Genomic DNA, 113,046 nt, shown 5'->3' with positions numbered 1-113,046 from the left:
CGAGGAGAGCTTGCCGCTGGCGGCCGTCATCCAGCCACCGCCGGTCTTGGCCTGCAGCACCTTGGCCGTGAGGCCGGCCACCTTCGGGTCGCCGGTGACGGTGATCGTCACCGAGCCCTTGGCGTTGGACGCGACCGTGATGTCGGGGTCCTCCCGCACCAGCACCCGGACCGGGTCGGACTCCATGTCGCCGATGGCGGCCTTGAAGTCCATGCCGAAGGTGTTGAGGCCGCGGAGGAAGGAGAACATGCCGTTGGACGCGACGGTCGTCGAGCCCAGCTTCATGTACTCGGCCGCGTTCACGTTCTTGCCCCACAGGTCGACGGTCTGACCGGCCGCCGCCATGCCGCTGAGGGTGACGCTGCCCCGGCCGAGGCGCACCGCGGAGGACGACTTCAGCGTGGGCGCCTCGACCTCGGGTCCGGGCGGCGGCGTGGTGCTGCCGCCGTCGCTGGCCAGGATGGTCAGCACGCCGTCCTTGACCGAGCCGGTGTTGCCGAAGCCGCTGCCCGAGACGACGATCGTCTCGGCCGGCTCGCCCGCGGTGTCATCGGTGATCACCACGTTGCCGACCGGCACGACGGTGCCGGAAGCCGTGCCCCAGGGCACCGTGACCTGGAAGCCGGCCGGGCTGAAGTCGCTCGCCGACGCGGCCTGCTTGCCACCCATCGACTTGCCGGCCAGGGTGACGTTGAGCAGGGTCTGCTCCTGCGCGACCCCGGTGACCACACCGGTCAGGGCGACGGTCTGGCCCTCGGTGACGTCGTCGGAGACGATCTCCAGCTCCGGGGCGTCGTCGTCGTTGGTGATCGTCAGGGTGGCCGTCAGCGGGCCGCCGGTGGCGTCGTCCTCGCCGTTGTCCCGCGCGACGGTGTAGCGCACGGTCTCGTCGGCCTCGTAGACCTCGTCGCCGTTGACGATGAACAGCACGTAGGCCGAGGTCTGTCCGGCGGTGAAGGTGCCGCTGCCCGCCAGCACGTCGTAGTCGTCCCCACCGGGGTAGTTGCCCGTCGGGTCGGCCGTGCCGGCCTGGGTCGCCGGCGCCGCCGTGAAGTCGATGTCCTCGGCGCTGGCGTTGGACAGCTTCACCTCGAACAGCGCGGCGGCCGGGCCGTCGGTCTCCGGCATGGTGATGGCGGTGCGGGCCAGGCTGATGACCGGCTTGTCGTCGTCGTCCTTGATCGTCACCTGGTTGGTGGTGAGGCTCAGGCCGCCGGCCAGGCCGCCGTTGACGTCGCCGAGGATGATGGCGATGTTCTCGCCGTTGGCCTCGTCGATGTTGTCGCCGACGATGTCGACGGTGAAGGTCTTCTCCGTCTCGCCGGGCGCGAAGGTGAGGTTGACCGGGCCCTGCGTCGGGACGTAGTCGTCGTACGCGGTGGCGACACCGATGCCCGCGCCCGCGTCCGCGGTGCCCGCGATGACGCTGTAGGAGACCTTCTGCTCACGACCCGAGGGCTTGGAGAGCTTGACCGTGAAGGTACGGCTGCGGGTCGCGCTGGTGCCACCCTCGACGACCTCGGTCGGGGTCAGCGTGACCTGCGGGCCGGGGGTGGTGCCGCTGTCGATGATGCTGCCCGTCGCGGCCGACGGCGAGTCCACCGTCGCGTTGCTGGGCTGCGACAGCTTGACCGACAGGTCCTCGGTCAGCTCGTCCACGTCGTCGAACGCGGTCTTCACCGTGATCGGGGTGGTGGGCTGCTGGGAGAGCGCCGGGAAGGTCACCGTGCCGCTGGTGGTGGCGGTGTAGTCGTCACCGGCCTTGGCGGTGCCGTGGGTCGGGTCGACTGTGACCGCCCCGTCGGCGGTGTCCCACCGCGCGGTGATGACGTTCTCCGACTGCCGGTCCAGCGTGGCGTTGAAGGTGAGCGTGCCGCCCTCGGCGACGGTGCCGCCGCTGGCGATCGAGATCACCGGGGCCGCGTCGTCGTCGGCGATGTTGACCGTGACGGTCTGGGTGCCCGCGACGTTCGTGCCCGCGCCCGCCTCGACGGTGAAGCTCTGGATCGCCGGCTCGTCGATGCTGTCGTTGTCGACCTCGACCGGGATCGAGTTCTGGGTGTCGCCGGCCTCGATGACGATCGCGTCGTCGACGGCGGTGTAGTCCTGCCCCGCCTTGGCCGTGCCGTCCTTGGTGGAGAGCGGGATGGTCACGTCGTACGGCGAGGTCTTGCTCAGCGTCGCCGTGATCGTCGCGTGCCGCAGGTTGGCGGTCGTCGACTCGTTGACGGTGGTGGGTGACGACACCAGCGTGTAGGTCGGGTTGTCGTCGTCGACGATGGTGCCCGCCGCGACGTCGCCGTTCTGGGTGAAGGTGGTGTTCGGCGAGCCCTGCGACGAGGTGAGCGTGACGTTGAAGGTCTCGGCGTCCAGCTCGTCGACCGTGTCCTGCAGGGTGGTGACCGTGATGGTGCGGGTCTGCGGGACCGACGTGTTCGAGTACGCCGGGAAGCTGACCGTTCCGGCGACGGAGCCGGCCGTGACCGCGGTGTAGTCCACTCCGGCGGTGGCACTGTCGTCGCTGGTCGCCCAGTTGACCGTTTCGGCCGGCAGGGTGTCGCCGACGCCGGGCGGCTGCCGGGTGATGGTGAAGGTGACGGGGCTGCCCTCGTTCGCCGACGCCGCGGCGATCGAGTAGACACCGTCGGTCACAGCGGCCTGGGCGGGCGACGCGATCAGGACGGTCGGCACGAGGCCGACGACTCCCGCGACCGCGGCGGTCATAGCCGTCCGCAGCGACTTGGGGCCACGCAGCATGAACGGAACCGAGCCGCTCTTGGCCGCATGGGCTGGTGAATAGCGCATGTGTTTCTGTCTCCTTCGGCGGCTGGGCCGCCTCCCGCTCGGGAGGTCCCTGGCTTTGCGTCCCCGCCTCTCGACGGGTTTGCCTTTCTCGGTGCCGCACGCGACGGCTGATGGTGCGCCGGCTGAGCCGGGTGGCGCGGCTCCGTACGTGGACATAGCTCGCACTTCGGAACTGCGCCGTCCGTACTGTAACCAGCGAATTGCGGGCTCGTAGGGGAATTGGACTTTTAGGCCGGATGGCCCCGTGCACACGTTCTTGTGCCTTTTTCGGCATCACTTGATCATGGCGATGCAGGCCTCCTACCAGGGCAAAGGCATTCAGCGGGGGCGACGGGCGACCGACATCCGACCCAGGAGCACGGCGAGCGCCAGCACCGCGAGCAGTGGCAACCGCCACGTCCGGCCCAGCGCCGGCGACAGCGGGCGCGGGCTCGGCGCCGACCCACGGCCGCGCGGTCTTCGACCCGGCCAGGAAGGCGTCACCGAGCGGCAGCGGGCCCCAGTCCACGCCGGCCGGCCCGTCCGTGCCCGCCGGATACTCCCGCACGGCGGGCCGCACCACGAACAGAGCGCGGAACCACAGGTACCGGGAGCGGGCGAACGCCGGTTCAAGCGCTGGATGATGCCCTGCGACGTGCCCCGGGCCCCGGCGCCGGGCGGCCCGAGGCCGGGTCGACCGTGTGCGGCGGCAGACCGGTGGCGGGGCCGAGGCGCTGCCGGACGGGGACGGCAGGAAGCGCCGGGCCCGGGCGGGCCCGCCACCGGTACCGTCGAGCCCATGGCCTATGACGAGATCCTGGCCGGCCGGGTCCGCGACCGCCTCGCCGGCCTGCCCGGGATCAGCGACAAGCGCATGTTCGGCTCGCTGGCCTTCCTCCTGGACGGCCGCCTCGCCGTCGGGGTCACCGGCGACGATCTGATGGTCCGGGTCGGCCCGGACGGCGCCGACGACGCGTTGACCCGACCGGGCGCCCGGCTGATGGAGATGGGCGGGCGGCGGATGCGTGGCTGGGTCCGGGTGGACGGCGCCGAGCTCGACGACGATGTGCTCACCGAATGGCTCGGCCGCGCCCGCGATTTCCTGGAAACGCTGCCGCCGCGGTAGGTATCCGCAGGTTGACCGGCATTCATGCCAATCCTTCGCCGGCGACGTCCGCGCAGGTGGGAGCGTGGGGACATGTGCGGACACGACCGATTTGGACACCGGGACAATGGCGGCCCGCGGATTAGCGGAGTCTTAAGCCGGCATTAGGCGCTGTTTTGCCGGGATGTGATCTTCCGAGGATTCCCGTTACGCTCGGCCGGCGAACCACCACAAGGGAATTCTCCGAGGAAAGTAGACAGTTGATGTTGCGCAGGGCGCACGTGCCGGCCCATGCACCGGCACCGCGGCGGGGGATTCGCAGCACCCGATCGCTCACCATCATCGGCACCGCGGCGCTGGCCGTGACGGCGGCGACACTCGTGCCCGTCTTCGCCGACGACGACAACGGCCTGACGCTGCGGCCGGTGGCCGACACCACCGTCACCCAGGTGCCGCAGGACGGCGACACGAACGTCAAGACCACCCTGGCCAGCTGCCCGGCGCTGTGCGACGGCAACCCCCGGGGGCGGCGCGACGCGACGCTGCAGTTCGCGGTCGACAAGCTTCCGGCCAACGCCACGCGGGTGAAGGCGAAGCTGCGGGTGTACGCCTGGCACGACTTCGCCGCCCGCATCCTGGCCCGTACGGTCCCCGGCGACCTGGCCGCGGCCGGCAGCCCGGCCCAGCTGGCCGCGGTCGGCAGCGTGCAGGCGCTGGACAAGGTGACGAAGGGCTACAACGAGTTCGACGTCTCCGGCTCGGTGCAGGGCAACGGCACCTACACGTTCGCGCTCTCCCAGGAGACCTACAACACCCGGGTCTACTGGGCGTCGCGGGAGAACTCGAAGGACAACCTGCACCCCGAGCTCGTGCTGTCGTACGAGACGCAGGCCAAGCCCGCCCCGACCAAGAGCACACCGAGCACCGCCCTGCCGCCGCCGCCGGCCACCAAGCCGACCACGGCCGCGCCGGCCACCACCGCGCCGAGCCCGACCAAGCCGGCCACCACCGCGCCGGCCACCAAGCCGCCGGCGACGCCCACCACCGCCGCGCCCGCGCCCGCGGGCTGGCGCCTGGTCTTCAGCGACGACTTCACCTCGGGCTCGATCGACCGGTCCAAGTGGAACCTGCGCGACGGCGAGGGCCGGTCGATCGACATCGGCTGCAACGTCGACGACCCGAAGAACACCTTCGTCAGCGGCGGCAACCTCACCCTGCGGGCGCTGAAGCAGAGCTCCACCTGCAGCTCGCAGAGCCGCCAGTACACCCAGTCCTACCTGGACACGATGGGCAAGGCGTCGTTCAAGTACGGCCGCTTCGAGATCCGGGCCAAGTCGCCCAACAAGCCGGAGAGCTCCAAGGGCCTGTGGCCGGCGTTCTGGCTGCGTCCGGACGACGGCGGCAACGGCGAGATCGACGTGACCGAGCTGCCCGGCGGCCCGGGGTGGCACGACAAGTCCACCGCGGCCATCTTCTGGGACTACACGCCGGTCAAGCAGGACACCCGGATCGCCATCCCCGGCGGCGGCCACCCGGCCGACGGCTTCCACACGTACACCACCGAGTGGGACGCCAAGTCGCTGAAGTGGTACATCGACGGCAAGCTGGTGTGGACCCGGGACAGCACCACGACGCCCTGGTTCGACAAGGCGTTCAACAAGCCGTACAACCTGCGGCTGAACTTCCAGGTCGGCGGCTGGCTGGGCAACCCGGACGCCAGCACGCGGTTCCCGGCGGACTTCGTGGTCGACTACGTGAAGGTCTACCAGCACTGAGCCCCGCCCGCAGCTGACCGGACAGGGCCCCGAATGTGACCTCGGGGCCCTGTCCGCTGTGCACCGCGGTCACTATCGTCGAGGCCGTGCTGAACGAGTCGACGCGGACCTCCTCCGTCCCGGGTCAGCGGACCCCGTCCGATCCGCTGGTGGGCGCGGACACCGATCCCCGCAGCCGGCAGGACGGGCTGGGCTGGGTCACCCGGGCGATCTTCGGCGACCCCCGGGTGCGGGTCACCGTCGGCGACGACCCGGACGCCACCGTGCGGTACGCGGTCATCCCGTCCCTGGAGCACGCCCGCTTCCTGCTCCCGCTGGCCTCGCGCAAGGTCACCGCGGCGTCCCTGTTGGCGTACAACGCCCTGCGGCCGCCCAAGGTCCGGGCCGGGCGCGCCGCCGTCGGCCTGCTCGCCCGGGTCGGCGCCCTCGGTCTCACCCGGGCGCCGATCCTGTCCGTGCACGTCCCCGAGCGCGAGTTGCTGCTGTCGGCGTTCCTGGCCGACCGGCTCGGCCGGCCGGAGCTGCACGCGGCGATCGGCATCCGGCCGCCCGACCCGCACCACAAGCCCACCCTCCAGCTCTTCGACGCCCACGGCCGCCCGCGCGGCTACGCGAAGATCGGCTGGAACGACGGCACCCGCGCGATGGTGCGCGCGGAGGCGGCCACCCTCGCGGAGCTGCCCACCGGCGGCGGCTTCCCGCCCGCGCCGCGGCTAATGCTGCACACGCAGTGGCACGGCCGGGAGATCGCGGTCATCGAGCCGATGCCGCGCCGGGTGCGCCGGATCAGCCGGCCGGACTCCCCGCGGGTGGCGGCGATGCTGGCGGTGGCCCGGTGGGGCGCGAGCGCCACCACCGCCCAGCCGGCGACCGCGCTGCTGGCCGGCTGGCGGGCGCGCGCCGCGGGCGCCGACCCGCGCATCCACACCGTCATCGACAAGCTGGACGGCGGGCTGACGCTGGAGTTCGGCAACTGGCACGGCGACTGGGTGCCGTGGAACATGGCCCGGCATCGGGGCGGGTTGCTCGTCTGGGACTGGGAGAACCGGGCGCCCGGCGTGCCCGTCGGCTTCGACCTGGCGCATCAGGCGTTCCAGACGGCGCTCTCGACGCGCGGGCGGCCGGCGGCCGAGTGCGCGACGGCCGTGGACGAGGCGCTGCGGCGGCACGGTCCGGCGCTGGGTCTCGGCGACCCGGTGCGGCAGCGGTTCGTCGCGGACGCCTATCTGGTGGAGCTGTGGCTGCGGACGTACGAGTTGTCGGGCGGGGGCGCGGGCTGGAACCCGAAGCTGCACCCCGCGCTGCTCGACGTCCTGGAAGAACGCCTGCCCTGACGGCCCGCGCCCGGCGCCGCGAAAATTGCCCGTTGCGTGTTTGTAACGGCCGCGTTATGTTACCGGTCACATCCTGGATGCATGGACGTACTTCGATCAACTCACCCCCGAAGAGGTCGACATGGCATCACGGTTCCGAAACGCGGCCGCGCTCGCGGTCGCCGCCGCGGGCATGCTGGTCACGGGCATGCTCGCGAACGCCGGCCCGGCCCGGGCGGCGGTCTCGCAGTCCTGCGACATCTACGCCTCCGGCGGCACTCCCTGCGTCGCCGCCCACAGCACCACCCGGGCCCTGTACGGCGCGTACAACGGCTCGCTCTACCAGGTCCGGCGCTCGTCGGACAACGCCACCCGCGACATCGGCGTCCTGGCCGCGGGCGGCGTCGCCAACGCCGCCGCGCAGGACTCCTTCTGCGCCGGCACGAGCTGCGTCATCACCGTCATCTACGACCAGTCCGGCCGCGGGAACCACCTCACCCAGGCGCCCCCCGGCGGCTTCTCCGGCCCCGCGGCGGGCGGATACGACAACCTGGCCAACGCGACCGCGGCGCCGGTCACCGTGGGCGGCAGCAAGGCGTACGGCGTCTTCGTGTCCCCCGGCACCGGATACCGCGACAACAGCACCAACGGCATCGCCCGGGGCGACCAGCCCGAGGGCATGTACGCCATCCTCGACGGCACGCACTACAACGGCGGCTGCTGCTTCGACTACGGCAACGCCGAGACCAACAGCCGCGACAACGGCAACGGCACCATGGAGGCCATCTACTTCGGCAACATCAAGGTCTGGGGCTACGGCGCCGGCAACGGTCCGTGGATCATGGCGGACCTCGAGAACGGGCTGTTCTCCGGGGTCAACCAGCGCTACAACGCGGGCGACCCGAGCATCAGCCACCGGTTCCTGCACGCCGTGATCAAGGGCGAGCCCAACCACTGGGCCATCCGCGGCGGCAACGCCCAGTCCGGCGGTCTGTCCACCTTCTACAACGGGGTACGGCCCAACGTCGCCGGCTACAACCCGATGAAGAAGGAGGGCGCCATCATCCTCGGCATCGGCGGCGACAACAGCATCGGCGCGGCCGGCACCTTCTACGAGGGCGTGATGACCTCCGGCTACCCGTCCGACGCCACCGAGAACGCGGTCCAGGCGAGCGTCGTGGCGGCCGGCTACCGCACCTCCGGATCGTCCACCGGCGGCACGCTGACGCCCGGATCGACGGTCTCCCTGCGCGCCACCACGGCCTGCTGCACCACCCGGTATATCAGCCACTCGGGCAGCAGCGTGGTGACCTCGGTGGTCAGCTCGGCCAGCGCCGCCGCCGACAAGGCCAACGCCTCCTGGATCGTGCGCAACGGCTTGGCCAACAGCTCCTGCGTGTCGTTCGAGTCCCGCAACACCTCCGGCAGCTTCCTGCGGCACCAGAACTACCGGCTCTACCTGCACGCCAACGACGGCAGCGCGCTGTTCGCCTCCGACGCGACGTTCTGCCCGCAGGCCGGCCAGAACGGCCAGGGCACCTCGCTCGCCTCGGCCAACTACCCCAGCCGCTACATCCGGCACTACGCCAACGAGGTCTACATCGCCAGCAACGGCGGCGCCAACACCTTCGACGCCGCGGCCTCCTGGGCCGACGACGTGAGCTGGGTGGTCAGCACCCCCTGGACGCCGTAACGGTCACTTCCAGTCGAAGGTCATCCCGAGACGGTCGGCGAGGGCCGCGTTGTGCGGGCGGTAGTACTCCGTCAGCTCGGCGCGGACCTCGTCGTCCATGCCCTTGCTGGGCCGGTCGTTGAACACGTCGTAGGCGCCCAGCTCGTACGGCGGCAGCCCGATGAAGTCGAGGATCCGCGCGTACGTGGCCGCCGGCTCCCGGTACAGCGTCTCGCTGGCCAGGAACAGCAACTGCTCCCGGTCGAAGTGGTCCAGCCAGGGCGTCAGGTGCTGCAGATAGCGACCCCGCGCCCGGTACGAGTACCAGTCGTAGGCCTCGCTGAAGTAGTTCGGGTCGGCGAGCAGCTTGTCCCGCTCCCCCGCCGTCCGGGACTCCTCGGCCGCCAGCGCCGCCGCGAAGTCGAGCGGCTCCACCCCCTCGGTGCGCCGCTCCTTCCAGTGCGAGTACGCCCGTTCCACCGGGTCGCGCAGCAGCACGATCATCCGGGCCCGGGGCATCAGCTCCGCGACCCGCGAGGCCACCAGCGGATGGAACATGTAGAGCGGCGCGGCCTCGCCCACCTTCGGCGGCGCGCCGTGCTTGCGTTCCAGCGCCGCCCGCTGCCGTACCGTCGGGAAGTGCGAGCGGTACCACGCCTCGCCCCGCGGCCAGTTCTCCTCGAAGTAGTGCGAGGTCTTGGTGTTCCACGCCGGGAACAGCCGCGGCACCAGCGGATGCTGGATCAGGTAGCGCCACAGCGACGTGGTCCCGCCCCGCTTGGTGCCGATCACCAGGAAGTCGGGCAGCGGCCGCTGGTCGCTGGTGCGTTCGCCGTAGCGGACCAGCAGCTCCCGCATCTGCTCCTTGGCGCCGCGCGGCGCGACGTTCTTGATCCGGTCCTTCACGGTCACGAGGGGACCTCCTGAGTCGGTGCCGGCCGGAGCTGCGTCCGGATGGTCTTCAGCGCCGCACGGACGCGGCGGTCGGCCAGGGCGGCCAGGCCGGCGGCGGCCAGCAGGCCGAGCGTGACGGCCAGGCCGGGCAGGCCCCGGCCGGCGAGCAGGACCCCGGTCCCGGCGGCGGCGCCGGTCGCGGCCACGGCCGCCCCGGCCGAGAGCACGAGGGTACGGCCGAACAGCCGCTCGCCCAGCGCCCGCCGGGCCAGGACCGCGGCCAGCACGTTCTCGCAGACGATGCCCAGCGACCAGGCGACGGCCGCGCCCAGGGCGCCGTGCCGCGGGATCAGCACCAGGCACGCCACCACGTTGAGCAGCAGCCCGGCGACGGTGGCGAGCAGATGCCCCCGGCTGTTGCCGCTCATCAGCAGCACGGTCTGCACCAGGCCGACGCCGACGTTCACCAGCATCGCGACGGCCAGCACGGCCATCGGGGTGGCCCCGGAGCGGAACTCGCGGCCGAACAGCTCCAGGAAGGCCGGCGCGAACACGGCCAGGATCAGGTACGCGGGCCAGGACAGCAGGACGATCCACAGGGTGGTCCGCCGGTAGACCCGCGCCGCGTCGGCGCGCCGGTCCGCCCCGAGCAGGCGGGACAGTTGCGGGGCCACGGCCACCCGCAGGCCCTGCATGATGAGCAGGCCGGCCAGGGCGTACCGGCCGACGGCGGCGAAGACCCCGGCCTCGGCCTGGGTGGCCAGGGCGCCGGTGAGCAGGACACCGACCCACATGCTGCTGGCGTCGATGGCCACCGAGGCGGCCCGGGGCAGCGCGAAGCCCCAGAACGTGCGCCAGTCGGCCCGGCCGGACCGCAGGCTCGCCCCCGAGCCCAGGCCCAGCGGACGCACCACCAGCAGCAGGGCCAGCACCAGGGCGGCGGCCAGCGGCAGCAGCCAGCCGCCGAAGCCGAGCAGCACCCCACCCCCGGCCAGCACCGCGGCGATCATCAGCACCGGCCGGGCGATCGGCACGAGCAGGAACTGCACGCCCACGTACGCGGACACCGACCGGGTCGCCCGCACCGCCGCGAGCAGCACGGTCGTGGCCACCACCAGCGGGACGCCGGCGGCGGCGAGGCGGATCAGCGCCGCGCCGTCCGGATCGTCCAGCAGCGCCCGCGCGATCGGGCCGGCCGCCAGCAGCCCGGCCCCGGCGACCAGCAGCGCGAGGCCGAACGTGGGCAGCACCGCGAGCGGCAGCAGCCGGGCCGCGTCGCCGCCCGGGCCGAGCCGGCGCCGCGGTATCGCCCACATCAGGCCGGTGTCCGCGCCGAAGCAGCAGACCGCCCCGGCGATGGTGACCAGCCCGATGACGCTGAACAGCGCACCCGAGCCGTCCGCGCCGAACGCGCGGACGATGACGGTGGTGAGCACGAAACCGAACGCGCCGTTGACCGCCGCGCCGACCAGGCCGATGGCTCCGCTGCGCGTGCTGCGGCGTACCTCGGTGTCGGCCGGGCCCGGCGCGGCGACCGCCGTCATGTCAGCTCTTCCTTCCGGCTGCGGTTGACCGGGCCGTCCACGGCCGCCAGCCCGAGGCCGAGGGCGAAGAACAGCACCGACATGTTGGGGTCGATGTAGGAGTAGAACGGCGTGACGATCGCCGCGATCACCGGCAGCGCGCTGAACCACAGCCCGGCGGGGGTCACGGCCGCCGCCAGCCGCCGCGCGATCACCAGCAGCAGCAGGTAGAAGCAGATCGTGGCCGGGATGCCGTGGCTGTAGAGCAGCTGCCAGATCATTCCCTGGGTGCCCAGCGGCTCGGACGCGTGCGTGGTGTCGACCGAGTTGGGCTGGCCGAAGCCGAGCAGCGGCGAGCGCACCACCGCCGCCCAGGTCTGCACGTACAGGTCGAACCGGTCCGAGGTGGTGTCGGTGCTGGACGTCCGGTGGGTGATCAGGTCGAAGACCGGGATGAACAGGGTGACGATCCAGCCCAGCAGCATGAACCCGACGACCGGCAGCAACAACCGCACCCGGCCGCGGAGCACCTCCCGGAAGAGCAGGTAAGCGACCCCCGCGCCCAGGCCGATGAACATGCCGCGGTTCAGCGTCAGGAACGCCGGGACCAGCGACAGCGGCAGCGACACCAGCAGGACGACCCGCATCGGGCCGCGGCGCACCGACATCAGGTACGCGAGCACGAACGGCACCAGGAAGCTGTAGGCCGTGCCCCAGTTGTTGGTGTAGGGGTACGGCGCCGCCGGCCGGTAGATCGGGTTGCGGCTGAACTTGTTGAACTCGGTGGAGTCCAGGTGGGTCACGTCGATGATGTAGCGCTCCGCCTGCACCCCGTGCGGCAGGATCAGCTCGAAGGGGCTCGGGAAGCTGAACGTGGGCGCCAGCACGCCGAGCCAGCCCAGCGCCACCATGGCGAGCCAGAAGACCGCCAGCGGGTTGGCCACCCTGGTCCACGGCACGCCGTCGCGGATCAGGTTGTACACGTAGATCCCGACCAGCAGGCCGGTCAGCAGGTGACCCAGCCGCAGGCCGAAGACGAACAGGGCGGTGACCCGGTCGAGCCGGGTGGCGCTGACCGTGACGATGCCCAGGAAAATCAGCCACAGCACGGTGCCGGTGGGCAGCCGCACGTTGCCGCGCAGGGTCAGCAGGGCCAGCAGCACCACGCCGAAGATCGGCCAGGCCAGGTAGAAGACCCCGAGCCCCCACCAGATCGGCAGCAGCCCGAACATGCCCACGATCGGCCACACCGGCAGCTGGGCCTGGCGCACCGCCCACACCCCGGGCTCGAGCACGCCCGGCTCGACCAGGGCGACCGCGCGGGCCCGGGCGGGCGCGGTCGCGCGCGCCCCCCGCCGGCCACGCACGGTCGTCCGGACCACGCTCAGATCCCCTTGCCGCGCTTCTGCGCCATGCGCAGCACCCGCTCACCGGTCATCAGCCCGAGGATCACTGGCACGGTGACCAGCACCCGCTTCTCCCGCGGGTTCAGCCGGACCACGGCGGCGAGCTCCTTGACCGCCTCGGTGCGCCGGTGGCCCGAGGCCAGGGCGAACGCGATCTGACCCCGCAGCCGGGCCATCCCGGCGCGGCTGCGGGCCAGCTCGGGATGCTTGTCGATCAGGTAGCGCTGGGCCTCGACGATGGTGGCCCAGCGGCCGAAGTAGAACGAGCCGCCGTGCCAGTCCACGACGACCAGGGCCTCCCGGACCACCGCGATCGGCGTGTGCGCCGACACCCGCAGCAGCCACTCGTAGTCCTCGCTGTAGCCGCCCGGGATGTCCTCGTCCACCTCGCCGGCCGCCGCCCACGTCGAGCGGCGCACGAGCATCGTGCTGGAGTGCACCTCCATCACCCGGTCGGCGAGCAGCTCGTCCAGCACGACCAGGTCGCGGTCCAGCACCCGTTCCTTGTCGATGCCGGGGCCGCGCAGCCGCAGCCCGCAGCTCACCGCCCCGATCGCCGGGTCGGCCAGCCGCTCGGCCTGGCGGCTGAGCTTGGTCGGCAGCCAGATGTCGTCGTCGTCGCAGAACGCCAGCAGCTCGCCGGTGGCCGCCTCCACGCCGCTGTTGCGCCCGCCGGGCAGGCCCTGCCGGTGGGTGTTGGCGATCAGCTTGAGGGAGCGGTCGGGGCCGGCCGGCACGTCCAGCTCGCGCACGTCGACGTGGTCGTAGACCACGATGCACTCGATCCGGCCCGGGTAGTCCTGGCCGAGGATGCTCGCGACGGCGCGTTCCAGCAACCCGGGCCGGTCCCGGGTGGCGACCACGACGCTGATCTCCGGGTACGTCTGCGGCACGGTGTCTCCCCCTGCGGTGTCGGGCACGGTGGTGTCAGGCACTGCGGCCTCCGGTGAGCACGAAGCCGACCGTCTGCGCGCCGGCCGAGCGCAGCCGGTCGACCAGCCGGGACAGCTCGGCGTTGCGGGTCCGGTCGCGGGCCACGACCAGCACCGCGACGCCGGACTGGGCGGCCCGCACGCCGCGCTCGTCGGTGTCGGAGGGCGGGGCGTCGACGACGACCACGCCGGTGTCGGGCTCCTCGCCCAGCGCGCAGAGCCGGACCACGCCGCCGCCGACCAGCACGTTCAGCAGGCGGCTGTCCGCCTCGGCCGGGTGCCCGGCCGCGGGGGCCGGGGTGATGACGGGCGCCTGGCGCACCGGCGTCTCCATGATCACGGTGGCCTCCGGGTCGGCCGCGGTCGTCACGACCTGCGTCGGCGCGTCGGCGACGCGGACGGTCGGGCCGGCGACGCGGGTGACACCGGGGACGGACGAGCCGGCGCCACCGCGCCCGAGCCGCTCCGCGGAGGCCGCGCCGTTCAGCCCGGGCGACGGCAGCGTGCGGGGACGCGGCGGCGTGCGCTTCTGGGCGGCGAACAGCACGCGCTTGAGCTCCTCGTGGCTCTCCGCCGGGCCGGCCAGGGTCACGTCGTGCCCGGCCTCGGCCAGGGCGACGGCCAGGTTCCCGGTCACCGTCGTGCGGCCCTCGTCGTCGCGGCCGGACAGCACGACCAGCGCGCGGTCCGGGTGCCGGTCGATCCACTTGAGCACGGCGAGCGAGACGTACCGGGCGTCGGCGGCCGCGGCCTCGTCGTGGTGCCGGCCGGCCGCCCGGACGACGCCCAGCGCGGGCATCCCGACCAGGTCGGCGGCCTGCTCGATGGAGCGGACCCGCCGGTCCAGCGCCTCCCGCGCGTGCGCGGTGACCATGCCGAGCAGCAACCCGCCCAGCACCGCGCCGAGCAGGTAGAGCGGGCCGGCGTCGTGGCTGGACGGGATGGGCGCCCGGGCCGCGGCGGTGACCGAGCCCGGGCTCAGGTCGGCCGACGCCACCTTGGCCCGGGCGTTGGCCAGCTGGGCGATCTGATCGTTGAGCGCGCTGACCTGGTCCAGGGTCGCCTGGGTGCGCGGCGAGGCGGTGTCCGAACTGGACTTCTGGTTGGGCAGGTCCTTCTGCACCGCGATCCGCTGGTTGGTCACCTGCTTGATGGTGTTGTCGTAGGACAGGATCAGCGCGGCCCGCTGCTGCTTGTAGATGTCCTCGCGGACCCGCAGGTAGGTCTCGGCGGCGGTGTTCGCGCCGGTGATCGCGCTGCGCTCGCTGTCGCCGGCGTACTGGAACCGCAGCACCTGCCCGCCGGTGGGCACCTCGGTGGTCAGCGACTCGCGGACCGCCTCCGGGTCGCGGTCGAGGATCCGGGCGGTCGAGTCGATGACGTCGTTGCCCAGGGCGATGCCGTTCTCGGCGGTCATGTTGATGGCCCGGTCCGCGCCGCTGGACGGCAGCGTGAACGGATCGGTGACCACGGGACGCAGCACGACGACCGTGGTCGCCCGGTACGTCGCCGGGAAGAAAAAGAGGTACGCGAGCACGGCGAGCGTGACAGCCGCGGTGGCGGTCAGCACGATGCGCCACCGGCGCAGCGGAATCCGTACGACGTCCGCGAAGCCGACGACCCGCTGCCGGCTCGCGGCGACGGAATCAGTCACATCCATGAGTCGTCTCTCCCCGACAGTTTGTGCAGTTGTGTAGCGATACATCCGAGCGTCACCGAACCCTCCCCGGCCGGCATCCTTGCGCGGCCGAGGAGGGTACGCAACACAGAGTCGTCACTCCGACGACAATCCGTGTTACGAAGTGGCGAAGAACAGCGTCGGATCGGACCAGGTGGCCTCGGCGGTCGGCGCCGCGACCACGGTGGCCGTGGAGCCGTCGACGGCGGTCGACGCGGCCGGGTCGAAGCCGACCGTCCGCAGCGACCCGTCGGTGGAGCCGTAGACGATCTTGCCAGCCACCCAGGTCATACCCCGAACCGTACGCCAGTCGATGCCCGTGGTGGGCAGCGTGAAGGCGGTGCAGCCGATGGCGTAGCCGTCCGGCGTCAGGTAACGGTAGAACAGCGCGTTGCTGCCCGACGTCGTGTAGTACATCCGGCCCTGCAGGTAGAACGCGCCCGTCATGGAGGCGGCCGCGAACCACGAGTTGAAGCCGTTGCCGACCCACGGCGCGCCGATCGAGCCCGATCCACTGAGGATCGAGATGTCGAGCAGGCTGCCGCTGGGCGCGCTGCTGTCCGTCTTGGCCCAGTAGAGCTTGTTCGACACCACGAACGCCGCCTTGGCCGAGGTGAACTGCGGCTGGCTGACCGTGGCCGGTGTGCCCAGCCCGGACACGCCGTACGACACCTTGGTCACCTGGCCGTTACCGGCGCCCAGGTAGAGGTAGCCGGAGGCGGCCTGCGGGGCGTCCTGGATCCCGATGGTGCGACCGCCGGCGTCCGGGAAGTAGCCCTCCCGGCCGTGGTACTCGTTGCCGAGGCCGTCGGCGTCGAAGCCGGCGAACAGCCCGTTCGGGCCCTTCCACAGCTCCCACATGATCGGGCCCCAGTTGGTGCCGCCGGACGGCAGCTGACTGCCCGGCGAGCGGCTCGGGTTCCAGTTCAGCGGCACGCCGTTCTGCTGGTCCAGGGCCGCGATGCCGTACCGGTCGATGCCGCCCGGGCCGCGCGAGTCGTTGCCGTTGGCGTTGTTCTGCCAGCGGAAGTGACCGCCGACGTACACCACGCCGTCGGCGACCTCCAGGGAGGTGACCGAGTCGGTGCCGGTGAAGTCGACCCAGGTCGCCTTGACGTTGCTGCCCCGGTCCGCGGTCTCCCAGCGGGCGGTGGCGTCGCAGTACGCGTCGCCGCGGCCGCCGTCGGCGATGATGACGAAGTAGCTGCCGTCGTCGTTGAAGTCGACGTCGCGGGCGTAGAACGGGAACGAGCTGCTGTAGCAGCTGGCCACGTACCGGTCGGTGTTCCAGTCCGCGACGGTGGGCGTGGCCGCGGTGTCGATCATGACGACCTGGTTCCGGGCCTGGCCGTTGACCGAGAGGAAGTTGCCGACCGCCACGACCGTGTCGCCGTCGGGCGCGACCGCGAGACCCCAGACCAGCTCGGTGCTGTTCGCGTACGGGCGCGCGCCGCTCGCGTCGACCTGGAAGCTGTTGTCGATCGCGCCGGTGGTGGCGTTGAGCCGGGCCAGCAGGCCGTGCTCGGTGCCGTTGATCCAGTGGAACGCGCCCGCGATGTACAGGTAGTTGTCGTGCACGATGGCGCGGCGCACCACACCGCCGTCGGCGCGGCCGACCCAGCTCGCCACCGTGGCTCCGGTGGCCGGGTCGAGCTCGACGAGGTTCTTGCGCGACACCCCGTTCACGGTGCCGAAGCTGCCGCCGACGATGAGCTTGCCGTCGGGGCTGACCGCGAGGGTCTGCACGGCGCCGTCGAGCACCGGCGCGAAGCCGGTCCGCAGAGCGCCGGTGCCGGCGTCGTAGGCCACCAGGTTGTTCGCCGGCGAGAAGCTGGCGGCGCCGGCGGCCTTGATGCCGCTGAAGGATCCGCCGGCGTAGACCGTGTTGCCGATCTGCGCGAAGGCGCGGATGCTCCCGTTCTGGGCGTGCGGCGTGTAGTCGACCGGGTTGGCCGAGACCAGGGTCGCGGGGTCGTTCGGCGGCACGTACACGGCGGAGGCCGGTATGGCGGTCAGGGCGACCGTCAGACTCAGCACCGCGGCGGACGCCAGGATTCTGGTGACCTGCCGCGGCCGGAGTCGACGCTGTAGGGACACGGGCCCTCCTAATGAGAACTTAAAGATTGACGCAGCCTGCTGGGAGGAGCGTCAGTACGCTATCGACCGTCCGGATGGAGACGCTGCCTGTTCGGCACGGCGGCGGGCACAGAGGACGATCAAGGTCTGTGCGATCACGACGAAGCCAGCCGGAAAGGCGCCACCCCGGGGCTCGCCCGGACGGACCACGCGGCGGCCGCCGCCAGATCCTCCAGGCCCACCTCCTCGGCCTCGCGGGCCACGACCAGCTTCCTGCCCTCCAGTTCGCGGGCCATCTCGACCTGGTGGTCGTCGACGTGCTCACCGAAGGCCCGGCGCCGCGGCACGTAGAGCGCACGCTTGCCGGCCTGCATCGCCGCCAGCGCGGAACCCACGCCGGCGTGCGAGATGACCACGTCGGCCTCCGTGAGCGCCTGCCGCATCTCGGTGATGGGCACCTGTTGCCGGGCGCCGGGCGGCATCCTATCGATAACGGTCGAACCCACTTGCCACAGGACATCCCATTCCGGCGGCAACAGGGTCACGAGATGGTTGAGCAGGCGCGGGAACGTGTAGCGCTCGTGCGTGCCCAGGGTGACCACGACCTTGCGCACCGGGCGCGGCTCGGCCACCGGCTCCGCCTCGAAGGCGTCGAAGATGGACCCGCCGTACCGCCAGGTGTCGTCCGCCCACGCCGGATACTGCGTGTACAGCCGGGTGCGCGGCACCCGGGCGGCGAGCCGGCCGGTCAGCGACGGGCCCTGGGTGCGGGTCGCGCTCTCGATGTAGGTGCACGGCACCCCCGCCTGCGTGGCGGGCAGGAAGAACGCCAGCGCGACGCTGGCCCCGGTGCTGATCACCCGCTCGTAGCGCTCGGCCCGGAACATCTTCCGCGCGGCGACCAGGTCCTTGACCGCGCCGACCAGGTCCCGGCTGGTGGCCGGGGGCACGAAGACGACGTCCTCGTCGGCCAGCAGCGACCGGCTCTGCGGGCTGTCGAAGGTCACCCAGCGGCGCTCGCCCACCCCCAGGCGCGGGGTCAGGTCGTGCAGTTCGGCGAGGTGCCCTCCGGTCGAGGCGACGAGCAGCGTGGTCACGACGCGGACGCCGGGACGGCCGGGCCGGTCGCCGGGGCGGCTCCGGCGGCGGGTTCCGGTTCGGCGCCGGGCAACCGGCCCGGGGCGGCGGCGCCCGCGGGCGCCGAGGTTCCGGCCGCCGGGCTCCCGGCGGCCGGCGGCGCGGGGCGCGGATAGCGGCCCGCCAGCACGCCGACCGCGAGCGCGTAGCCGAGGAACAGAGCGGGCCCGAAGAGCAGCCCGCTGATCACGTCGGTGAGCCAGTGCTTCTGGGTGTAGATCCGCGAGTAGCCCTCGTACGTGGCCAGGATCAGCACGACGGTGCCCAGCAGCACGTGCCAGCGCCGCCGCATCCGCCAGGTCAGGGCGGTGAACAGGGCGATCGCGCCGAACGTCATGACGACCCGGGCGATGCCGCCCGACGGGTACGAGCCCAGCCCGGTCGGCGGGTGCCCGCGGTTGACCATGGCCGCGAGGATCGCCTGCACGTACTGCTCCAGCGGGAAGCTGACCAGGATCGCCACCAGCGGGATCCAGAACCGCCGGCGCCAGCAGGCGGCGAAGAACACCGCCGCCACGACCACCACGATCTTGAGCGGATCGCGGTCGCCGAGCGTGGTGTACCACCAGTTGAAGTCCTCGAAGCCGGGGCTGCGCCGGTCGGTCACCCAGAGCAGCACCGGCCAGTCGACCACGTTCTCCAGGCGGTGGGCCAGGAGGCCGACCGGCCAGAACACCGCGACGGTCGCGGCCGCCCAGAAGAGCAGGAAGACCAGCGCGGTCACCGGCCGCCCGAGGATCGCCACCAGCGCGGCGACGGACTCGCGGGTCCTGGTCGCGAGCCGGCCGTGCGCCAGCCGCCGGCCCGGCCCGGACGCGAGCAGCGGCCCGGCCACCGCGGGCACGACGACCGCGAACGCCGCGATGAAATACAGCAGTACCACCGAGTTGTCCCCATCCTGCGGCGTCCCGGCCGCATGCCTGCATCACCTTCGAACGGCGCCCCACACGCCGCTCAGTAGGCCCCCGAGCCCCGCATGACCGCCGTCGCGGTCCGCATGAGGATCACCAGGTCGACGGTGAGCGACCAGTTCTCCACATACCGCAGGTCCAGCCGGATCGAGTCCTCCCAGGACAGGTCGGACCGCCCGCTCACCTGCCACAGGCCCGTCATGCCGGGCTTGACCACCAGCCGGCGCCGCATGTCCTGCGGGTACTGCTCGACCTCGCTGGGCAGCGGCGGGCGCGGCCCCACGAGCGACATCTCGCCGAGCAGCACGTTGATCAGCTGCGGCAGCTCGTCGAGCGAGTACCGGCGCAGGATGCGCCCCGAGCGGGTCACCCGCGGATCCGCGCGGATCTTGAACAGCACCCCGGCGTGCTCGTTCTGCTGGCGCATGGCCTCGAAGCGCGCCTCGGCGTCGGTGTGCATCGTCCGGAACTTGTACATCCGGAACGGCTCACCGCCGCGGCCCACCCGCACCTGCCGGAAGAACACCGGGCCGCCGGTGTCCAGCCGGATGATCAGCGCGATCAGCAGGAACAGCGGCGCCATCAGCACCAGCAGCAGCGCGGCCACCGACACGTCGAACATGGACTTGATCAGGCGCCGGCCGCCGGAGAGCCGGGGATGCTCGATGTGCATCATCGGCAGCCCGTCGACCGGGCGCACGGTGATCCGGTCCCCGGCGGTGTCCACCAGCGAGGACGAGACGATCAGGTCGATGTCGTCGCGCTCGAGCTCCCAGGCGAGCCGGCGCAGCATCGGGCCGTCCAGCTCGGGGCAGGACAGCACCATCACGGTGTCGGCGCCGGCGGCGGCCGCGGAGTTCGCCGCCGCGCCCAGGGCGCCGAACACCGGCACGTCCAGCGTGCGGGCCGCGCCGGTGAGCTGCCCGGCGGGCAGGCAGGCGCCGATGACGTGGAACCCGTGGTGCGAGCGGCGGTGCAGCTGCCTGGTCATCTGCGCGACGGCCGAGGCGTGCCCGATCGCCAGCACGCGGTGCATGCAGGCCCCCCGGCGGCGCGAGCGGTGCAGCACCTTGCGCAGCACGAAGCGGCCGGCCAGGGAGAGCACCGTGGTCAGCACCAGGGCTATCAGCAGGTAGCCCCGGGCGATGTCGGCGTTGGCCACATAGGAGGCCAACGCCATGCCCATGGTCAGCCGCACCCCGGCCCGCAGCACCCGCTGATACTCCTCGCCGCCGACGAACAGCACCCGCCGTTCGTAGGCGTGCGTCAGCGCCAGCAGTCCCACCCAGACGGGCGGGACGAGCGCGGAGAACAGCAAGTACCAGTCCGCGTACGGCGCGCCCCGGAACCGCAGCACGAAGGCGGCCAGCGTGGCCAGCAGCGTCGCGCCGAAGTCGATGACCAGCAGCAGCTTGACGTAGCGCGCCTCCCACACCCAGCGGTCGGCGTGGCCACGCCCGTCGGAGGCACCGAGATCCCGTTCGGTGACTCCGGTGTACGACGTTGTCGGAATCGGTCCTGTCGCGGCGTTGTCCGCCGTTGTTTCCGTCGTTGTCACGACGCCCCTGCCTCCAGTGAGACCCCACGCCCACTCGGCAATTTCCCCCACACCACTTGCGACGCCCCCCACCCCTTGGCCCCATAACAACAAAGCGCAAGGACGCTCAGGCGGTGAACGCTAGACGACCGACAGGAAAATACCGACCCCCGGGTCGCAATCTTTACGGTGGCGCGACCAACTTTTTCGGATGCCGGAGCGGTGCCGACATCGTGCATTGCCGGTTAAGTCAGCTCTACATCGGACAAAATAACAGGCGTACGCACCGTGACGGAACGGGACGGCACACCGCCGCCCATTGTCCGATTTTCACGCATTGGCGCTCGTAATTTGTCCGGTACGCGCCATCGCGGCATCGCACCGTAACACAGTGGACGCGCAGAGCGTACAAGCGGCAGTCGTGGTCATCGATATCCGCCGGAAGCGGCTCGATCGTCCGGGCCGGACAGAAGTAGCCGAATGTGAGACACGCCCGTCGATCGGCCCACTTGACAGCGACGATCCACCGAGCATGGACAGAAATGATCATCTCTCGACCATTCTGTGAACGTTCCCAGCGGCGCCGCCCGGGCGATGAGTCAGAGCAGGCCGTGGCTCATCGCCCGGGTGACGGCGGCGGTGCGGTCGGCCACGTCCAGCTTCGCGAAGGCGCGCAGCAGATGCGTCTTGACGGTGGCCTCGGTGATGAACAGTTCGCGGCCGATGTCGGCGTTGGTCAGCCCCCGCGCCACCAGGCGCAGCACCTGCGCCTCCCGGGCCGACAGCGCCGGCGGGGCGGGGCTGCGCACCTGCCGGATCAGGGTGGAGGCGACGCTGGGCGCGAGCACGGTCTCCCCGCGGGCCGCGGCCCGGACGCCCTCCGCCAGCTCGGCCGGCGAGGCGTCCTTGAGCAGATAGCCGCCCGCGCCGGCCTCGATCGCCCGCAGGATGTCGCGGTCCGACTCGTACGTCGTCAGCACCATCACCCGCACACCGGGCACAGTGGACACGATGCCGGCGGTCGCCTCGACGCCGTCCCCGCCGGGCATCCGCAGATCCATCAGCACGATGTCGGGTCGCAGCTCGGCGGCGAGCGCCACCCCCTCGGGGCCGGACGACGCCTCGCCGACCACGCACAGATCCGGCTCGGCCTCCAGCATGCCGCGCAGCCCGTGGCGCACCACGGGATGGTCGTCGACCAGGATCAACCGGATCACGCCGGCACCTCCACCTCGATGAGCGTGCCCGTGTCCGGGTCACTGCGTACGGTCAGCGTGCCGTTCACCTGAGCGGCGCGGGCCCGCATCCCGGGCAGCCCGAAACCGGCAGCGCTCGTGGCGTCGAACCCCCGCCCGTCGTCCCGTACCACCAGCCGCACGCTGTCCGCCGCGTACGCGAGCAGCACCGCGACCTCGTGCGCGCCCGCGTGCCGCCGGACGTTGGCCAGCGCCTCCTGCGCCGCCCGCAGCAGCACGACCTCCACCGCGGTCGGCAGCGCCCGGGTGTCCCCGCTGAGCCGGTACGCCGCCGCGAGGCCGGTCTCCTCGGCGAAACGGTTCACCTGCCGGCGTACCGCGTCGGGCAGCGAGCCGGACGCCAGCGCGGCCGGCGCCAGCGCCGCGACCAGGGCCCGCGACTCGGCCAGGTTCTCCCGGGCGGTCCGCACGGCCAGCGCGAGCCGCTCGTCGGCCAGCTCCGGATCGGCCGCCTGGAGCAGGGTGACGATGCTGGTGAAGCCCTGGGCGAGGGTGTCGTGGATCTCGCCGGCCAGCCGGGCCCGCTCGGCGGCGACCCCGGCCTCGTGGGAGAGCCGGGCCACCTCGGCCCGGCTGCTCTCCAGCTCGGCGATGAGCGCCGCGCGTTCCTTGCTCTGCTCGACGATCCGGTCGATCCAGACCCCGAGCCAGACGCCGGCGGCCGCGGTGACGCCGGAGACCGGGGCCTGATGGGCCAGGAAGGACCAGTCGACGCCGTCGCGGTGGAGGCCGCCGGCCAGCGGCAGGAGGTTGGCCGCGACGACCGCGACGATCGCCGCGCGGATCTCGAGGATCAGGAAGATCATCGGGCAGAGAGCGAAGAGCAGGTAGCCGGTCACCGGAACCGCGGCCGCGCCCACCCCGAAGATCAGCAGGATGCCGGCGACGAACGGCGACCCGGCCTGCGGCCGGCGGCCGCGCAGACCGTAGGCCACGGCGATCAGGGCGATGGCCGTGACGGCCACGCCGCGGTTCCCGGCCGGGACCGCGGTCTGGCCCAGCACCGCCACGGCCACCGCGACCACGACGACGGCGAAGTAGACCGTCCAGGCCGCGGAGTGGCGCGCGACGGCGTTCCCGCCCCGGTCCCCCGCCGGCTCCCGCTCGCGACCGGCCACGGCCGTGTCCGCCCCGTCGGCCGGCGCGGTCATGAGTCGCTGGTGTTCGTCCAGCGGAACGTCCTCGGGCACAGCCCTGATCCGATCACACACCGGGCCGGCAGCACCAAGGCGATCCGGCCGGACCCCGGAACCCGGCGGCGAACCCTCGATCGCTGTCATGGCGCAAGCGTGCCGGGGACCGGGGCCCGCCCGGGACGACCGCGCGACTGTCACCCGGTGTCCACCGACCGACGGACACGCGGTCCCCCACCCTCACGAGCCGGCCCGGTGGGCTACTCCCAGCGGAACTTGCGGGCCGCCGCGGTCAGCGCGACGGCCGCCCACAGGGTCAGGCTGAGCCAGATGCTGGCCGGCACGGCGGCGCCGTTCGTCAGGGTGTCGCGCAGCGCCTCGGCGTGCGCCGCGAGCGGCAGCAGGAAGTGCCCGGCCGTACCGAGATCGGGCGCGGCGAACATGATGCCGCCCGCCGCGAGCATGAGCACGTAGATCAGGGTGGCGGCGGCGGTCGTGGTCTCGGGGCGCAGCACGCTGGCGATCAGCAGGGCCAGGCCGCAGTACGCCGCGGTCGCGAGCACGGTGACCCCGATGGCCGGCAGCAGCTCCGACAGCTCGGGCCGCCAGCCGACCGCGACGCCGACCAGGGCCAGCACCAGCACCTGCACCGCGACCAGGCAGAGGATCGCCGCCGTCTTGGAGAACAACAGGCCCGGGCGGGTCAGCGGGGACGCGCCCAGGCGCTTCAGCACGCCGTAGCCGCGCTCGTAGCCGGTGGTGATGGCCTGGCCGGTGAAGGCCGTGGACATCACCGTCAGGGCCAGCACCCCGGGAACCACGAAGCCCAGGCGGTCGTCGCCGGGGACGTTGGTGGCCCGGGTCAGGCCGGCGCCCAGCAGCACCAGCAGCGGTACGCCCATCGCGAGCACCACGGCCTCGCCCCGGCGGGCGGTCAGGAGCAGTTCCATGCGGATCTGGCTGCGCAGGATCGCCCGCATGGGCGCGCGGCCGGGCGCGGGCGTGAACGTGCCGGCGTCGGTGCTCATCGCGGGGCTCCTGGGGTGGCGCGGGCCGGCAACGGTCTCATCGGGCGGCCCCGGCGGTCAGGGCCAGGTAGACGTCCTCGAGGGTGCGGCGGCGGGTGTTGACCGCGGTGACCTGGGCGCCGGCCGCGGCGAACCAGCCGAGCACCGCGGCGATGGCCTCGGTGTCGAGCGAGCCGGCGATCGCGTACTCGCCCGGGGTGTCCTCGGTGACCTTGACGTCCAGGCGGGCGGCCAGGCCGGCGACCGGGAGGGCGGGCTCGGCGCGTACCTGAAGCAGGTCGATCCCCGCCGCGGCCGTGAGCTCCGCCGGCGTGCCGGTCGCGGCGACCACGCCGTTGTCCATGATCACCACGTGGTCGGCCAGGCTCTCGGCCTCGTCGAGCAGATGGGTGGTGAGCAGCACGGAGACGCCGTCGGCGCGCAGGCTCTCGACGAGCTCCCAGGTGGTCTGCCGGGCGCCGACGTCCATGCCGGCGGTGGGCTCGTCGAGGAAGACCAGCTCGGGCCGGCCGACCAGCGCGACGGCGAGCGACAGGCGCTGCTGCTCGCCGCCGGACAGCCGGCGGAACGTGGTCTTGGCGAACTTCCGCAGCCCGAGCCGGTCGAGCAGCATGTCGGTGTCGAGCGGGCGGGCGGCGAAGGAGGCGAACAGGCGCAGGATGTCGCCCGCGGTGGCCCAGGGGTAGACGCCCCCGGACTGGAGCATGATGCCCAGCCGCGGCATCAGATCGTCGTGGTCGGCGACCGGATCGCGGCCCAGCACGCGGGCGGAGCCGGCGTCGGGACGCCGGAAGCCCTCACAAACCTGCAGCAAACTGGTCTTACCGGCGCCGTTGTTGCCGAGCAGGGCCAGGATGCCGCCGCGGGGCACGGTCAGCGACACGCCGTCGACGGCAACGACGTCGCCGTACCGGACGACGACGTCGCGCACCTCGACGGCTGCCTCACGCATGCCCAAACTGTACTGGCCGGCCGGCTCGCGACTTCGGCCCGTCCACAGCGGTGTGGCCCACGCCGCGCCGGGGCGGGGGCCGGCCCCGGGGGCGATCGGCCGGGCGCCGCACCCGGATGGTGGAATGTGAGTGTTTCCGAACGGTTTTGCGCCGCACCCGTGGTTCGCTAAGCTACGAGGTGGGAGCGCTCCCACCGCTCTCGGGCACTGCGGGGGCAGGCCGCCGGTTCGGTACCGGTTCCCCCCGGCATGCCTGCGGCGTCACGCAGGCACCGGATCGGCGGCCTGACGCTCACTCGGGGCGGTGGGAGACTCCTGCTTCTCGACCCGGCTCTGACCATTGTCGGGCCCGGGTGCGACGAATCCCGGCATCGACACCCCGGCCGCCGGGCCGCGAGCGCTGCGGCGCCGCGAGGCGCGGTCGGTAGGGTGCACCGCATGACTGGCTCGGCCACACCGGTGGAGATCTACACCGACGGCGCTTGTATCCCCAACCCCGGCCCCGGCGGCTGGGGCGCCGTGCTGCGCTGGGGCACCAGCGAGAAGGATCTCTGCGGCGGCGAGGCGTCCTCGACGACCAACAACCGGATGGAGCTCATGGCCCCCATCCAGGCGCTGGAGAGCCTGACCCGGGCGCCGCTGCCGGTGCTGCTCTACACCGACAGCATCTACGTGCGGGACGGCATCACGAAGTGGATCCCGCGCTGGAAGGCCAACGGCTGGCAGACGTCGGCCAAGCAGCCGGTCAAGAACGTCGATCTGTGGCAGCGCCTGGAAGCGGCGGTGGCCCGGCACGACGTGCAGTGGCACTGGGTCAAGGGCCACGCCGGGCACCCCGAGAACGAACGCGCCGACCGGCTCGCCGCCCGGGGGCTGCAGGAGGCCCTCGCCGCCCGCTGACCGACGGCCGGGGAATCAGTCCGCACCGGCGCTGAGCCGCTGGAGCACCCGCAGGAAGACCCGCCTGTCCGCCGAGGTCAGGTCGCCGAGCAACTCCTCCTCGGCGGCGCGGATGCCGGCTCGCACGGAGGCGTACAGCTGCCGCCCGGCCGGCGTGAGCCGCAGCAGCCGTACCCGTCGGTCCTCGGGGTCCGGCTCGCGCTCGATCAGGGCGCGTTCCTGCAGGTCGTCGAGGGTCCCGATGATCCGGGTCTTGTCCGCGCCGATGGCGCGGGCCAGCGCGGCCTGCGTGCGCATCGGCTCGTCGGCCAGCGCGCTCAGCACGATGTAACCCCACATGGACACGCCGTGAGCGGCCAGCACCGGCCGCTCGGCGGCGACCAGCGCGCGGCCGAGCCGCATGACCATCGCGCCGAGGTCGGGTCGGTCGCGGTCCGGATCGGGCACGGCGGGAAACATACACCTTGACATATCGTGTACGCGCGCAGATCGTAAGCACATGCATACTATCGACCTCCGTTCCGCCCACGCCCGGGCCGTCCGGGCCACCGTGCCCGTCGTCGCGCGGATCCGCCCACCCGACCTGTCCCGGCCGACACCCTGCACGGACTGGGACCTCGGCCGGCTCCTCGCCCACATGACCGCCCAGCACCGGGGTTTCGCGGCGGCGGCCGCCGGCCGCGGCGGCGACCCGGACGTCTGGCCGCCCCGGCCGCTGGCCGACGACCCGGTGCGGGAGTACGCGCAGGCCGCCGAATCCGTCATCGCCGCCTTCGCCGAACCCGGTGTCCTCGACCGCGACCTGCTGCTGCCCGAGATCACGCCGCGGCCCCTGCCCGCCCGGCTGGCGCTCGGCTTCCACCTCGTCGACTACGTGGTGCACGGCTGGGACGTGGCCCGCACGCTCGGCCTCGCCTACACCCTGCCCCCGGACGTGCTGGCCGCCGCCCTGCCCGTCGCGGAGGCGGTGCCCACGGGCGAGGCCCGGCTGGCGCCGGGAGCGGCCTTCGCGCCGCCCGTCCCCGACCCCGGCGACGATCCGCTGCACCGCATCCTCGCCCTGCTCGGGCGGGATCCCGCGGAAAGTGTCGTACCGCGGGGCTAGCGTCCAGGACCATGAATCAGCGCAGTGCGAGGAACGGCGGTGTCAGACCCGCCGCGGCCCGGTCGGCGCCACCGGGTCCCCGCTGATGCGGTACGGCGTGATCCTGCCCGGTGGCACCGCCCCGCAGCAGCTCGACCAGGCCGTCCTCGCCGAGCAGGCGGGCTGGGACGGGGTCTTCGTCTGGGAGGCCGCGGCCGGCGTCGACGCCTGGAGCCTGCTCGCCGCGATGGCCCCCGCCACGACCCGGGTGCGGCTCGGCACGATGCTGACCCCGCTGCCCTGGCGGCGGCCGTGGAAGGTGGCCAGCCAGGTCGCCACGGTCGACCAGCTCTCCGGCGGCCGGGCCGTGCTCGGCATCGGGGTGGGCGCGCTGACGCCCGACCTGCCGGTCACCGGAGAGGTCACCGACCTGCGGGAACGCGCGGCCATGATGGACGACGGCATCGACCTGATGCGGGCCCTGTGGGCGGGCGCCACGAGCTACCACGGCCCGCACTACGACTACGAGGTGGCCCGCGACGACCTGGCCCGGGTGGGCCGCCCGGTGCAGGACAGGGTGCCCGTCTGGGTGGTGGCGGTGTGGCCGCGGCCGAAATCCCTGCGCCGGGCGCTGCGGTGCGACGGGGTGATCCCCGGCCACCGGAGCGGCCCGGACGAGCTCCGCGCGCTGCGGGCGTGGCTGAGCGACCGCGGCGCCCCGCCCGAGCTCGACATCCTGGCCGAGGGCGAGACACCCGCCGACGACGCCGCAGCCGGCTGGGCGACGGTCGCCCCGTGGGCCGACGCGGGGTGCACCTGGTGGCTGGAGACCCGCTGGGAACTGCCGCACCACAGCGAGGAGCGGATGCGGGAGATCCGGGCCCGGATAGCGGCCGGACCACCACGGCGGCCGGCATGATCACGCCGTTCCAGATCCGGGTGGCCGACGACATGCTGGACGATCTGCGCGAACGGCTGAGGCGGACGCGCTGGCCCGAGCCGGCCACCGTCGGCGGCTGGACGCAGGGGGTGCCGCTGCGGGAGCTGCAGGAGCTGTGCGAATACTGGACGGACGGGTACGACTGGCGGGCCGCCGAGGCGCGGCTCAACCGGATGCCGCAGTTCCGGACCGACATCGACGGTCTCGGCATCCACTTCGTGCACGCCCGGTCACCGCATCCCGAGGCGACGCCGCTGGTGCTCACCCACGGCTGGCCCGGCTCCATCGTGGAGTTCGCCAAGGTGATCGGGCCGCTCACCGACCCGGTCACGAACGGCGGCGAGCCGTCCGATGCCTTCCACGTCGTGTGTCCCTCGCTGCCCGGGTACGGCTTCAGCGACCGCCCCGCCGAGCACGGCTGGACGGTCGAGCGGACAGCCGCGTCATGGGTGCAGCTGATGGCCCGACTGGGGTACCCGCGCTTCGTGGCGGCCGGTCACGACTGGGGCACCAGCATCAGCACGAGCATCGCTCAGCGGCACCCCGACCGGGTCATCGGCATCCATCTGATGCCGCCCCTGGTGGCGCCGGACCCGGCCACGTTCGGCGCGCTCACCCCGGCCGAGCAGGCCGCACTGGACGATCTCGCCGCCTCGGGCGAGAGCGGGGACGGCTACTCGCTGGAGCAGTCGACGAGGCCACAGACCATCGGTTACGCGCTGGTCGACTCGCCCGCCGCGCTGGCCGCCTGGATCATCGAGAAGTTCCAGGCCTGGACGGACTGCGGCGGCGACCTGTCCACCGTGCTGACCCGTGACGAACTGCTCGACAACCTGATGCTCTACTGGCTGCCGGGCACGGGCGCCTCGGCCGCCCGGCTCTACTGGGAGAGCTTCCGGGCGGTCCAGGCCCGGTTCCGCACCGGCACGACGGACGTGGTGGCGGCCCCGACGGCCTGTTCGATCTTCCCGCGGGAGAACCCGAGACCGTCGCGGCGGTGGGCGCAGCGGCGATTCACCGACATCCGGTACTGGGGCGAGCCGGCCCGTGGCGGGCACTTCGCGGCATTCGAGCAGCCGGATTTGTTCGTTGCTGAGCTGCGGGCGGGGTTGCGGGCGCTCCGGGGTTGAGGGACGGGTGGCGATCCGGGGCTGCTGTGCGGGGCGTGGCCGGGCGGCGCTCGAAGACCGGCCAGGCGTCGACGATCGGTCCGACCCGGACCGCGCTGCCGGCTCGAACCGGGCGTGTGCTGGACATGGCCGCCGCCGCACAGCACGATGAGCGCGTGCCGCACATCAACCTGCCCGACCTGCCCGGCATCGTCGGGCTCCTGGTCCAGTACCCGCACACGGCCGGCCCCCTCAACGGCCTGGCGGACGCGTTGCTGCGCGGACCGTCGTCCCTGACCCCCGGCGAGCGGGAGACCATCGCGGCCACCGTGTCGAGCCGCAACGAGTGCGGCTACTGCAGCGGCGTTCACGGCGCGGTCGCCGACCACCTGCTGCATCAGGAGGGCAAGCCCGCCGAGCACGCGCGGACCGATCCCAAGATGCAGGCGCTGCTGTCGATCGCCGAGAAGGTACGGGTGGACGGCCGCAGCGTCAGCGGCGCGGACATCGACCTGGCCCGCACCCACGGCGCCGACGACAAGGCGATCCACGACACGGTTCTCATCGCGGCGGCGTTCTCGATGTTCAACCGGTACGTCGACGGACTCGCCACCCTCACCCCGCCCGAGCCCGAGATGTACGCCCAGCACGCCCGGACCATCGCCGAGGGCGGCTACCTGCGTCAGCCCTGAGCCAGCCATTCCGCCCGGGTCAGGGCGTACTCGACGTCGCCGTGCTCGTCGCCGGGGATCCGCTCGGGCCAGTCCTGGTGGAAGGTACGGATGTAGCGCAGGCCGGCCTTCTCCATGACCCGCCGCGAGCCCGTGTTGACGGCCATCGTCTCCGCGTAGACCCGCTCGACGCCCAGTTCGGTGAAGCCCTTGCGCAGCAACGCCCGGCTGCCCTCGGTCGCGTACCCCCGGCCCCAGGCGTCGCGGCGCAAGCGGTAACCCAGCTCCACGCCGGCGCTCGGGCCGTCCGGGCGCGGCCGGAAGTGGAACCAGCCCACGAACCGGCCGGTCGTCTTCTCGACGGCGGCCCAGAAGCCCAACTCCTCACCGCGCTCGTAGTACGCCAGCCAGAACGGGAGCACCACGTCCCGGATCTCCTCCAGCGGCGTCGGCCGGCCGCCCGTCAGGTAGCGCATCACCACGGGATCGCTGTCCAGCTCGACCAGCTCGCCGAGGTCCCGCTCGGTGAACCGGCGCAGCACCAGCCGTTCCGTCTCCAGATAGCTGCCCATGGGCCCATCCTGATCCGGAACTGGAGCGGCGCAACGGATTTAGCCGCGCCACCCGCGGGGCGAGACGACTATCGGACACCCGGCTCGGCGTCGGGCAGACCCGCGACGTAGGCCGCCGCCACCCGCTTCGGCACCACCATGCGCCAGGCATCGATCACGAGCTCCTCCATCTCGCGACGGTCGAGCGCCGCGAGCCAGGCCTGCACCCAGTGGAAGCGCATGTTCGTCGCGTTGGGCAGGTGGAACACCAGGGGCCGGGCCGCGACCAGGGCCGCCCGCTCCTCCTTGGGAAAGCCGAAACCCATGATCGTCTCGTCCCGGGAGAACGCCACGTAGACGATCTTGCCGACCCGGAACTTCACGCGGTCGTGGATCAGATGCTCGATGGTCCGCGGCAGCCGCAGGGCGACCTCGCGCACCTCTTCGACGGTGACCATGGCGCACCCTAACCCCGGCCTGTGACATCCCCGCCGACAGCGACCGCACCGCCACCCGATGACTTACCACGGACCGGCGACACCACCCGCCAGCCGGGACATCACCGCCGACTCGGGCGCGAGCTGGACATCTTCGACGCCGACCCGCTGACCCGCTGACCCGCTGACCCGCTGACCCGCTGACCCTGTGACACCATCCGCCGCCCGGCGACTCAACCGGCCGCCCGGCGACATCACCCGCCGTCAGGACGAGCGAGGCCGCGGCACCGCCCGCAACCGGGTCGTCTCCTCGGAACCGTCGTCGGCGGGAATCGCCTCCCGAACCTTGGCCCGCGCGACCCGGTCCGGCGTCAGGCGGTACGTCGGCGCCCGCACCAGCTCGTCGGGCACGAGATGACGCCCGCCGCCGGCACTCTCCGCGTCCCCGCCGGTCGCCGAACCCGGCCCCGAACCCGGCCCCGAACCAGCCGGCCCCGACCCCGACCCAATCGAACCCCGCCCCGACCCAACCGAACCCTCACCCGCAGCACTCGCACCCGATCCGACGTCAGTCGAACCGTCGCCCGCAGACGAATCCGACCCGACGCGAGCCGACCCCGACCCAGCAGACGAAACCCCGGACGAAACGGACGAACGGGAAACCAGGGAGGAGGCGGAACCCGCGGAGGAGGCAGCTGGGACAGGAGACGTCGAGACGGAGGAGGTCGTCGAGGCCACAGCGGGCGACGAAGAGGATCGCGAAGACGAGGGAACCACCGCCGGACGAAGATCAGCGGGCGGCGGCGTCACCGCGGCCGAAGCCGGCAACAAGATCGCCGAAGGAACCGGGCCGGCAACCGAGCCGGGAAGTGACCCGGCACCAGACGCAGCCCGGCCGGCCGAGGAACCATGCCCGGACCGACCCCCCGAGGTGACCGCGGCAGTCCCCCGAGCCGACCGGCGCGGACCGATCAGCCGCGCCGCCAACGTGAAGACACTCCGGGTGGCCGTGTCGTACCCGTCACGGAAGGCCTCGTCCCGGTCCAGGACGGTGCGGTACCACTGGTGCAGGCGGCCGGCGGCGTATCCCACACAGGCCACGAAGGCGGCCAGCAGTGTGATGAGGAGGGCGTCGTTCCCGGGCGCGGTCATGGTCCGATTGTCGCCAGTGCATAGACCACTAGCTATAGCCCGTTCGAGGTACCCCGATCGGTCGGAATCTTCAGCGATGTGTCGCGGCCCACGTGGCGATCTGTGCCCGCCGGGCGGCCCCGAGCTTGGTCAGGATGTGTTCGACGTGCGCGGACACCGTTTTCGGGGAGATCGCCAACGCCGCCGCTATCTCGCGGTTGGTGGCGCCCTCCCGGATCAGGCCGGCGACCTCGGCCTCCCGCGCGGTGAGCCGGGCCCGCGCCCCGCCGGACGGCGGCGCCGCAGCGGTCGTCCGGGTGGATGCCGGGGCCGTGGCGGGCCGCAGCACGGTGGCGCCGGCCGCCTCCGCCGCCCCGGCTGCCAGCTCGGACAGCCGGCCGGCCTCCCCGGGCCGCCGGGACCGGTGCGCACACCGCGCCTGGTCCGACACTGCCTGCGTACCCTCCCAGAAGCGCCCGCGCTCCCGCCAGAACGCGGCGGCCCGCTCCAGCCCGGCCCGCGCCTTGCCGGTCTGCCCCTCGTGCAGGTGGATCAGGCCGGCGCCGTGGTCGAGCGCCCCCAGCGTTCCCGGGATCTCCCGGTCGCGCAGCAGCGCCCCGCTGCGCGCCAGCCAGTCCCGGGCGCCGGTCAGGTCCTGGGTGGTCAGGTACGCCCGCACCCCGGTCACCACGTACGGGAACAGGTACGCCGCGTCCCGCACCCGCGCCGACGCCGCGTACCCCCGCTCGCACCACCGGATGGCCTCCGCCGCGTCCCCGCGCAGCAGCGCCATCGAGGCCAGGCCCCACCACGCCGGGGAGATCCGCTGCAGCTCGCCCATCGCCTCCCCGAGCCCCGCCGCCTCCCGCAGGCTGCGCGTCGCGGCGTCCCACCGGCCGCGTCCCAGCGCCACGTAGCCGAGCACGTGCAGCGCCGTGATCCGCGTGGTGATGCCCTGCCCGTCGGCCAGCGCTCGGGTGGCGCCGGCCTCGGCCGCCGCCCAGTCGCCCCGCGCCCAGTCCACGTGGGCCAGGTGCGCCGCCATGTAGTGCCGGTCGTTGAACCGTTCGACCGAGTCCGCGTACCCGATGCCCTCGGCCAGCCACCGCCGGGCCCGGTCGTATTCGACCAGCACCGACGCGGACGAGCCGAGCATCCGGTAGCCGCGCGCCGCCTCCGCCTCCAGGCCGCCGCGGCGGGCGCGCCCGATCGCGTTCTCCAGCATCTGCCAGCCCTCGTGCATCCGGCCCCCGAACACCAGGATCGAGCCCAGCGTCCCGCCGAGGTGGCAGCGCAGCGGGTGGTCGCAGTCCGCCACCGAGAACGCCTCGGCCAGCACGCCCACCTCGGTGGCCTCCTCGAGCCGCCGGTCCAGCATGTAGGCCGCGGCCAGGGCGGCGTGCAGCCCGGCGCGGATCTCCCCGGCCCGCTCACCGGCGCGGTGCGCGATCAGGTCGAGGCCGTCGCGCAGCAGGCCGGTCCGCTCGGCCAGGCCCGCGCCGAGCAGGTGCCGGACCGCGACGAGCTCCGGCACGAGAGCGGCCGCGCCGGGCGCGTCCCCCAGCTCCAGGCGCATCCGGTACGCCCGCAGCACCGTCTCCGCCGCCTCCTCGTTGTCGTCGACCGCCGCCAGCTCCGCCCCGAGCGCGGCCAGCAACGTCGCGTGCGCCTCCACCGCGAGCCCGGCCGGAGCAGTCCGCAGCGCCCGCCGGTACAGCTCGACGGCCTCGCGGTGCGCGGACATGCGCACGGCCCCGGCCGCCGCGGCCAGCGCATGCCGGTGCGCCTCGGCCGGGCGGTGCGCCCGCTCGTACTGGTCGCTGACGAAAGCCTCGGACAGACCCGCCGCGAGCGCCGCCTCGGCCGTGCGGGCGTGCAGGTCGCGCCGGCGCAGCGGGGGCAGGTCGGCGTGCAGCGCCTCGCGGATCAGGGCATGCCGGAAGTCGTACGTGAAACCGTCGGCGTGCGGCCGGACGAAGAATCGTTCGGCCAGCTCGCGCAGCCCGGCGTCGATGGCGTCCGGGCGCTCTCCGGTGATCGCGGTGAGCAGGTCCACGTCGAAGGACCGGCCGATCACCGAGGCCGCACCGGCCAGCGACCGGGCCGGCGCGCTCAACGAGGCGGCCCGGGCCAGCACCGCCTCGGCCAGGGTGTCCGGCGGACCCGCCGCCCCGACCGTGGCCAGGAACTCCTCGACGTGCAGCGGGATGCCGTCGCTGCGGGCGAAGACCGCACGGGTCACCGCGGCGGGCAGCACCGTGTCGGAGATCGCGGCGGCGAGCGCGGCCGTGTCCGCCGGGCCGAGGCGCGACAGCCGGGCCTCCTCGGCGTGCCGCTGGTTGAGCAGCCGGACCCGCCACTCGCGCATCGGCACCCGCGGGTACAGCTCGTCGCTGCGGTACGTGCCGACGACCAGCATCGGCAGCCCGGGCAGCCGGTGCGCCAGCCGGGCCAGGACCTGCAGGGTCAGGTCGTCCGCCCAGTGCAGGTCCTCCAGCGTCATCAGCACCGGACGCGGTCCGGCCCCGGCCTCGGCGAGCGCGTCGGCCAGGCCGGTGACGAGCAGCCGGAGCCGGCGGTGGCTGTCGCCGTCAGGGGACCCGCGGAGGAGGGCCTCGGTGCCCGTACCGAAGGCGGAGAGCGCGTCGGTGATCAAGCCGCCGGCGACGTCGGCGTCGCCGGGGAACGCGGCCGCACCAACCACCGTGAACCCGCGCGCCGCGGCCCGGGCCGCCATCTCGGTCAGCAGGCGGGTCTTGCCGATGCCGGCCTCGCCGGCGAGGAAGAGCAGCTCGCCGTGGCCGTCGGCGGCCGCCGCGAGCCGGCGGTCCGCCAGGGCCAGCAGGTCCCCGCGGCCGACCAGCACGGGGCTCGGGGCACGCATGGCGTGACTCTAGGCCGCTCCCCCGGGCCTTCCTAGGTGCAATGACCGATGTCCGACGCCGCGCGTCCCCGCAGGCTGGGCCGGTAACCGACCAGAGGGGACGAGGGCGATGGCGAAGTTCATGGACGTGCACAGCGGGTTCCACGGGGTGACCCCGGAGGAGCTGGACGCGGCGCACGCCGCCGACCTGAAGATCGAGGGCGAGGAGGGGGTCCACTTCGAACGGGCCTGGCTGGACCCGGAGCAGGGCAAGGTCTTCTGCCTGTCGAGCGGGCCGAGCAAGGAGGCGGTGCTGCGGATCCACGAACGGACGGGGCACCCCACCACGGAGATCTACGAGCTGACCGCCGAGGTCTGACGGCGTTCCCGCCCGGGCCGGATGCGGCCCGGGCGGCGCGCGCTCAGGAGGACGCCGGGCGCGGCGCCCCGGACGGTGGGGCGCCGCCCGGTCCGCCGCCACCGGCGGGGGCGTCGCCGCCGCCGGTCTCCTCGCCGGACGGGTCGATCGCGATCGCGAGCCGGGCCACGTAGCCGGCGGCGACGCTGCCGGTGACGGTGGCCAGTTCGGTGGCGGCCGAGTCGTCGCCGAAGACGTTGTCGGTGGCCAGGGTGACCTGGCTGAGGTTCGTCACGCTGCGGCTGTAGCCGTCGGTGGCGTAGACGACCTCGGCCACGTCCTCGGGGATGGCGATCTGCGAGGTCTTGACGATCGGGCCGGCGCCGCTGGTGGCGTCGGCCAGCGACGCGTACACCTCGAAGTGGATGTGCGGCCAGCGGCCCGAGTAGCAGGCCGGGAAGATGCTGGTGAAGGTGGCGGCGCCGGTCGCGTCGGTCTCCTGGATGCCGCGCAGGTAGTTCCGGTCGGTGACCCCGTCGGAGTACAGCGAGTAGTTGCCGTCACGGTCGCAGTGCCAGGCGTAGACCGCGGCCCCGGCGACGGCCCGGCCGTCGAGGTCGGTCACGGCCAGCGAGAATTCCAGCGGTACGCCCTCGGCGGTCCCGCTCGCGCCGCCGAACGAGGTCCGGATGTCCTTGCGCACGATGCCGGACTCGGTGCGCACGTCCGGCCCGTTCGAGCCGTCCGCCGGGTACGGCCCGGCCGTCTCGGACGCGACCTCGGTCCCGGCGGCGGTGGCCGCGGCGCTGGTGGCGGCCGCCGTACCGGTCGCGTCGCCGGTCGCCGTGCCGGTCGTGCCGCCGCAGGCCGCGGTGCCGCCGACCAGCGCGAGAGCGCCCGCCCCGCCGAAGGCGGCGAGCAGCCGGCGCCGCGACATGGTCCGCAGGTCGAACCGCAGCCCCTTGTCGTGCACCCGGCGCACGTAGGCGGCGTTGTCCTGATCCCCTTGCTCCTGCACGGTCGTGGCCTTTCGTCGGGAACGTCTGGCCACCAGCCAACCAAGCGTCACTGTGCGTCATCTGTGTCCCGGCTGTGGCGGTCTTCTTCATGTGGGGTCATGGCTCAGATCAAGGACGCCGCCGTGCTCAAGGCGGTCGCGCACCCCGTCCGCCGCCGCCTGATGGACGTCCTGCGGGTGGACGGACCCTCCATGCCCAGCGTGCTGGCCCGTACGACCGGCCAGGCGGTCGCCAACGTGAGTCACCACCTGCGGGTGCTGGCCGAGGCCGGGCTCATCGAGCAGGCGCCGGAGCTCGCGCGCAACCGCAAGGAGCACTGGTGGCGCATGATCGACCGGCAGATCAGCTGGAGCCTGGCCGACTTCACCGCCGACGCCGCCGACCTCGCGGCCGCCGACGCCGCCATGGCGATCGGGCTCCAGCGGCAGGTCGACCTCGTCTCCACCTGGCTGGGCAGCCCGGCCTCCCGGGCGGCGCCGTGGACCGACGCCGCCTTCTCCACCGACGGCTTCCTGCTGCTCAGCCCGGCCGAGCTGGCCGAGCTGGGCGCGGAGGTCCAGGCCGTCATGGACCGCTTCGCGGGGCGCCCCGAGGCGCCGGACCGGGAGCCGGTCTTCGTGATCGGCCGGGGCTTCCCGGCCCGGCCGTGACCGCCGGGACCGTCGCCGAGCCCCGCGGGGTGCTGCGCGACGCCGACTTCCGCCGGCTGTGGGCGGGCATGACCGTCAGCCGGCTGGGCAGCTCGGTGGCCGGCGTGACCACGCCGCTGATCGCCGTCCAGGTGCTCGACGCCGGCGCCTTCGCGGTCAGCCTGCTCACCGCCGCCGCCTGGCTGCCCTGGCTGGTGATCGGGCTGCCGGCCGGCGCGTGGATCGACCGGGTCGCCCGCCGGCCGGTGATGCTGGTCAGCGACCTGGTCTCGGCCCTGCTGGTGCTCAGCGTGCCGGTCGCCGCCTGGGCCGGCGCGCTCACGATGGCCCACCTGCTCACGGTCACCCTGGTGCTGGGCGCGGCGACGGTGTTCTTCAGCGTCGCCTGGGCGGCGTACCTGCCGGCGATGTTCGACAGCCGGCAGCTGGTCGGGGCGAACTCCGCGTTGCAGGGCACCGAGTCGGCGGCGCAGGTGGCCGGCCCGGCGGTGGGCGGCCTGCTGATCGCCGCGGTCAGCGCCGTCGCCGGCCTGGTGCTCGACGCGGCCAGCTTCCTGGTCTCCGCCTTCGCCCTGTGGCGCATCCGGCGGGCCGAGCGGCGGCCGGCGCCGGCCGCGCGGGCCGGCATCCGCGCCGACATCGGCACCGGCGCGCGCTGGCTGCTGCGCGACAAGTACCTGCTCAACCAGACGCTCTACGGCGCGGCCGCGAACCTGTGGCTCACCGGCATCAACGCGATCAGCGTGGTCTTCCTGGTCCGCGAGGTCGGCGTCGGCACCGCCACGGTCGGCCTGCTGTTCGCGGCGGTGAGCCTGGGCGGCGTCGGCGCGGCCACCCTGACGCCGTACCTGGTCCGCCGGCTCGGCGGGGCCCGGGCGCTCGTCGCGTGCAAGACCTTCGGCGGGGTGGCGTCGGTGCTCGTGCCGTTCACCCGGCCCGGCCCCGGCCTGCTGGTCTTCGTCGCCGGGATGCTCGGCGTCGCGGCGGGCGCCATCGCCGGCAACGTGATCAGCGCCAGCTTCCGGCAGGCGTACTGCCCGTCCGGGCTGCTCGGGCGGGTGCTGACCAGCATGCAGTTCGTCAACTACGGCGCGATCCCGGTCGGAGCCGTGCTGGGTGGCGTGCTGGCGGGCCCGCTGACCGCGCGCGGCGCGATCATGCTGATGGCCGCCGGGTACGCCGCCAGCGGCCTGATCCTCGTGCTGGGCCCGCTCCGGGGCCGTCGCGAGCTGCCGGTGGCCGGGGCCGCAGCGGGGTGAGCGGGCTCCCCGCCGGTCGGCGCGGAGCGCGCCCCGGTCAGCGGTAGACGGCCGCGGGCGCTGGGGCCGGCGCCGGGGCCGGCGCCGGCTGACGACGGGGCCGCCGGGCGAACGGCGAGAGGCGCGGCGGCCGGCGGGCCGCGACGTCCTCGACCCAGCCGAGGGCGAGCACGACCACGGCCAGCGCCGTCAGCGCGATGGTGAAGTCGACGGCGTTCTCCAGGGCCTGGGTGGGGATCCGCCACAGCTTCAGCGGGTCGAAGAGCCACACCGCGACGGTGATCGCCACGTTGTGCCAGAGGTAGATCGTCACCGCCCGGTTGTTCACCATCGACACGAAGCCGTCCAGCGGCCGGGCCCGGGCCAGCCAGCCCATCCGCGGCGCCCAGCGCAGCAAAGCCAGCACGAACCCCATGGAGAAGACGGCGTACGCGACCGGGCGCCCGGTCAGGTCCATCCCGTTCTCGCCCGGGTGCAGGTAGGCCCAGCCCAGGCCGCCGCCCACACAGGCCGCGGCCAGCGCGAGGACCAGGGACGGCCGCAGCCGGGCCAGGTCACCCTCGCGGTGGGCGAAGCCGAGGATCCAGCACGACCCGAACGCGAGCACGTTCTGCACGACCCAGCCGGCGGTGGTGCCGAAGGTGTCCGGGTAGGCGGTCAGCAGCATCAGCCCGAACAGCGGCAGCAGCACGGTCGGCAGGTTCCACCGGCGGTAGAGGGCGAGCAGCACCGGCGAGAGCAACACCAGCCACAGGTAGGTGACCAGGTACCAGAGCACGCCCGCGGCCGGGTAGCCGAACTCGCTCGCCGGCGGGTCGGCGATCGGCAGCACCCAGAGCAGCAGGTGCGGCCAGGACGGCCGGTCCGGCCAGCCGCGCTGGATCATCAGCGGTACGAGGATCAGCGCCATCACCCACAGCGCGGGCAGCAGCCGGCGCACCCGGTTGCGCACCGCCCGCGACGCGGACCGGTCCAGCGACTTGACCATGAGCGAGCCGCCGAGCGCGAACATGACCCCCATGGACGGGAAGATCAGCTCCAGCGCGGCGAACGGGAACGCGTGGAACAGCACCACCCGCACGATGGCTACAGCACGCAGCGTATCGAAATACCGATCCCGTCCCGTGGTGGCGATGTCCGACACGGCCTCTCCCTGCCCATACGTGATCCGGCCGCCAAGGCCAATGACTACAGACAGTAGTGTCTTCCGCGATCTCCGCAGCGGTCCGAACGGGTGATCCGGGCCGCCGTTCCGCCCGGCCGGGCGGGGCCGGTCGGACCGCGCCGGGCGTCCGCACCACCGGTGCGTCGATGTCATAATTGCTGCCTGCGCCCTCGTCGACAGTTCGGAGCACCATGCCCGCATCCCGGTCCGCCGCCGGCGCCGTCGACGAATCGGCCGCCCGCCGGCCGACCCTCACCGAGGTGGCCGCCCTGGCCGGGGTGAGCCTGAAGACGGCCTCCCGGGCGCTCAACAGTGAGCCGAACGTCGCCGAGGACACCGGTCGCCGGGTCCGCGACGCGGCGGACCAGCTCGGCTACCGCCTCAACGGCATCGCCCGGGAGCTGCGCCGGGGCGCCACCTCGGCGCTGGTCGCCCTGATCAGCGGCGATCTGACCAACCCGTTCTACTCGGCCGTGGCCAGCGGGATCGAGCGCGAGCTGCGCCAGCACGGCCTGCAACTCGTGACCGCCAACAACGACGAGGACCCGGAGCTCGAGCGCGCCCTGATCGACACGTTCCTCGAGCGGCGGGTCCGCGCGCTGCTGATCGTGCCCAGCGGCGACCGGCACGGCTACCTGGCCATCGAGGGCAGCCGCGGCGTGCCGTTCGTCTTCCTGGACCGCCCGCCGGACGGCATCGACGCCGACGTGGTGGTCATCGACAACGCGGGCGGCGCCCGGGCCGGCGCCGAGCACCTGCTCCGGGGCGGCCACCGGCGGATCGCCCTGATCGCCGACCTGGCCCGCACGGTGCCGCAGCGCGGGCGCATCGCGGGTTTCCAGGCGGCGATGCGGGCGGCCGGCAACCGGCAGTGGGAGCCGTACCTGCGCACCGACGTGCACGACGTCCGGCGGGCCGAGGAGACGGTCCGCGAGCTGCTGGCCCTGGATCCGCCGCCCACCGCGCTGTTCACGACGAACAACCGGCTCACCACCGGGGCGCTGCGGGTGCTCAAGGACCGGCCGGAGCCGCCCGCGCTGATCGGCTTCGACGACTTCGACCTGGCCGAGGTCATCGGCACGACCGTGGTGGCGCACGACGCGGTGGCGATGGGCCGGGAGGCGGCCCGGCTGGCCCACGAACGGATCAGCGGCCACTCCGGCCCGGCCCGGTCGATCGTCATCTCGACCTCGGTGATCGCGCGCGGCAGCGGCGAGCGCCCACCCGCCTGACCCCCGCACCACCCTGTCTGTCTGCTCGCTCACCATAGTTGAACACGTTCAAGTCGAGCTGTCATGCTGTCGGCATGAAACGGCTGCTCGACTTCACCACGCTGGCCGGCCTGCTCGTCGGGGCCGCGACGGGCGCGGTCCTCACCCCGTTCGGCATTCCCTTCGGGGCGGCCGCCGGGGCGGTGCTCGGCCTGCTGTCCGGCCTCTGTACGGCGGGACTTCTGCACGCCGAGGGACCCGACTTCACGATCTCCGCCGCCCGCGTCCTGCTGGCGGCGCCGCCGCTGATCCTGCTCGTGCTGGCCGGCACGGTGACCGCCCTGATCGGCGGCGCCGGCGGCGTGTTCCTGGCCGTGGTCAGTCTCGTGGTCGCGACGCCGCTGACCGCCGCCGTGACCCACGCCGCGACACCGTGGGCGGTGGCGAAGCTGCGGCCGGGGCCGGCCGACGGAACCGCCCGGCGGGCGATGATCCGGGCAATCCTCATCCCGCTCTGGTTCCTGGTGTTCGCCGTGGTGGCGTGGGTCGTCACGTTCGGGTTCCTCACGCTGCAGTGACCCCCGGACCTCGCCTAGAGTGCTGCGTGTGACGTTGGAGATCGAGCGGGCGCCGCTGTCGCGCGTCGACGTCGGGCTCAGGTCGGCCGAGGAGATCCGCGCCGACCGCCGGGCCGCCGCGCTGCGCACCGAGGTGGCCCTCAAGGTCACCCTGGTCACGCTGATCTGGCTGGTCTCCGTGTCGCTGCTGGTCGGCTGGGGCGTCACCGGGCCGCAGCGCCAGCCCGGCACCCTGCTGCTGGCCGCGCTGGCCGCGATCGTGCTGCCGTTCGTCGGCGCCGTCATCGCCACCCGGCACGGCCAGTTCCGGCTCGGCGGCGTGTACGTGGTGATCACGCTGGCGATGGTGTTGCCCGCGCTGAGCCTGATCCGGGCAGGATGAGGCCATGGCCGACAAAGAGGAACGGGCCGGCGTACCGCTGACCAACCTGGACCAGGAGCTCTTCCCCGGCGCCGAGGCGACCAAGCGGGACCTGGTCGACTACCTGGACGCGGTCCACGACCCGATGCTCGCGGTCCTGCGCGACCGGCCGCTGTCGGTGATCCGGGTGCTGCGCGGCCAGGACAAGTTCATGCAGAAGAACCTGCCGAAGTACACGCCGGAGTGGGTGCCGCGGACGGCCGTGTGGGCCGAGGCGTCCCACCGCGAGGTCCAGTACGCGCTCTGCAACGACCGCCGCACGCTGCTCTGGTTCGCCAACCAGCGCGCCGTCGAATACCACCCCACGCTGATGACCAGCACCGACCGCGACCACCCGACCCACCTGATCATGGATCTGGACCCGCCCGAGGGCGCCGGCTTCGACGTGGTGGTCCGGGCCGCCCACCTGGTGCGGCGGGCGCTGGCCGAGGCCGGCCTGGCCGGCGCGGTGAAGACCAGCGGCGCCAAGGGCGTGCACATCTTCGTCCCCCTCGACGGCACCGCCGGCACCTGGGACGTGGCCGCCGCCACCCGGGCCGTCGCGGCGCGCGCCGAGCGCCTCGACCCGGAGCTGGCCACCACCGCGTTCATCGTGCAGGACAGGCAGGGCAAGGTGTTCCTGGACGCGACCCGCTCCGGCGGCGCGAGCGTGGTGGCGGCGTACAGCCCGCGGGCGCGGCCCGGCCTGCCGGTGTCGTTCCCGGTCGGCTGGGACGTGCTCGACGACGTGACCCCGGCCGACTTCACCGTGCACACGGCGCCCGAGCTGCTCAACGGCAGCGACCCGTGGGCGGCGCACATGCCGCCGCCGCAGCCGCTCGACGCGGGGCTGGTCGCGGAGGGGCACACCATCCCGGTGGCCCGGGTGGCGGCGATGCACGAGGGCAAGCGCCGGGCCCGCGCCAAGCGCGACGCCGGCTGACGCGTACTCACCCGGGGACCGGCCGGCCGCCCATGCGAGCTAACCCGCGAGGTCCCGCCAGAAGGCCACGGTGGGGCGGCCCGGCGTCAGCGGCTCGCCGCCGAACTCGTGCCGCACATAGGACCGCAGGTCGGCGCCGTAACTGATGATGTCGGTCTGCATCACCGACAGCACCGGGTGCCCGGACGTGCCGCGGCCCGCCGGCAGGTAGCGGTGCGCGTAGACGGGCACCAGCCGCGGCACGGTCATGAGCAGCCGCCGGGCCACCGTCACGGCGTCGGCGGTCTCGGCCGGTTGCGGGCCCCAGCCCTCGTACCAGAAGCCGTTCTCCGCCACGTCGAACAGCACGCCCTCGACCGGCATGGCCAGCTTCTCGCGGAGCTGGGCGCGGTCGCCGTCGCGCCAGTCCGGCCAGCCCCGGCCGAACGGCAGGCCGACGGCCAGGAAGGCGCGGTGGTCGTCGGCGAAGGAGAACCCGAACTCCTGCTCCACGGCGGCGAACTCGGCCTCGGTCAGCCCGGGCCGGATGGGGAAGCGGCCGGCGGCGGCGAGCAGGTCGGCGGCGGCGGTGCCCTCGTCGATCACCGGGTCAGCGTAGAGCGACCTACGCCGATCGGTGTAGCCCCGTACGCGAAGGGAGTCGGCCCGGGAGCCGCCGCCGGGACGACGCGCCAGGCCCGCGCCGAACCTAGTTTGCTGGCATGACCGACACCTTGAGACACCATCCGGGCCTGCTCATCGGCGGGGCCGGGGCCCTGGCCGCGCTCGTCGCGCTGGGCGTCGTGGCGGGACCGCGACTGGGGATCGACTGCCATGAGACGCTCATCTCGCTGACCCGGCGGCTCGCCCTGTGGGTCATCGCAGCCGGCCTCAGCTTCGTGACGCTGCGACCGCTGCGGCCGGCCACGGGCACGGGTACGGGAAGGTGACCACCATGCCACGCTCACTGCCCTGGGTCGCCGCGCTGCTGACCCTGATCGGCGTCCCGGCCGGCCTCGCCGTCACCGGCGGGAACCTGGATCCCGCGCTGACCGGCGCCGTCGCTGTCTGCCTGGCCCTCCTGACGCTGCTGGTCGGCCGGTGGCCGCTGACCGTGCTGATCGTCGGCGTGCTCAGCACCGTCGCCCTGCACACCGCGCACCTGATCGGCAGCGGCTGGGCCTGGCCCTCCACCGCGGCGTTCGTGGCGCTGGCGCTCGCCGGGCGGGTGCGGACCGCGATCGTGGCCGGGGTGCTCACCCTCTGGTACGGCGTCGTCTGGGACAGCTTCGTCGAACCGCTCCCGGCTGACCGGGTGCTCGGTCAGTTCGGGGGTGAGGTGCTCTGGCTGGCCGCGGCGCTCGCGACGGCCCTCGCGTACCGCAGCACCCGGCGCTGGCAGCAGGAGGCCGCGGCCCGGCTGGCGCAGTCGCTGCACGAGCGGGAGCTGGACGCTCGGCGGCGGCGCGCCGAGGAGCGCGTCGGCATCGCCCGGGACCTGCACGACGTCGTGTCGCACACGCTCGCCGTGGTGGGCGTGCACCTCAACGTCGCGCTGGACATCTTCGACGAGGAGCCGGCCGAGGCCCGCGAGGCCCTGCGGCTGGCCCAGGAGGTCCGCGGCCGGGCGATGGGTGACCTGAGGTCGCTGGTGGACGTGCTCCGCGAGGGCGACCGGATCGAGACGCCGGCCGCCGGGTTGGAGGGCCTGGCCGGACTGATCGACCGGGTCCGCTCCGCCGGGGTGACCGTGACCGTGACCGAGCTCGGCGAGCGGGACGCGGTGCCGGCGCCCGTCGCCACGGCGGTCCACCGGGTGGTGCAGGAGTCGCTGACCAACACCGTCCGGCACGCGCCGGCCGCCCGGGCGACCGTGATGCTGCACTACACCCCGGCGAGCGTCACAGTGGAGGTCGCCGACGACGGCGCCGGCGCGGCGCCCGGCACGGAGGGACACGGGATCATGGGGATGCGCGAGCGGGTCGCGGCGCTGGGTGGCGCGCTGACCGCCGGACCGGTGCCGGGCCGGGGTTTCGTCGTCCGCGCGCTGATCCCGGTCGCGGCCTGAGATGACCGTCTCCGTGCTGCTCGCCGACGACCAGCATCTGGTCCGGGCCGGCTTCCGCAGCCTGCTCAAGCGCGACCGGGGGATCGTGGTGGCCGGCGAGGCGGCCACCGGCGACGAGGCGGTGCGGGCCACCCGCGCGCTGCGCCCGGACGTCGTGCTGATGGACATCCGGATGCCCGGGCTGGACGGGATCGCGGCGACCCGGCTCATCATGGCCGACCCCGGGCTGCGGGGCTGCCGGGTGATCATCCTGACCACCTTCGAGACCGACGAGTACGTCTTCGCGGCGCTGGCGGCGGGGGCGAGCGGGTTTCTCACCAAGGAGGTCGACCCGGAGGGCCTGCGGCACGCCGTCCGGGTGGTGGCGGCCGGCGAGGCGCTGCTCTCCCCCAGCGTCACGCGCCGGGTGATCGGGCAGTTCGCGTACCGGCCCGCCCCGGCGCCGGCCGGCGGCGCGCGGTTGGCGGCGCTGACCGGCCGCGAACGCGAGGTGGTGGGCCTGGTCGCCACCGGACTGTCCAACGAGGAGATCGCTCGGGAGCTGGTGATCAGCCCGCTCACCGCGAAGACTCACATCACCCGGGCGATCGCCAAGCTCGGCATCCGCGACCGGGTGCAGTTGGTGATCATCGCCTACGAGGAGGGCCTGGTCGGCCGCTGACCGCTCAGGTCCGGGCGGTCAGCTCCGGGGCCGGGTACGTCTGCCGGAACGTGAACGCCTCCGGCGACGGACCGGCGGCGACCCGGGCGAGGCGTTCGCATCCCTGCTCGACGGTGGGGAGCCGGCCGGCCGGGATCCACCACAGCACCAGCGACGCCGGGGCGATCGGCCGGAACCACTCGCGGCGGCGGCGCAGGTAGTCCAGGTGGGTGCTCTGGTACGAGAACGCGCGCAGCGCCTCGATCGACTCCCACACCGACATCGTGACGATCACGTCCGGGTCCAGCGGGCGGACCGTGGTGGCGTCGCCGTCCGGACCCTCGGCGAGGCGCCAGACGAAGCCGGGTGACGCGTCGGCCAGCGCGTTGATCGTGTCCAGGCCGGCGACGAACCCGGCCATCGTCGGGTCGGTCAGCGGCGCGCGGAGGCGGGCGGCGTTGAACTGAGCCAGGTGGAATGCGGTCGTCATGGGCTCAGCACAGCAGACCCCGCTCTGTAGTGTCAACCGCCATTGTTTTTAGACAGCACTACGCAGCAGCGCCCGGGGGCCGCGTCCATCCGGGCCCGCCACCGCGCGGACGCGCCGGCGCCGTCCAGCAGTCCGGTGATCATCGCCAGGTTCATCCCGCAGATCAGCGGCGGGAACTGCTCGGCCAGCCGGTGGAACGGGCAGTTGCGCAGCTCGATCCCGGCCGGGGTCTCCGCCGGGGCGTAACCGTGCGCGGCCAGCAGATCGGGCACGTCCGCGCCGGGCGATGTGCGACGGCCGTGCTCGCGGGCCACCTCGAAGAGCGCCGCGTCGGCGCCGCTGCGCTCCACGGACTCGGCCAGCAGCTCGGCGGCCGTCCGGTAGGCGCGCGGCGGCACGCTGACCGCGTGCTCGGCGGCGGACGCGCGGTAGAGCTTGGCCGGGCGGCCCGCGCCCGGACCGGTGCGACCCGAGCGCCGGGCGTAGGAGACCTCCAGCAGCCCGGCGTCGACCAGCTTGTCCAGGTGGAACGCCGCCAGCGTGCGGCCCACCCCGAGCGCCGCGGCGACCTCGTCGCGGCCGACCGGGCCGGCGCCGGCGGCCAGCACCGCCCGGTAGGCGGCACGCCGCACACCGTCGGCGAGCGCGGCCACCGCCGCCAGGCCGGAATCGAGGTCATCGGGGGCCGTCATCCGCCCAGCGTATAACCAAGCGGCGTTGGCTCTAGAGAAGCGGCTCCATGCTGACATCGATGTCAACCGGACGGCGCGCAACCCTTGCGGATCGACAGACTTACACATGACGATGTCTCGCGGAGGTTTCCTTACAACTTCCAGGAGGAGACGGCATGCACCGGCCACGATGGGGCGTCGCCCTGTTATCCGTCACACTGATCGCGGCAGCGGCGGCGGTAGCCACGGGCGGTGCGGCCGCGGCGGCCGCCGCCGGCTCGTTCCGCTCGTCCTTCGAGACCGGCGATCCGCAACCCGACTGGACCGACACGGTCGACCCGGAGGCCGGCAGCGGTGGCGTCGACGGCACCGTCGTCGTCGGCATGCCGGGCAGCCTGCGCGGCCACGTCACCGCCATCGCGGTCAACGCCGAGCCGAACGGCAACGAGGGCCGGGCCAACCTCAACGACGGCGACTCGGCCACCAAGTGGCTGGTCGACACCCCGACGAGCTGGGCGCAGTACACCCTGGACGCCCCCGCCGAGGTCGTCGGATACGCGCTGACCTCGGCCAACGACGCCCCCGAACGCGACCCCCGGGACTGGACCCTGCAGGGTTCCGCCGACGGCAGCACCTGGACCACGGTCGACACGCGGACCGGGCAGACCTTCGCCGAGCGCTTCCAGACCCGCACCTACACCGTCGCCGACCCGGGCTCGTTCCCGATCTACCGGCTGAGCATCACCGGGCACCCGTCCGGCGACCTCACCCAGCTCGCCGAGCTCGAGCTGGCCGGCGCCGACGTGACGCCGCCGCCGGCCGGGCCGATGCAGAGCCGGACCGGTCCCGGGCCGGCCAGCTCCCCCACCGCCAAGGCGGGCGTGGGCTTCACCGGGCTCCAGGCGTTCCAGATCGCCGGGCGGCACACCGCCGAGGGCCGGGGGCACTCGACCAACCAGGTCTTCGACGTGGACGTGGCGGTCACCGCCGACACCGAGCTGTCGTACCTGGTGCTGCCGGAACTCAACCGGGAGGACCTGAGCAACCCGGCCACGTACACCGCGGTCGACCTGGCGTTCACCGACGGCACGTACCTGTCGGATCTCCGGGCCGTCGACCAGCACGGCGTGGTGGTCAGCGCCGCCGCGCAGGGCGCGTCGCAGACGCTGTACACCGCCCAGTGGAACAAGCGGACCGCGCGGATCGGCGAGGTCGCGGCGGGCAGGACCGTCGACCGCATCCTGATCGCGTACGACAAGCCGAGCGGACCCACCACCTTCCGGGCCTGGTACGACGACATCGCGCTCGCCGAGGTCCCGGCGTCCCGGCCCCGGGAGCACCTCGCCGAGTACGCCGAGACGCGCCGCGGCACCATGTCCTCGGGCGACTTCTCCCGCGGCAACAACTTCCCGGCGACCGCGGTCCCGCACGGCTTCAACTTCTGGACCCCGGTCACCAACGCCGGCACCACGAGCTGGCTGTACGAGTACCACCGCCAGAACAACGCGGCCAACCGGCCCACCCTGCAGGCGTTCTCGGCCAGCCACGAGCCCAGCCCGTGGATGGGCGACCGGCAGACGTTCCAGGTGATGCCGAGCGGGGCGACCGGCGTGCCGGACGCCAACCGGGCCAACCGGGCGCTGGCCTTCGGGCACGAGAACGAGGTGGCCAAGCCGTACCACTACGGCGTGACCTTCGACAACGGGCTCCGGACCGAGATCGCGCCGGCCGACCACGCCGCGCTGCTCCAGTTCACCTTCACCGGCGACAGCGGCAACCTGATCCTCGACAACGTGGACAGCCGGTCCGGGCTGACCATCGACGCCGCCGGCCAGGCGGTCTCGGGCTGGTCGGACGTCAACAGCGGCGGCCTCTCCGCCGGCTTCACCCGGATGTTCATGTACGCCACCGTCGACGCCCCGGTCACGGCGAGCGGCATGCTGCCCACCGGCAACCGCCCGTCCACCGGCTACCTGAAGTTCGACACCACCGCGGACAAGACCGTGCGGATGCGCATCGCCACCTCGCTGATCAGCGTCGAGCAGGCCCGGCACAACCTGGACCTGGAGATCGCCGCCGACGCGACGCTCGCCTCGGTCCGGGACCGGGCCCGCGAGCTGTGGGACGCCAAGATGCACACCGTCGAGGTCGAGGGCGCGTCGGAGGATCAGCTCGTCACGCTCTACTCGAACCTGTACCGGCTGTTCCTCTATCCCAACTCGGGCTACGAGAACACCGGCAGCAACGACGAGCCGGTCTACCGGCACACCGTGCAGTCCGCGGTGACCAGCCCGGCCAGCACCCCCACGCGGACCGGCGCGCCCGTCGTGGACGGCAAGGTCTACGTCAACAACGGGTTCTGGGACACGTACCGCACCACGTGGCCGGCGTACTCGCTGCTGACGCCGCGGCAGGCGGGCGAGATGGTGGACGGGTTCGTGCAGCAGTTCCGCGACGGCGGCTGGATCTCCCGCTGGTCGTCGCCGGGCTACGCCAACCTGATGGTCGGGACCAGCTCGGACGTGGCCTTCGCGGACGCGTACCTCAAGGGGGTGCCGGGCATCGACGCGGAGACGGCGTACCGGGCCGCGGTGAAGAACGCGACGGTCACGCCGCCGAATGCCAACGTCGGCCGCAAGGGTCTGGCCGGCGCGATCTTCAAGGGCTACACGCCCAGGGACGTCACCGGCGAGGCGATGAGCTGGGCCATGGACGGCTACATCAACGACTTCGGCATCGCGAACATGGCCGAGGCGCTGGCGGCCGAGGGCGGCCCGCGGGCGCGGCAGTACGCCGAGGAGGCCGAGTACTTCCGCAACCGGGCGCTGAACTACGTGCACATGTTCGACCCGTCGGTGGACTTCTTCCAGGGCAAGAGCTCGGCCGGCGGGTGGCGCAACCCGCCGGAGACCTACGACCCGCGGGTCTGGGGCTACGACTACACCGAGACCGACGGCTGGAACATGGCGTTCCACGTGCCGCAGGACGGCCAGGGCCTGGCCAACCTGTACGGCGGCCGCGACGGCCTGGCCCGGAAGCTGGACAAGTTCTTCGCCACCCCGGAGACGGCCACCTTCCACGGCTCGTACGGCGGCCCGATCCACGAGATGTACGAGGCCCGCGACGTCCGGATGGGCCAGTGGGGCTTCAGCAACCAGCCGTCGCACCACATCCCCTACATGTACGACTACGCGGGCCGGCCGGACCAGGCGCAGCGGCTGGTCCGCGAGGCCACCGCCCGGCTGTACCTGGGCAGCGAGATCGGCCAGGGCTACCCGGGCGACGAGGACAACGGCGAGATGAGCGCCTGGCAGGTGTTCAGCGCGCTGGGCTTCTACCCGTTGCAGATGGGCCGCCCCGCGTACGCGATCGGCTCGCCGCTGTTCACCAGGGCCACGGTCAACCTGGAGAACGGCCGGAAGATCGTCGTCAACGCGCCCGGCAACAGCCGCCGGAACGTCTACGTGCAGTCGCTGAAGGTCAACGGAAAGGCGTACGGCTCCACGTCGCTGCCGCACGCGCTGCTGGCCGACGGCGCGACGCTGGACTTCACCATGGGCCCGTCGCCGTCGACCTGGGGCACCGGCCGGGACGCCGCCCCGCCGTCGCTCACCACCGGCGACGCGGTGGCGAATCCGCTGCGCGACCTGACCGGCCCGGGCCGCGGCACGGCCTCGGCGCCGGCGCTGGTCGACGACACGTCCACCACCCAGGCCACGTTCGCCGACGGGTGGCAGTACACCTTCGCCTCCGCGGGCGAGCAGGCCAGCTACTACACCCTGACGTCGGGCCCGGCGGCGGCCGGTGACCCGTCGTCGTGGACGCTGAAGGGCTCCTACGACGGCACCACCTGGACGACCATCGACCAGCGCAGCGACCAGAAGTTCGACTGGCGCCTGCAGACCCGGCCCTTCAAGATCGCTTCACCCGGGCGGTACCGGCACTACCGGCTGGAGGCCGGCCCGGCCGGCACGCTGGCCGAGATCGAACTGCTGGGCATCCCGGCCCCGGCCTGCACCACCACCATCTCCGACCAGGTCGTCGGCGCGGTCTCGGTGCGCTCCGGGGTCACCTGCGTCAAGGCCGGCGCCCAGATCACCGGCCTGGTCTCGGTGTCGCGGGGCGCCTCGCTCTACGCCACCGGGGCGACCCTGCGCGCGGCGGTCACCGCGACCGGCGCGGGCACGGTCGCGCTGCTGGACACCACGGTCAGCGGTCCGGTGACGGTCACCGGCTCGGGCCCGGTCAGCCTGGAGCACTCCACCCTCAAGAGCGCGGTGACGCTGCTCGGCAACAAGACCGCCACGGTGGTCGCCGGCAACACCGTCGGCGGCCCGCTCACCTGCTCCGGCAACCAGCCGGCGCCGGTGGACAACGGCCTGCCCGACGACGGCGGAGGGCCCCGCCTCGGGCAGTGCGCGAAACTCTGACGCCCGGCGCAGCCGCCTCCCCGCCGGGGAGGCGGCTGCGTCTAGCCTGGCCTGTATGTCCGATCCTCTGTGGGCCGCGATCGCCGCGGCCGATCTCGGCACCCTCGCCACCATCAAGCGCGACGGCCGCCCGCAACTGTCCGATGTGAACTACACCGCCGACGACACGACCCGGGTGTTGCGCGCCTCCACCCGCAGCTCCCTGGCCAAGGTGCACAACCTGCGCCGCGACCCGCGCGCCAGCCTGCGCGTGGCCGGGCCCGGCGGCGCCGGCTACGCGGTCGCCGAGGCCACCGCGTCCTTCTCCCCGCCGTCGGCCGACGAGCACGACGCCACGGTCGAGGAGCTCATCGAGATCTACCGGCTGATCCGCGGCGAGGAACACCCGGACTGGGACGACTACCGCCGGGCCATGGTCGCCGACGGCCGGCTGGTGCTGAGCCTGCGCGTGGAACGGCTCTACGGCTGGGTGATGTAGCCGTGGCCCGCCTCATGGACATCGTCGTCGACTGCGCGTCCGCGCCGGCCCTGGCCCGCTGGTGGGTACGGGTGCTCGACGACCACCGCATCGCACCGTACGGTCCCGGCGACCCGGATCCCGACGAGGACCCGACCGTGCTGGTGCTGCCCGGTCCGGGAGGCGGGCCGCGGATCTGGTTCACCCAGGTGCCCGAGCCCAAGACCGTGAAGAACCGCGTCCACCTGGACCTGAACGCCGAGGACCCGGTCGCCGAGCTGGCCCGGCTGACCGGGCTCGGCGCCCGGGTGCTCGGGGAGACCGACGGGCTGACCGTGCTGGCCGACCCCGAGGGCAACGAGTTCTGCCTCGACAAGGATCAGGCCAGCGTCACCGCGTAGAGGAGCAGCCGGGCGTCGTTCGGCAGGGTGATCGAGCGGACCTGCTTCCCCGCCGCCACCGGCAGGCTCACCCCGAACAGGCTGACCGGCGGTCCGTCCACACCCTGACCGGCCTTGATCCGGTGCGGCAGCGCCAGCGCTGTCGTCGTGCCGGTGGCCGCCGGGCCGCACCAGTCCGCCACGGTCACCGTGGCCGGGGCGGATGTGCCGTCGGCGTACCCGATCGTCAGCGCGGCCGTGACCGGCCCGTTGTGGGTCGTGGCGACCAGCTTCACCGCCGCGTGGTCGCCGGCCGGCAGCAGCAGCGACTGGCCGCGGGCCGGCACGAAGTTCTTCGCCGGGCCGGCCGGGTCGGGCGCCTGGTAGGGCACGCCGTCCCAGGTCACCGGGCCGGCGGCCGGCAGCAGCGCGGCGTCGTAGCTCCAGCCGCCGCCGTCGAAGTCGCCCTCCGCCGGGGCGGCGACGGTGGCCGTGCCGTCGACGGTGCGTTCGGCGGCGAGGTCGACCGGGCAGGCCGGGCCGGGCGGCCCGGCGCAGGCCAGCGGCTCCCGCACGGTGACCGAGGCGGTCCGCTGGACCGGCGTGGCGCCGGGCGCGGTCACCGAGACCTCGACCGGGTACGCGCCCACGGTCGTCCCGGCCGGCGCGCGGACCGTGACCGTGGCGGTGGCCCCGATCGGCAGGTGCCGGGTCACCAGCGGCTTCGGCCCGCGCGGGGTGACCGTCGCCGTCCAGCCCGCCGGCACCGACGCGGTGACCCGGGGGGCGATCGTCAGCGGGGCCTGGGCGACCACGTCGACCTGGAAGGCCGCCTGCTGCACGGTTGCCGAGCCCGCGGGCAGCGCCGCGCTCGCCGGGCGCAGCGTCGCGTCCACGTGGGTGCGGTCGTCCGCCGGCGCGTGGTTGACCGACGGCGGCTCGGCGGCGGCCGACCGGCCCCAGGCGGACGGCTCGCTGCCCAGGGTGTGGGCGAGGGTGCCGCCGCGGGCGACGGCCGACCAGGCGAGCCAGTTCCTCGCCACGGGGGCGCCGTTCAGCGTGACCCGCTGGATGTAGCGGTTGGCGTCCGAGACGCCGGGCGCGGTGATGGTCAGCGTGCCGCCGCCGGTGCGCACGGTCGCCGACGGGAACTGCGGGCTGGACAGCGCCAGGAAGTCGGCGCCGCTCATGGTCGGGTAGAGGCCCAGCGACGAGAACACGTACCAGGCGCTCATCGTGCCGAGGTCGTCGTTGCCGGTCATGCCGTCGGGCCCGGTGGTGAACAGGGTCATCGCGGCCCGCACGACGGTGGCGGTCCTGGCCGGGTCGCCCACCCAGTGGTACAGGTACGGCGCCAGCAGGTCCGGCTCGTTGTTCGGGTTGTACGTGGGCTTGGCGTAGTAGTCGTACGGCCGGGCGATCCAGTCGTTGCGGGCGGTGCCGGCCGGGTCGGTGAGCAGCTTGTCGTGAACGAAGAAGGCGTCCAGCCGCCGCTCGGCCGCCGCCCGGCCGCCCATCAGTCGCACCAGCCCGGCCGGGTCCTGCGGCACCAGCCACTGGTACTGGTACGCCCCGCCCTCGTGGAACTGCTCGTCCGCGGCCACCGGGTCGTACGGCGTCAGCCAGGTGCCCTCGACGGTGCGGGGACGGAACTGGCCGATCGAGGAGTCCCAGAGGTTGCGGTACCACTGCCCCCGCCGCGCGAACAGCGCCGCGTCCGCCGACTCGCCCAGCCCCTCGGCCATCAGGGCCAGGGCGGCGTCGGCGGCCGCGTACTCCAGCGTCGCCGACGCCGGGTGGTCGCAGTCGTTGTCCCCGCCCCGGTCGGCGCAGTCCTGGCCACGCGCCAGCCCGGACGGGACGTACCCGCGGTCGGCGTAGAAGTCCTGCCCGGTGCGACCGTTGGACGGCGAGCCCGCCGGCGGCCGCGCGGTGGCGTTGCGCCGCAGCAGCGCGTACGCCTCCCGTTCGTGCCCGGCCAGCAGCCCCTTCGACCACGCCTCGACCAGGAACGGGGTGACCGGGTCGCCGGTCATGATGTTGGTCTCGCTCGCGGCCAGCGCCCAGCGCGGCAGCCACCCGCCGTCGCGCCCGATCGCCACCACCGACAGCGCCACGTCCCGGGCCACCGCGGGCACCAGCAGTTCGAGCAGCTGGTTCTGCGGCCGGTAGGTGTCCCAGAGCGAGAAGTTCTGGTACGGCGTGTACCCCTCGGCGGTGTGCACCGCGCGGTCGAAGCCCAGGTACCGGCCGTCGACGTCGCCGGCCAGGTTCGGGTGCAGCAGGGAGTGGTAGAGCGCGGTGGCGAAGACGCCGCGGCGCTCGGCCGGGCCGCCGCGGACGGTGATCCGGTCCAGCTCGGCGGCCCAGGTGGCGCGCAGGGCGGCCCGGGTGGCGGCGAAGTCGTACGAGCCCGCGGTCTCCGCGGCCAGGTTCTGCCGGGCGCCGGGCAGCCCGGTGTACGACAGCCCGACCTTGACCACCACGTCGCGGTCCTCGGTGGCGTCGAAGGTGACCCAGGCGCCGTTGCCGCCGGACCCGGCCGCGTCCCGCCCGCCAGGGGTGAGCGCCGAGCCGCGCCAGGTGCCGGTGGCGGTGAACGGGCGGTCGAAGGCGGCCGTGAAATAGACGGTGTGGTCGTCCCGGCCGGCGCAGAAGTTGCCGGCCCGGACGCGGCCCTCGACCGTGCGGTCGCCGACGACGTGGATCTCCGAGTCGAACACCGGCTGGTTGGCCCGGCCGGTGTTGAACAGCACGTTGGCCGCGCCGGTGGCCGGGAACGTGTACTTCTGCCAGCCGGTGCGGGCGGTCGCGGTCAGCTCGGCGGTGGTCTGGTAGCGCGTCAGGCCGACCCGGTAGTAGCCCGGCTCGGCCTGCTCGTCGGCGTGCGAGAACGGCGAGCGGTACTGGTCCGGGTCCCCGGTGCCGACCGGGCCGGTGGTGGGCAGCATCGGCAGTTCGCCGGCGACGCCGCAGCCGACGCCGGACAGGTGCGTCTGGCTGAAGCCGTAGATACTGCTCTGTGCGTAGTCGTAGCCGCCCTGTCCGCCGGTGTCCGGGCTGACCTGCACCATGCCGAAGGGCGCGCTCGCGCCCGGGAAGGTGTTGCCGAAGTTCCGCGTGCCGACGAACGGGTGCACCAGGGCGACGGGGTCCTCCGCGGCGGCCGCCGCCCGGGCGGGGCTCACGGCGCCCGCGGAGACGACCAGCAGCAGGGCCGCCAGGAGCCGACGGGTCATCGGGGCACCTCCGGTCAACGACGTCAACAATTCCTGACAACGTTGTCACAAGCCAGCGAAGTCTGTCAATGAATGCGGGCCGCCGGGCACCCCGATTGCACCCGCGGGCCCGGCGAAACCCCTCAAGTCGGTATCCGGGAATCCGATCTCGGCGGGTACGACCACCCTGCCCGGGGTGGCCGAGCGCCGGGAGATGACCGTGACAGCAGCCAGCACAGCACCGCCGACGCCCCGTGGCGTCCACCGCTGGGCCCGGCTCTGCATCGCCGTCGGTGTCGTCGTCGCCGCGTTCGGCCTCGTGCTGGTCACCGGCCTCGGCGGGCCGGACGCCTCGCCGGCCATCTCCAACCTGGGCCTCTGCGCCGCCGCCGGCTCGGCGGCGCTGGCCTGCCTGCTGCGCGCCGCGGCCTTCCGCGGCCGCCGGCGGGCCGGCTGGGCCCTGCTCGGCCTCGGCGTGCTCTGCTGGGGCGCCGGCCAGGCCTGCGCCATCTGGCTCGAGACGTTCACCGGCACGGTGCCGCTGCCGTCGCAGGCCGACATCGGCTACCTGGGCATGATCCTGCTGTCCTCGGCCGGCCTGCTGGTGCTGCCGGTGGCCACCCAGTCGCTGGCCAACCGGGTCCGCAGCGTGCTGGACGGCCTCATGGTCGCCGCCTCGCTGGTGCTGATCGCCTGGTTCCTGGTGATCGAACCGCTGCTCGCGTCGGGCGGCGACAGCACGCTCACCCTCTACGTGAGCCTCGCCTACCCGCTCGGCGACGTCGTCATGGTGACGATCGTGGTCTACATGCTGGCGATGCAGGGCCGCCGCGGCCGCACCTTCAGCCACCTCGCCCTGGTCGGCGCCGGCATCGTGGCCTTCGCGGCCTCCGACATCGCGTACGCCTACCTCAACCTGACCGGCGCGTACACCTCCGGCCGGGGCACCGACGTCGGCTGGTTCGCGGGCTTCTCGCTGATCATGCTGGCCGCCACCAAGCCGGTCCCGGCCCGCGGCGCCACCGAGCGCCCGGCGCCGAGCGTGGACGGCGACGGCGGTCAGCCGTTCGGGGTGCTGCTGCCGTACGTGGCCGTGCTCGCCTCGCTGGTCACCAGCGTCGTCTGGTTCGCCCGCACCGGGCTCTCCTCCGACCTGGTCGCCTACACCCGCTCGGCCCTGATCCTGCTGATCGTCGGCCGTCAGCTGCTCACCCTGCTGGAGAACCGCAACCTGACCCGCAACCTGGAGGCCCGCGTCGCCGACCGCACCGCCGAGCTGTACGCCAGCGAGCAGCGCTTCCACGCGCTGGTCCAGCACAGCTCCGACGTGGTGACCGTGGTGGGCGTCGACGCCGTGGTGATCTACCAGAGCGAGTCGGTGCAGCGGGTCTTCGGCTACACCCCGGCCATGCTCACCGGGCGGACCGTCACGCAGTGGTTCACCTCCGACTCGGCCACGCGGTTGCTGGACGCGCTGCGTTCGGTGAGCGGCCGGCCGTACGCCACCACCGTGCTGGAGCTCACCCTGCCCCACCTCGACGGGCGGGCGCGCCAGGCCGAGATCACCGTGACCAACCTGCTCGACGACCCCAACGTCGGCGGCCTGGTGCTCAACACCCGCGACATCAGCGAGCGCAAGGAGCTGCAGGAGCAGCTGGTGCACGAGGCGTACCACGACGCCCTGACCCAGCTGGCCAACCGGGCCCTGTTCCGCGAGAAGGTGGCCGAGGCGCTGGAGGCGCGCGGCGCGGACGACGACGTGGCCGTGCTCTTCCTCGACCTGGACGGCTTCAAGGAGGTCAACGACAGCCTCGGACACCTGGCCGGCGACCAGCTGCTGGTCCGGGTGGCCGACCGGCTGACCGCCTCGGTGCGCGAGGGCGACATGGTGGCGCGGTTCGGCGGCGACGAGTTCGCCGTGCTGATCCGCTCGGCGCTGGGCGCGGGCGAGGCCGAGCTGGTGGCCCAGCGCATCGTCGACGGGCTGCACGAGCCGTTCCGGATCGACACCCGCGACCTGCACGTGCGGGGCAGCGTCGGGCTGGCCACGTACGCCGCGCTCGACGCCGGCGACACCGACGCCGACGACGCCGAGCAGCTCATGCGCAACGCCGACCTGGCCATGTACCGGGCCAAGGGCGCCGGCGGCAGCGGCTTCGCCAGCTACGACCCGCAGATGCTGGCCGGCCTGGTGGAGCGCCTGGAGCTCGAGGCCGACCTGCGCCTGGCGCTGGACCGCGGCGAGCTGCGGCTGCACTACCAGCCCACCATCGACATGACCGACAGCCGGGTCGTCGGCTTCGAGGCCCTGGTGCGCTGGCAGCACCCGGTCCGCGGGCTGATCAGCCCGCTCGACTTCATCCCGATCGCCGAGGCCACCGGCCTGATCGTGCCGCTGGGCCGCTGGGTGCTGGAGGAGGCCTGCCGGCAGGCCATGGAGTGGGCGGCGCGCGACGGCCGGCGGCCGGTCAAGATGGCCGTCAACGTCTCGGTCCGCCAGTTCGACCGCAGCGACCTGCCGACCGTCGTCCGCGAGGTGCTGACCCGCACCGGCATGCCGGCCGACCAGCTCTGCCTCGAGATGACCGAGAGCGTGCTGATGACCGACACCGAGGAGAACCTGGCCCAGCTGGTCCGGCTCAAGGCCCTCGGCGTGACGCTGGCCATCGACGACTTCGGCACCGGCTACTCCTCGCTGGCCTACCTGCGCCGGTTCCCGGTGGACACCCTCAAGATCGACCGCTCGTTCGTGGAGCGGCTCGGCGAGCAGACCGACGACACCGCGCTGGCCAACACCATCGTCCAGCTCGGGCAGAGCCTCGGGATGTCCACGGTCGCCGAGGGCATCGAGGAGTACGGCCAACTCGCCGCGTTGCGGGCGATGGGCTGCACGTTCGCCCAGGGCTTCTACTTCTCCCGCCCGGTGCCCGCCGGCGAGGCCGGCCGCCTGCTGCTCGAAGGCGCCGGGGCGCAGCAGTCCACCGCCTGAGTTCCCCTCCCCCGACAGTTGCAGGAGTCCGCATGACCGCCGCCCTCACCGGCGCCCGCCCGGCGTTGCCCGCCCCGTGGCCCGCCGCGCTGGCCCCGGACTGCCTCGAGGTCATCGACCTGCCCACCCCGTACCTGGTCACCGACCTGGACACGGTCGTCGACCGGCTGGCCGGGTTCACCGCGGCGCTGCCGGGCGTGCGGCCGTTCTACGCCATGAAGTGCAACCCGGCGCCGGAGATCCTGGCGACCCTGCGCGACCACGGCGCCGGCTTCGAGGTCGCCTCCCTGGGTGAGCTGCGGATGCTCGAACGCCTCGGCGTGGACCCGGCCGCGGTGCTCTACAGCAACCCGGTCAAGCCGCCGGCGCACATCGCCGCCGCGCACGCCGCCGGGCTGTGGCGGTTCAGCTTCGACTCCGCCAACGAGCTGCGCAAGATCGCCGCGAACGCCCCGGGCAGCGCGGTCTACCTGCGGCTGCTGGTCGACGACACCGCCAGCTCCTTCCCGCTGTCGCGCAAGTTCGGGGCCGAGGCCGCCGAGGCGCACGACCTGCTGACGCTGGCCCGGCGGCTGGGGCTGCGGCCGTACGGGATCACCTTCCACGTGGGCTCGCAGTGCGCCACCGCGGGCGCGTGGCGGCACGCCATCGGCACGGCCGGGTCGATCATGGCCGGGCTGTTGGCCGAAGGCATCCGGCTCGAGCTGCTCGACCTGGGCGGCGGCTTCCCGGCCCGGTACCTGGCGGACGTGCCGTCGATCGCGGAGATCGGCGCGATGGTGCTGCCGGCGCTGGCCGAGCTGCTGCCGTACCGGCCGGGCCTGATCGCCGCCGAGCCGGGCCGGTACCTGGTCGCCGAGGCCGCGGTCATGGCCGTCGCGGTGATCGGCCGGGAGGTCCGCGCCGGCGAGCACTGGCTGTTCGTCGAGGTCGGCGCCTACAACGGCATGATGGAGACGATCCAGGTGCCGACCGGCTGGGACTATCCGCTGTGGTCGTCGGTGCCCGGGCACGGCGAGGTCGCCACGCTGCCGTTCACCGTCACCGGGCCCAGCTGCGACAGCTCCGACACGATGTTCTCCGGCGTCGCGCTGCCGGCCGGCATCGACGTGGGCGACGTCGTCTACATCGGCTCGGCGGGCGCCTACACCCTCAGCTACGCGTCCGCCTTCAACGGCTTCGCCCCGCCCACGCCGCTCTTCGTCGGCGGCCGGGCGGGCGGCGCGGACGCCCGGGACCTGACGCAGGAGCTGGTCCGGGCCGGATCCCGCGGTGGTCGCTGACCGGCCGCGGCGGGCGCCGAGGGGCGGCGGGCACCGCGGCGTCGGACCGGTCGGCCTGCGCCGCGCCGGCCGGCTGCGCGAGCTCGTGGTCGCGGGGGTGGCCGACTCGTTCGGCATGGCCCTGGGCTGGACGATCCTCGTGCTGCTGGCCGTCGCCCACGGCGGGCTGGCCGAGGCCGCCCTCTACAACGCGGCGATGCTGCTCGGCGTCGTGCTGTCCGCGCCGGTCACCGGCCGGCTCTCCCGCCGCTACGCCGGCCGTACGCTGCTGCGCGGCGCCGCCGGCACGGAGATCCTGCTGCGCGTCGGCGCGCTCGCCGGGCTCATCGCCGGGCTGCCGCCCTGGCTGATCGCGCTGACCGTCACGGCGATGCATGTGGCGGCCTGGGTGGGCTTCGCGGCGATGCGGGCCGAGGTGGCGGCGGTCGACGCCCGGCCGCGGTCGATGACGCGGTACGCCCTGGCCATCGCGGCGATCGAGGCCGCCGGGACCGGGCTGGCCGCGCTGCTGCCCGTGGGCCCGGCGGGCCACCCGACCGGCTGGGTGCTGGGGGCCGTCTTCGTCGCGTACGCGGGCGCGCTGATCCCCACGATCATCAGCTCCCGCCGGGCCCGGATGACCCCGCTGGGCGCGGCCCGCGGGACCATGCCGGCCCGGATCCTGGGGTACGCCGTCGGCCACCCGGCGGCCCGGCGGGTGCGCGCCGGACACCGCCGCGATCCCGGCCGCCGAACGGCCCGGCGCCCGCTGGTGTCCCCCCGGCTGCTGGTCGCGGGCGGCGGCATCATGCTGCTCGCGTCGGGCCCGACCCTGCTCGCGGTGCCCCTCACCGACGAGCTGCACGGCCGCGCCTGGGTGGCCGGCGTCGCCGTGGCGTTCAGCCTGGGCTGCCTGCTGGCCACGGTGGCGGTCGAGGCGATCGGCACCATGCGGCTGCCCGCCGTGCTGCGCTGGTCGCTGTGGGGACTGGCCATGCTGGTCGGCTGGATCGGCGCGCCGCTGCACGCGGTCAGCGTGCTCATCGCCCAGTTCCTGGCCGGGATGAGCCAGACCGCGTTCGAGGGTGACATGGACGCGCTGGTCGCGGGCGAGGCGCCGCGGGACGGCGTCACCACGGCCCTGGCCTACAGCGCGTCGGTCCGGGCGCTGGGCGGCGCGGCGGCGGTGAAGGTCCTGCCGCTGGTGGTCACCGCCCAGGCGATCGACCGGGCGGTCAGCGCGTTGATCGCGGTGCTCGGCGTCGGCGCGCTGACGTTCTGGGTCGTGACGTCGATGCCGCGGCCGCACCGCCGCGTGGCGCCGGCCACCGACTGACCCCAGGTTCCGCAACTCCGGTGTGGCCGGCCCCCGGTGAGCACCGTGCGGGCCGTTCACCTGCATCGATCCCGCCGCGGCCCGGCGGGACGTTGCGGGGAAGCGCTTCCCGAGCCACTACCAGGCATTGACACCGGTAATCAGCGGGTTCAGAGTGACGTACCAAAGAGCGCTTTCTCATCCCCGAAGCATTGCGGAAACCGCTCTGACCCATCCCTCTTGATTCCCCGCAAGGAGGACCTCCCCATGAGTCCTGCAGTTTTCCGAGGCGGTGGGCGCCGGCTCGCCCCGGCGCGGGCCGCCGCGCTCACCCTCGCCCTGCTCGGTCTGCTCGCGGCCTACCTGGTCGCCACCGTCCGCGCGGCCGACGCGGCCGAGGTCGTCGTCTCGCAGGGCAAGCCCACGACCGCGTCCTCCGTCGAGTGGGCGGGCACCCCCGCCGCCGCGGCCACCGACGGCAACACCGGCACCCGCTGGTCCAGCGCCTTCGCGCCGGCCCAGTGGCTGCAGGTCGACCTGGGCGCGCCGACCGCGGTCAGCAGCATCAAGCTGAACTGGGAGGCCGCGTACGCGACGGCGTTCACGGTGCAGTTCTCCGGCGACGGCGCCACCTTCACCAACGCCACCGGCACGCTGCGCGGCAACGTCGGCGAGCAGACCGTCACGGTGGCCGGCACCGCCCGCTACGTCCGGCTCAACCTGACCGAGCGGGCCCTGGCCATCTACGGCTACTCGCTGTGGGAGTTCCAGGTGTTCGCGGGCGGCGGCACACCGACCACGCCGCCGACCGGCCCGACCACACCGCCGCCGTCGGGCGCCGCGACGCTGCTGTCCTACAACAAGCCGGGCACGGCGTCGAGCGAGCAGAACGACGTCAACTGCAACCCGTGCACCGCCGGCAAGGCGTTCGACCTGGACCCGGCCACCCGCTGGGCGACCAGCTCCACCACCGGCTGGGTCGACCCCGGCTGGATCTCCGTCGACCTCGGCGCGACCGCCCAGATCAGCCGGGTGGAGCTGCAGTGGGACCCGGCGTACGCGACGTCGTACCGGATCCAGGTCTCGGCCAACGGGAGCAGCTGGACCGACATCTACTCGACCACCACCGGCAAGGGCTTCAAGGAGGTCCTGAACGTCACCGGCAGCGGCCGCTACGTGCGGATGTACGGCACCGCCCGGGCCACCCCGTACGGCTACTCGCTCTACGACTTCAACGTCTACGGCACCGGCGGCGCCCCCACCGCCCCGCCGGCCCCGCCCGCCGACCCCGTCTTCCCGGCCACCCGGCTGGTCTTCAACGACGAGTTCAACGACCCGGCCGGCACCCGGCCCAGCACGGCGAAGTGGACCTACGACCCGGGCGTCCCGCAGAACGGCGAGCTCCAGTACTACACCGAGAACAGCAACAACGCGCAGATGAACGGCCAGGGCCAGCTGGTCATCGAGGCTCGCAAGGAAGCCGTCAACGGCCGCGACTACACCTCGGCGCGGATGAACACCGGCGGCAAGTTCACCACCCAGTACGGCCGGGTCGAGGCCCGGATCAAGGTGCCGAAGGGCAACGGGCTGTGGCCGGCGTTCTGGATGATGGGCGCCGACTTCCTCACCGGGCGGCCGTGGCCGTACAACGGCGAGGTCGACATCATGGAGGTCCTCGGCCGCAACACCGGCGAGGCGTACTCCACGCTGCACGCCCCGCAGTACAACGGCGCCGGCGGCTACGGCCAGAAGTACGCCACCGTGGACCTGTCGCAGGACTTCCACGTCTGGGCGGCCGAGTGGGACAGCAAGGGCATCCGGTTCCTGCTCGACGGCAACCAGGTCTTCTACGCCAGCAAGGCCACCGTCGAGGCCACCCGTGGGCCGTGGATCTTCGACCACCCGTTCTACATCATCCTCAACCTGGCCGTCGGGGGCGACTTCCCCGGCCCGATCGACGCGTCCACCCCGTTCCCGGCCCGGATGCTCGTCGACTACGTCCGCGTCTACAAGTGAGGACACCCATGCGCAAGCGAAGTCTGTCCATCGCGGCCGCGGTCGCGACCATCCTCACCGGGTACGTGGCCATCGCCCAGAACGCCGCCAGCGCCGCCGACGGGCTGCTCTCGGCGAACCGGCCGGCCACGGCCTCCTCCACCGAGTCCGCCGCCTTCCCCGCCGCCAACGCCGTCGACGGCAACCCGGGCACCCGCTGGTCCAGCGCCTTCAGCGACCCGCAATGGCTGCAGGTCGACCTGGGCGGGGCCGCCACGCTGTCATCGGTGGTGCTGGCCTGGGAGACCGCGTACTCGCGGACCTTCTCCCTCCAGGTCTCCGCCGACGGCAGCTCCTGGACCACCGTCAAGGCCGACGTCGCCGGCACCGGCGGGCGCCAGAACGTCGCCGTCAGCGGCTCCGGCCGCTACGTCCGCATGCTGTCCACCGCCCGCGCCACCCAGTGGGGCGTGTCCCTGACCGAGTTCGAGGTGTACGGCAGCGGCGGCGGCACCGCGCCCCCGCCGACCATCCCGCCCGGGGCCGTGCGGGTGGCCGAGTTCCTGGCCGACTGCCCGTTCAGCCACCGGCTGCCCGACGACCCGATCGTCTTCCCGAAGATGCCGGGCGCCTCGCACATGCACAGCTTCTTCGGCAGCACGGTCACCAACGGCAACTCGACCGTCGACGACCTGGTCAACGCGAACAGCAACTGCAACCCGTCGATCGACAAGTCGTCGTACTGGATCCCGACCTTCTACAACAACAACGTGCCGGTGGAGCCGACCACGGGCATCTTCTACTACCTGGGCGAGGGGGTCAGCGACGCGCTGATCGCGCAGACCCGCCCGCTGCCCTTCGGCCTGCGGATCGTGGCGGGCAACGCCAAGGCCACCGGGCCGGACGACAACACCATCTCGCGCTGGTCCTGCCTGCACGCCGGGGACGCCGGCTCGTCGCACGACTTCGTGACCTGCCCGGCCGGCTCGATGCTGGAGTCGTACCTGGACTTCCCGCACTGCTGGGACGGGGTCAACCTGGACTCGCCCGACCACAAGAGCCACATGGCGTACCCGGTCGGCAACGCCTGCCCGGCCAGCCACCCGGTGGTGGTGCCGAAGCTGCGCCAGGTCATGCGCTACCCGGTGAACGGCAGCACGGCCGGCTTCCGGCTCGCGTCCGGCCCCGGATACACGATGCACGGCGACTTCTTCAACGCCTGGCCGGTGGACGAGATGGCCCGCCGGGTCAACGACTGCATCCGGGTCATCGTCAAGTGCGGCACGAACGGACGGCCCTGAGATGACGCCGCGGGCCACCCGACTCCGCCCGCCGAGAAAGCGCTCTCAGGCAGAAATCGCCTGGTGCTATAACAGACGCCATGACTACCCGGCCCGCCCGCGGAGGGCAGCACCCGACGATGGACCAGGTCGCCGAGGCGGCCGGGGTCTCGCGGGCGACCGTGTCCCGGGTGATCAACGGCGCGCCCAGCGTCGACGCGAAGATCCGCGAGATCGTCCAGCGCGCGATCGCCGACACCGGCTACGTGCCCAACGTGGCGGCCCGCTCGCTGGTGACCCGCAAGTCCAACTCCGTGGCCCTGGTGATCTCCGAGCCGGACCGGCCGTACGACACCTCGTTCCTCAACCGGGTCTTCACCGACCCGTACTTCGGCCGGGTCACCGCCGGCGCCACCGGCGCGCTGCGCCCGCACGACATCCACCTGGTGATCATCCCGACCGACTCGACGGACCACCACCACGTCATCCGCTACCTGCGCCAGGGCCACGTGGACGGGGTGCTGCTGATCAGCAGCCACGAGGCCGACCCGCTCCCCCGCCAGCTGCACGAGCTCGGCATCCCGGCGGTGATCTCGGCCCGGCCCGCGTCCCCGCTGGCCGCCAGCTTCGTCGACGTCGACCAGCGCCTGGGCGCCCGGCTGGCGGCCGAGCACCTGCTCGGCCGCGGCTGCCGGCGGCTGGCCACCATCAGCGGGCCGCTGGACATCCCGTCCGGCTCGGACCGCCTCGACGGTTTCCGGTCGTACCTGGCCGGCCGCGGCATCCCCGACGTGCCGGCGGTCGAGGGCGACTTCACCCGGCACGGCGGCGAGGAGTGCGCGCGCCGGCTGCTCACCGCGCATCCCGACATCGACGGGCTGTTCGTGGCCAGCGACCTGATGGCCGAGGGCGCGCTGCGGGCCGTGCAGGACCTGGGCCGGCGGGTGCCCGACGACCTGGCGGTGGTCGGCTTCGACGACAGCAGCGCCGCGCTCGACTGCCGGCCGCTGCTGACCACGATCCGCCAGCCGGTCGAGGAGATGGCCGCCGAGATGGCCGAGGTGCTGATGGCCCACATCGCCGCCCCGGGCCGGCTGCCCCGCTCGGTGACCTTCCAGCCCACCCTGGTGGTCCGCGAGTCCGCCTGAGCCCGCGGGACGCCGGCTGGTCCCCATCGGACATCATGACGCCGTGGGAGACCTCCTGATCAATCTGCTGGCCAGCGTCATCGCCGGTACGGCGGTCTGGCTCGCCGGCTTCCTGCTGCGCCGGCGCCGCCTCGCCCGCGAGCGCGCCTTCTTCGGGCTCACCGAGGGGGCGAGCTGCCTGCTGGTGGCGTCCCGGCACGCGTCCTCCCCGAGCGAGAACAGCGTCCACCGCCGCGACGTCGCCGCGCTGGTGGAGCTGGCCACCATCGCCCGGGAATGCGGCGCCCGGGCCGACCGGGTCGGCGAGGCCGAGCCGGCCGGCGAGATCGGCCGGCTGACCGAGTTCTGCGTCGGCGGCCCCGGCGTGGCCAACCCCCGCAGCGCCGTCCACCTGCGCACCATCCTGCGCGGCGTGACCTTCGCCGACTACGACCCCGCCGCCGCCCGGCTCGCCTTCACGGTCGGCGGGACCGAGTACGCGCGCAGCCCGGACACCACCTACGTGCTGCTCGCGCGGTTCTGGGGGCCCACCCGCGGCCGCCCGGTCTTCCTGCTGGGCGGCCTCACCGCGGGGGCGAACCTGGCCGCCGCCCGGTACCTCGCGAGCCGGCACCGGGCGCTGGACCGGCAGTACGGCGCCGACCGGCCGTTCGCGCTGGTGCTGCGGATCGTCGAGCCGGCCGCCTACGGCACCGACTTCACCGAGCTGGCCGCGGACGTGACCGACGTCGCGTTCGCGCCGGCGCCGCAGCCGGCGGGGTAGAACAGAGGCATGGACATTCTCGTCGCCGGCGGCCACGGCCAGGTCGCCCTCCGCCTGCTCCGGCTGCTCGCCGCGCACGGCCACACCGCCCGCGGCCTCATCCGTTCCCCCGCCCAGGCGGCCGAGCTGCGGGCGGTCGGAGCGGTCCCGGTGATCGGCGACCTGGAGCACGACGAGAGCCTGGACGCGTACGTGCGGGGCGCCGACGCCGTGGTCTTCGCGGCCGGCGCCGGGCCGGGCAGCGGTCCCGCGCGCAAGCGGACGGTCGACCTGGGCGGGGCGGTCAAGCTCGCCGACGCGGCCCGCGACACCGGGGTACGCCGGTACGTCATGGTCTCCTCGATCGGGGCGGACCGCCCGGACGCGGCCGGCGAGAGCATGCGCGCCTACCTGCGGGCCAAGGCCGAGGCCGACGACTACGTCCGGGCCGCCGGGCTGGACCACACGATCGTGCGGCCGGGCTCGCTGACCGACGACCCCGGCACCGGCCTGGTCCGGGTGTCGGCCGAGCCGGGCGGGCGGGGCCCGGTGCCGCGCGACGACGTGGCCGCGGTGCTGGCCGCCGTGCTGACCACGCCGGCCACCATCGGCCGGACGTTCGAGCTGTTCGCCGGCGACACCGCGATCCCCGAGGCGCTGGCCGCGCTCTGATCCGGCTCAGGCCGTCAGCAGCGCCCGGCGTTCGCGCTGCAGGGCGGTCCAGTGGGCGTGGACCGCCTCGGTGCGCCGGGCGATCTCCTGCCGAGCCCCGGCGACCAGGGCGGCCGAGCCGTCCGTGGACCGGATCGCCTGGTTGATCTGGTCCCGGATGATCATGTTGGAGAAGAACAGCTGCGAGAAGCCGGTCGGCGCCACGATCGCCCTCGGCACGGCGCCCAGCGGCCGGGCCAGCTGAACGTCGGTCAGCTCGGTGTGCAGCACCGCCAGGCAGCGGTCGGCGTGCGCCGCCGCCCAGGCCACGCCGTCGAGCCAGTGCGGCCGGCCCACCGTCAGCGCCCCGCCGAGCAGGTTGTCGGCGCTCTGGCGGCCCGAGGCCAGCTGCAGCTGGCGCCGCACCTCGCCCAGCGCGCTCAGCGCGGCCTCCGCCGCCGCCCCGGCCTCGTGCAGCTCGCGCAGCTCCGCCTCGGCCCGGCCGCGCTCCTCGGCCACCGCCAGCAGCCGGCCCAGCTGCGGCCCGCCGGCCGCGCGCAGGTGGCGCTCCTTGTCGTCGATCGCCGCCGCGAACCGGACCGGCAGATCCGCCAGGTCGCCGAGCCGGGCCTCGACGGCGGCCCGTTCCGCCTGGATCGCGGCCAGCCGGCTCTCCCCCTCGGCCAGCCGGTACCGGGCCGCGTCGGCCTCCGCCCGCTCGCGGGACAGCTCCTCGGACCGCGCCCCGCGCAACGCGACCAGCACCCGGGACAACGAGAGGCTCTCCAGCCGCTCGACGTCGCGCAGCTCGCCCGCCCAGCCGCGCCGCAGCTCGGCCACGGCGGCCGTCTGCCCGGCGAGCCGCCGGTCCAGCTCGGCGCGGCGCTCGCGGAGCAGCTCGGCCTCGCGGGCCAGCCCGGCCAGGGCGGCGAGGCGGGTTTCGATGTCGTCGGTCACGCCCTTGATTCGAGCAGACCGGGGCAAGCAAACGCGCGGGGGGACACCCGGGCCGCCGGAGGGGCAGTAGCCTGCCAAGAATGGGGACAACGGGGGACACACTGGCGGCCGGCGACGAGGCGATGACCGAGGCCGCGTTCCGCACCGGGGACTACACGGCGGCCGAGCGGACCTTCCAGGAGCTGCTGACCCGGGCGCGGGCCGACGGCGACCGGGCGCTGGAGGCCGCCGTGCTGGACCGGCAGGCGATGCTCATGCACTTCCGGGCGCTCGAGGGCGACCTCGCCGAGGCCGACAGCGACGGCGAGGAAGCGCTCTTCCAGCAGGCCCTGGAGATCCGCCGCAACCTCGGCGACCCGGCCGGCACGGCCGCGTCGCTGTTCGGCGTGGGCCTGGTCCACCAGGTGCTGCGCCAGGACTGGACCGCCGCGATGCCGTACTACTGGGAGGCCCTGGAGCTGGCCGAGAAGCACGGCGACCTGCTGCTGCGCTCCGAGGTGCACCGCCACGTCGGTTTCTACTATGCGATGTCGGATTTGCAGTCGGACAAGGCGCTGGAACACCTGCGCATCTCGCACGAGCTGCGGGTCGAGCTCGGCGACCCGCGCTGGATCCCGGGCGGCACGGTGGCGCTGGGCATCGCCGAGCTCGCCGACGGCCGGCGGGAACAGGGCCTGGCCCACGTCCGCGAGGCGGTCGCCCAGGCGCGGGAGGCCGGCCTCAGCGCCTCGCGTACCGGCTGGATGGCGCAGTTCCTCGAGAAGGCGGAGGCGGGACAATCGACACCCTGACAGCGGCCTGGGCCCTCGCCGCCCAGGACAGCGGCCTGGCCGTCGTGGCCACCCTGCGGGCCGACGCGACCATCCAGTCCTCCCTGGTCAACACCGGGATCGTCGACCATCCGGCGACCGGCGGGCCGGTGCTGGCCTTCGTCACGTACGGCCGGGTGAAGCTGGCCAACCTGCGGGTCCGGCCCCAGGTGACGACGACCTTCCGCACCGGCTGGCGGTGGGCGGCGGTCGAGGGCCGCGCCGAGCTGGCCGGCCCGGACGACCCACGGTCCTGGCTGGACGCCGAGGGCCTGCGGCTGCTGCTGCGCGGCATCTTCACCGCGGCGGGCGGCTCGCACGACGACTGGGCGGAGTACGACCGGGTGATGGCGGAGCAGCGGCGCACCGCGGTGCTGATCACCCCGGACCGGATCTACGGCAGCTGACCGTCAGCGCCAGAAATCCGCCAGGGCCGCCGCCCGGGCGGCGCCGACGACCCGGCCGGCGCGGGCGGCCGGCGCCCGGGTCGCCGGCGACAGCGGGTTGACGCCGAAGGCCTCGACCGAGGGCTGGTCCGCGCCGATCACGAAGCCCCGGCCGGGGGCGAGCGCGGCGAGCTCGTCGTCGAGGCTGCCGGCCGGCTGCGGCGCGCCGGGCGGGGCGGGCGTGACGATCAGCACCCGGTCGGCGCCCGCTGCGAGATCGGCGTTGGTGCCCGAGCGCACGCCCCCGTCGAGGTAGCGGCGGTCGCCGATGGTGACCGGCGGCCAGACCCCGGGCACCGCGCAGCTCGCCGCCACCGCGTCCACCAGCGCCACGCCGGAGTCACGGGTGAAGACGGTCAGCTCCCCGGTCAGCGCGTCGACCGCCGGGATCAGCAGCGGGCGCTCCGGCCACTGCTTGCGCGGCAGCCGGGCGTCGATCGCGGCCAGCCGTACGGGCTCGGCGACGGTCGGCGCGCCCAGCGCGAACGCGCCCACCCTGCGGCCGGCCTCGGCGGCCCCGGTGGCGCCGGCCAGCACCGCGGCGAAGTCGGCCCAGAGCTGCTCCAGGTCCACGTCGACCTCGATCTCGGCGGTCTCCGGGCGCAGCTGGGCGGCGTACAGGTCGTCGAGCGGGACGCCGCTGGTGATCTGGGCGGCGACCGACGAGCCGGCCGACGTGCCGACCACCAGCTCCGCGGCCAGGATCCGGGCGGCCAGGTCCGGGTCGGCATCCGCGAGACCGCGCAGCACGCCCAGTTCCCACGCGATGCCGGCCACGCCGCCCCCGGCGAGCACGAGTGCGTTCGTCACGATCCGAGTCAACCATGCGCGGGCGCCGCCGGGGGGCCCGCTCACCGCGCCGGCAGCTGCCTGGTCATCTGCTGGGCCAGCAGCTCGTAGCCGAGCCGCTCGTAGAGGCGGCGGGCGCCGAGGTTCATGCCGTGCACGTTGAGGCCCATCCGGTGCACGCCGCGGCGTACCAGCTCCGCCTCGACCGCGGCGATGGCCGCGCGGCCGTGGCCCCGGCCGCGGAACGGCAGGTCGATCTCGATGTTGTGCAGCCACCCCAGGCCCGGCCGCGGCGGCGCGGGCGGGCCGGCCCACACCCACCCCACCGGTACGCCCTCGGCCACCACCGTGCGCAGCAGCATCCCCTCGGTCCGCAGCCCCTCCGGCAGCAGCTCGGCGCGTTTGCGGGCGGCCCGGCTCTCGGCCTCGCCGTGCCACAGCCCCTGCTCCTGGACGAGGTCCTGGGCGTAGTCGGCGAACAGCGCTGCGATGCGGCGCTCGTAGTCGAGCATCGGCGCCAGCTCGATCCCGGGCGCCGGGGCCACCTCGGTGAGCACGCGGGCCCGCTGCTGCGCGGTCAACTCGTAGCCGAGCCGGTCGTAGAGGCGCCGGGCGGTGTCGTTGTCGCCGAAGACGTTCAAGCCGATCCGGCGGACGCCGCGCGAGGCCAGCTCCGCCTCCGCCGCGGTGATGATTGCGGCGGCGTACCCCCGGCGCCGGAACGGCGGGTCGACCTCGACGTCGCTGATCCAGGCCGAGTCGGGCCGGGTCGTGCCGGGCAGCGAGACCCAGATCCAGCCGACCTCCGCGCCGCCGACCAGGGCCTTGCGCATGAACTGACCGCGGGTCCGCGGGCCGCGGGGCAGTTGCTCGGCGACGTCCCGCGCGGCCTCGGCCGCCGCCTCGGCCTCGGTGAGCCCGCGCGGCGCGGCGATCGCCCGGGCGTAGCTCGCGATCATCGGCGCCCGGCGGCGCGCGAAGTCGCCCCGGTCCATCTCCACCAGAGTCAGCGGCATGGGCCGACCCTTTCACGTCACCCGGCCCACGGGCAGTACGGTGAACCGCATGCTGATCAGCTGCGGATGCCCGGTGTCCGGGGTGTGGGCGGATCCCCTGTCGTTGACCGGCTTCGCGATGCGCGCCGAGGAGCTGGGCTACCACGGCCTGTGGTCGTTCCAGCGGTTGCTCGTCGGCGACGAGCAGGACCTGGCCCCGGTCTACCGCAGCGTGCTCGACCCGCTGCTGGCGCTGACCTACGCCGCCGCCCGCACGACGCAGATCCGGCTGGGCGTCGCCGTGATCAACCTGCCGTACCTGTCCCCCACCTACCTGGCCAAGCAGGCGAGCACCCTGGACGTGCTCTCCGGCGGCCGCTTCGACCTGGGGCTGGGCACCGGCTGGTCCGAGGTGGAGTTCGCCGCGACGGGCTCGGATCCGCACCCGCGCGGCCGCCGCACCGAGGAGTACCTGCGCGTGCTGCGCACCCTGTTCCGGGGCGAGCCCGCCGCCTTCGACGGCGAGTTCTACACCGTGCCGCCGAGCGTCATGGCGCCCGCGCCGGTGCAGCCGGACGGTCCGCCGATCTTGCTGGGCGGCACCGCGGAGGTGGCGCTGCGCCGGGCCGGGCGGATCGCCGAGGGCTGGGTCAGCAGCAGCCGGGCCAGCCTGGAGGAGATCGCCCGGGGCGCGCAGATCGTGCGCCGCGCCGCCGAGGAGGCGGGCCGGGACCCGGACGCGATCCGCATCGTCGTGCGCGGGGTGGTCCGGGCCGGCCTGCGCGACGAGGCCGTGCCGCTGTCCGGCACCTGGGACCAGATCCGGGCCGGCGCCGAGCGGTACGCCCGGGCCGGCGTCACCGAGCTGTTCTACGACCTGAACTGGGACCCGTTCATCGGCTCCCCGGACGCCGACCCGCGGGCGGCCGGGGAGCGGGCCGAGGAGATCCTCTCCGCCCTGGCCCCGATCGGCTGACCTCCCGGATCCGTGTCAACCGGCGGAGACGTCCCCCCGGGGGCCGGCCCGGCCGGGCAACCTGGGCTCGTGCCGCACCACACGGCCCGTACCCAGGGAGAGTCATGAACCGCCGTCGCCTGCTCGTCATCCTCGCGGCCGCCTGTTTCGCCTTGACCGGATGCGGGGTGCTGGACCAGGCGTCGCCCGGCGCCGCCGCCCCGGCCCCGGCCCCGACCCCCTCGGCGAGCGCCGGGCCCACCTCCGGCAGCGGGCTCGGCGACTCGGTGCGGGACGCGGGCGACATCCCGGACCCGTGCACGCTGCTCAGCGAGGCCCGGGTGACCGAGCTGACCGGCCGCGACGTCACCCGGATCGACCAGGACGGGCAGCAGGCCGGCGACACCACGCGGTTCTGCCAGTGGCAGCAGGCCGGCGGGCAGCTCGCGGTGTTCCTCAGCCGGACGACCGACTCGGACTTCACCTCGCAGATCGCCGGCGCGTCCCGGGTGGACGGTGTGGGCGAGGACGCCTTCCAGCTCGCCGGGCACCTCTACGTGCTCTACGGCACCGTCCAGATCGACGTCTACAGCCGGGGTGACAGCGACGAGGAGAACCTGGCCCAGGCGAAGGCGGTCACCCGAGCGGTCATGGCGAAGATCTGAGCACCGGTACGGCGCGCCGGGGTGTCCGGCGCGCCGTACCGCGGTGCTACTCGAACGGCGTGAGGGTGATGCCGATCGCCGCCGGGTCGCCGCTGTGCACCAGCGACTCCTGGTTGGCCACGTCGTCGAAGGCGAACGCGTACGCCTTGCCGTCGACCATCTGCTCGTGGATCACCTTGGCGTACTCGTTGGTCAGGTCGTTGCGGTAGAACGTCGAGGGGTCCGTGCTCGGCTCGACGGCCCGGGTGCCCAGCGTGGAGCGCTGCAGCGCCGCGCACAGGCTGCGCGCGATCGGGCCGACGACCAGGTCGTTCGGGGCGGCCAGGTGGCCGTCGCAGCCCCACACGTGCGCCGTGGTGGGCTTGGTGAACGCCGCCACCCGGGCGCCGGTGGCGTCGGTGAAGGTCATGACGTCGCCGCTGGTCCGGCCCCGGAAGACCTGGCCGGGCTGGTCGGCGAACGGCTGCACGGTCAGGTCGGCGCCGGCGTACGCGGCCCACGCCCGGTCGATGTACGGCGCCAGGTAGTCCGGGTCGAAGCTGCCGCCGTCGGCGCCCTTGCCGGGTGACAGCACCCGCAGCACGGTGCCGTCGTCGCGGGTCCGCACGAGGCCGCGGAACGACGCGTTGGCCTTCATGGCCTCGATGACGGCATCGCGCCCGCCGGCCTCGAGCTCGCCGGTCCGGGCGGTCCGGCCGTCCGTGCCGGTGACCGTGACGGCGTGCGGCACGGCGAACATGTCGACCTGGGAGCTGTTGAGCCAGATCCCGGAGTCGTTGTAGGTGAACTCGCTCCAGTCGAACAGGATGTCGCTGTTCGGGTCGCCGGCCGCCCACGGCGCGGGCTGCACCAGGCCGCCGTCCTGGCTGATCCTGAAGTCGAGCTTGTCGCCGAAGGACAGGTACATCCGGCCGGAGAGGCCCTTCGGCACGGAGATCGTCTTGCTGGCGCCGTTGCCGGGGCCGTCGATCGAGACGTCCGGCGCCGGGGCGGGCGGGTTGGCCCCGCCGGTCCAGGGGCTGAACGCGCCGGCCTCGGTGACGTAACCGAGCTTGCCGCCGCTGACGCCCAGCACGTAGAGGTGGGTGGCCTCGCCCCGGCCGGAGTTGTTGGTGACGGTGAGCGGCAGCAGCTCCGGGCCGGTGGCGGCCTGGGCTGTGGGGATCACCGCGATGGCGGCGGGTACGGCGAGTGCGGCCACGGCCAGTCCGAGCAGAGTTCCGCGATGAAGTCGCATGAGCACCTAACGGTCGGCCCCCGGGTGGCACCGGCCCGGGCGGAAGACGTCCGCGCGGGAGGGATCCGGCGCCGGCCGGGCCGCTTCGGGGGCGGACAGGGGAAGGGGGGTGCGCCCCGGCCGTTACGCTCCGCTATCACTGAGAGCGCTCTCACGAGCTTGGACCGGGTCGCCGAGGATGTCAACCGATGACGAACGCCGATGTCCCGGCCCGTTAGCACACCCCGGGTGGGTCTTCTCCTCGGGCCATCGCCCCAGCTCAGCATCCATGGTCGACACTTTTCGAAAATGCCGCCGGCTGCGTTATCCTGCTGAGCCGATGACTACTCCCAGCTCCCCGCCGCCCGCCGTCTATCACTCGCGGTCGCGGGTCACCCGGAACCGGCTCGCGCTCGCCGCGGCCGGGCTGGCCCTCGTCCTGCTCGGCTATCTGGTCGGCCGGCTGCAGGGCGGCTCGGACACCCCGGCCGCCGCCGCGGCGCCGCCGGCGGCCTCGGCCGCAGCCTCCGCCCCGGTGGCGCCGTCGGCCGAGGCGCCCGCCGAGCCGTCCCCCGCGCCGACCACCCCGGCGCCCGGCGGCCCGGACGCGTACTCGGTGATCCAGGCCGAGGCGGCCTCCGGCCAGCAGGGCACCCAGTTCCAGGAGACCGAGGACACCGGCGGCGGGCAGAACGTCGGCTGGATCGGCCACGGCGACTGGCTGCGCTTCGACGACGTCGAGTTCGGCGACCAGCCGGCCACCGAGTTCGCCGCCCGGGTGGCCTCCGACGTGGACGGCGGCGGCCGCGTCGAGGTGCGCCTGGACAGCCCGGGCAACGCCCCGGCCGCGACGCTCGAGGTCGAGGACACGGGCGGCTGGCAGGAGTGGGAGTCCCGGACCGCCGACCTCAAGCCCACCACCGGCCGGCACACGGTCTTCCTCACCTTCGCCCGGGACGGCGGCGAGGAGTTCGTCAACCTCAACTACTTCGCGTTCGCCCGTTAGGCCAGCCGGAAGTCGGCGAAGTCGAAACCGGGCGAGACCACGCAGCTCACCAGCGCCGGCTCGGATCCGGCCGGGTACGCGCTCTGCCACACCCCGGCCGGCACCAGCGCCTGCGGACTGTCGGCGGTGAGCACCACCACCTCGCCGCCCGCGGCCGGCGCGTCGCCCGAGCCGCCGTACCGCAGCTCCAGCGAGCCGGAGTGCAGGAACCACAGCTCGTCGGAGGCGACCACGTGCCACGCGGAGGACTCGCCGGGCTGGAGCAGGAAGTAGATGCCGGTGGCGGCGGCGCGCGGGCCCGCGTACCCCTCGGGCCGGAAGGTGACCGCGGACCGGAAGGTCTCGCGGTACCAGCCGCCCTCGGGGTGGGGTCGCAGATCGAGCTTCTCGGCCAGCGGCGGTCGCGTCGTCATGCCACCATCCTCGCGCGTCGCCGAATTCGAACAGGTGTGCGAAGATGGCGCGGTGTCCGACCAGGCGACCATCCTGCACGCCGACCTCGACTCGTTCTACGCGTCGGTGGAGCAGCGCGACGACCCCGCCCTGCGGGGCCGCCCGGTGCTGGTCGGCGGGGGCGTCGTGCTGGCGGCGAGCTACGAGGCCAAGGCGTACGGGGTGCGCACGCCGATGGGCATCGCCCAGGCCCGCGCGCTGTGCCCGCAGGCGCTGATCGTCCCGCCCCGGATGAAGGCGTACTCGGCGGCCAGCAAGGCGGTGTTCGAGGTCTTCCGCGACACCACCCCGATCGTCGAGGGCATCTCCATCGACGAGGCGTTCCTGGAGGTCGGCGGGCTGCACCGGATCAGCGGCGCCCCGGCCGCCATCGCCGCCCGGCTGCGGGCCGAGGTGCGCGGCCGGGTCGGCCTGCCCATCACCGTCGGCGTGGCCCGCACGAAGTTCCTGGCCAAGGTGGCCAGCGCGGTCGGCAAACCGGACGGCCTGCTGGTGGTGCCGCCCGGCGAGGAGCTGGCCTTCCTGCACCCGCTGCCCATCGAACGCCTCTGGGGCGTGGGCCCGGTCACCGCCGGCAAGCTGCGCGAGCACCGCATCCTGACCGTCGGGCACGTGGCCCGCCTGGGCGAGGCCGCGCTGGTCAGCATCATCGGCGCGCACGCCGGCCGGCACCTGCACGCCCTCGCCCACAACCGCGACCCCCGCCGCGTCCGCACGGGTCACCGCCGCGGCTCGATCGGCTCGCAGTGCGCCCTGGGCCGCCGGCCGCGCCCGTTCACGGAGATCGACGCGACCCTGGCCGCGCTGGTCGACCGGGTGACCCGGCGGATGCGCTCGGCGCACCGGGCCGGGCGCACGGTCACCCTGCGGCTGCGCTTCGGCGACTTCACCCGGGCCACCCGCTCGCGCAGCCTGCTCAAGGCGACGATGCAGACGGCCGCGATCCTGCGGACGGCCCGGCAGCTGCTGGCCGAGGCCCGGCCGCTGATCGACGAGCGCGGCCTGACCCTGGTCGGGGTGGCGGTGGGCAACCTCGACAGCGACGGATCGGTGCAGCTGGAGCTGCCGTTCGAGGTGCCGGTGGAGGACGGCCTGGACACCGCGCTGGACGCGGTGCGCGACCGGTTCGGCTCGTCGTCGGTCACCCGGGCCGCGTCGCTGGGCCGGGACCTCGGCCCGTCCGTGCCGATCCTGCCGGACTGATCCCACCCGCGGCGCAACCCCGGCACGGTCCCGGCCCGGGCCCGACCGCCGGCGGGCTCACCCGGCGAGGTCGGCGGCCGCGGCGGGACGGGCCGCCCGCCGGCTGCGGAGGCGGTGCCCCAAAGCGACCAGGCCGAATCCGGCGGCGTAGATCACGGCGTTGACGACCAGGTACGACCACGGCGCGACGTCGGCGTCCGCCGGGAAGGCCGAGGTGTCGCCGGCCGTCCAGGCCCGGAGCAGTTGCAGGCTCTGGAAGGTGAAGACGAACGAGTGCACCGCGATGAAGGCGAGATAGGCCGCCGTCCGGCGGCGGACGGCGAAGCCGAGCGGCAACGTGTCGGTGCAGCGCGGCATCGCCCCGGGGCTGCCCGCCCACCAGGATCTGGAGGCCGCGGTCGGCGCGCTCGCCGACACCGTCGCCGACCTGCGCCGGCTGGCGCACGGGGTACGCCCCAGCCGGCTCGAGGACGGGCTGGCCGCGGCGCTGCGGGCGCTGGCCGCCGACGGCCCGGTGCCGGTGGCGGTGACGGTTCCCGAGGTGGACCCGGTGTCGTGGTGCAGCGACGCCAGGCCGGCCTGCGGATCGCCGTGTCCGACAACGGTGTCGGCGGCGCCCGTCCCGGCTTCGGGCTGACCTCGGTCCGGGACCGGGTCCTGTCGATCGGCGGCGCCCTCACCGTGCACAGCCCGGCCGGTGGCGGCACGACCATCGCCGCCGGCTTGACCCTGGCCGAGCGGACCGTCGAGACGCACATGCGCAGCATCATGCAGAAGCTCCGGGTGCCGGACACCGGCGACAGCCACCGGCGGGTGCTGGCCGTGCTGGCCTACCTCAGCCCGCCGAAAGTCCGAGCTGGGCGCGACCGGTCGGGCTGAGCTCGGCCACGGTCGGGCGGCCCACCCAGTTCACCTCGTAGTCCTCGGCGGCGAAGTCGCTCGGGCTCGTCCCGCGCCGGAACGCCTCGCCGCACGCGGCCGCGTACGCCGCGTTCTTCTCGCACCACGGGCTGGCCGGGATGTACATGACGTTGCCCCATCCCTGCTGGTCCCGCACCGCGCCGACCGAGTGGATCATGTCGCCGTGCCACCAGACGGTGTCGCCCGGCGCCACCGCCGGGATCGGGGTCAGCGCCGGCATCAGCGCCGGGTGCCACCGCTCGCTGATCGGCAGGGCCTGCCCGTTGGCCGCGCCGCACAGGTCGTCGTCGGCCACGTCGTCCTGCAACGCGCGCAGCAGCAGGTAGGCCATCGCCGACGGGATCGGCACGACGTGCAGCACGCCCTCGGTCGGCGCCATGTCGGACAGCGCGGTCCAGCCCTGGAACGTGCGGAACGCCGAGCACATCACGGTCGACTCGAACTCGTGCACCTCGGTGCGGTACGCGCCGTCCCACGGGTCGTACGCCTGCGGGTCGCCGGCGAAGACGTGCCGGAAGACCCGCTGGTAGGCCGGGAGCAGCCAGCGCTCGATGGAGCCGGAGTCGGTGTGCGCGGAGAGCCCGGCGGAGTCGGTGCCGGGCTCGCGGCGGCGGACGCGGTCCGGGTACGCGGTGTCGCGCGCCGGGTCGAACCACACCCGGCCCTCGGACTCGTGCTTCCAGAACGAGTTGAGGAAGCCGCGGACGGCCACCATGTTCTGGTCCTGGCGGGCCTCCATCTGGGGGCGGGACCAGTAGATCGGGAAGATCGACGGCTTGCCCGCGGCGAGCCCGCCGAAGATGCCGTCGTCGACGTAACGGTAGGTGCCGGCGAAGTCGTTGCGGTCCAGGTACGACACCAGTTCGGCGTCCCAGCCCTCGGCGCGGTCACGGCCGAAGGTGCCCTTGACCACGGCACAGCCGCGACGCCGTACCGCCTCGACCAGGTCCGCCGGCACCGTGCCGGCGGCGATGTCGGCGAACCGGACCACCGGCCAGATCTCCTCCCCGCGCTCGCGCTGGGCGACGATCTCGGCGACCTCGGCCCGGACGGCGGCCTCGGCCTGCGCGAAGGCGGCGGCGTAGTCGCCGATCTGCTTGCGCAGCGCGGCCTTGGTCTCGCGGATGGCGGCGGGGATGTCTGCCGGGGCGGTGGTCATCGCTGTCTCCCACAATATTGAAGAGGCGAACTTTGATTAGGTGACCTAACTAGAAGCTTGTCCTAATGTAGGAGACCGAGCGGGAAGATCACAAGGGGTGACGGTGAACGAGGGCCCGCGGGCACTACCGCAGACCGTGCTGCGCGCGGCCACCGACCGGCGCCTGCTCGACGAGACGATCCGCCAGGGCCGCACCACCCGGGCCGAGCTGGCCGACGTGACCGGCTACTCCCGGCCCACCGTCTCCGAGGCGGTCCGGCGGCTGGTCGAGGGCGGCCTGCTGGACGCCACCGGCCTGAAGGAGACCGGCCGGCGCGGCCGGATCGGCACGTTCTACGAGCTGGGCGCGCGGGCCGGCTGGGTGCTCGCCCTCGAACTGGACCAGTCCGGCGTCCGGGCCCGCGCCGCCGACCTGGCCGGCCGCACCCTCGACGAGCACCGCCGCCCGGCCGGCGCGCCCGGCGACGTGGCCGCCCTGGTGGCCAACGTGCGCGCCGCCGTCGGCGCCTTCCCCGACGGTCCCGGCCCGCTGCGCGCGGTCGGCATCTCGATCGCGAACCCGGTGCACCCGGTCACCCACGAGGTCGTCCCGCTGGCCGGCACGCCGTTCCCCGAGGGCCTGATCAGCCCCCGGGAGATGATCGGCGACCTGGTGCCGGCCCCGATCCTGGTCGACAACGACGTCAACCTGGCCGCGCTGGCCGAGCACCGCGCGGGCCGGGCGGCCGGCGAGGCCAGCTTCGCGTACGTCTACGTGGGCGCCGGTCTCGGCGTCGGCCTGTCCATCGGCGACCAGCTCATCCGCGGCGCCCACGGCCTCGCCGGCGAGATCGGCTACCTGCCCGGGGCGGCCGCCCCGACGCTGGCCGGCGATCTGGCCGCCGGCGGCCTGGGCCGCTCGGACGCCCCGTCCAACGACGTGGCGGCGGCGCTGGAGCTGCTCGACCGGGCCGACGAATCGGCGCTGCGGGTGCTCGCCGCGGCGGTGGCGCGGGCGATCGTCTCGGTGGCGGCGGTGGCCGACCCCGCCCTGGTGCTGCTGGGCGGGCCGGTCGGAACGCACCCGGCGCTGCTGCCCCGGGTGCGCGCGGCGATCTCCTTCCCGGGGCCGACCCGGGTCGAGCACGGCACGCTGGGCACGGAGGCGGCGCTGCACGGGGCGCTGCACCTGGCCCTCGACCACGCCCTCGCGGCGGCGGTCGCCGTCTGAGATCACCCCGCCGAGGCGTGACCTGGACGGCGGCGCCGGCGGGCCGTGCGGCAGACTGCTGGGCGTGCGGAAGATCTACGTCATCGGGATCGGCGCGGGCGACCCGGACCACCTGACCCTGCAGGCAGCCAAGGCGATCGGCCGGACCGACGTGTTCTTCCTGCTCGACAAGGGCGAGGCCAAGGAGAGCATGATCGAGCTGCGGCGCCGGATCATGAAGGCGTACGCCCGCCCCGGCCGGCGCGTCGCCGAGGGCCGCGACCCGGACCGGGACCGCACCCCGGACGACTACCAGGGCACCATCGCGGACTGGCGGCACCGCCGCTCCGCGGTGACCGAGGCGCTGATCAGCGAACACCTGCTCGACGACGAGACCGGCGCGTTCCTGGTCTGGGGCGACCCGTCCCTGTACGACTCGACGATCAGCATCCTCGACGAGATCCTGGCCCGCGGCGAGACCACGTTCACCTACGAGGTGATCCCCGGCATCAGCAGCGTCTCGACGCTGGCCGCGCGGCACAAGATCGGGCTCAACCGGATCGGCCGCCCGTTCCAGGTGACCACGGGCCGGCGGCTGGCCGAGGAGTGGCCGGCGGACGTCGACGACGTCGTGGTGATGCTGGACGCCCGGCAGGCGTTCGGGGCGGTCGACGCGCAGGACGTGGACATCTACTGGGGCGCGTACCTCGGCACGCCGGACGAGCTGCTGGTGTCCGGGCCGCTGGCCGAGGTGAGCGACGAGATCCGGCGGGTCCGGGCGGAGGCCCGCGAGCGGCACGGGTGGATCATGGACACGTACCTGCTGCGCCGCCGCGACGCCGGTTAGGGCGGACCGGCCGGATTCGAACCGGCGTCCTCCCGGTGTTGGAGACCGGGCGCGACGACCTCTGCGCTACGGCCCGGCCCTCGGCGAGCAGGGCCGTGACCGCCCGGACCACCGGCGGCGTCGCGGTGTCCGGACCCTGATCCAGAGCTATTCCGCGTCGCCCTCCAGGTCGCCCTCGGTCTCCAGGTAGACCTGCTGCAGCGCCGCCAGCGTCGCCGGCTCCGGCGACTCCCAGAGCTTGCGCTCGGCCGCCTCCAGCAGCCGCTCCGAGATGCTGTGCAGGGCCCACGGGTTGGACTGGTCCATGAACTTGCGGTTGTCCGGGTCCAGCACGTAGCTGGCCGCGAGCTGCTCGTACATCCAGTCGGCGACCACGCCCGCCGTCGCGTCGTAGCCGAACAGGTAGTCGACCGTCGCGGCCAGCTCGAACGCGCCCTTGTAGCCGTGCCGGCGCATGGCCGCGATCCAGCGCGGGTTGACCACGCGGGCCCGGAAGATCCGGGCGGTCTCCTCGGCGAGGCTGCGGGTCCTGGTCGCGTCCGGGTTCGTGGAGTCGCCGATGTACGCCGCCGGCGCCCGCCCGGTCAGCGCCCGCACGGTGGCGATCATGCCGCCGTGGTACTGGAAGTAGTCGTCGGAGTCGGCGATGTCGTGCTCACGGGTGTCGATGTTCTTGGCCGCGACCTCGATCCGCCGGTACGCGGTCTCCATGTCCCCGCGCGCCTCGACCCCGTCCAGCCCGCGGCCGTAGGCGAACCCGCCCCACACCGCGTACACCTCGGCCAGGTCGGCGTCGCCGCGCCAGTTGCGGCTGTCGATCAGCGGCAGGATCCCGGCCCCGTACGCGCCCGGCCGGGAGCCGAAGATCCGCGTGGTGGCCTGCCGCCAGCTCTTCTTCGCGCCGACGTCGGCCAGCGCGTGGGCCCGGACGAAGTTCTGCTCGGGGGTCTCGTCCAGCCCCGCCACCAGGCCCACGGCGTCGTCCAGCAGGGCCACCACGTGCGGGAACGCGTCGCGGAAGAAGCCGGAGATGCGCACGGTCACGTCGATCCGGGGCCGGCCCAGCTCGGCCAGCTCGATCGGCTCGATGCCGGTGACCCGGCGCGACGCCGGGTCCCAGAGGGGGCGTACCCCCATCAGCGCGAGGATCTCGGCGATGTCGTCGCCGGCGGTGCGCATGGCGCTGGTGCCCCAGGCGGAGAGGCCGACCGATTTCGGCCAGTCGCCGTAGTCGGCGCGGTAGCGGGTCAGCAGCGACTCGGCCATGGCCTGCCCGGTCTCCCAGGCCAGCATGCTCGGGATGGCCTTCGGGTCGACCGAGTAGAAGTTCCGGCCGGTGGGCAGCACGTTGATCAGGCCACGCAGCGGCGATCCGCTCGGCCCGGCCGGCACGTAACCGCCGTCGAGCGCGTGCAGGACGTTGGTCAGCTCGTCAGTGGTCCGGGCGAGCCGCGGCACGACCTCGGTCGCGGCGAACCGCAGCACGTTCGCCACGGTCTCGTCGCCGGTGACGCGGTCGGCCGCGGCCGGCTCCCAACCGGCCTCCTCCATGGCGGCGACCAGGGCCTTGGCCTGCTCCTCGACCGCATCGGTCTCGGCCGTGGACGCGCCCTCGGCCAGGCCCAGCGCCTCGCGCAACCCGGGCAGGGCCGCGACCTGGCCGGCCCACATCTGCCGGGCGCGGAGCATGGCGAGCACCAGGTTGACCCGGGCCTCGCCGCTCGGCGCGTTGCCGAGGATGTGCAGGCCGTCGCGGATCTGCACGTCCTTGATCTCGCACAGCCAGCCGTCGACGTGCAGGATGAACTCGTCGAACTCCTCGTCGCCGGGCCGGTCGGCCAGGCCCAGGTCGTGGTCCATCTTGGCCGCCTGGATCAGGGTCCAGATCTGGGCCCGGATGGCCGGCAGCTTGGCCGGGTCGAGCGCGGCGATGTTGGCGTGCTCGTCCAGCAGCTGCTCGAGGCGGGCGATGTCGCCGTAGGACTCCGCGCGGGCCATCGGCGGGATCAGGTGGTCGACCAGCGTGGCGTGCGCGCGCCGCTTGGCCTGGGTGCCCTCGCCCGGGTCGTTGACCAGGAACGGGTAGATCAGCGGCAGGTCGCCGAGCGCCGCGTCGGTGCCGTCCGAGGCGGACATGCCGACGTTCTTGCCCGGCAGCCACTCGAGGTTGCCGTGCTTGCCGACGTGCACGACCGCGTGCGCGCCGAACTCGTCGGCGAGCCACCGGTACGCCGCCAGGTAGTGGTGGCTCGGCGGCAGGTCGGGGTCGTGGTAGATGGCGACCGGGTTGGCGCCGAAGCCCCGGGGCGGCTGCACCATCACGACCACGTTCTCGTCGCGCAGGGCGGCGAGCACGATGGCGTCGTCGTCCACGTACAGCTCGCCGGGCGCCTCGCCCCAGTGCCGTTCCATGGCCTCGCGCAGGTCGGCCGGGAGCGTCGCGAACCACGTGCGGTAGGCCGCACCGGCGATGCGTACCGGATTGCCGGCGAGCTGCGCCTCGGTGAGCCAGTCCGGGTCCTGCCCGCCCGCCGCGATCAGCGCGTGGATCAGCTTGTCGCCGTCGCCCTCGGCGACGCCGGGGAAGTCACCGACCCGGTAGCCGCGCTCCCGCATCGCCTGCAGCAGCCGGACCGTGGACGCGGGCGTGTCGAGGCCGACGGCGTTGCCGATCCGCGAGTGCTTGGTCGGGTAGGCCGAGAGCATCACGACGATCCGGCGGTCGGCCGGCGGGATGTGCCGCAGCCGGGCGTGCGCGACGGCGATGCCGGCCACCCGGTCGGCGCGCTCCGGGTCCGGCACGTAGACCGACAGGCCGTCCGGGTCGATCTCCTTGAACGAGAACGGCACCGTGATGATCCGGCCGTCGAACTCGGGGATGGCGACCTGGGTGGCCGCGTCCAGCGGGGAGAGCCCGTCGTCGCTGGCCTCCCACGCGGCCCGGCTGCTGGTCAGGCACAGACCCTGCAGGATCGGCACGTCGAGATCGGCCAGCACCCCGACGTCCCAGGCCTCGTCGTCGCCGCCCGCGGACACCGTGGCCGGCCTGGTGCCGCCGGCCGCCAGCACGGTCACCACCAGGGCGTCGGCCTTGCGCAGCTCGGCCAGCAGCTCGGGCGAGGCGGTGCGCAGCGACGAGGTGAAGATCGGCAGCGGCTGCCCGCCCTTGCCCTCGATCGCCCGGCACAACGCCTCGACGAACGCCGTGTTGCCGGCCATGTGATGAGCGCGGTAGTAGAGCACCGCGATGGTGGGGCCGGTCTGCGCGGTGGCCGCACGCGGGAGCAGACCCCAGTCGGGCGCGGGCACCGGCGCGGCGAAGCCGTGACCGGTCAGCAGGATCGTGTCGGAGAGGAAGTCGTGCAGGGCGGCCAGGTTGTCGGCGCCGCCGTAGGCGAGGTAGCCGTGCGCCTCCGCGGCCACCCCCGCGGGCACGGTGGAGAGCTTCATCAGATCGGCGTCGGGGGCCTGCTCGCCGCCGAGCACGACCACCGGGACCGGCCCGGCGAGCAGCGCGTCGAGCCCCTCCTCCCAGGCCCGGCGGCCGCCCAGGATGCGCACGACGACCAGGTCGACCCCGTCGAGCAGGGCCGGCAGGTCGCCGACGGCGGTGCGGGCCGGGTTGGCCAGGCGGTAGGCCGAGCCGCTGGCCCGGGCGCTGAGCAGGTCGGTGTCGGACGTCGACAGCAGCAGAAACACAGCTCTCCCCTCGGGGTCCGCGCCCCGGGTAGCAACGAAGATCACGGCGACCGGAGTTCCTGGCTCCAAGGTCTATCAGGACCCTGTGACAGTGGCGGGACCGCGCCGGATTCGCACCGGCTTCCTCCGCGGCGTCGCCGCACGTGGCCTCCCACTCTCCTGAAGCGCGCGGATGCCGTCAAGGCGGGGTGGCGGGTGTGACGATGCCGACCGCCGCCGGAAAAGTGTCGGCGCCGATCCGTAGTATCCGGGCCGTGCCCATCCCATCCGTGCGCGCCGACGCCGATGCCTGCCCGGGCGCGCTGCGGCTGCACGCCGCGGCCGACGGGCCGCTGGCGCGCGTCCGCGTGCCGGGCGGCCGGCTGACCGGCGCGCAGCTGGGCACGCTGCGCGCCCTGGCCGCGCGCTGGGGCGACGGCTGCGCGGAGCTCACCAGCCGGGCCAACCTGCAGCTCAGGGGGCTGCGCGAGGCCCCGGTGGCCGAGCTGGCGGCGCGGCTGCGGGCCGCGGGCCTGCTGCCGTCGGAAACCCATGAACTGGTACGGAACATCGCCGCCTCGCCGTTGGCCGGAGGACTGCCGCTCGAGGCCCTGGACCGGGCCCTGTGCGCGGACCCGTCGCTGGCCGAGCTGCCGGGCCGGTTCCTGTTCGCGCTCGACGGCGGCGCGGGCGACGTGGCCTTCGGCGCCGACGTGGCCGCCCTCCCCCGCGGCGGCGAGACGGCGATCATCTTCGCGGGCGTGGACGCGGGGGTGCGCGTGCCGGCCGCCGAGGTGGTCCAGGCCCTGCTCGCGGCGGCGCACGCCTTCCTGGCGGAACGCGCCGCCCAGCTGGCCTCTCCCGCGCCCGGGGCACCCGTCCCGCCGAGCGCGCCCGCCGCGGCCGCTTTCCCTGTGACTGATCCCGACCGGCCGGCTGCCGAGCACACGGGCGTCGCGCCGAGTTCGGCCGGGGTCACCCACCCGCGGAACGACTCCGCCGCCGGCGGCCGGCGGGTGGCCTGGCGGGTGCGCGAGCTCACCGACGGAGCGGCCCGGGTCGCCGCCCGGACCGCCGCGGCGCTGGGCAGGACGCCGGGCGAGGCGGTGCGGTTGCCGCGGCCCGGCGTACGGGAGCCGATCGGGATCATCGAGCAGCCGGACGGGACCGTGGCCGTCGGGGCGCTGGTGCCGCTCGGGCGGCTCAGCGCCGTACAGCTGAAGGTGCTGGAGGCGGCGGAGAGCGTGATCGTCACGCCCTGGCGGGGGGTGGTCCTGCCCGGTCTGTCGCCGCAGACGGCCGCGGCGTGGGCCACGGCGCTGGCCGGGGCGGGGCTCGAGGTCGACCCGGGGTCGCGGTGGGCCGGGGTGACGGCCTGCGCGGGCCGGCCGGGCTGCGCGAAGTCGCTGGCCGACGTGCGGGCCGACGCGGACGCCGCCACGGTCGCGGGCGAGGGCCTGCCGGTGCACTGGGTCGGCTGCGCACGCGGGTGCGGGAGCCCGGCCGGGCCGCACGTGCGGGTCGAGGCGACCGGCACGGGATACGAGGTGCGCTCGCCGTGTGCGGGCGGCGCCGCCGCGATCGGTGAGGTGGGCGCGCTGGTCGGCGCCGCGAGGAAGGGCTGAGATGGAGTACGTGCGCGACGGCGCGGAGATCTACCGGCGGTCGTTCGCCACGATCCGGGCCGAGGCCGACCTGTCCGGGCTGCCGGCCGACGTGGCCCGGGTCGCGGTCCGGATGATCCACGCCTGCGGGATGGTGGAGCTGGCCGGGGACATCGGGTTCAGCCCGGGCGTGGTGACCGCGGCCCGCAAGGCCCTGCTCGGCGGGGCGCCGATCCTGTGCGACGCCGAGATGGTGGCGTCCGGGGTCACCCGCAAGCGGCTGCCCGCCGGCAACGAGGTGATCTGCACCCTGCGCGACCCGTCCGTGCCGGAGCTGGCCGCGCGGTCGGGTAACACGCGCAGCGCGGCGGCCCTGGAGCTGTGGGGTGACCGGCTGGGCAGCGCCGTGGTGGCGATCGGCAACGCCCCGACGGCGCTGTTCCGGCTGCTCGAGATGGTCGAGGCGGGCGCGCCGCGGCCGGCGGCGGTGCTGGGCATCCCGGTCGGGTTCATCGGCGCGGCCGAGTCGAAGGACGCCCTGGCCGCCTCGGACCTGGAGTATCTGGTCGTCCGGGGGCGGCGCGGCGGCAGCGCGATCACGGCGGCGGCGGTCAACGCCCTCGCCTCGGAGGAGGAGTAGTCATGGCGGGACGGCTGTTCGGGGTGGGGCTGGGCCCCGGCGACCCGGAGCTGGTCACCGTCAAGGCGGCCCGGCTGATCAGCGCGGCCGCGGTGATCGCGTACCACGCGGCCCGGCCCGGCCGCAGCAACGCCCGCGCGATCGCGGAGCCGTACCTGCGCGAGGGCCAGATCGAGGAACCCCTGATCTACCCGGTCACCACCGGGACCACCGACCACCCCGGCGGCTACCAGGGCGCGATCGACGAGTTCTACGCCCGGAGCGCCGAACGGCTGGCCGCCCACCTGGACGCGGGCCGCGACGTGGTGGTGCTGGCCGAGGGCGACCCGTTCTTCTACGGCTCCTACATGCACATGCACAAGCGCCTCGCCGACCGCTACGAGACGCAGGTCGTGCCCGGCGTGACCTCGGTGAGCGCCGCCTCGGCGGTGCTCGGCCGGCCGCTGATGGAACGCGACGAGATCCTCACCGTGCTGCCCGGCACCCTGCCCCCGGCCGAGCTGGCGGCCCGGCTGGCCGGCACCGACTCGGCGGCGATCATGAAGCTGGGCCGCACCTTCACCGGCGTCCGCGAGGCGCTGGCCCAGGCCGGCCGGCTGGAGGACGCCTGGTACGTGGAACGCGCGACGACCGACCGCGAACGCCACGCCCGGCTGGCCGACGTCGACCCGGCCTCCGTGCCGTACTTCTCGCTGGCGTTGCTGCCCAGCCCGGCCGCCGCGGCCTTCGGCGCCGAGCCGGTCGCGCGGGAGCAGCGCGGCCAGGTGACGGTCGTCGGGCTCGGCCCCGGCGGGCGCGACTGGCTGACCCCGCAGGCGCAGGAGGCCCTGGCCGCCGCGGACGACATCGTCGGCTACGGCCCGTACGTGGACCGGGTCCCCCCGAACGCCCGCCAGCGCCGCCACCCCTCGGACAACCGGGTGGAGGCGGAACGCGCGGCGTTCGCGCTCGACCTGGCCAAACGCGGCCGCAACGTGGCGGTGGTGTCGTCCGGCGACCCGGGCGTCTTCGCGATGGCCGCGGCGGTGCTGGAGGTCAGCGAGGACCCGCAGTGGAAGGACGTGCCGGTCCGCGTGGTGCCGGGCCTGACCGCGGCGCAGGCGGTGGCCAGCCGCGCGGGTGCGCCGCTGGGTCACGACTTCTGCGTGATGTCGCTCTCCGACCGGCTCAAGCCGTGGGAGGTGATCGCGGCCCGGCTGTCGGCGGCGGCCGGCGCCGACCTGGTGATCGCCATCTACAACCCGGCGTCGCAGAGCCGCCAGGAACAGCTCGTCCGGGCCCGCGACGTGCTGCTGGAGCACCGCAGCCCGGCGACGCCGGTGGTGGTGGGCCGCGACGTGGGCGGTCCGCAGGAATCGGTGAAGGTGACCACCCTGGGCGACCTCGACCCGGCGACGATCGACATGCGCTGCCTGCTGATCATCGGCTCGAGCCAGACCAGGGTGACAACCCGCGGTGACGGCACCAGCCAGGTGTACACGCCCCGCCACTACCCCGCCTGATCCACCCGCCCGCCTGCTCGGCTTCGGCCGCCTGCTCGGCTTCGGCCGCCTGCTCGGCTTCGGCCACCTGCTCGGCTTCGGCCACCGCACCGCTTCACCCGCCACGCGGGTTCAGCCATCACCCCGGCCCGGCTTGGGCCGCCGGTCCGCGCGCGAGCCAGTCGAGGGCGGCCGCCACCGTGGGCGCGGTCGCGACGCCGGGCGGCAACGGCGGGCGGTCCACCAGCACCACGGGAAGACCGCGTTCCCGGGCGGCGTCGAGCTTCGCCGTGCCCCCGCCGCTGTCCTTGGTGACCAGCACGTCGATACGGTGCCCGGCGAGCAGGGCCCGCTCACCGTCGAGCGTGAACGGGCCGCGGTCCAGCAGCACCTCGAGGCGGCCCGGCACGGGCGGCGCGGGAGGCTCGACGGAGCGCGAGAGGAACCAGCACGCGTCCACCCCGGCGAACGCCCCGATGCTCTGGCGGCCGGTGGTCAGGAAGACGCGCTCGCCCAGCGCGGGAAGCAGCGCCGCGGCAGCCCCGAGGCCGGAGACACGATGCCAGACGTCACCCGGCCGCGACGCCCATCCCGGCCGGCGCAACACCACCAGCGGAACCCCGGCCCGCGCCGACGCGGCAACCGCATGCCCGGTCATCGTCGCGGCGAAGGGGTGCGTGGCGTCCACAACCGCATCGATTTCCCGCTCCTGGAGGAACCGGACCAGCCCGTCGACGCCGCCGAACCCGCCGATCCGGACCTCACCGGGGGGAAGCAGCGGGGAGGTGGTACGGCCGGCCAGGGAGCTGATCACCTGGAGGGCGGGGGTTGCGGCGCAGGCTGCTGCCAGTGCCCTTCCCTCAGTTGTTCCGCCGAGGACGAGGACTCTGAGGGGCGGTCCGGGCGGTCCGGGCGGTCCGGGCGGTCCGGTCGGCCTGCTCGGCCTGCTCAACCTGCTCGGACCGGCCGGCCCGGTGGGGCCGGTCGGCGCCGTCGGTCCGCTTGGCCCCGTCGGTCCGCTTGGCCCCGTCGGTCCGCTTGGCCGGGTCGCTTTGATCGGCCCCGTGGGACCACGTGATCCGGGTAGCTTCTGAGGCCCGGGCGCCCCGGATGCCTCCGGCCTGGGTGGCCTCGATCGCCGGGCTGGCCTGGGTAGCCCGGACGCCCCAGCGGGCCCGGGCAGCCCGGACGCCCCAGCTGGCCCGGCTGGCTCGGATAGCCCGGAGGCCGCAGCCGGCCCGCCTCGCTCGAAAAGCCCGGATGCCCCACCCGACCCGGCTGGCTCGGATAGACCCGACGCCCCGCCGGACCGGGCTGGCTCGAATAGCCCTGACCGCCCGGCTGGCTCGGACAGCCCCGCTGGCCCCGTTGGCCCGGACGGCCCGGACATCCCCGCTGGCCTGGACGGCCCGGCGGACGGCGTCGCATCGGCCGCCGGAGAAGCGGGTCCGCTCATCCCCTGCACCCGGCGCCCGCCGGATCCCACCCGCTCACGGGCGGCATCGGTCCGCGGAATAGAGGTGGCTGTCCGGGAAGGCCGACGCGGTCAGCGCCGCGCCCACCACAATGACGGCCGTGCGCTTGATACCGGCGGCAGCCACCTTCTCGGCGATGTCCGCCAGCGTGCCGCGCACGATCAGCTCGTCCGCCCGGCTGGCCCGGGCCACCACGGCGACCGGACACTGCTCGCCATAACTGGGCACCAGTTCGGCGACCACCGCGTCGATGCGCTGCACGGCCAGGTGCAGCACCATCGTCGACCTGCTCGCACCGAGGGTGGCCAGATCCTCACCGGGTGGCATGGCCGTGGCCCGCTCGGCCGTGCGGGTGAGGATCACCGTCTGGGCCACCCCGGGCACCGTGAACTCCCGTCCCAGCGAGGCGGCAGCAGCCGCGAACGCGGGCACGCCGGGCGTCACGTCGTACTCGACGCCGGCCTCGTCCAGCCGGCGCATCTGCTCGGCGACCGCGCTGAACACGGACGGGTCGCCGGAGTGCAGCCGCGCCACGTCCTGCCCGGCCTTCGCGGCGGTGACGAGCTCGGTGATGATCTCGTCCAGGGTCAGCCGCGCGGTGTCCACGAGCCGGGCGCCGGGCGGGCAGTAGGCCAGCAGTTCGGCGGGCACCAGGCTGCCCGCGTACAGGCAGACCGGCGACGTCTCGATCAGCCGCTGCCCCCGTACCGTGATGAGATCGGCGGCGCCGGGCCCGGCGCCGATGAAATGCACCGTCACGGCTTCGTCACCGACCAGATGGTCACCGGCATCATCGCTCTCCATCCCGTGAACCCGCCGACCGGCGCCGCCCGCTGCACGGCGACCCGGGTCAGATCACCGCCCAGCTTCGCGTACCAGGCCGCCAGCACGGCCTCCGACTCCAGCGTCACCGCATTGGCGACCAACCGCCCACCGCCGGGCAAAGCATCCAGCGCGGCCTCGACGACACCGTCCCGCGTGACCCCGCCACCGATGAAAACCACGTCGGGCGCCGGCAACCCGGCCAGGGCGCCGGGCGCCCGCCCCTCGACCACCCGAAGCTTCGGTACGCCCAGAGCAGCCGCGTTGCGCACAATTCGGCCAGCGCGCACGGGATCGGACTCGATGGCCACGGCCCGGCAGTCCCGGTGGGTACGCATCCACTCGATCGCGATGCTGCCCGAGCCCGCGCCGACGTCCCAGAGCAGTTCGCCCGGCTGGGGCCCGAGGACGGCGAGGGTGACGGCTCGGACCTCGCGCTTGGTGAGCTGGCCGTCGCTCTCGTAGACGGCGTCGGGGAGGCCGGGGACGAGGGGGCGGGGGCCGGTCGCATCGGGGATCCGGTCGCGCCCGGCCTCCGCGGGAACGCGGGCGGGTCCGGCGGCGAGGGGCCCGGTCGGCTGCCGCACGGGAGACGGCGGACAGGCTACGGCGACCACATTGAGCGGGTCGATGTCGCTCAGCTCGAGCGACGACGCCAAGCCGGAGATCACCCGCTCGGCCGAGGCGCCCAGCTGCTCCAACACCGTGACAGTGCTGTTGCCGTACCCCCGGGAGGTCAGCAGGGCCGCGACGGCGGCCGGGGTCTGCGCACCCGCGCTGAGCAGCAGAATCCTGCGGCCCGGGTGGATGAGCGGGTGCAGTTCCTCGACCGGGGCCGTGACCAGGCTCAACACGTCGGTCTCCGACAGTGGCCAGCCCAGCCGGGCGGCCGCGAGCGACACCGAGGACGGGTGCGGAACGACCCGCACGGCCGCAGCCCCGAGCAGTCGGACCAGCGTGGCGCCGATGCCGTGGAACATTGGGTCACCGCTGGCCAGCACCGCGATGCGCCGGCCGCGGTGCGCGTCGAGCAGCCCGGGCAGGGCCGGCACCAGCGGCGACGGCCACGGCACCCGGTCACCCGCGATTGAGGGCGGCAGCAGGGCGAGCTGCCGGGAACTGCCGAAGATCACCTGCGCGCCGGCGAGGGCCGCGGTGGCCGTACCCGACAATCCCGGCCAGCCGTCCGCGCCGATGCCGACCACGGTGAGGCCGGCGGGTTCGTCAGTCACGTCGTGACGGTAGCCGCCGGTCACCTGGCCCTCCTCCGCCGCACCCCTTGATCTACGTCCCTTCGCCGGCAGACGCGCAGGTCTTCGTGGCAATGATGGCGTCTGTCCGTCTTCGTCACTCCTTGATCTCGCTCGGAATGGGCCGCCGGGGCCGCCGGTGCACGGTCACAGCCCATCGCGCGCGTCTCTGGCCTCCTCCGCGTCTTTCCTAGAAACGCCGACGATGACCCTTCGACGACCCGACCTCGCCCGCTCAAGCGCTCCACCCGATGCCGATGCCGTGTGACATTCCACCCGGGCGACGTGCGATGTTCCGGTCCGGTTCTTTCGGCGACGGAGGCCATCGGACGGCGAGCCGAGCAGGAGCTCCCCGGCCCGCTCCCGTTGATCTACCTGGGCATAGTTCCGCCCCGCCCCGGGCCGGCGCATTCCCGGCCGCCGGGCCCGGCGTCGATCCGGTCGCCAAGATCAATGCTGGCTGTCGACTTTTTCTGTTCAGTTTTGAGCCTTCACCCGCTGAACCGCGTAGTACCCCTCGACGGCCTGCCGAGACCGGACCGTCACGTCGGCCGCTGGGGGGTGGCAGACGCCGAAGGACGACTGCTGAGCGGGTGAGGTCGATGGCGCGAGCGTACGGCGATACTGCCGGCCGATCAGGGCCGACCATGTTCCAACCCTTCGATGACCTGCGCGAACCCGGGTACGAGCCGGCGACCTCGGCCGCGCCGACGATGACCCCGGAGCGTGGTTTCTGGGAGCAGCCCGACCTGAACGAGGCCGTGCCGCGCGGCGACATCGTCGTCGAGGCGCCGGACGAGTCGGGGTGGCAGAGCTCCGGACCGGCGATCGTCACCGACGACCGCCCTCCGGCCGAGGCCACCTCCGGTAACCGCCTGCTCACGGTCCTGCTGTTCTTCTCCGGGCTGGCCACGAGCGTCTCGCTCTGGCTCTTCGACACCCAGCCGGGCGCGATCAACGACACCGCGACGCTGATGATGGCCGTCGGCCGGATCACCGGGCTCGTCGCCGGCTACCTGCTCTTCATCCAGCTGCTGATGATGAGCCGGGTGTCCTGGCTCGAGGAGTGGGTCGGCGCCCGGGACCTGCTGCGCTGGCACCGCTGGCTGGGCACCACGCTGGTCGTCACGGTGCTCACCCACATCGTCTTCATCGTCTACGGCTACGCGCTGACCGCCGAGGCCGGCGTCGTCGACCAGGGCTGGACGATCATCACCACGCTGCCCGAGATGATCAGCGCCACGGTGGCCACCGGCCTGCTGGTCCTGATCAGCGTGATCTCGATCCGGGCCGCGCGCTCCAAGCTGCCGTACGAGCTTTGGCACCTCATCCACCTGACCGCGTACCTGGTCCTGCTGCTGGGCTACGGCCACCAGGTGGCCACCGGGGCGGATCTCTCCGGCCGCTTCGCGTCGGTCTTCTGGCCGGCGCTCGCCGCGCTGGTCATCGCCGCGCTGTTCTGGGGGCGCCTGGTCGAGCCGCTGTGGCTCAATGTGCGGCACCGCTTCGAGGTGGCGGAGGTCGTGGCCGAGGGCGCCAACACGTTTTCCATCTACATCGACGGCCGCAACCTGGACCGGCTGCCCGCCCAGGCGGGCCAGTTCATGCGCTGGCGCTTCCTGACCGCGAACGGCTGGTGGCAGACGCACCCGTTCTCGCTGTCGGCCGCGCCGAACTCCCAGTGGCTGCGCCTGACCGTCACCGCGGTCGGCGGGCACACCGCGAAGCTCGCGGAGATGCAGCCGGGCACGACGATCCTGGCGGAGGGCCCGTTCGGCACCTTCACCGCGCAGCGCCGGACCCGGCGGCGGGCGCTGCTGATCGCGGGCGGCAGCGGAATCGCGCCGATCCGGGCGCTGCTCGAGGACATGCCGCCGGACACGATCGTGATCTACCGGGCCAGCCGCCCGGACGAGCTGGTGTTCCGCGAGGAGCTGGAGGAGCTGGCCGAGCGCCGCGACGCCTGGGTCCGCTACATCGTCGGCTCCCGCAACGACCCGGGCCCCCGCCGGCTCTTCACGGCCAACGGGCTGCTCGGGCTGGTGCCCGACGTCAACCGCCGGGACGTCTACCTGTGCGGCCCGCCCGGGCTGGTCGACGCCGCCGTGCAGACCCTGCGCGAACTGGAAGTGCCTGACAGCCAGTTGCACCTCGATCCCTTCGAATTCTGATTCCGGGAGTTTCCTCATGCGACGCAGCACCGCAGCAGCCGTTGGGACGTTGACCGGCGCCGCCCTGATCGTCGGGGTCCGGCTGAGCGTCTCCGCGCCGGTGGTTCCCTCGGCCGCGCCGCCCGTCGTCGACCTGGCGAACTCCGGCCAGGACGCCGATCCGCCGCCGGCGGCCTCCTCGGGGAAGAAGCCGTCGTCGAAGAAGCCGGCGGCCAAGCCGACCGAGGACACCGAGGGCGAAGCGGGCGGCAGCGGCCTGAAGAACGGCATCTTCAAGGGCTCGGCGGCGAAGAACCCGTACGGCACCATCCAGGTCTCGATCAAGGTGTCCGGCGGCAAAATCACCGCGGCGGACGCGACGTACCCGGTCACCGGCGACAGCGCGACGATCAACCCGCCGGCGATCGCCTCGCTCAAGCAGAGCACGGTGAAGGCGCAGAGCGCCGACGTCGACGCCGTCTCCGGCGCGACGTTCACCTCGGAGTCGTACGTGAAATCCCTGCAGGCGGCCATCGACCAGGCAACGGCGTAGAGTCCGGCGCCATGCACCACGCCGAGCACGTCATGGGCACGGTCGTCAGCATCGACCTGGCCGACAACCTGCCGCAGGCCGACCTGCGCGCGATGATCGACGACGTGTGCGGCTGGCTGCACGAGGTGGACCGGCGCTTCAGCACCTACCGCGACGACAGCGAGGTCTGCCGGTTGCGCCGCCGGGAGATCGAGGTGGCCGACTGCTCGGCGGACCTGCGGCACGTGCTGGAGGCCTGCGCCGACCTGTGGCGCGAGACGGACGGCTACTTCGACGCCTACGCCGCGGGTCCCCTCGACCCGAGCGGATACGTCAAGGGCTGGTCGGTGGAGATCGCCTCCGCGCGCCTGGTCGAGGCGGGCTCGGTCAACCACTGCGTGAACGCCGGCGGGGACATCCGGGCCAGGGGACTCTCCGCCTCGGGGGCGCCGTGGCGCGTCGGCATCCGGCACCCGTGGGAAGCCGACAAACTGAGCTGGGTCCTCGCGGTGAGCGACCAGGCCGTGGCGACCTCCGGCACCTACGAGCGGGGCGACCACGTCGTCAACCCGCGTACCGGGGAGCCGGCGCGAGGCTTGCGCTCGGTGACCGTGGTCGGTCCCGACCTGGCGCTCGCCGACGCCTACGCCACCGCCGCGCTGGCCATGGGCGAGGCGGGGATCGCCTGGCTGGCCAAGCTGGCGGCGGACGGTTACGACTCGGCGCTGGTCACCGACGACGGCCGGGCGTTCAGCTCCGCCGGCCTGCCCGCGGCTGTCTGACGTCATCTGCGCGACCCCATTCCCGCCCTAGAAGTCGGCGAACAGGTACGGCATCCGCTTGGGGAACAGGGCACTCAGCGGCCCGACCGCCGACGCCTCCACCCGTCCGAGCCCCCTGGTCACCACCTCCACCGGGTCGAGAACCCCGTAGGCCAGCGCCGAGATGCCCGCACAGGTCAAGGTCGCCCGGGGCTCGTTCTTGCCCGGCTCCACGGTGAGCCGGCCGCCCTCGCCGGTCAGCTGGTAGCACCCAGCGACGAGGACGTCGTCGACCACCTCGACCGTGACGGCCTCGTTCACCGGCGTGGCCGTGCCGCCGAGGGCCTCCACCGAGAGCAGGCGGGCCATCGGGCCACTCCGGCGCGGCTGCTCGACCCGGCCCTGCGTGAGGACCGGGAAATCGGTGCCCCACAGCTCCGGCACCTCGTCCGTGCCGATGGTGACGATCACCCGCGCCACCTGGTCGACGTGCCGGGCGAAGAACTGCAGGAGCAGCGCCCGGCCCAGCGGACCGGTGGTGAGCAGGTCGTCGGCCACCAGATCACCGCCGAACCGGTCGATGCGGTAGGTCACCGCAGCCACCACCTCGCCGTCGACCCGGGCGACGGCCACCCAGCGCTGATTGTCCCGGAACTCCGCGGTGCGCACCTCGTCGTACACCGAGAAGCCGTGCCGCTCCCCCAGCAGGCGCAGCGTCAGGGCGTTGAAGTCGTCGAAACCCTCCCGCATGGGCAGGCGCTCCACCTCGCCCGGCAGCTCGGCCCCCACGAGGTGCGCGAGGCCGGCCGGGGCGAAGGTGGCCGTGCGGACCCGGGGCAGCCCGACGTAGCCGTGCCGGCCGTAGAAGGAGGGCCGGAACGGGTAGAGGGCGCTGACGGTGCAGCCCTCGTCGCGCATCTGCCGCAGCAGGCGCGTCAGCAGCTCACGGATGAAGCCACGGCGCCGGGCGGACGGGTGCGTCGCGACGGAGGCGACACCGGCCATGTCGTGCACGACCCCGCGCACGTTCTGCCGCATCGGGAAGGCGGCGGCACAGGCGACCGCCCGGCCGTCCTCCTCGGCGACGAGACTCACCGCGGTCTCGTAGTAGCGCATCCGGCGGGCGTAGGTCTCCCGGTCGGCGTCGCCCCAGGGAGAGGGCATGAACGCGTACGTCTGCAGCGGGAACATCGTGTCCGTACGCTCGTCGGCGGTGACCTGTCGGATCTGCATGAGCCCATCCAAGCGGGTACGGGCCGGGCTCGCCCGCCGGAATCCTTACCTGTGGATAACGTGCCGGGACGACGCGCCGGGGACCCCGGTTTGGCATGGCGGCAGCGGACCCGCTAATGTTTCATCCGTCGCCGGGGAACGTGCCGGAGGGACAAGCGGACGTAGCGCAGCTGGTAGCGCATCACCTTGCCAAGGTGAGGGTCGCGGGTTCGAATCCCGTCGTCCGCTCGGAGAGGCCGCCACAGGTTACGTGCGGGGCCAGCTCGGTGGAGTGGCCGAGAGGCGAGGCAACGGCCTGCAAAGCCGTGTACACGGGTTCAAATCCCGTCTCCACCTCGGCAAGCGAACGAGGGCGATTGGCGCAGCGGGAGCGCGCTTCCTTGACACGGAAGAGGTCACTGGTTCGATCCCAGTATCGCCCACCACGCAGAACAGCAGGTCAGCTCGGGTTTCGTCCCACCGGGACGGAGCCCGATTCGCATTTTCCGGACCCGCCGGGGAGACGATCTCGTCACCCGGATGACCAGGAGAAGAGCGCCGCTCCCGGCCCGGACTCAGTCGGTGAACAGCATCGTGTAGACACTCGTGATCAAGCCGTCGGCGACCAGCACCACGTCCGCGCCACGAACCACCGGCGGCTGACCTTCGGGCCCGAAGCCCCACTCCAGGAAGCCCAGGTCGCCGACCACCCGGATCGGCCCGCCGGGCGAGAAGACGAAGCCCGGCGCCTCGTCGAGGATCTTCTGGGCCTTGGTGTCGATCGCCGCGTGACCCACCACGGCCTCGTCCGGGTCAGAGAAGCGGACGTCCGACGCATAGGTCCGCGCCATCGCGGCCCGCCGCCGTTCGCCGTCGCGTTCGTTGAAGACTTCCAGCAGATTCGCCTGCATGAGCTGCTCGATGGTGGTCACGGCGACAACTATATGACACGTCATGTAATCTTGGCCAGGTGGATGAACCCGGCACCCTGAGCCCGGCCGAGCTGCGAGCGTGGCGCGCGCTCATCGAGATCACCCCGCTGCTGCGCCGCCACCTGGACCGTCTGCTGCAGGCTGACTCCGGCTTGTCCGGCACCGACTATCCGGTGCTGGTCGTCCTGCATGAACGAGGCTCCGAGCCGATCCGCTCGACCGAGTTGGCCGAGGTGATCGGCTGGGAGCAGAGCCGGCTGTCCCATCACCTGTCCCGCATGGAGAAGCGCGGCCTGATCCGCCGCTCCCGCCACCGCTCGGACAGCCGGGGCGCCGAGGTGACGCTCACCGAGGAGGGCCGGGCCGGCTTCCTGCTGGCCGCGAGGGGGCACTCGCGGGCGGTACGGGAACACTTCGCCGACGTGCTGACCGCCGCCCAGCTGACGTCCCTGGCCGACATCATGGAAACCCTCAAACGCCACCTGGACGCCGCACCGCCGCCCTGACCGTGGCCGGGAGCCGGGGAGATCGTGTGGAGGTTCGGTGCCGAGCCTTCCGCCGGCGGCGGCCCTGGGCCCAGGGTTTTCGCCATGGACTTCCAGCAGCATCTCCAGGAGTTTGAGGAATCCGCCCGCCACCGTGCCGCCCGGACCGAGCCGCGGCCGCTCGGTGGGCGGCTGCCTCCGGCGGTGATCCGCAGCGTCCAGCGTTTCCAGGCCGGGGAGGACGGCGACGGAACCAGCCTGATCGCGGCGGCGGCGCGGGCCGGCGATCCGATCTATCTGGCCGCGGTACGGCTCTTCGTGGCCGAGGAGCAGAGTCACGCGGTCCGGCTGGCCAACGTGTTGCGCTACGCCGGCGCGGCCCCGATCGGCGGGCACTGGACCGACACCGTCTTCGTTCTGGTACGCCGCGGCGGCGGCCTGCGGCTGGAGTTGTTGACGCTGATGCTGGCCGAAGTGGTGGCGTTGCGCTACTACCGGGCGCTGCGTGACGGTTCCGGCGACGCCTACGTCGCCGATGTGGCCGGCCGGATCCTGGCCGACGAGGAGCGGCACGTGCCGTTCCACCTCGACCGTCTGCGTCAGGGCTTCGCCCCGACCCCGCTCGCCGGCCGGGTCGCGGCGGCGGGCGGTTGGTGGGTGCTGATGACGGGAGCGGTGCTCGTGGTCGCCCTCGATCACGGCAGTGCGCTGCGAGCTCTGGGCGTCACCCGCCGCCGGTTCGTCACCGACGTACGGGGCCTGTTCGGCCCCATGGTCACGGCGGTCTTCCGGTCGGCGGGAAGCTCGATCCTCACTCGCTGAGGCGCCCCGGGCCGCCACGGCGGATACGGCGCCGAGGAGGAACAGGGCGACGAACGAAACGAGCCCAGGACTTCAGAATGCGGCCCCGAGCCGGTGGGGGCCACGGTTCGCGACCCCCACCGGATTCATCCCGCGTCCGCGAAAAGCATCAGCCGGGTGCCCTGACCCGTTCGACAGTTGACCGGCGGCTTGTCCCCGCCCCACCGCAGGGCGGGCGGGGAGTAGTTGGCACAACTCGGTCCGAACCCGCTCGCGGTGCGCGTGCTGCCCCAGCGGCCGGTGACCGGGTTCACCACGACCTGCTCCCCGCGAGCCGTCGTGACCAGGATCAGCCCTCCGGCGTCGGTGGTCACCAACTGGGCGCTCTCGCGGTCGGGCATGGGCGGCAGCGCGCGACGCCCGGACCCGTCCAACTGCTGCACGAACCAGCGGCCGCCCTCCGGCTTGGCGCCCGCGGAAACCGACGAGGCCGACGAGGCCGAGGAGGCCGACGAGGCCGACGACCGGTCAGCGTCCGTCCTGCCGAGGCAGAAGGTGGGAACGCACCGCAGTGACACCGTGTCGGGCAGCGCGGTGATCGTGCGCTGCTCCCCCGTGACGAGGTGGCGCAGCAGGAGCGACACGGTCCCGCTGCTCCGACCGGCTGGTCGACCGGTCAACTCCGCCCAGGCGGTGCCGTGGGTGCCGAGCCGCTGGAACGCCGCCGGCGTGGTCATGCTGCCGTCGGACAGCGAGACCCGGGTGACTCCGCCGGTGCGCGCCGACCAGAACACGGCGTCGTCGGTGGCGTACCAGTCCCGGGCCAGCAGGTAGCTGGTCCGCACCTTGATCACGAGCTGCCGCTCCCCGCCGGTCACCGGCGCGCGGTAGACCGAGAAGAAATCCTCGCCGTGATTGCGGACCTGCCACACCAGCCAGTGCGGCGTGATCAGCACCTCGTTGGCCGGGTCGTTGCCGCCGAACCCGGTGACGAGCACCCGGAACGTCCGGGCGCGCTGGTCGTAGGCGTAGAACGACACCCGGTCCTCGACGAGCAGGTGGTCGGCGTCGAGGCGCCCCACTGTCCGGGCCGGCCGGCCCAACGGGGACGTGACCGGCGGCTCCTCGATGACGGCCTGTGGCCACACCGACGCCATCGGTGGCACTTTGTCGAACGAGGCGGGCAGTTGGAGCCCCGGCTGCCCGACGGTCTGATCCGGTACGGCGCGCCGTACCGGCCATGCGCCGATCGCGGCGCCCAGCGTGACCGCCACGAGGACCACCGCGATCGCCGCCCCGCCGGTCCGGCGGCGACGCCGGCGGCGGTGGTAGCCGGCCTCCACCCGCTCCAGCAGACCAGGCGGCGGCGCCGACGCCGCGCCGGCATAGGTTTCGAGGGCCTCTCGCACATTGACGTCGCTCATCGCAGGGCCTCCGACAGGTCGCTGAACTTCGCGGCCCGCAGCTTGTCCAGGCCCCGTTTGGCCTGGCTGCGGATGGTGGCGCTGGACACCCCGAGCGTCGTGGCGATCTCCTGGTCGGTCAGTCGTTCGTAGAACCGCAGGACGAGCACCGCCCGCTGGCGGGGCGGCAGCGTCGCGAGGGCGGACCACACCTGCTCGGCGTTCCCGGTGATGTCGACCTTGGCGAGATCCGGATCCGGAACGGCGGCGTCGGGAACGGAGGCGGTGAGCCACTCGCGGCGCCGGCGGCGCCAGGCGCTGACGTGCAGGCGGGTCATCGTGGTGCGGACGTACCCGGTGGGATCGTCGCGTCGCACCACCCTCGCCCAGTGACCCCGCAGCCTGATCAGGGCATCCTGGACCAGATCGTCCGCATCGTGGTGGTTGCCGCTGAGGATGTAGCCGTAGCGGTAGAGGGCAGCCGTGCGATGTCGGACGAAGTCCGCGAATGCCTGTTCCTCTGTCATGCGTCCCCCCTTTCGCAGCCTGGACGCACGAGCGGGCGGAAGTGTTGCACGTCCTCGATCGTCAGATCCGGAGCGCTCGCTAGCATCGTCGGATGGCAACGCGGCTCGTACAGATCAACATGAAGGCCCGCGACGACGCCGCGCTGGGCGCGTTCTGGGCGCAGGCGCTCGGCTGGGCCATCTCCAGCGAGGGACCCGGCGTGACCAATCTCGAACCCGAGGACTTCGTCTACCCCGACCCCGCCGCCGTCTGCATCGACCTCGTCGCCTCCCCGGAACCCAAGACGGCGAAGAACCGGGTGCACGTCGACCTGGCCACCGCCTCGTCCGCTCAGCAGGCGGAGCTGGTCGCGCGCCTGCGGGTGCTCGGCGCCACCCCGGTCGACGTGGGTCAGGGCGACGTCTCCTGGACGGTCCTGGCCGACCCGGAGGGCAACGAGTTCTGCGTGCTGGACTGGCACGACCCGACCGGCGACACCGGACCGATCGCCTCGGTCGTGGTCGACTGCGCCGACCCGCACGCCATGGCCCGCTTCTGGGGCGCGGCCACCGACTGGACCCTGCACAAGGTGACCGACGACAGCGCGGTCCTGCGCTCGGCCCGCGGCGTCGGCCCCTATCTGCAGTTCCTCCGCACGCCCGACCGGAAGACCGGATGGAATCGCGTCCATCTCGACGTGCGCCCCTATCCGGGCGACGACCCCGAGGCCGAGGTGGCCCGGCTTCGCGCGCTCGGCGCCACCGTCATCGACCTGGGCGGGAGCGACGTCGCGTGGACGGTGCTGGCCGACCCGGAGGGCAACGAGTTCTGCCTCCTCGCCCCGGGCTGACCGGGCGCCGGGGCCGCGCTCAGGCGAGGAAGCGGGTACGCCGGCGCCGGGTGGCCAGCACGCCCGCCACCCCGGCGCCGAGCACCAGCCCGCCGAGGCCGCCGATCAGCCCGGCCACGGGACCGGTGGCCGCCAGGTCCGTACGGCCCTCGACCACGCGCACCCGGCTCCGGCCGGTGATCGGCGCCAGCCCGTCGGCGGAGAACGTGATGGTCACCGTCCCGGTGTCGCCGGTCCTGGCGGTCCGGGCCGCCCGCACCTCCACGGGCAGGTACTGCTCGATCGTCTCCCCCTCGAACGAGAGCGTCCGCGGGTCCGAGCAGACCACCCGGGCCGGCGACGGCCGGACGCACTCGCCGCCGCCGTCGACCGGGGTGAGCCGGACCCCGGCGACACCGCTCAGGTCGTAGGTGACCGACGCCCCGGTCAGCTTGGTCGGGCCGGTGGACCAGAGGCTGGGTCCCAGCGGATCGACGGCGGCGCCGCCCACCGGCACCTCGATGTCCGGGAAGGCGACCGAGACCGGGTCGCCCCGGTGGATCCCGTCGGCCCGAGCCGGGCCCACCCCGGTGACCAGGAGTACGCCGGCCACCGCCAGCACGCCGGTCAGGCGTCGCGCGTCCAGGTGCCACATAGCCGTTTCCCGCTTTCCTTCAGGATGGTTCAGGGCGCTCGCGCCGCACGGTGAGCCCGGACAATCCAGCACGTCGCGGCCGGAATAGCCCGGCGAATCGCTGGCCCGCGCCCCGATCGGCAGCAACTTTCACGCGGACGTGGCCCCGGCGACCGGCCGTCGCCGCGTTCGGGGCGCTCTCCCGGGCCGGCTCCGGGATACTCTTACGGCATATGGCTACCTTTCGCAGTGCCTCAACACTTCTCGCCGCCGACGGCACCCGGACACCCGGCACCGCCGCGCTCTTCGCCGAGCCCAGCCGCAAGGGCGGGGTTCCGCCGTGGGCGGGCGACTTCCGGCCCGCGAACGGCGCCGGCTACGGCCCCAAGAACGCGGTCGGGAAGACCTTCACCCTGGAGCTGCCCGACGGCAGCACCGGCAAGGTCGTGGTGCAGAGCGTCAAGAGCGGCAAGGGCGGCGTCACGCTGGCGCTGATGGGCGAGGACGCGCCTCCCTTCTGATCGGTACGGCGCGCCGGTCGCCGGCGTGTCGTCGACCCTTATGCCGCCGCTACAGGCCGCCCGCTTCAATGACGGCATGAACGACCACGCACCCCGCCGTACGCGCAGGATCGTGCTGCTGGGCCTGGCGGTCGCCGGCGTGGCCGGTGTCGCGTTCGTCCTGCGGCGGCCGCTGCTGATGGCCGCTCCGACGTGCCTGGCCGGGCGGTGGCACGGCTGCTACGACACGGAGAACGGCGTACTGCTCATGATGCTGGTGGGGCTGCCGGTGGCGGCCCTGCTGGCGTGGGTCCGGGCCCGTTCCCGACCGGCCGTCGGCGGCGCGCCGGCGTGGCGGCTGTCGCTGGCCGAGGTGGGCCTGGTCTACGGGACGGCGCCACTGGTCTGGATCACCCTCATGCCGGGGCCCGGGGCCGGCGCCGTCCCCGGCCGGGTCAGCCTGGTCCCGCTGCGGGACCTGCTCACGATGGGGCCCGTCGGGATCGGCGGCAACCTGCTCATCCTCGCGGCGCTGGGGTTCTTCGCCCCGATCCGGTTCGCGGCGCTGGCGTCCGGGCCGCGGATCCTGGCGCTCGGCGCGGGCTGCTCGGTCCTGATCGAGATCGCACAGTACGTGCTGCGGCTGGACCGGGTGTCGTCCGTGGACGACGTGCTGCTCAACGCCGCCGGCGCCGTGCTGGCCGGGCTGGCCTCGCGCCGCTGGTGGCGCACCGCGGCGGCGGCGCCGTCGGACCGGTCGCGCCTCGCGCGGGCCGGGACGGACTGAGCCGCCCACCACCCCTCCTTTTCAACAGGCAAGCGCTTACCTATGCTGATGCCGACATCGGCACCGGCATGGGGAGTCACCAGATGAAGATCGACGACGGCCTCGCCCCGGCGGACCTGCTACCGAAGATCGAGCGGCTCTGGGCGGCGTCAGCCGCGAAGATCGACTCGATCGAGCGGACCTGCCCGCCCGGCTCGGCCTCCCCGGTCTTCACCGTCGAGGGGCGGTACACGGCCCGCGGCTGGACAGAGTGGACCCAGGGATTCCAGTACGGATCCGCGCTGCTGCAGTTCGACGCCACCGGCGACGCCCGCTTCCTGGAGATCGGCCGGGACGCGACGGTACGCGTGATGGCCGGGCACGTCAGCCACATCGGCGTGCACGACCACGGGTTCAACAACGTCAGCACGTACGGCAACCTGTGGCGGCTCGGCAACGAGGGCCGGATCCCGGACGACGACCGCACCTTCCTCGAACTGGCCCTGAAGATCACCGGCGCGGTGCAGGCCGCCCGCTGGCAGCGGACGGCGGACGGCACCGGCTACATCTACTCCTTCAACGGGCCGCAGTCGCTGTTCGTCGACACGATCCGCTCCTGCCGGGCGCTGGCCGTCTCCCACCGGCTCGGTCACGTGCTGATGGGTGAGCAGGACGCGCGGATCTCGCTGCTCGGCCGGATCATCGAGCACGCCGCGAACACCGCGCGGTGGAACGTCTTCTACGGCACCGGCCGGGACGCGTACGACATCCGCGGCCGCACCGCCCACGAGTCCATCTTCAACGTCAACGACGGCAACTACCGCTGCCCGAGCACCCAGCAGGGCTATTCGCCGTTCACCACCTGGACCCGGGGCCTGGCCTGGGCGATGCTCGGCTACCCGGAGCAGCTCGAGTTCCTGGACACCGTCGCGGACGAGGAGCTGGACCGGCACGGCGGGCGCGCGGCCGTCACCGCCATGATGCTGGACGCGGCCACCGCCACCGCCGACTTCTACCTGGAGCACACGCCGTCCGACGGCATCCCGTACTGGGACACCGGCGCGCCGGGCCTGGCCCACCTGGGTGACCATGCCGGCCGGCCGGCCGACCCGTACAACGCGTACGAGCCGGTGGACTCCTCGGCCGCCGCGATCGGCGCGCAGGGCCTGCTCCGGCTCGGCCGCTATCTGACCGCGGCCGGCCGCGCCGACGACGGCCGCCGCTACTGGCAGGCCGGGCTCACTGTGGCCGGGACGCTGTTCGACGAGCCGTACCTGTCCACCGACCCGGCCCACCAGGGCCTGATCCTGCACTCGGTCTACCACCGGCCGAACGGCTGGGACCACGTGCCGGCCGGGCAGCGGGTGCCGAACGGCGAGTCCAGCATGTGGGGCGACTACCACGCCCGCGAGCTCGCGCTCTACCTGCAGCGGGCGGCCCGCGACGAGCCGTACTACACGTTCTTCGGCCCGGCGGTGGCCGCATGAGCATCGCGATCGTCACCGGCGGCTCCCGCGGGATCGGCCGCGGGATCGTGCTGTCGCTGGCCCGGGCCGGGTACGACGTGGTGGTCAACTACGCCAGCGACGCGGAGGCGGCGAAGGCCGTCGGCGCCGAAGTGGAGGCGCTGGGCCGCAAGGCGCTGCCGGTGCGGGCCGACGTGAGCCGCGCCGAGGACCGCGCGCGGCTGATCGACGCCGCGTACGCCACCTTCGGCCGCCTGGACCTGCTGGTCAGCAACGCCGGCGTGGCCCCGGCCGTGCGGGCCGACCTGCTGGAGGCCGGCGAGGAGTCCTTCGACCGGCTCATCGAGATCAACCTCAAGGGCCCGTACTTCCTCATCCAGCAGGCGGCGAACCGGATGATCGCGCAGGCGGCGTCGGACACCCCGCCGAAGATCGTCATCGTCTCGTCGATCAGCGCCTACACCGCCAGCGTCAACCGGGGCGACTACTGCGTGGCCAAGGCCGGGCTGGCGATGACCACCCAGCTGTACGCGGCCCGCCTGGCCGAGCACGGCATCAACGTGTACGAGATCCGGCCGGGCATCATCGCCACCGACATGACCAGGGGCGTGACCGCCCGGTACGACAAGCTGATCTTCACCGACGGCATCACCCCGATCCGGCGCTGGGGTCAGCCGGACGACGTCGGGCGGGCGGTGGTGGCCGTGGCGACGGATCTGCTGCCGTTCAGCACGGGGCAGGTCATCGATGTGGACGGCGGCTTCCACCTGAGGGTGCTGTGACGGCCGCGGACGAGTGACCAGTTCCACTCCCCCCTTTGACACCGGGGGGCGAAGATGCGCTACGGTGGTCTCGTTGCAGTTTTGATTTCCGTAGACGTTTTCCGGCGCCTGATGGGTTATCCAAAACCCGTCGGGCGCTTTTTCGTTCTGGTGTCGGTTTCGGCGCAGGTTATCAACGCGGCAAGAGTCCGCACAGGGCGGTCTCACAACCTGCGAGGGAGCAGACATGACGACAGGCACCGTGAAGTGGTTCAACGCTGACAAGGGCTTCGGCTTCATCACCCCGGACGACGGTGGCGCGGACGTCTTCGCCCACTTCTCCGCGATCTCGACGAGCGGCTACCGCAGCCTCGACGAGAACCAGAAGGTGGAGTTCGACATCACCCAGGGCCAGAAGGGCCTGCAGGCGGAGAACATTCGCCCGCTCTGATCCACGCTTCCCGAACGGCGGCCCGACTGATTCAGCGGGCCGCCGTTCGGCGTTTCCGGACCCGGCGCGGACGTCACAGGGTGTCGTACAGCGGGCGGACGCGGTCACCGCGGGCGTCGAAACGCTTGAGGGCCCACTCCGCGAGGTCCTTGGTGGCGCTGTCGGGATGGTCGGCCAGCGATTCGAGCATCGGCTTGGACGTACGGTCGCCGGTCTGCGCGGTGACCGCCACCAGGTACGCCGCGCCCCGTGCGACCCGGACCAGCGCGGTGTCGGCGTCCGGCCGGCGCAGCAGGTCCTTCGTCCGGAGCAGCAGGTCGTCGAGGTCCTTGTCGAGCAGGTGGCGCAGGCGCCGGGACTGGGCCTGGGCCCCGACCGCGCCGAAGCAGTCGCCGACGGCGAACAGGGCGTCATGCAGCTCGGAGGCGATGCTGCGGGGAACCGGCGCGCCGTGGGTCAGGCTGGCGTCGAACTGTTTCTTCGCGCGTTTGCAGGCCTTGCCGAGGATCAGTTCGGTGTTGCGTTCCCGGTCCTGCAGGAACGAGATCACGAAGAGGGCCCGGCATTTGAGCCAGGCTTGCGTATTGACGTTGGTCAGCGCCAGGTTCAGCGCGGAGATCACCGGGCCCGTGTACCCGCCGGCCAGGAGCGTGTCCACCGCGTTGCGGCGGTAGACGCCGGCGTTCTGCAGCAGCGCGTGCTCGATCAACCGCTTCGTGGGCTCGAGGATCGGCGTCGGCACCGACGGCGACCGCAGGGCGGCCGCGGCCGCCCGCACGGTGCGCAGGCAGGGGTCCTCGGTCGGCGGCCAGCCCGGTGGCACGGCGTTCTTGCCCTCGATGCTCTGGGCCAGCGTCGTCGCCACCCAGTTGAGTCCGAGCAGGACGTCGCCCGCCTCCGCCTCGGCCTTGAAGTCGTCGATCAGCCCGCGCAGGAACCGCGCCGTTTCGGCCTGATGCCCGGCATCGTCGCCCCTGAGCGCGCGCTGCCACAGCCCGAATGCGGCCGTGCCCCGCTCCCGGACGGTGGCCTCCGTGTTCTTGGAGCGCTCGCGTAGCGCCTGACTGACCCAGTCGTCCTCGCCCGCCGGCGACCAGGCGGCGGGCACGACGATCGCCAGCTCCAGGTCGAGTGACCGGGCCGGGAACAGGCTCCGCGCCCGCCACTCCTCCGCGGCCTCCACCTGGGCCTGGACCCACGGCCGGATGATCGGCGCCGCGTCGGCCTCCGTCTCGTTGAGTCGCACGATCGAGGTCACCGACCGCCACATGCGGAATCCCAGCGGGTGGGTGGAGAGCGCCTGCTCCAGGGTCGGTCCCACCACATCGAACGCGGCCGGCGTGCCGGCGATGCTGCCCAGCATGATGAGCGCGTCGATGTTGTCGGGGGTCGGCGGCGCCGCGCCGATGAGGATCAGGCGCTGCACGATGTCGCTCAGCTCGGCGCTGTTGCGCTCGCACACCTGCTTGGCGTGGTCCGGCACGGCGAGCAGCTTGGCCAGCAGACCGGAGGCCTTCGACAGCCAGTCGAGCTCGTCGCTGGCCTGGCGTCTCAGCACGCGCCGGCGCCAGCGCGGCGGCAGGCGCGCGGTGAGCGCATTGCGCGTGCCGAGCCGGCGCAGGCGCACGGCGAGCGCGGACAGCCCACCGGTCCGGTCGAGGGCCGGCACCAGCGTCATGACCGCCTCGTCGAGGTCGTGCAGGAAGTCGTCCGTCGGGTTCTGCAGGAGTCGCGCGAAGTTGGTCTTGTCGATGCCGAGGTTCTTGCCGACCTTCTCGTGCGTGTAGCCCGTTTCGCTGCGGACGTGCTCGAGCTGGGCCGCCGCCGCGTAGTGCAGTAGTTGATCAGAACGGCGCATGTCATCGATCGCGACCTTCACGGGCATTGTCCAGGCATAGCGGCCTGGTTACCCGTGGTCAAGGGAGAGTTACAAGATCTGGCACAGCCAGTTTTGCCGCGGATGAAAGCGTGTTGCAGGTGGCGTCCACAGGAGTTGCGGCTCGGAGTGAGGGGTGTTGCCGGTTCGGCGCGGCCCGGTTGCCCACTCCCGGCGATGACGTTCCAAGATGGGCTCTGACCTGCGGAAACGTAAGATCGTCGGCTTGACCGGGCCGAGCGCCGCCGCCACGCTGAGAGGCGAGAACGGCAAGAGAAAACCGGGGTCGGCATGCGGGCCGGCCCCGGTTTCAGATCGGCAGCCGAGGCTTGGAGGCGTCAACATGCCGAAGTCAAAGAATACGCCACGTGGGCACGCACGTCACCGCCTGACGATTCTGCAGATCTACGTGGCCACGGGCGGGTGCTGGATCGTGGCCGGGGTCGTCCGGCCGGGCAACGGCCACGTCGTGTGGGGCTCGCTGGGCGCGGGCATGCTGATCGCGTACGGCAGCGTGGCGGTCTCCCGGATGATCGGCCGGGGCAGCGAGGTCTCGCACCTGCGGGCCCTGGTCTCGAACGCCCCGACCTTCTTCGGGCTGTGCGCCATGGCGTTCAGCACCCAGGTCGCCACGTTCGACGGCGCCGCGGTCGGCAACGTCACCGTCGACCGGGCGCCCGAGAAGGCGATCATCACCGCGATCCTGATCGCCGCCTTCGTGGTCGAGCAGCTGATGCCTTACCTGCGCGAGGCGGTACGGGCGCTGCGCCGGAAGGTCCGGATGTTCGTGCGGGACGTGGTCGCCGAGGCGTTGCGCGAGAACCACAAGACCACGTAGCCCCGCGAGCGGCGAGGAGAGAGGGCATGGCGCCGTGCGCCATGCCCTCTCTCCTTGTGCGCCGGCGGCGGATCCGGCAGCGGTACCCTCGGCCGGTGTTCTCACCGCGAGGCCCCTCCCTGCGCGAGCTGTGCGTCCAGGCTCTGTCCTCGGTCGAGCGCGGCTACGACTCCCTGGCGCCCAAGTTCGACCACACGCCCTTCCGCACCCCGGAGAGCATTCTCGCGGCGACCGCCGAGGCGCTGCCCGCGGCCGGGCCGTTCGGCGAGGGGCTGGACGTGTGCTGCGGCACGGGCGCCGGCCTGACCGTGCTCCGGGATCTGTGCCGGGGACCGATCACGGGCGTCGACTTCAGCGCGGGCATGCTCGCGCAGGCGCGGCGCGCGTGTCCGGAGGCCACTCTGGTCCGCGCCGACGTCCGAGCCCTTCCGTTCGCGGCGGCCTTCGATCTCGCGGTCTCGTTCGGGGCGCTCGGGCACTTCCTGCCCGGCGAACGACCCGCGCTGTTCGAAGGGGTGCACCGTGCGCTGCGTCCCGGGGGGCTCTTCGCTCTCGCGATGGGTGCGCCCTCGCCGCCGGGGTCGGTCGCCCACCTGGCCGAGCTCGGGTTCGATGTGGTCATGCGGGTCCGCAACGCCGTGTGGCGGCCGCCCTTCGTCATGTACTACCGCACCACCCCGATGTCCGCGGTGCGGCACGACCTGGCCGCCGCCGGCTTCACCGTGGAGCCGGTCGCGCTGACCACGCTGGGCCGGCGCCGGGACGGCAGCCCGCGATGCTGGCTGTTCCTCGCCCGCAAGGCGCCCGATCCCCGCTGATCCCTGGTTTCCGTCAGGTCGACGCCGCTCAGCGGCGGCGCCCCGCCGCCAGGGCGACGAGGAACTGGCCGCCGCCGGGTTCGACGCTCGCCGTCACCGGCAGCCCCGGCGCCAGCCGGGAGAACCGGTCGACCAGCCAGTCCGCCGCCTCCTGGGCGTCCTTGCGGCTCGGGCACCGGGCCACCAGCTCGCGGCCGCCCTTGCGTTCGAGGCGCTCGGCCACGGTGATCAGCGGCGCCGGCTCCACCACGTGCAGCCGGTCCGGCCAGGCGATGACCACCTTGACCGCGCCCTTGCGGGTGTTGCAGGCGCGGTGCGCGAGCCGCTCGGTGATCTTGGCCTTCCGGTCGGCGGTACGGCTGTCCACGCTGGGACCGCGAGGATCGTTCACCGACATGTCGGCATCGACCGGCTCGTCGCACACCCAGCAGCGCCAGCCGTCCCGCTTCGCCACGTCATCAAGCAGACTCATCCGAGCAACCTAGCCCGCCGGCCGGGGCGCGTCCGGCGGGGCTGCCCCACCCGCGTCGCTCCGGTATCGTCGCCTCCTCATCGAAGATCGACGGGGGAAGATGAGAATGGCCGTGCGGTATCGCCGTGGCTCGATCGCGCTCGTCGCCGTGCTGGCCCTGACCGGGGCCGGGGTGGGGGCCGTCCGCGCGGGGACGCCCGACTCGCGGGCGGCCCGGTGGAACGAGTCGGCCACGCCTCGGCCGTCCGCCGTTCCGGAGCTGCCCGCCGCCGGGAAGCCGCGGACGGCAACCGCGCGGAAGAACCCCGCGCCGGCGCGCAAGCCGTCGGTCACCCGCGCCCGGGCGGTTCAGGAGGCGCGGGTGGCGGTCCGCCGCAACGGCGCGGCCGTACGGTCCGCCCCGGGCGAGGGGTACCGGGTGGTGGACGCCGTGGTGGACGCGGCCGGGACCCGGCACGTCCGGTTCCAGCGCACCCACCGGGGGCTCGCGGTGCTCGGCGGCGACTTCGTGGTCCACTCGACGGCGACCGGCCGGTTCGCGGGCGCGACCGTGGCGCAGCAGCACGTCATCGACGTCCCGGGGGTCGCGAAGGTCGGCCGCGCGCGGGCCGTCGCGGCGGCCGAGCGGTTCGCCGGGCGGCGCGGCGCCGGCCGCGTGCGGCAGGTGGTCGACGCCTTCGCCGGCGAGCCCGTACGAGCCTGGGAGGTGACCGTCGGCGCGCAGGTGGTCATCGTCGACGCGACGACCGGGGCGGTGCGGCGCGCGTACGACGAGGTGCACACCGCCGAGGCGGGCACCGGGCACGGGCAGCTGGTCGGTGACGTCCCGCTGGGTACGACGCGCCGGGCCGACGGCACGTACGCGCTGGTCGACCCGGACCGGGGTGGCAACACCGTCCGCGACGCCCTGAACAACGGCTACCTGTTCAAGCCGGACAAGTTCGCCGAGTTCGGCGACGCGGACGACGTGTGGGGCGACGGCACCCGCGCCGACCGCGCCACCGCCGCCGTCGACGTGCACTACGGCATGGCCCGGACCTGGGACTACCTGCGGTCGGCGTTCGGCCGCTCGGGACTGCACGACGACGGCCGGGGCGTGGCCGCGTACGTGCACCACGACGTCGACGAGGCCAACGCCTCCTGGAGCAGCTCCTGCGAGTGCATGTTCTTCGGTGACGGGGCGCCCACCGGCCAGCCGTTCACGTCGCTGGACGTGGTGGCCCACGAGCTGGCGCACGGCCTGAACTCCGCCACCGCGGACCTGGTGAACGCCGGCGAGTCCGGGGCGCTGAACGAGGCCGACAGCGACATCTTCGGCACGCTGGTCGAGTTCTCGGCGCACAACGCGGCCGACCCGCCGGACTACCTGATCGGCGAGAAGACCGAGATCCGCACGCCGGCCCTGCGCCGGATGGACGAGCCCAGCCGCGACGGCAAGTCGGTCTCCTGCTGGAGCCCGGCGGCCAAGGACCTCGACGAGCACTACGCCTCCGGGATCGGCAACAAGTTCTTCTACACGCTGGCCGTGGGCAGCGGCGCGTCGCAGTGGGGAGACAGCCCGCCGTGCGGCGGCGCCCCGCCGGTCGCCGGCATCGGCAACGACCGCGCCGCGCAGATCTGGTACCGGGCGCTCACGGTCTACATGGTGTCGAACACCAACTACGCCGGCGCGCGGGACGCTACCGGGCGGGCGGCCGCCGACCTGTACGGCCCGGACAGCGTCGAGCGGCGCACCGTCGACGCCGCCTGGCTCGCCGTCGGGGTGGACGGCTCCGATCCGGCCTACGGGGCGCCGGACCTCGCGTACTTCGCCGACTCCTCGCCCAGCCCGCGCGTCGGGGAGGCCGTCCGTATCCAGGTCAGCGCCCGCGAGCCGCAGGGCCAGCCGGTGACCTTCAGCGCCGTCAACCTGCCGCCCGGCGTGTCGATCGACGCCGCCGGCCTGATCACGGGCACGCCCACGGTCCGGGGCGACTACCGCAGCGACATCATCGCGAGCGACCCGGACGGCAACACCGACCGGGAACTGATGTGGTGGACGGTCAAGGGGCCGCCCGTCGTCCAGTCGGTCCCCCCGGCGGTCACCATGCAGCTCGGCGCCGGCGCCTACGGCTCCTTCACCACGACGTTCGCCGACACCCCCGACGACCGCGCCGACCCCGCCGACTCGTTCGAGGTGACCGCGACGGGCGTGCCCGAGGGCCTCACCCTCACGGTGCGCCGACCGGGCTCGGGCATCTACAACGCCCTGGTCAGCGGGGTGCCCACGACCGCCGGGTCGGGCACCACCGTGCTGACGGCCACCGACGCCGACGGCGACCGGGTGACGGCCTCGGTGCCGTGGCAGGTGCTGCCGGCCCGGCGACCGGGTCTGCCGCTCGGCGTGTCGGTCACCGGCGGCAACGGCACCGCGCTGCTGCAGTGGGCCAAGCCCAGCTACACCTTCGGCGACGTGCTGGTCACGGGCTACGTCGTGCGGGTCTCCCCCGGCGTCGAGACGACGCTGGCCGCCTCCGCCCGGTCGCTCACGCTGACCGGCCTGGACACCCGCCGGGCGTACACCGTCGGGTTGCGCGCGACCAGCGCGATCGGCGACGGCGCGGAGAAGACGGTCACGCTGAGCCCGACCGCCCTCCCGCTGACCGTGACGCCCGCGGCGTTCGGCTACGGCAAGTCGGCCACGCTCACCGGCCAGGTTCTCCGCGGCCGCGCCGCGATCGCCGGGACCACGGCGACGCTGGAACAACGAGCGGCCGGGCGCACGGCCTGGAGCCGGATCACGACGGTGCGGACCGACGCGAAGGGGGCCTGGCGGGCCACGGTCAAGCCGTCGGGCACGACCGCGTACCGGATCCGGTACGCCGGATCGTCCGGCGCGTGGGCGGCGACCTCGGCGACGCCGTCGGCCACCGTGCGCTACACGGTCACGATCAAGGCGAGCACGACCAGGCCCAAGGCCGGCAAGAAGATCAGGATCACGGGTACGGCGAAGCCCGGGCGCGCCGGCGTCAAGATCACGCTGCAGCGCAAGGTGGGCTCCCGGTGGCTGACCGTCACGTCCACGAAGACGGCGGCGAGCGGGGCGTACTCGTTCTCCCGGTCCTTCGGGCGCGGCGCCTGGACGCTGCGGGTGTCGGTGGCCGGCGGTACCACCAACGCCGGCGTGACCAGCTCGAGGGTCAAGCTGACGGTCAAGTGAGGCGCCCGGCGGTAACCGGTGGCCGGTCGCGGCCGATCCGCGGCGCAGGCCCTACGATCGTCCCCGTGGCCCCGGCTCCGCCGCGGGCCCGGCCACGACGTCGACGGAGCCGCACTCCGGCTCGGACGCGGCTCACCGGTGGAAGGACAGCGTGATGCGGGTCTTACTGGTCGCACCCCCCGGGGCAGGCAAGGGCACCCAGGGCGCGCTGATCGCCACGCACTTCGGCATCCCGCACATCGCCACCGGCGACCTGCTGCGCGACCACGTGGCCCGCCGCACCGAGCTGGGCCGCGCCGTCCAGGACCGCCTCGACCGCGGTGAGCTGGTGCCCGACGAGATCGTGCTCGACATGGTCCGCACCGCGTTCATCGAGGCCAGGCACAGCGGCGGCGGCTACGTCCTGGACGGCATGCCCCGCAACATGAAGCAGGCCCGCTCGCTGTACGAGATCGGCCTGAGCCTGGACATGACCGCGAACGTCGCCCTGCACCTGAAGGCGGACGACGACGAGCTGACCCGCCGGCTGCTGGCCCGGGCGGCGCTGGAACGCCGCTCGGACGACACCGAGGAGATCATCCGCCGGCGGCTCGCCCTCTACCACGAGGTGACCCACCCCATCGTCGACTGGTACGCCGAGCGCGGCATCCTGGTCTCGGTGGACGCGGTCCGGCCGGTGGAGCGGGTCGCCCGGCAGATCCTGACCGCCCTGGAAGCGATGCGCCCGCTGATCGACCACGTCCCCGAGCACGCCCGCCGATCGGTGGACCTGACCGGCCTCGGCGCGGCCTTCGGTCAGGACCCGGCGGACGCGCCCTGAGACACCTCGGCCCGGCGGCTGTGGATCACTGACCGTCGGAGCCCGGCGTGGCGTCGGCGGTCACGCTCGGAGCGGTGAGCGTGCTCTTGGTACGCCGCGACGACCGAGGGGTCGCGGAGTCGCCCGGCCCGGCCTTGGCCGCCTTGGCGGCCTTGGGGGCGACCGACGCGGGCGTCG

Annotated in this window: 101 protein-coding genes, 4 tRNA genes and 2 riboswitches (1 of these 107 only partly in view); of the genes, 61 read left to right on the top strand and 44 right to left on the bottom strand. The window is 73.4% G+C overall.

Features of this window, described 5'->3' with window-relative positions; genetic code table 11:
• A protein-coding gene (locus tag Ani05nite_RS06870) for a Calx-beta domain-containing protein (protein ID WP_203766094.1) crosses the window boundary here: on the bottom strand, positions 1–2,805 show its 5' portion. It extends 138 nt beyond the left edge of the window; the window shows 2,805 of its 2,943 coding nt (coding positions 1–2,805); the start codon lies at positions 2,803–2,805; its stop codon lies off the left edge, out of view.
• Between the two features lie 14 nt (positions 2,806–2,819).
• Positions 2,820–2,899, bottom strand: a riboswitch (cyclic di-GMP riboswitch).
• Positions 2,900–3,583: 684 nt separating this feature from the next.
• Here Ani05nite_RS06870 and Ani05nite_RS06865 point away from each other — a divergent pair.
• From Ani05nite_RS06865 to Ani05nite_RS06850, 4 genes are all read left to right on the top strand, one after another.
• The gene (locus Ani05nite_RS06865) at positions 3,584–3,910 is read left to right on the top strand and encodes a TfoX/Sxy family protein (RefSeq protein WP_203766093.1); all 327 of its coding nucleotides are present in this window, start codon (positions 3,584–3,586) and stop codon (positions 3,908–3,910) included.
• 242 nt (positions 3,911–4,152) lie between these two features.
• A complete protein-coding gene (locus tag Ani05nite_RS06860; RefSeq protein ID WP_203766092.1) occupies positions 4,153–5,664 on the top strand; it encodes a glycoside hydrolase family 16 protein in 1,512 nt (503 codons plus the stop codon).
• A gap of 146 nt (positions 5,665–5,810) precedes the next feature.
• The gene (locus Ani05nite_RS06855; RefSeq protein WP_203766197.1) at positions 5,811–6,998 is read left to right on the top strand and encodes a hypothetical protein; all 1,188 of its coding nucleotides are present in this window, start codon (positions 5,811–5,813) and stop codon (positions 6,996–6,998) included.
• A gap of 121 nt (positions 6,999–7,119) precedes the next feature.
• The gene (locus Ani05nite_RS06850; RefSeq protein WP_203766091.1) at positions 7,120–8,670 is read left to right on the top strand and encodes an alpha-L-arabinofuranosidase B; all 1,551 of its coding nucleotides are present in this window, start codon (positions 7,120–7,122) and stop codon (positions 8,668–8,670) included.
• Positions 8,671–8,673: 3 nt separating this feature from the next.
• Here the strand turns inward: Ani05nite_RS06850 and Ani05nite_RS06845 are convergent, their stop codons facing one another.
• From Ani05nite_RS06845 to Ani05nite_RS06785, 13 genes are all read right to left on the bottom strand, one after another.
• A complete protein-coding gene (locus tag Ani05nite_RS06845; protein ID WP_203766195.1) occupies positions 8,674–9,507 on the bottom strand; it encodes a sulfotransferase domain-containing protein in 834 nt (277 codons plus the stop codon).
• A gap of 50 nt (positions 9,508–9,557) precedes the next feature.
• Positions 9,558–11,087, bottom strand: a complete 1,530-nt coding sequence (locus Ani05nite_RS06840; RefSeq protein WP_203766090.1) for a lipopolysaccharide biosynthesis protein — start codon at positions 11,085–11,087, stop codon at positions 9,558–9,560.
• Positions 11,084–12,448: an O-antigen ligase family protein gene (locus Ani05nite_RS06835; protein ID WP_239129426.1), complete on the bottom strand. Its 1,365-nt coding sequence runs from the start codon at positions 12,446–12,448 to the stop codon at positions 11,084–11,086. The genes Ani05nite_RS06840 and Ani05nite_RS06835 overlap by 4 nt, the downstream gene beginning before the upstream one ends.
• A gap of 2 nt (positions 12,449–12,450) precedes the next feature.
• Positions 12,451–13,407 (bottom strand): glycosyltransferase family 2 protein, encoded by a 957-nt coding sequence (locus tag Ani05nite_RS06830; RefSeq protein WP_203766089.1) that lies wholly within the window; start codon positions 13,405–13,407, stop codon positions 12,451–12,453.
• Positions 13,400–15,064: a hypothetical protein gene (locus Ani05nite_RS06825; RefSeq protein ID WP_203766087.1), complete on the bottom strand. Its 1,665-nt coding sequence runs from the start codon at positions 15,062–15,064 to the stop codon at positions 13,400–13,402. The genes Ani05nite_RS06830 and Ani05nite_RS06825 overlap by 8 nt, the downstream gene beginning before the upstream one ends.
• A 135-nt stretch (positions 15,065–15,199) precedes the next feature.
• Positions 15,200–17,134, bottom strand: a complete 1,935-nt coding sequence (locus tag Ani05nite_RS06820; protein ID WP_203766191.1) for a delta-60 repeat domain-containing protein — start codon at positions 17,132–17,134, stop codon at positions 15,200–15,202.
• A gap of 179 nt (positions 17,135–17,313) precedes the next feature.
• Positions 17,314–18,255 (bottom strand): glycosyltransferase, encoded by a 942-nt coding sequence (locus tag Ani05nite_RS06815; RefSeq protein ID WP_203766085.1) that lies wholly within the window; start codon positions 18,253–18,255, stop codon positions 17,314–17,316.
• A complete protein-coding gene (locus Ani05nite_RS06810; RefSeq protein ID WP_203766083.1) occupies positions 18,252–19,178 on the bottom strand; it encodes a phosphatase PAP2 family protein in 927 nt (308 codons plus the stop codon). The genes Ani05nite_RS06815 and Ani05nite_RS06810 overlap by 4 nt, the downstream gene beginning before the upstream one ends.
• Before the next feature lie 71 nt (positions 19,179–19,249).
• Complete coding sequence (locus tag Ani05nite_RS06805; RefSeq protein ID WP_203766081.1) at positions 19,250–20,764, bottom strand: sugar transferase; 1,515 nt, start codon at positions 20,762–20,764, stop codon at positions 19,250–19,252.
• Positions 20,765–21,342: 578 nt separating this feature from the next.
• Positions 21,343–21,960, bottom strand: coding sequence for a response regulator (locus Ani05nite_RS06800; protein ID WP_203766079.1), 618 nt, complete (start codon positions 21,958–21,960; stop codon positions 21,343–21,345).
• A complete protein-coding gene (locus tag Ani05nite_RS06795; RefSeq protein ID WP_239129424.1) occupies positions 21,957–23,189 on the bottom strand; it encodes a sensor histidine kinase in 1,233 nt (410 codons plus the stop codon). Before Ani05nite_RS06795 ends, Ani05nite_RS06800 begins: the two co-directional genes overlap by 4 nt.
• A 203-nt stretch (positions 23,190–23,392) precedes the next feature.
• The gene (locus Ani05nite_RS06790; protein ID WP_203766077.1) at positions 23,393–24,160 is read right to left on the bottom strand and encodes an ABC transporter permease; all 768 of its coding nucleotides are present in this window, start codon (positions 24,158–24,160) and stop codon (positions 23,393–23,395) included.
• Between the two features lie 37 nt (positions 24,161–24,197).
• Positions 24,198–25,112 (bottom strand): ABC transporter ATP-binding protein, encoded by a 915-nt coding sequence (locus Ani05nite_RS06785; protein ID WP_203766075.1) that lies wholly within the window; start codon positions 25,110–25,112, stop codon positions 24,198–24,200.
• A 438-nt stretch (positions 25,113–25,550) separates the two neighbouring features.
• Here Ani05nite_RS06785 and rnhA point away from each other — a divergent pair, with 438 nt between their 5' ends.
• Positions 25,551–26,012, top strand: coding sequence for a ribonuclease HI (gene rnhA / locus Ani05nite_RS06780; RefSeq protein WP_203766073.1), 462 nt, complete (start codon positions 25,551–25,553; stop codon positions 26,010–26,012).
• 15 nt (positions 26,013–26,027) lie between these two features.
• On the opposite strand, the gene Ani05nite_RS06775 is transcribed toward rnhA, so the two are convergent.
• On the bottom strand, positions 26,028–26,459 hold the full coding sequence (locus Ani05nite_RS06775) for a MarR family winged helix-turn-helix transcriptional regulator (RefSeq protein ID WP_239129421.1): 432 nt from the start codon (positions 26,457–26,459) through the stop codon (positions 26,028–26,030).
• A gap of 52 nt (positions 26,460–26,511) precedes the next feature.
• Here Ani05nite_RS06775 and Ani05nite_RS06770 point away from each other — a divergent pair, with 52 nt between their 5' ends.
• The 4 genes from Ani05nite_RS06770 to Ani05nite_RS06755 all read left to right on the top strand — a co-directional run bounded on the left by Ani05nite_RS06770 (position 26,512) and on the right by Ani05nite_RS06755 (position 29,837).
• The gene (locus Ani05nite_RS06770; protein WP_203766071.1) at positions 26,512–27,117 is read left to right on the top strand and encodes a TIGR03086 family metal-binding protein; all 606 of its coding nucleotides are present in this window, start codon (positions 26,512–26,514) and stop codon (positions 27,115–27,117) included.
• 85 nt (positions 27,118–27,202) lie between these two features.
• Positions 27,203–28,015, top strand: coding sequence for an LLM class flavin-dependent oxidoreductase (locus Ani05nite_RS06765; RefSeq protein ID WP_203766070.1), 813 nt, complete (start codon positions 27,203–27,205; stop codon positions 28,013–28,015).
• Positions 28,012–29,166 carry an epoxide hydrolase family protein gene (locus tag Ani05nite_RS06760; RefSeq protein ID WP_203766069.1) on the top strand — a complete coding sequence of 385 codons (1,155 nt, stop codon included), beginning with the start codon at positions 28,012–28,014 and terminating at the stop codon, positions 29,164–29,166. The genes Ani05nite_RS06765 and Ani05nite_RS06760 overlap by 4 nt, the downstream gene beginning before the upstream one ends.
• Positions 29,167–29,321: 155 nt before the next feature.
• Entirely contained in the window at positions 29,322–29,837 is a 516-nt protein-coding gene (locus Ani05nite_RS06755) for a carboxymuconolactone decarboxylase family protein (RefSeq protein ID WP_239129419.1), read from the top strand.
• Here the strand turns inward: Ani05nite_RS06755 and Ani05nite_RS06750 are convergent.
• From Ani05nite_RS06750 to Ani05nite_RS06735, 4 genes are all read right to left on the bottom strand, one after another.
• Positions 29,828–30,388, bottom strand: coding sequence for a GNAT family N-acetyltransferase (locus Ani05nite_RS06750; RefSeq protein ID WP_203766066.1), 561 nt, complete (start codon positions 30,386–30,388; stop codon positions 29,828–29,830). The genes Ani05nite_RS06755 and Ani05nite_RS06750 overlap by 10 nt on opposite strands.
• Positions 30,389–30,456: 68 nt before the next feature.
• The gene (locus Ani05nite_RS06745; RefSeq protein ID WP_203766065.1) at positions 30,457–30,825 is read right to left on the bottom strand and encodes an MmcQ/YjbR family DNA-binding protein; all 369 of its coding nucleotides are present in this window, start codon (positions 30,823–30,825) and stop codon (positions 30,457–30,459) included.
• Between the two features lie 243 nt (positions 30,826–31,068).
• The gene (locus Ani05nite_RS06740) at positions 31,069–31,215 is read right to left on the bottom strand and encodes a hypothetical protein (protein WP_203766064.1); all 147 of its coding nucleotides are present in this window, start codon (positions 31,213–31,215) and stop codon (positions 31,069–31,071) included.
• Positions 31,216–32,026: 811 nt separating this feature from the next.
• A complete protein-coding gene (locus Ani05nite_RS06735; RefSeq protein ID WP_203766063.1) occupies positions 32,027–34,819 on the bottom strand; it encodes an ATP-binding protein in 2,793 nt (930 codons plus the stop codon).
• A gap of 109 nt (positions 34,820–34,928) precedes the next feature.
• Here Ani05nite_RS06735 and Ani05nite_RS06730 point away from each other — a divergent pair, with 109 nt between their 5' ends.
• Entirely contained in the window at positions 34,929–35,177 is a 249-nt protein-coding gene (locus tag Ani05nite_RS06730) for an SCO4226 family nickel-binding protein (RefSeq protein ID WP_203766062.1), read from the top strand.
• A gap of 43 nt (positions 35,178–35,220) precedes the next feature.
• On the opposite strand, the gene Ani05nite_RS06725 is transcribed toward Ani05nite_RS06730, so the two are convergent.
• The gene (locus Ani05nite_RS06725; RefSeq protein WP_239129416.1) at positions 35,221–36,174 is read right to left on the bottom strand and encodes a dioxygenase family protein; all 954 of its coding nucleotides are present in this window, start codon (positions 36,172–36,174) and stop codon (positions 35,221–35,223) included.
• 99 nt (positions 36,175–36,273) lie between these two features.
• On the opposite strand from Ani05nite_RS06725, the gene Ani05nite_RS06720 reads away from it, so the two are divergent.
• Both Ani05nite_RS06720 and Ani05nite_RS06715 read left to right on the top strand, forming a co-directional pair.
• On the top strand, positions 36,274–36,825 hold the full coding sequence (locus tag Ani05nite_RS06720; protein ID WP_203766061.1) for a winged helix-turn-helix domain-containing protein: 552 nt from the start codon (positions 36,274–36,276) through the stop codon (positions 36,823–36,825).
• Positions 36,822–38,084: an MFS transporter gene (locus Ani05nite_RS06715; protein ID WP_203766059.1), complete on the top strand. Its 1,263-nt coding sequence runs from the start codon at positions 36,822–36,824 to the stop codon at positions 38,082–38,084. The genes Ani05nite_RS06720 and Ani05nite_RS06715 overlap by 4 nt, the downstream gene beginning before the upstream one ends.
• Positions 38,085–38,121: 37 nt before the next feature.
• On the opposite strand, the gene Ani05nite_RS06710 is transcribed toward Ani05nite_RS06715, so the two are convergent.
• Positions 38,122–39,228 carry an acyltransferase family protein gene (locus tag Ani05nite_RS06710; RefSeq protein WP_203766057.1) on the bottom strand — a complete coding sequence of 369 codons (1,107 nt, stop codon included), beginning with the start codon at positions 39,226–39,228 and terminating at the stop codon, positions 38,122–38,124.
• Between the two features lie 212 nt (positions 39,229–39,440).
• Between Ani05nite_RS06710 and Ani05nite_RS06705 the strand changes: the two genes are divergently transcribed.
• From Ani05nite_RS06705 to ligD, 4 genes are all read left to right on the top strand, one after another.
• Entirely contained in the window at positions 39,441–40,481 is a 1,041-nt protein-coding gene (locus tag Ani05nite_RS06705) for a LacI family DNA-binding transcriptional regulator (protein ID WP_203766055.1), read from the top strand.
• Between the two features lie 74 nt (positions 40,482–40,555).
• Positions 40,556–41,038 carry a hypothetical protein gene (locus Ani05nite_RS06700; protein ID WP_203766053.1) on the top strand — a complete coding sequence of 161 codons (483 nt, stop codon included), beginning with the start codon at positions 40,556–40,558 and terminating at the stop codon, positions 41,036–41,038.
• A 28-nt stretch (positions 41,039–41,066) separates the two neighbouring features.
• Entirely contained in the window at positions 41,067–41,420 is a 354-nt protein-coding gene (locus tag Ani05nite_RS06695) for a hypothetical protein (protein WP_203766051.1), read from the top strand.
• Positions 41,421–41,424: 4 nt separating this feature from the next.
• Positions 41,425–42,381, top strand: coding sequence for a non-homologous end-joining DNA ligase (gene ligD / locus Ani05nite_RS06690; RefSeq protein ID WP_203766049.1), 957 nt, complete (start codon positions 41,425–41,427; stop codon positions 42,379–42,381).
• A gap of 39 nt (positions 42,382–42,420) precedes the next feature.
• Here ligD and Ani05nite_RS06685 read toward each other — a convergent pair whose 3' ends face one another.
• Positions 42,421–42,966 carry a hypothetical protein gene (locus Ani05nite_RS06685; RefSeq protein ID WP_239129413.1) on the bottom strand — a complete coding sequence of 182 codons (546 nt, stop codon included), beginning with the start codon at positions 42,964–42,966 and terminating at the stop codon, positions 42,421–42,423.
• A gap of 116 nt (positions 42,967–43,082) precedes the next feature.
• On the opposite strand from Ani05nite_RS06685, the gene Ani05nite_RS06680 reads away from it, so the two are divergent.
• The 3 genes from Ani05nite_RS06680 to Ani05nite_RS06670 are packed head-to-tail and all read left to right on the top strand — an operon-like array spanning position 43,083 to position 45,089.
• Positions 43,083–43,310 (top strand): hypothetical protein, encoded by a 228-nt coding sequence (locus tag Ani05nite_RS06680; RefSeq protein ID WP_203766047.1) that lies wholly within the window; start codon positions 43,083–43,085, stop codon positions 43,308–43,310.
• Between the two features lie 5 nt (positions 43,311–43,315).
• Positions 43,316–44,428 (top strand): sensor histidine kinase, encoded by a 1,113-nt coding sequence (locus tag Ani05nite_RS06675; RefSeq protein WP_203766045.1) that lies wholly within the window; start codon positions 43,316–43,318, stop codon positions 44,426–44,428.
• A gap of 1 nt (position 44,429) precedes the next feature.
• On the top strand, positions 44,430–45,089 hold the full coding sequence (locus tag Ani05nite_RS06670; protein WP_203766043.1) for a response regulator transcription factor: 660 nt from the start codon (positions 44,430–44,432) through the stop codon (positions 45,087–45,089).
• Between the two features lie 4 nt (positions 45,090–45,093).
• Here Ani05nite_RS06670 and Ani05nite_RS06665 read toward each other — a convergent pair whose 3' ends face one another.
• Entirely contained in the window at positions 45,094–45,558 is a 465-nt protein-coding gene (locus tag Ani05nite_RS06665; RefSeq protein WP_203766041.1) for a DUF3291 domain-containing protein, read from the bottom strand.
• A gap of 32 nt (positions 45,559–45,590) precedes the next feature.
• Positions 45,591–46,250, bottom strand: a complete 660-nt coding sequence (locus Ani05nite_RS06660) for a helix-turn-helix transcriptional regulator (protein ID WP_203766039.1) — start codon at positions 46,248–46,250, stop codon at positions 45,591–45,593.
• A gap of 200 nt (positions 46,251–46,450) precedes the next feature.
• Here Ani05nite_RS06660 and Ani05nite_RS06655 point away from each other — a divergent pair, with 200 nt between their 5' ends.
• From Ani05nite_RS06655 to Ani05nite_RS06645, 3 genes are read left to right on the top strand one after another with little or no spacing between them, the layout of a single operon-like run.
• Positions 46,451–50,659, top strand: a complete 4,209-nt coding sequence (locus tag Ani05nite_RS06655; RefSeq protein WP_377881053.1) for a GH92 family glycosyl hydrolase — start codon at positions 46,451–46,453, stop codon at positions 50,657–50,659.
• A gap of 55 nt (positions 50,660–50,714) precedes the next feature.
• The gene (locus Ani05nite_RS06650; protein ID WP_203766035.1) at positions 50,715–51,137 is read left to right on the top strand and encodes a PPOX class F420-dependent oxidoreductase; all 423 of its coding nucleotides are present in this window, start codon (positions 50,715–50,717) and stop codon (positions 51,135–51,137) included.
• Positions 51,138–51,139: 2 nt separating this feature from the next.
• Positions 51,140–51,517: a VOC family protein gene (locus tag Ani05nite_RS06645; protein ID WP_239129408.1), complete on the top strand. Its 378-nt coding sequence runs from the start codon at positions 51,140–51,142 to the stop codon at positions 51,515–51,517.
• On the opposite strand, the gene Ani05nite_RS06640 is transcribed toward Ani05nite_RS06645, so the two are convergent.
• The gene (locus Ani05nite_RS06640) at positions 51,496–54,735 is read right to left on the bottom strand and encodes a GH92 family glycosyl hydrolase (RefSeq protein WP_203766033.1); all 3,240 of its coding nucleotides are present in this window, start codon (positions 54,733–54,735) and stop codon (positions 51,496–51,498) included. The two genes, Ani05nite_RS06645 and Ani05nite_RS06640, sit on opposite strands and share 22 nt — an antisense overlap.
• Before the next feature lie 175 nt (positions 54,736–54,910).
• On the opposite strand from Ani05nite_RS06640, the gene Ani05nite_RS06635 reads away from it, so the two are divergent.
• The 8 genes from Ani05nite_RS06635 (at position 54,911) to Ani05nite_RS06600 (ending at position 66,117) form a co-directional block, all read left to right on the top strand.
• Positions 54,911–57,703: a putative bifunctional diguanylate cyclase/phosphodiesterase gene (locus Ani05nite_RS06635; RefSeq protein ID WP_239129406.1), complete on the top strand. Its 2,793-nt coding sequence runs from the start codon at positions 54,911–54,913 to the stop codon at positions 57,701–57,703.
• Between the two features lie 32 nt (positions 57,704–57,735).
• Positions 57,736–58,986, top strand: coding sequence for a type III PLP-dependent enzyme (locus tag Ani05nite_RS06630; protein WP_203766031.1), 1,251 nt, complete (start codon positions 57,736–57,738; stop codon positions 58,984–58,986).
• Positions 58,976–60,301: an MFS transporter gene (locus Ani05nite_RS06625; protein WP_203766029.1), complete on the top strand. Its 1,326-nt coding sequence runs from the start codon at positions 58,976–58,978 to the stop codon at positions 60,299–60,301. Before Ani05nite_RS06630 ends, Ani05nite_RS06625 begins: the two co-directional genes overlap by 11 nt.
• Before the next feature lie 246 nt (positions 60,302–60,547).
• Positions 60,548–62,296, top strand: coding sequence for a discoidin domain-containing protein (locus tag Ani05nite_RS06620; RefSeq protein ID WP_203766028.1), 1,749 nt, complete (start codon positions 60,548–60,550; stop codon positions 62,294–62,296).
• 8 nt (positions 62,297–62,304) lie between these two features.
• A complete protein-coding gene (locus Ani05nite_RS06615; protein ID WP_239129404.1) occupies positions 62,305–63,576 on the top strand; it encodes a DUF1996 domain-containing protein in 1,272 nt (423 codons plus the stop codon).
• Positions 63,577–63,656: 80 nt separating this feature from the next.
• Positions 63,657–64,703 carry a LacI family DNA-binding transcriptional regulator gene (locus Ani05nite_RS06610; protein ID WP_239129401.1) on the top strand — a complete coding sequence of 349 codons (1,047 nt, stop codon included), beginning with the start codon at positions 63,657–63,659 and terminating at the stop codon, positions 64,701–64,703.
• A 43-nt stretch (positions 64,704–64,746) separates the two neighbouring features.
• Positions 64,747–65,466, top strand: a complete 720-nt coding sequence (locus Ani05nite_RS06605; RefSeq protein ID WP_203766026.1) for a hypothetical protein — start codon at positions 64,747–64,749, stop codon at positions 65,464–65,466.
• 9 nt (positions 65,467–65,475) lie between these two features.
• A complete protein-coding gene (locus Ani05nite_RS06600) occupies positions 65,476–66,117 on the top strand; it encodes an SDR family oxidoreductase (RefSeq protein ID WP_203766024.1) in 642 nt (213 codons plus the stop codon).
• A 6-nt stretch (positions 66,118–66,123) separates the two neighbouring features.
• On the opposite strand, the gene Ani05nite_RS06595 is transcribed toward Ani05nite_RS06600, so the two are convergent.
• The gene (locus Ani05nite_RS06595) at positions 66,124–67,053 is read right to left on the bottom strand and encodes a hypothetical protein (RefSeq protein ID WP_203766022.1); all 930 of its coding nucleotides are present in this window, start codon (positions 67,051–67,053) and stop codon (positions 66,124–66,126) included.
• An 80-nt stretch (positions 67,054–67,133) separates the two neighbouring features.
• Here Ani05nite_RS06595 and Ani05nite_RS06590 point away from each other — a divergent pair, with 80 nt between their 5' ends.
• A complete protein-coding gene (locus tag Ani05nite_RS06590; protein ID WP_203766020.1) occupies positions 67,134–67,844 on the top strand; it encodes a tetratricopeptide repeat protein in 711 nt (236 codons plus the stop codon).
• Positions 67,793–68,269 carry a TIGR03618 family F420-dependent PPOX class oxidoreductase gene (locus Ani05nite_RS06585; RefSeq protein ID WP_307836694.1) on the top strand — a complete coding sequence of 159 codons (477 nt, stop codon included), beginning with the start codon at positions 67,793–67,795 and terminating at the stop codon, positions 68,267–68,269. The genes Ani05nite_RS06590 and Ani05nite_RS06585 overlap by 52 nt, the downstream gene beginning before the upstream one ends.
• 3 nt (positions 68,270–68,272) lie before the next feature.
• Here the strand turns inward: Ani05nite_RS06585 and Ani05nite_RS06580 are convergent, their stop codons facing one another.
• Together Ani05nite_RS06580 and Ani05nite_RS06575 are read right to left on the bottom strand one after the other, a co-directional pair.
• Positions 68,273–69,118, bottom strand: a complete 846-nt coding sequence (locus Ani05nite_RS06580; protein ID WP_203766018.1) for a patatin-like phospholipase family protein — start codon at positions 69,116–69,118, stop codon at positions 68,273–68,275.
• A gap of 41 nt (positions 69,119–69,159) precedes the next feature.
• The gene (locus tag Ani05nite_RS06575; protein ID WP_203766016.1) at positions 69,160–70,113 is read right to left on the bottom strand and encodes a GNAT family N-acetyltransferase; all 954 of its coding nucleotides are present in this window, start codon (positions 70,111–70,113) and stop codon (positions 69,160–69,162) included.
• A 49-nt stretch (positions 70,114–70,162) separates the two neighbouring features.
• Between Ani05nite_RS06575 and Ani05nite_RS06570 the strand changes: the two genes are divergently transcribed.
• Entirely contained in the window at positions 70,163–71,068 is a 906-nt protein-coding gene (locus tag Ani05nite_RS06570) for a TIGR03619 family F420-dependent LLM class oxidoreductase (RefSeq protein ID WP_203766014.1), read from the top strand.
• 104 nt (positions 71,069–71,172) lie between these two features.
• Complete coding sequence (locus tag Ani05nite_RS06565; RefSeq protein WP_203766013.1) at positions 71,173–71,712, top strand: DUF3558 family protein; 540 nt, start codon at positions 71,173–71,175, stop codon at positions 71,710–71,712.
• Positions 71,713–71,758: 46 nt separating this feature from the next.
• Here Ani05nite_RS06565 and Ani05nite_RS06560 read toward each other — a convergent pair whose 3' ends face one another.
• Entirely contained in the window at positions 71,759–72,949 is a 1,191-nt protein-coding gene (locus tag Ani05nite_RS06560) for a beta-1,3-glucanase family protein (RefSeq protein WP_203766012.1), read from the bottom strand.
• Positions 72,950–73,268: 319 nt separating this feature from the next.
• On the opposite strand from Ani05nite_RS06560, the gene Ani05nite_RS06555 reads away from it, so the two are divergent.
• Positions 73,269–73,934: a carbohydrate-binding protein gene (locus Ani05nite_RS06555; RefSeq protein ID WP_203766011.1), complete on the top strand. Its 666-nt coding sequence runs from the start codon at positions 73,269–73,271 to the stop codon at positions 73,932–73,934.
• Here Ani05nite_RS06555 and Ani05nite_RS06550 read toward each other — a convergent pair.
• Complete coding sequence (locus Ani05nite_RS06550) at positions 73,931–74,347, bottom strand: cupin domain-containing protein (protein WP_203766010.1); 417 nt, start codon at positions 74,345–74,347, stop codon at positions 73,931–73,933. The two genes, Ani05nite_RS06555 and Ani05nite_RS06550, sit on opposite strands and share 4 nt — an antisense overlap.
• A gap of 52 nt (positions 74,348–74,399) precedes the next feature.
• On the opposite strand from Ani05nite_RS06550, the gene dinB reads away from it, so the two are divergent.
• On the top strand, positions 74,400–75,590 hold the full coding sequence (dinB, locus tag Ani05nite_RS06545) for a DNA polymerase IV (RefSeq protein WP_203766009.1): 1,191 nt from the start codon (positions 74,400–74,402) through the stop codon (positions 75,588–75,590).
• A 57-nt stretch (positions 75,591–75,647) separates the two neighbouring features.
• Here the strand turns inward: dinB and Ani05nite_RS06540 are convergent, their stop codons facing one another.
• On the bottom strand, positions 75,648–75,947 hold the full coding sequence (locus Ani05nite_RS06540; protein WP_203766008.1) for a hypothetical protein: 300 nt from the start codon (positions 75,945–75,947) through the stop codon (positions 75,648–75,650).
• Here Ani05nite_RS06540 and Ani05nite_RS06535 point away from each other — a divergent pair.
• Together Ani05nite_RS06535 and Ani05nite_RS06530 are read left to right on the top strand one after the other, a co-directional pair.
• Entirely contained in the window at positions 75,928–76,227 is a 300-nt protein-coding gene (locus tag Ani05nite_RS06535; RefSeq protein ID WP_203766007.1) for a hypothetical protein, read from the top strand. The genes Ani05nite_RS06540 and Ani05nite_RS06535 overlap by 20 nt on opposite strands.
• Positions 76,146–76,469, top strand: a complete 324-nt coding sequence (locus Ani05nite_RS06530) for a LuxR C-terminal-related transcriptional regulator (RefSeq protein WP_203766005.1) — start codon at positions 76,146–76,148, stop codon at positions 76,467–76,469. Before Ani05nite_RS06535 ends, Ani05nite_RS06530 begins: the two co-directional genes overlap by 82 nt.
• Here Ani05nite_RS06530 and Ani05nite_RS06525 read toward each other — a convergent pair.
• Positions 76,426–77,670 carry a YbiU family protein gene (locus tag Ani05nite_RS06525; protein ID WP_203766002.1) on the bottom strand — a complete coding sequence of 415 codons (1,245 nt, stop codon included), beginning with the start codon at positions 77,668–77,670 and terminating at the stop codon, positions 76,426–76,428. The two genes, Ani05nite_RS06530 and Ani05nite_RS06525, sit on opposite strands and share 44 nt — an antisense overlap.
• Positions 77,671–77,773: 103 nt before the next feature.
• Between Ani05nite_RS06525 and Ani05nite_RS06520 the strand changes: the two genes are divergently transcribed.
• Both Ani05nite_RS06520 and cobF read left to right on the top strand, forming a co-directional pair.
• The gene (locus Ani05nite_RS06520; protein ID WP_203766000.1) at positions 77,774–78,880 is read left to right on the top strand and encodes an ROK family transcriptional regulator; all 1,107 of its coding nucleotides are present in this window, start codon (positions 77,774–77,776) and stop codon (positions 78,878–78,880) included.
• 64 nt (positions 78,881–78,944) lie between these two features.
• Positions 78,945–79,706, top strand: coding sequence for a precorrin-6A synthase (deacetylating) (cobF, locus tag Ani05nite_RS06515; protein WP_203765998.1), 762 nt, complete (start codon positions 78,945–78,947; stop codon positions 79,704–79,706).
• A 1-nt stretch (position 79,707) separates the two neighbouring features.
• Here cobF and Ani05nite_RS06510 read toward each other — a convergent pair.
• Positions 79,708–79,782: transfer RNA gene (locus Ani05nite_RS06510), tRNA-Trp, on the bottom strand.
• A 71-nt stretch (positions 79,783–79,853) separates the two neighbouring features.
• The gene (gene cobN, locus Ani05nite_RS06505) at positions 79,854–83,405 is read right to left on the bottom strand and encodes a cobaltochelatase subunit CobN (protein ID WP_203765996.1); all 3,552 of its coding nucleotides are present in this window, start codon (positions 83,403–83,405) and stop codon (positions 79,854–79,856) included.
• Between the two features lie 53 nt (positions 83,406–83,458).
• A riboswitch (cobalamin riboswitch) is annotated at positions 83,459–83,532 on the bottom strand.
• A gap of 127 nt (positions 83,533–83,659) precedes the next feature.
• On the opposite strand from cobN, the gene Ani05nite_RS06500 reads away from it, so the two are divergent.
• From Ani05nite_RS06500 to Ani05nite_RS06490, 3 genes are read left to right on the top strand one after another with little or no spacing between them, the layout of a single operon-like run.
• Complete coding sequence (locus Ani05nite_RS06500) at positions 83,660–85,009, top strand: ferredoxin-like domain-containing protein (RefSeq protein ID WP_239129395.1); 1,350 nt, start codon at positions 83,660–83,662, stop codon at positions 85,007–85,009.
• Position 85,010: 1 nt separating this feature from the next.
• Positions 85,011–85,628, top strand: a complete 618-nt coding sequence (locus Ani05nite_RS06495; protein ID WP_203765994.1) for a precorrin-8X methylmutase — start codon at positions 85,011–85,013, stop codon at positions 85,626–85,628.
• A 2-nt stretch (positions 85,629–85,630) separates the two neighbouring features.
• The gene (locus Ani05nite_RS06490; protein ID WP_203765992.1) at positions 85,631–87,130 is read left to right on the top strand and encodes a precorrin-2 C(20)-methyltransferase; all 1,500 of its coding nucleotides are present in this window, start codon (positions 85,631–85,633) and stop codon (positions 87,128–87,130) included.
• Between the two features lie 118 nt (positions 87,131–87,248).
• On the opposite strand, the gene Ani05nite_RS40850 is transcribed toward Ani05nite_RS06490, so the two are convergent.
• The 3 genes from Ani05nite_RS40850 to cbiE all read right to left on the bottom strand — a co-directional run bounded on the left by Ani05nite_RS40850 (position 87,249) and on the right by cbiE (position 90,638).
• On the bottom strand, positions 87,249–88,061 hold the full coding sequence (locus Ani05nite_RS40850; protein ID WP_239129392.1) for a cobalt-precorrin-6A reductase: 813 nt from the start codon (positions 88,059–88,061) through the stop codon (positions 87,249–87,251).
• A gap of 538 nt (positions 88,062–88,599) precedes the next feature.
• Positions 88,600–89,343: a precorrin-4 C(11)-methyltransferase gene (gene cobM / locus Ani05nite_RS06480; RefSeq protein WP_203765989.1), complete on the bottom strand. Its 744-nt coding sequence runs from the start codon at positions 89,341–89,343 to the stop codon at positions 88,600–88,602.
• Positions 89,340–90,638, bottom strand: a complete 1,299-nt coding sequence (cbiE, locus tag Ani05nite_RS06475; protein WP_203765988.1) for a precorrin-6y C5,15-methyltransferase (decarboxylating) subunit CbiE — start codon at positions 90,636–90,638, stop codon at positions 89,340–89,342. Before cbiE ends, cobM begins: the two co-directional genes overlap by 4 nt.
• Before the next feature lie 665 nt (positions 90,639–91,303).
• Between cbiE and Ani05nite_RS06470 the strand changes: the two genes are divergently transcribed.
• Genes Ani05nite_RS06470 through Ani05nite_RS06460 form a run of 3 tightly spaced genes read left to right on the top strand, consistent with a single transcriptional unit; the run spans position 91,304 to position 94,120 of the window.
• On the top strand, positions 91,304–92,827 hold the full coding sequence (locus Ani05nite_RS06470; RefSeq protein ID WP_203765987.1) for a ferredoxin reductase family protein: 1,524 nt from the start codon (positions 91,304–91,306) through the stop codon (positions 92,825–92,827).
• Between the two features lie 16 nt (positions 92,828–92,843).
• Positions 92,844–93,359 (top strand): FMN-binding protein, encoded by a 516-nt coding sequence (locus Ani05nite_RS06465; RefSeq protein ID WP_203765986.1) that lies wholly within the window; start codon positions 92,844–92,846, stop codon positions 93,357–93,359.
• A gap of 11 nt (positions 93,360–93,370) precedes the next feature.
• Entirely contained in the window at positions 93,371–94,120 is a 750-nt protein-coding gene (locus Ani05nite_RS06460) for an FAD:protein FMN transferase (protein WP_239129390.1), read from the top strand.
• Positions 94,121–94,147: 27 nt separating this feature from the next.
• Here the strand turns inward: Ani05nite_RS06460 and Ani05nite_RS06455 are convergent, their stop codons facing one another.
• Positions 94,148–95,332, bottom strand: coding sequence for a GNAT family N-acetyltransferase (locus tag Ani05nite_RS06455; RefSeq protein WP_203765984.1), 1,185 nt, complete (start codon positions 95,330–95,332; stop codon positions 94,148–94,150).
• Positions 95,333–95,487: 155 nt separating this feature from the next.
• Between Ani05nite_RS06455 and Ani05nite_RS06450 the strand changes: the two genes are divergently transcribed.
• From Ani05nite_RS06450 to Ani05nite_RS06440, 3 genes are all read left to right on the top strand, one after another.
• Positions 95,488–95,560 (top strand) — tRNA-Gly (locus tag Ani05nite_RS06450).
• Between the two features lie 37 nt (positions 95,561–95,597).
• A tRNA-Cys gene (locus Ani05nite_RS06445) sits at positions 95,598–95,668 on the top strand.
• 14 nt (positions 95,669–95,682) lie between these two features.
• Positions 95,683–95,757, top strand: a tRNA-Val gene (locus Ani05nite_RS06440).
• A gap of 129 nt (positions 95,758–95,886) precedes the next feature.
• Here the strand turns inward: Ani05nite_RS06440 and Ani05nite_RS06435 are convergent.
• Entirely contained in the window at positions 95,887–96,243 is a 357-nt protein-coding gene (locus Ani05nite_RS06435) for a nuclear transport factor 2 family protein (RefSeq protein WP_203765982.1), read from the bottom strand.
• A gap of 38 nt (positions 96,244–96,281) precedes the next feature.
• On the opposite strand from Ani05nite_RS06435, the gene Ani05nite_RS06430 reads away from it, so the two are divergent.
• Both Ani05nite_RS06430 and Ani05nite_RS06425 read left to right on the top strand, forming a co-directional pair.
• A complete protein-coding gene (locus Ani05nite_RS06430; protein WP_203765980.1) occupies positions 96,282–96,749 on the top strand; it encodes a MarR family winged helix-turn-helix transcriptional regulator in 468 nt (155 codons plus the stop codon).
• Positions 96,750–96,833: 84 nt separating this feature from the next.
• The gene (locus Ani05nite_RS06425; RefSeq protein ID WP_203765978.1) at positions 96,834–97,550 is read left to right on the top strand and encodes a ferritin-like domain-containing protein; all 717 of its coding nucleotides are present in this window, start codon (positions 96,834–96,836) and stop codon (positions 97,548–97,550) included.
• A 125-nt stretch (positions 97,551–97,675) separates the two neighbouring features.
• Here Ani05nite_RS06425 and Ani05nite_RS06420 read toward each other — a convergent pair whose 3' ends face one another.
• Positions 97,676–98,953 (bottom strand): hypothetical protein, encoded by a 1,278-nt coding sequence (locus tag Ani05nite_RS06420; protein ID WP_203765976.1) that lies wholly within the window; start codon positions 98,951–98,953, stop codon positions 97,676–97,678.
• Positions 98,950–99,459: a SigE family RNA polymerase sigma factor gene (locus Ani05nite_RS06415; RefSeq protein ID WP_203765974.1), complete on the bottom strand. Its 510-nt coding sequence runs from the start codon at positions 99,457–99,459 to the stop codon at positions 98,950–98,952. Before Ani05nite_RS06415 ends, Ani05nite_RS06420 begins: the two co-directional genes overlap by 4 nt.
• A gap of 92 nt (positions 99,460–99,551) precedes the next feature.
• On the opposite strand from Ani05nite_RS06415, the gene Ani05nite_RS06410 reads away from it, so the two are divergent.
• Positions 99,552–100,289 carry a VOC family protein gene (locus tag Ani05nite_RS06410; protein WP_203765972.1) on the top strand — a complete coding sequence of 246 codons (738 nt, stop codon included), beginning with the start codon at positions 99,552–99,554 and terminating at the stop codon, positions 100,287–100,289.
• A 19-nt stretch (positions 100,290–100,308) separates the two neighbouring features.
• On the opposite strand, the gene Ani05nite_RS06405 is transcribed toward Ani05nite_RS06410, so the two are convergent.
• Positions 100,309–100,923: a hypothetical protein gene (locus Ani05nite_RS06405; protein ID WP_203765970.1), complete on the bottom strand. Its 615-nt coding sequence runs from the start codon at positions 100,921–100,923 to the stop codon at positions 100,309–100,311.
• Positions 100,924–101,135: 212 nt separating this feature from the next.
• Between Ani05nite_RS06405 and Ani05nite_RS06400 the strand changes: the two genes are divergently transcribed.
• The 5 genes from Ani05nite_RS06400 (at position 101,136) to Ani05nite_RS06380 (ending at position 104,846) form a co-directional block, all read left to right on the top strand.
• Positions 101,136–101,423, top strand: a complete 288-nt coding sequence (locus tag Ani05nite_RS06400; protein ID WP_203765968.1) for a hypothetical protein — start codon at positions 101,136–101,138, stop codon at positions 101,421–101,423.
• 76 nt (positions 101,424–101,499) lie between these two features.
• Positions 101,500–102,189, top strand: a complete 690-nt coding sequence (locus Ani05nite_RS06395) for a VanZ family protein (protein ID WP_239129389.1) — start codon at positions 101,500–101,502, stop codon at positions 102,187–102,189.
• Positions 102,190–102,272: 83 nt separating this feature from the next.
• On the top strand, positions 102,273–103,655 hold the full coding sequence (locus Ani05nite_RS06390; RefSeq protein WP_203765966.1) for a glycoside hydrolase family 88 protein: 1,383 nt from the start codon (positions 102,273–102,275) through the stop codon (positions 103,653–103,655).
• The gene (locus Ani05nite_RS06385; protein ID WP_203765965.1) at positions 103,652–104,416 is read left to right on the top strand and encodes a 3-ketoacyl-ACP reductase; all 765 of its coding nucleotides are present in this window, start codon (positions 103,652–103,654) and stop codon (positions 104,414–104,416) included. The genes Ani05nite_RS06390 and Ani05nite_RS06385 overlap by 4 nt, the downstream gene beginning before the upstream one ends.
• A 226-nt stretch (positions 104,417–104,642) precedes the next feature.
• Positions 104,643–104,846, top strand: a complete 204-nt coding sequence (locus Ani05nite_RS06380; protein ID WP_203765964.1) for a cold-shock protein — start codon at positions 104,643–104,645, stop codon at positions 104,844–104,846.
• 73 nt (positions 104,847–104,919) lie between these two features.
• On the opposite strand, the gene Ani05nite_RS06375 is transcribed toward Ani05nite_RS06380, so the two are convergent.
• Positions 104,920–106,704, bottom strand: coding sequence for a hypothetical protein (locus Ani05nite_RS06375; RefSeq protein WP_203765963.1), 1,785 nt, complete (start codon positions 106,702–106,704; stop codon positions 104,920–104,922).
• Between the two features lie 451 nt (positions 106,705–107,155).
• On the opposite strand from Ani05nite_RS06375, the gene Ani05nite_RS06370 reads away from it, so the two are divergent.
• Positions 107,156–107,560: a hypothetical protein gene (locus tag Ani05nite_RS06370; protein WP_203765962.1), complete on the top strand. Its 405-nt coding sequence runs from the start codon at positions 107,156–107,158 to the stop codon at positions 107,558–107,560.
• A 95-nt stretch (positions 107,561–107,655) separates the two neighbouring features.
• Entirely contained in the window at positions 107,656–108,378 is a 723-nt protein-coding gene (locus Ani05nite_RS06365) for a class I SAM-dependent DNA methyltransferase (protein ID WP_203765961.1), read from the top strand.
• Positions 108,379–108,406: 28 nt separating this feature from the next.
• Here Ani05nite_RS06365 and Ani05nite_RS06360 read toward each other — a convergent pair whose 3' ends face one another.
• Complete coding sequence (locus Ani05nite_RS06360; RefSeq protein ID WP_203765960.1) at positions 108,407–108,850, bottom strand: hypothetical protein; 444 nt, start codon at positions 108,848–108,850, stop codon at positions 108,407–108,409.
• A gap of 112 nt (positions 108,851–108,962) precedes the next feature.
• Here Ani05nite_RS06360 and Ani05nite_RS06355 point away from each other — a divergent pair, with 112 nt between their 5' ends.
• The gene (locus Ani05nite_RS06355) at positions 108,963–112,049 is read left to right on the top strand and encodes a M4 family metallopeptidase (RefSeq protein ID WP_203765959.1); all 3,087 of its coding nucleotides are present in this window, start codon (positions 108,963–108,965) and stop codon (positions 112,047–112,049) included.
• 154 nt (positions 112,050–112,203) lie between these two features.
• The gene (locus Ani05nite_RS06350; RefSeq protein WP_203765958.1) at positions 112,204–112,869 is read left to right on the top strand and encodes an adenylate kinase; all 666 of its coding nucleotides are present in this window, start codon (positions 112,204–112,206) and stop codon (positions 112,867–112,869) included.
• The last annotated feature ends 177 nt before the right edge of the window (positions 112,870–113,046 follow it).

Origin of the sequence: Actinoplanes nipponensis (assembly GCF_016862275.1) — a bacterium.
Classification (GTDB): Bacteria; Actinomycetota; Actinomycetes; order Mycobacteriales; family Micromonosporaceae; genus Actinoplanes; species Actinoplanes nipponensis.
The sequence above is the reverse complement of the archived record's forward strand: the minus strand, read 5'-3'. Positions and strand labels throughout refer to the sequence as shown.

Excerpts from the sequence above, each read along its gene's own strand:
- Ani05nite_RS06675 (WP_203766045.1), top strand. The coding sequence starts at position 43,316 with ATGCCACGCTCACTGCCCTGGGTCGCCGCGCTGCTGACCCTGATCGGC.
- Ani05nite_RS06845 (WP_203766195.1), bottom strand. The coding sequence starts at position 9,507 with ATGCGGGAGCTGCTGGTCCGCTACGGCGAACGCACCAGCGACCAGCGG.
- Ani05nite_RS06745 (WP_203766065.1), bottom strand. The coding sequence starts at position 30,825 with ATGGTCACCGTCGAAGAGGTGCGCGAGGTCGCCCTGCGGCTGCCGCGG.
- Ani05nite_RS06735 (WP_203766063.1), bottom strand. The coding sequence starts at position 34,819 with ATGCGTGCCCCGAGCCCCGTGCTGGTCGGCCGCGGGGACCTGCTGGCC.
- Ani05nite_RS06615 (WP_239129404.1), top strand. The coding sequence starts at position 62,305 with ATGCGCAAGCGAAGTCTGTCCATCGCGGCCGCGGTCGCGACCATCCTC.
- Ani05nite_RS06490 (WP_203765992.1), top strand. The coding sequence starts at position 85,631 with ATGGCGGGACGGCTGTTCGGGGTGGGGCTGGGCCCCGGCGACCCGGAG.
- Ani05nite_RS06360 (WP_203765960.1), bottom strand. The coding sequence starts at position 108,850 with ATGAGTCTGCTTGATGACGTGGCGAAGCGGGACGGCTGGCGCTGCTGG.
- Ani05nite_RS06575 (WP_203766016.1), bottom strand. The coding sequence starts at position 70,113 with ATGCCGCTGACTCTGGTGGAGATGGACCGGGGCGACTTCGCGCGCCGC.
- Ani05nite_RS06495 (WP_203765994.1), top strand. The coding sequence starts at position 85,011 with ATGGAGTACGTGCGCGACGGCGCGGAGATCTACCGGCGGTCGTTCGCC.
- Ani05nite_RS06670 (WP_203766043.1), top strand. The coding sequence starts at position 44,430 with ATGACCGTCTCCGTGCTGCTCGCCGACGACCAGCATCTGGTCCGGGCC.
- Ani05nite_RS06390 (WP_203765966.1), top strand. The coding sequence starts at position 102,273 with ATGAAGATCGACGACGGCCTCGCCCCGGCGGACCTGCTACCGAAGATC.
- Ani05nite_RS06460 (WP_239129390.1), top strand. The coding sequence starts at position 93,371 with ATGCACCACGCCGAGCACGTCATGGGCACGGTCGTCAGCATCGACCTG.
- Ani05nite_RS06385 (WP_203765965.1), top strand. The coding sequence starts at position 103,652 with ATGAGCATCGCGATCGTCACCGGCGGCTCCCGCGGGATCGGCCGCGGG.
- Ani05nite_RS06665 (WP_203766041.1), bottom strand. The coding sequence starts at position 45,558 with ATGACGACCGCATTCCACCTGGCTCAGTTCAACGCCGCCCGCCTCCGC.
- rnhA (WP_203766073.1), top strand. The coding sequence starts at position 25,551 with ATGACTGGCTCGGCCACACCGGTGGAGATCTACACCGACGGCGCTTGT.
- Ani05nite_RS06555 (WP_203766011.1), top strand. The coding sequence starts at position 73,269 with ATGACTACTCCCAGCTCCCCGCCGCCCGCCGTCTATCACTCGCGGTCG.
- Ani05nite_RS06680 (WP_203766047.1), top strand. The coding sequence starts at position 43,083 with ATGACCGACACCTTGAGACACCATCCGGGCCTGCTCATCGGCGGGGCC.
- Ani05nite_RS06640 (WP_203766033.1), bottom strand. The coding sequence starts at position 54,735 with ATGACCCGTCGGCTCCTGGCGGCCCTGCTGCTGGTCGTCTCCGCGGGC.
- Ani05nite_RS06790 (WP_203766077.1), bottom strand. The coding sequence starts at position 24,160 with ATGAGCACCGACGCCGGCACGTTCACGCCCGCGCCCGGCCGCGCGCCC.
- Ani05nite_RS06375 (WP_203765963.1), bottom strand. The coding sequence starts at position 106,704 with ATGCGCCGTTCTGATCAACTACTGCACTACGCGGCGGCGGCCCAGCTC.
- Ani05nite_RS06865 (WP_203766093.1), top strand. The coding sequence starts at position 3,584 with ATGGCCTATGACGAGATCCTGGCCGGCCGGGTCCGCGACCGCCTCGCC.
- Ani05nite_RS06630 (WP_203766031.1), top strand. The coding sequence starts at position 57,736 with ATGACCGCCGCCCTCACCGGCGCCCGCCCGGCGTTGCCCGCCCCGTGG.
- Ani05nite_RS06410 (WP_203765972.1), top strand. The coding sequence starts at position 99,552 with ATGGCAACGCGGCTCGTACAGATCAACATGAAGGCCCGCGACGACGCC.
- Ani05nite_RS06700 (WP_203766053.1), top strand. The coding sequence starts at position 40,556 with ATGAAACGGCTGCTCGACTTCACCACGCTGGCCGGCCTGCTCGTCGGG.
- Ani05nite_RS06840 (WP_203766090.1), bottom strand. The coding sequence starts at position 11,087 with ATGACGGCGGTCGCCGCGCCGGGCCCGGCCGACACCGAGGTACGCCGC.
- Ani05nite_RS06730 (WP_203766062.1), top strand. The coding sequence starts at position 34,929 with ATGGCGAAGTTCATGGACGTGCACAGCGGGTTCCACGGGGTGACCCCG.
- Ani05nite_RS06825 (WP_203766087.1), bottom strand. The coding sequence starts at position 15,064 with ATGGATGTGACTGATTCCGTCGCCGCGAGCCGGCAGCGGGTCGTCGGC.
- Ani05nite_RS06610 (WP_239129401.1), top strand. The coding sequence starts at position 63,657 with ATGACTACCCGGCCCGCCCGCGGAGGGCAGCACCCGACGATGGACCAG.
- Ani05nite_RS06850 (WP_203766091.1), top strand. The coding sequence starts at position 7,120 with ATGGCATCACGGTTCCGAAACGCGGCCGCGCTCGCGGTCGCCGCCGCG.
- Ani05nite_RS06590 (WP_203766020.1), top strand. The coding sequence starts at position 67,134 with ATGGGGACAACGGGGGACACACTGGCGGCCGGCGACGAGGCGATGACC.
- Ani05nite_RS06620 (WP_203766028.1), top strand. The coding sequence starts at position 60,548 with ATGAGTCCTGCAGTTTTCCGAGGCGGTGGGCGCCGGCTCGCCCCGGCG.
- Ani05nite_RS06395 (WP_239129389.1), top strand. The coding sequence starts at position 101,500 with ATGAACGACCACGCACCCCGCCGTACGCGCAGGATCGTGCTGCTGGGC.
- Ani05nite_RS06770 (WP_203766071.1), top strand. The coding sequence starts at position 26,512 with ATGCATACTATCGACCTCCGTTCCGCCCACGCCCGGGCCGTCCGGGCC.
- Ani05nite_RS06425 (WP_203765978.1), top strand. The coding sequence starts at position 96,834 with ATGGACTTCCAGCAGCATCTCCAGGAGTTTGAGGAATCCGCCCGCCAC.
- Ani05nite_RS06760 (WP_203766069.1), top strand. The coding sequence starts at position 28,012 with ATGATCACGCCGTTCCAGATCCGGGTGGCCGACGACATGCTGGACGAT.
- Ani05nite_RS06415 (WP_203765974.1), bottom strand. The coding sequence starts at position 99,459 with ATGACAGAGGAACAGGCATTCGCGGACTTCGTCCGACATCGCACGGCT.
- Ani05nite_RS06380 (WP_203765964.1), top strand. The coding sequence starts at position 104,643 with ATGACGACAGGCACCGTGAAGTGGTTCAACGCTGACAAGGGCTTCGGC.
- Ani05nite_RS06400 (WP_203765968.1), top strand. The coding sequence starts at position 101,136 with ATGGCTACCTTTCGCAGTGCCTCAACACTTCTCGCCGCCGACGGCACC.
- Ani05nite_RS06560 (WP_203766012.1), bottom strand. The coding sequence starts at position 72,949 with ATGCGACTTCATCGCGGAACTCTGCTCGGACTGGCCGTGGCCGCACTC.
- Ani05nite_RS06550 (WP_203766010.1), bottom strand. The coding sequence starts at position 74,347 with ATGACGACGCGACCGCCGCTGGCCGAGAAGCTCGATCTGCGACCCCAC.
- Ani05nite_RS06540 (WP_203766008.1), bottom strand. The coding sequence starts at position 75,947 with ATGCCGCGCTGCACCGACACGTTGCCGCTCGGCTTCGCCGTCCGCCGC.
- Ani05nite_RS06600 (WP_203766024.1), top strand. The coding sequence starts at position 65,476 with ATGGACATTCTCGTCGCCGGCGGCCACGGCCAGGTCGCCCTCCGCCTG.
- Ani05nite_RS06465 (WP_203765986.1), top strand. The coding sequence starts at position 92,844 with ATGCGACGCAGCACCGCAGCAGCCGTTGGGACGTTGACCGGCGCCGCC.
- Ani05nite_RS06405 (WP_203765970.1), bottom strand. The coding sequence starts at position 100,923 with ATGTGGCACCTGGACGCGCGACGCCTGACCGGCGTGCTGGCGGTGGCC.
- Ani05nite_RS06650 (WP_203766035.1), top strand. The coding sequence starts at position 50,715 with ATGTCCGATCCTCTGTGGGCCGCGATCGCCGCGGCCGATCTCGGCACC.
- Ani05nite_RS06470 (WP_203765987.1), top strand. The coding sequence starts at position 91,304 with ATGTTCCAACCCTTCGATGACCTGCGCGAACCCGGGTACGAGCCGGCG.
- Ani05nite_RS06420 (WP_203765976.1), bottom strand. The coding sequence starts at position 98,953 with ATGAGCGACGTCAATGTGCGAGAGGCCCTCGAAACCTATGCCGGCGCG.
- ligD (WP_203766049.1), top strand. The coding sequence starts at position 41,425 with ATGGCCGACAAAGAGGAACGGGCCGGCGTACCGCTGACCAACCTGGAC.
- Ani05nite_RS06705 (WP_203766055.1), top strand. The coding sequence starts at position 39,441 with ATGCCCGCATCCCGGTCCGCCGCCGGCGCCGTCGACGAATCGGCCGCC.
- Ani05nite_RS06765 (WP_203766070.1), top strand. The coding sequence starts at position 27,203 with ATGCGGTACGGCGTGATCCTGCCCGGTGGCACCGCCCCGCAGCAGCTC.
- Ani05nite_RS06860 (WP_203766092.1), top strand. The coding sequence starts at position 4,153 with ATGTTGCGCAGGGCGCACGTGCCGGCCCATGCACCGGCACCGCGGCGG.
- Ani05nite_RS06785 (WP_203766075.1), bottom strand. The coding sequence starts at position 25,112 with ATGCGTGAGGCAGCCGTCGAGGTGCGCGACGTCGTCGTCCGGTACGGC.
- Ani05nite_RS06565 (WP_203766013.1), top strand. The coding sequence starts at position 71,173 with ATGAACCGCCGTCGCCTGCTCGTCATCCTCGCGGCCGCCTGTTTCGCC.
- Ani05nite_RS06350 (WP_203765958.1), top strand. The coding sequence starts at position 112,204 with ATGCGGGTCTTACTGGTCGCACCCCCCGGGGCAGGCAAGGGCACCCAG.
- Ani05nite_RS06720 (WP_203766061.1), top strand. The coding sequence starts at position 36,274 with ATGGCTCAGATCAAGGACGCCGCCGTGCTCAAGGCGGTCGCGCACCCC.
- Ani05nite_RS06570 (WP_203766014.1), top strand. The coding sequence starts at position 70,163 with ATGCTGATCAGCTGCGGATGCCCGGTGTCCGGGGTGTGGGCGGATCCC.
- Ani05nite_RS06455 (WP_203765984.1), bottom strand. The coding sequence starts at position 95,332 with ATGCAGATCCGACAGGTCACCGCCGACGAGCGTACGGACACGATGTTC.
- Ani05nite_RS06750 (WP_203766066.1), bottom strand. The coding sequence starts at position 30,388 with ATGGGCAGCTATCTGGAGACGGAACGGCTGGTGCTGCGCCGGTTCACC.
- Ani05nite_RS06660 (WP_203766039.1), bottom strand. The coding sequence starts at position 46,250 with ATGACGGCCCCCGATGACCTCGATTCCGGCCTGGCGGCGGTGGCCGCG.
- Ani05nite_RS06525 (WP_203766002.1), bottom strand. The coding sequence starts at position 77,670 with ATGACCACCGCCCCGGCAGACATCCCCGCCGCCATCCGCGAGACCAAG.